This window comes from Nocardia rosealba (assembly GCF_020216065.1).
In the GTDB taxonomy this organism is placed as follows: domain Bacteria; phylum Actinomycetota; class Actinomycetes; order Mycobacteriales; family Mycobacteriaceae; genus Nocardia; species Nocardia rosealba.
Genome location: NZ_JAIWNA010000005.1, coordinates 1 through 114,162, shown reverse-complemented (window position 1 = coordinate 114,162; position 114,162 = coordinate 1). Strand labels below are relative to the sequence as shown.

The 114,162-nt window shown below is 67.8% G+C and carries 105 protein-coding genes, 5 tRNA genes and 1 other RNA gene (1 of these 111 only partly in view); 52 read left to right on the top strand and 59 right to left on the bottom strand.

Annotation, left to right across the window (positions count from 1 at the left end; translation table 11 throughout):
• The 4 genes from LDL21_RS19615 to dprE1 form a co-directional block, all read right to left on the bottom strand.
• On the bottom strand, window positions 1–180 hold the beginning of the coding sequence (locus LDL21_RS19615) for a hypothetical protein (protein ID WP_225281263.1). Its footprint begins 357 nt before the window's first position; the window shows 180 of its 537 coding nt (coding positions 1–180); the start codon lies at window positions 178–180; its stop codon lies beyond the left edge, outside the window.
• Between the two features lie 160 nt (window positions 181–340).
• Window positions 341–2,311: an arabinofuranosyltransferase gene (locus tag LDL21_RS19610; RefSeq protein ID WP_225281262.1), complete on the bottom strand. Its 1,971-nt coding sequence runs from the start codon at window positions 2,309–2,311 to the stop codon at window positions 341–343.
• A gap of 149 nt (window positions 2,312–2,460) precedes the next feature.
• Window positions 2,461–3,240, bottom strand: a complete 780-nt coding sequence (gene dprE2 / locus LDL21_RS19605; RefSeq protein WP_181700776.1) for a decaprenylphospho-beta-D-erythro-pentofuranosid-2-ulose 2-reductase — start codon at window positions 3,238–3,240, stop codon at window positions 2,461–2,463.
• Entirely contained in the window at window positions 3,237–4,664 is a 1,428-nt protein-coding gene (gene dprE1 / locus LDL21_RS19600) for a decaprenylphosphoryl-beta-D-ribose oxidase (protein ID WP_225281261.1), read from the bottom strand. Before dprE1 ends, dprE2 begins: the two co-directional genes overlap by 4 nt.
• A 57-nt stretch (window positions 4,665–4,721) precedes the next feature.
• On the opposite strand from dprE1, the gene LDL21_RS19595 reads away from it, so the two are divergent.
• On the top strand, window positions 4,722–5,177 hold the full coding sequence (locus tag LDL21_RS19595; protein WP_084457194.1) for a GtrA family protein: 456 nt from the start codon (window positions 4,722–4,724) through the stop codon (window positions 5,175–5,177).
• A 1-nt stretch (window position 5,178) separates the two neighbouring features.
• Here the strand turns inward: LDL21_RS19595 and LDL21_RS19590 are convergent, their stop codons facing one another.
• The 3 genes from LDL21_RS19590 to LDL21_RS19580 all read right to left on the bottom strand — a co-directional run bounded on the left by LDL21_RS19590 (window position 5,179) and on the right by LDL21_RS19580 (window position 8,701).
• The gene (locus LDL21_RS19590) at window positions 5,179–5,802 is read right to left on the bottom strand and encodes a pyridoxamine 5'-phosphate oxidase family protein (protein WP_225281260.1); all 624 of its coding nucleotides are present in this window, start codon (window positions 5,800–5,802) and stop codon (window positions 5,179–5,181) included.
• Window positions 5,803–5,940: 138 nt separating this feature from the next.
• Window positions 5,941–8,103, bottom strand: coding sequence for a molybdopterin-dependent oxidoreductase (locus tag LDL21_RS19585; RefSeq protein WP_225281259.1), 2,163 nt, complete (start codon window positions 8,101–8,103; stop codon window positions 5,941–5,943).
• Between the two features lie 106 nt (window positions 8,104–8,209).
• Window positions 8,210–8,701, bottom strand: a complete 492-nt coding sequence (locus LDL21_RS19580) for a hypothetical protein (protein WP_174552230.1) — start codon at window positions 8,699–8,701, stop codon at window positions 8,210–8,212.
• Window positions 8,702–8,881: 180 nt separating this feature from the next.
• Between LDL21_RS19580 and LDL21_RS19575 the strand changes: the two genes are divergently transcribed.
• Both LDL21_RS19575 and LDL21_RS19570 read left to right on the top strand, forming a co-directional pair.
• Complete coding sequence (locus LDL21_RS19575) at window positions 8,882–9,487, top strand: DUF4282 domain-containing protein (RefSeq protein WP_067494828.1); 606 nt, start codon at window positions 8,882–8,884, stop codon at window positions 9,485–9,487.
• A gap of 121 nt (window positions 9,488–9,608) precedes the next feature.
• The gene (locus LDL21_RS19570) at window positions 9,609–10,454 is read left to right on the top strand and encodes a helix-turn-helix domain-containing protein (protein WP_225281258.1); all 846 of its coding nucleotides are present in this window, start codon (window positions 9,609–9,611) and stop codon (window positions 10,452–10,454) included.
• Window positions 10,455–10,457: 3 nt separating this feature from the next.
• Here LDL21_RS19570 and LDL21_RS19565 read toward each other — a convergent pair whose 3' ends face one another.
• Window positions 10,458–10,856 (bottom strand): MarR family winged helix-turn-helix transcriptional regulator, encoded by a 399-nt coding sequence (locus LDL21_RS19565; RefSeq protein ID WP_181700763.1) that lies wholly within the window; start codon window positions 10,854–10,856, stop codon window positions 10,458–10,460.
• 85 nt (window positions 10,857–10,941) lie between these two features.
• Here LDL21_RS19565 and LDL21_RS19560 point away from each other — a divergent pair, with 85 nt between their 5' ends.
• The gene (locus LDL21_RS19560) at window positions 10,942–12,405 is read left to right on the top strand and encodes an MFS transporter (RefSeq protein ID WP_220139718.1); all 1,464 of its coding nucleotides are present in this window, start codon (window positions 10,942–10,944) and stop codon (window positions 12,403–12,405) included.
• Between the two features lie 105 nt (window positions 12,406–12,510).
• On the opposite strand, the gene LDL21_RS19555 is transcribed toward LDL21_RS19560, so the two are convergent.
• The gene (locus tag LDL21_RS19555; RefSeq protein ID WP_225281257.1) at window positions 12,511–13,059 is read right to left on the bottom strand and encodes a dTDP-4-dehydrorhamnose 3,5-epimerase family protein; all 549 of its coding nucleotides are present in this window, start codon (window positions 13,057–13,059) and stop codon (window positions 12,511–12,513) included.
• A 3-nt stretch (window positions 13,060–13,062) separates the two neighbouring features.
• Window positions 13,063–13,935: a glucose-1-phosphate thymidylyltransferase RfbA gene (gene rfbA / locus LDL21_RS19550; protein WP_225281256.1), complete on the bottom strand. Its 873-nt coding sequence runs from the start codon at window positions 13,933–13,935 to the stop codon at window positions 13,063–13,065.
• A 242-nt stretch (window positions 13,936–14,177) separates the two neighbouring features.
• On the opposite strand from rfbA, the gene LDL21_RS19545 reads away from it, so the two are divergent.
• Window positions 14,178–15,227, top strand: a complete 1,050-nt coding sequence (locus LDL21_RS19545) for an alpha/beta hydrolase (protein ID WP_225281255.1) — start codon at window positions 14,178–14,180, stop codon at window positions 15,225–15,227.
• Window positions 15,228–15,346: 119 nt separating this feature from the next.
• Here the strand turns inward: LDL21_RS19545 and LDL21_RS19540 are convergent, their stop codons facing one another.
• A complete protein-coding gene (locus tag LDL21_RS19540; RefSeq protein ID WP_181700760.1) occupies window positions 15,347–16,048 on the bottom strand; it encodes a DUF8020 domain-containing protein in 702 nt (233 codons plus the stop codon).
• Window positions 16,049–16,354: 306 nt separating this feature from the next.
• Here LDL21_RS19540 and rfbB point away from each other — a divergent pair, with 306 nt between their 5' ends.
• Complete coding sequence (gene rfbB, locus LDL21_RS19535; protein WP_225281254.1) at window positions 16,355–17,356, top strand: dTDP-glucose 4,6-dehydratase; 1,002 nt, start codon at window positions 16,355–16,357, stop codon at window positions 17,354–17,356.
• A 24-nt stretch (window positions 17,357–17,380) separates the two neighbouring features.
• On the opposite strand, the gene LDL21_RS19530 is transcribed toward rfbB, so the two are convergent.
• Both LDL21_RS19530 and LDL21_RS19525 read right to left on the bottom strand, forming a co-directional pair.
• Window positions 17,381–18,898 (bottom strand): DUF2142 domain-containing protein, encoded by a 1,518-nt coding sequence (locus LDL21_RS19530; RefSeq protein WP_225281253.1) that lies wholly within the window; start codon window positions 18,896–18,898, stop codon window positions 17,381–17,383.
• Window positions 18,895–19,860 carry a glycosyltransferase gene (locus tag LDL21_RS19525; RefSeq protein ID WP_181700753.1) on the bottom strand — a complete coding sequence of 322 codons (966 nt, stop codon included), beginning with the start codon at window positions 19,858–19,860 and terminating at the stop codon, window positions 18,895–18,897. The genes LDL21_RS19530 and LDL21_RS19525 overlap by 4 nt, the downstream gene beginning before the upstream one ends.
• A 128-nt stretch (window positions 19,861–19,988) precedes the next feature.
• On the opposite strand from LDL21_RS19525, the gene LDL21_RS19520 reads away from it, so the two are divergent.
• Entirely contained in the window at window positions 19,989–20,519 is a 531-nt protein-coding gene (locus LDL21_RS19520; protein WP_067640283.1) for a GtrA family protein, read from the top strand.
• A gap of 110 nt (window positions 20,520–20,629) precedes the next feature.
• Window positions 20,630–22,528, top strand: a complete 1,899-nt coding sequence (locus LDL21_RS19515) for a glycosyltransferase (protein ID WP_225281252.1) — start codon at window positions 20,630–20,632, stop codon at window positions 22,526–22,528.
• Between the two features lie 63 nt (window positions 22,529–22,591).
• On the opposite strand, the gene rsgA is transcribed toward LDL21_RS19515, so the two are convergent.
• The 5 genes from rsgA to LDL21_RS19490 all read right to left on the bottom strand — a co-directional run bounded on the left by rsgA (window position 22,592) and on the right by LDL21_RS19490 (window position 27,498).
• Window positions 22,592–23,623, bottom strand: a complete 1,032-nt coding sequence (rsgA, locus tag LDL21_RS19510) for a ribosome small subunit-dependent GTPase A (RefSeq protein WP_225281251.1) — start codon at window positions 23,621–23,623, stop codon at window positions 22,592–22,594.
• A 370-nt stretch (window positions 23,624–23,993) separates the two neighbouring features.
• Complete coding sequence (gene glfT1, locus LDL21_RS19505) at window positions 23,994–25,073, bottom strand: galactofuranosyltransferase GlfT1 (protein ID WP_225281250.1); 1,080 nt, start codon at window positions 25,071–25,073, stop codon at window positions 23,994–23,996.
• Entirely contained in the window at window positions 25,070–25,888 is an 819-nt protein-coding gene (gene wzt / locus LDL21_RS19500) for a galactan export ABC transporter ATP-binding subunit Wzt/RfbE (protein ID WP_225281465.1), read from the bottom strand. Before wzt ends, glfT1 begins: the two co-directional genes overlap by 4 nt.
• Before the next feature lie 18 nt (window positions 25,889–25,906).
• Window positions 25,907–26,794, bottom strand: a complete 888-nt coding sequence (gene wzm, locus LDL21_RS19495; protein WP_443678049.1) for a galactan export ABC transporter permease subunit Wzm/RfbD — start codon at window positions 26,792–26,794, stop codon at window positions 25,907–25,909.
• A 113-nt stretch (window positions 26,795–26,907) separates the two neighbouring features.
• Window positions 26,908–27,498: a bacterial proteasome activator family protein gene (locus LDL21_RS19490; protein WP_225281249.1), complete on the bottom strand. Its 591-nt coding sequence runs from the start codon at window positions 27,496–27,498 to the stop codon at window positions 26,908–26,910.
• A gap of 86 nt (window positions 27,499–27,584) precedes the next feature.
• Here LDL21_RS19490 and LDL21_RS19485 point away from each other — a divergent pair, with 86 nt between their 5' ends.
• On the top strand, window positions 27,585–28,787 hold the full coding sequence (locus LDL21_RS19485) for a cysteine desulfurase-like protein (RefSeq protein WP_067494785.1): 1,203 nt from the start codon (window positions 27,585–27,587) through the stop codon (window positions 28,785–28,787).
• 30 nt (window positions 28,788–28,817) lie between these two features.
• On the opposite strand, the gene LDL21_RS19480 is transcribed toward LDL21_RS19485, so the two are convergent.
• Window positions 28,818–29,801, bottom strand: coding sequence for an NAD(P)H-quinone oxidoreductase (locus LDL21_RS19480; RefSeq protein ID WP_225281248.1), 984 nt, complete (start codon window positions 29,799–29,801; stop codon window positions 28,818–28,820).
• Between the two features lie 160 nt (window positions 29,802–29,961).
• On the opposite strand from LDL21_RS19480, the gene LDL21_RS19475 reads away from it, so the two are divergent.
• A tRNA-Ser gene (locus LDL21_RS19475) sits at window positions 29,962–30,049 on the top strand.
• A 65-nt stretch (window positions 30,050–30,114) separates the two neighbouring features.
• Window positions 30,115–30,288, top strand: coding sequence for a hypothetical protein (locus LDL21_RS19470; RefSeq protein WP_225281247.1), 174 nt, complete (start codon window positions 30,115–30,117; stop codon window positions 30,286–30,288).
• 54 nt (window positions 30,289–30,342) lie between these two features.
• Here LDL21_RS19470 and LDL21_RS19465 read toward each other — a convergent pair whose 3' ends face one another.
• On the bottom strand, window positions 30,343–31,131 hold the full coding sequence (locus LDL21_RS19465) for a DUF2382 domain-containing protein (RefSeq protein WP_181700742.1): 789 nt from the start codon (window positions 31,129–31,131) through the stop codon (window positions 30,343–30,345).
• Between the two features lie 250 nt (window positions 31,132–31,381).
• Window positions 31,382–32,449: a histidinol-phosphate transaminase gene (hisC, locus tag LDL21_RS19460; protein WP_225281246.1), complete on the bottom strand. Its 1,068-nt coding sequence runs from the start codon at window positions 32,447–32,449 to the stop codon at window positions 31,382–31,384.
• Window positions 32,450–32,494: 45 nt separating this feature from the next.
• On the opposite strand from hisC, the gene LDL21_RS19455 reads away from it, so the two are divergent.
• The 3 genes from LDL21_RS19455 to LDL21_RS19445 all read left to right on the top strand — a co-directional run bounded on the left by LDL21_RS19455 (window position 32,495) and on the right by LDL21_RS19445 (window position 33,509).
• Entirely contained in the window at window positions 32,495–33,223 is a 729-nt protein-coding gene (locus LDL21_RS19455) for a dienelactone hydrolase family protein (RefSeq protein WP_181700738.1), read from the top strand.
• A 93-nt stretch (window positions 33,224–33,316) separates the two neighbouring features.
• Window positions 33,317–33,406 (top strand) — tRNA-Ser (locus LDL21_RS19450).
• 30 nt (window positions 33,407–33,436) lie between these two features.
• Window positions 33,437–33,509, top strand: a tRNA-Arg gene (locus LDL21_RS19445).
• Between the two features lie 55 nt (window positions 33,510–33,564).
• Here the strand turns inward: LDL21_RS19445 and LDL21_RS19440 are convergent.
• Both LDL21_RS19440 and LDL21_RS19435 read right to left on the bottom strand, forming a co-directional pair.
• A complete protein-coding gene (locus tag LDL21_RS19440) occupies window positions 33,565–34,290 on the bottom strand; it encodes a maleylpyruvate isomerase family mycothiol-dependent enzyme (protein WP_225281245.1) in 726 nt (241 codons plus the stop codon).
• 143 nt (window positions 34,291–34,433) lie between these two features.
• Window positions 34,434–34,829, bottom strand: coding sequence for a RidA family protein (locus LDL21_RS19435; RefSeq protein ID WP_225281244.1), 396 nt, complete (start codon window positions 34,827–34,829; stop codon window positions 34,434–34,436).
• 85 nt (window positions 34,830–34,914) lie between these two features.
• Here LDL21_RS19435 and LDL21_RS19430 point away from each other — a divergent pair, with 85 nt between their 5' ends.
• Together LDL21_RS19430 and LDL21_RS29845 are read left to right on the top strand one after the other, a co-directional pair.
• Complete coding sequence (locus LDL21_RS19430; RefSeq protein ID WP_225281243.1) at window positions 34,915–36,495, top strand: esterase-like activity of phytase family protein; 1,581 nt, start codon at window positions 34,915–34,917, stop codon at window positions 36,493–36,495.
• A 113-nt stretch (window positions 36,496–36,608) separates the two neighbouring features.
• Complete coding sequence (locus LDL21_RS29845; protein WP_255675217.1) at window positions 36,609–36,737, top strand: hypothetical protein; 129 nt, start codon at window positions 36,609–36,611, stop codon at window positions 36,735–36,737.
• 49 nt (window positions 36,738–36,786) lie between these two features.
• On the opposite strand, the gene LDL21_RS19425 is transcribed toward LDL21_RS29845, so the two are convergent.
• Together LDL21_RS19425 and LDL21_RS19420 are read right to left on the bottom strand one after the other, a co-directional pair.
• A complete protein-coding gene (locus LDL21_RS19425) occupies window positions 36,787–37,236 on the bottom strand; it encodes a very short patch repair endonuclease (protein WP_225281242.1) in 450 nt (149 codons plus the stop codon).
• The gene (locus LDL21_RS19420; protein ID WP_181700483.1) at window positions 37,233–38,366 is read right to left on the bottom strand and encodes a DNA cytosine methyltransferase; all 1,134 of its coding nucleotides are present in this window, start codon (window positions 38,364–38,366) and stop codon (window positions 37,233–37,235) included. The genes LDL21_RS19425 and LDL21_RS19420 overlap by 4 nt, the downstream gene beginning before the upstream one ends.
• Window positions 38,367–38,638: 272 nt before the next feature.
• Between LDL21_RS19420 and LDL21_RS19415 the strand changes: the two genes are divergently transcribed.
• From LDL21_RS19415 to LDL21_RS19405, 3 genes are read left to right on the top strand one after another with little or no spacing between them, the layout of a single operon-like run.
• The gene (locus LDL21_RS19415; protein WP_308017150.1) at window positions 38,639–40,468 is read left to right on the top strand and encodes an ABC transporter ATP-binding protein; all 1,830 of its coding nucleotides are present in this window, start codon (window positions 38,639–38,641) and stop codon (window positions 40,466–40,468) included.
• Window positions 40,468–42,309, top strand: coding sequence for an ABC transporter ATP-binding protein (locus LDL21_RS19410; protein WP_225281241.1), 1,842 nt, complete (start codon window positions 40,468–40,470; stop codon window positions 42,307–42,309). The genes LDL21_RS19415 and LDL21_RS19410 overlap by 1 nt, the downstream gene beginning before the upstream one ends.
• A gap of 49 nt (window positions 42,310–42,358) precedes the next feature.
• The gene (locus LDL21_RS19405) at window positions 42,359–42,976 is read left to right on the top strand and encodes a putative glycolipid-binding domain-containing protein (protein WP_181700468.1); all 618 of its coding nucleotides are present in this window, start codon (window positions 42,359–42,361) and stop codon (window positions 42,974–42,976) included.
• A gap of 101 nt (window positions 42,977–43,077) precedes the next feature.
• Here LDL21_RS19405 and LDL21_RS19400 read toward each other — a convergent pair whose 3' ends face one another.
• Window positions 43,078–44,043 carry a prephenate dehydrogenase gene (locus LDL21_RS19400; RefSeq protein WP_372462205.1) on the bottom strand — a complete coding sequence of 322 codons (966 nt, stop codon included), beginning with the start codon at window positions 44,041–44,043 and terminating at the stop codon, window positions 43,078–43,080.
• Window positions 44,044–44,083: 40 nt separating this feature from the next.
• Between LDL21_RS19400 and LDL21_RS19395 the strand changes: the two genes are divergently transcribed.
• From LDL21_RS19395 to LDL21_RS19385, 3 genes are all read left to right on the top strand, one after another.
• Window positions 44,084–44,623, top strand: a complete 540-nt coding sequence (locus LDL21_RS19395; protein ID WP_225281239.1) for a tRNA adenosine deaminase-associated protein — start codon at window positions 44,084–44,086, stop codon at window positions 44,621–44,623.
• Between the two features lie 11 nt (window positions 44,624–44,634).
• Window positions 44,635–45,069, top strand: a complete 435-nt coding sequence (locus LDL21_RS19390; protein WP_084457211.1) for a nucleoside deaminase — start codon at window positions 44,635–44,637, stop codon at window positions 45,067–45,069.
• A gap of 46 nt (window positions 45,070–45,115) precedes the next feature.
• A tRNA-Ser gene (locus LDL21_RS19385) sits at window positions 45,116–45,206 on the top strand.
• A 17-nt stretch (window positions 45,207–45,223) separates the two neighbouring features.
• Here the strand turns inward: LDL21_RS19385 and LDL21_RS19380 are convergent.
• A complete protein-coding gene (locus tag LDL21_RS19380; protein WP_225281238.1) occupies window positions 45,224–46,201 on the bottom strand; it encodes a GlxA family transcriptional regulator in 978 nt (325 codons plus the stop codon).
• A 285-nt stretch (window positions 46,202–46,486) separates the two neighbouring features.
• Between LDL21_RS19380 and LDL21_RS19375 the strand changes: the two genes are divergently transcribed.
• Window positions 46,487–46,735, top strand: a complete 249-nt coding sequence (locus tag LDL21_RS19375; RefSeq protein ID WP_067494949.1) for a hypothetical protein — start codon at window positions 46,487–46,489, stop codon at window positions 46,733–46,735.
• Window positions 46,736–46,768: 33 nt separating this feature from the next.
• Here the strand turns inward: LDL21_RS19375 and LDL21_RS19370 are convergent, their stop codons facing one another.
• Complete coding sequence (locus tag LDL21_RS19370) at window positions 46,769–49,057, bottom strand: MMPL family transporter (protein ID WP_225281237.1); 2,289 nt, start codon at window positions 49,055–49,057, stop codon at window positions 46,769–46,771.
• Between the two features lie 162 nt (window positions 49,058–49,219).
• Window positions 49,220–51,514 (bottom strand): MMPL family transporter, encoded by a 2,295-nt coding sequence (locus LDL21_RS19365; RefSeq protein WP_225281236.1) that lies wholly within the window; start codon window positions 51,512–51,514, stop codon window positions 49,220–49,222.
• Between the two features lie 133 nt (window positions 51,515–51,647).
• On the opposite strand from LDL21_RS19365, the gene LDL21_RS19360 reads away from it, so the two are divergent.
• From LDL21_RS19360 to tgt, 5 genes are all read left to right on the top strand, one after another.
• Window positions 51,648–52,241: a TetR/AcrR family transcriptional regulator gene (locus LDL21_RS19360; RefSeq protein WP_181700459.1), complete on the top strand. Its 594-nt coding sequence runs from the start codon at window positions 51,648–51,650 to the stop codon at window positions 52,239–52,241.
• A 10-nt stretch (window positions 52,242–52,251) separates the two neighbouring features.
• Window positions 52,252–52,728, top strand: coding sequence for an RrF2 family transcriptional regulator (locus LDL21_RS19355; protein WP_067494693.1), 477 nt, complete (start codon window positions 52,252–52,254; stop codon window positions 52,726–52,728).
• 94 nt (window positions 52,729–52,822) lie between these two features.
• The gene (locus LDL21_RS19350) at window positions 52,823–54,556 is read left to right on the top strand and encodes an ABC transporter ATP-binding protein (RefSeq protein WP_225281235.1); all 1,734 of its coding nucleotides are present in this window, start codon (window positions 52,823–52,825) and stop codon (window positions 54,554–54,556) included.
• On the top strand, window positions 54,553–56,457 hold the full coding sequence (locus tag LDL21_RS19345) for an ABC transporter ATP-binding protein (protein WP_225281234.1): 1,905 nt from the start codon (window positions 54,553–54,555) through the stop codon (window positions 56,455–56,457). The genes LDL21_RS19350 and LDL21_RS19345 overlap by 4 nt, the downstream gene beginning before the upstream one ends.
• Before the next feature lie 20 nt (window positions 56,458–56,477).
• Window positions 56,478–57,731: a tRNA guanosine(34) transglycosylase Tgt gene (gene tgt, locus LDL21_RS19340; protein ID WP_225281233.1), complete on the top strand. Its 1,254-nt coding sequence runs from the start codon at window positions 56,478–56,480 to the stop codon at window positions 57,729–57,731.
• Window positions 57,732–57,829: 98 nt separating this feature from the next.
• On the opposite strand, the gene LDL21_RS19335 is transcribed toward tgt, so the two are convergent.
• Window positions 57,830–58,603, bottom strand: coding sequence for a queuosine precursor transporter (locus LDL21_RS19335; RefSeq protein WP_225281232.1), 774 nt, complete (start codon window positions 58,601–58,603; stop codon window positions 57,830–57,832).
• 82 nt (window positions 58,604–58,685) lie between these two features.
• On the opposite strand from LDL21_RS19335, the gene LDL21_RS19330 reads away from it, so the two are divergent.
• Window positions 58,686–59,249, top strand: coding sequence for a DUF4190 domain-containing protein (locus tag LDL21_RS19330; protein ID WP_225281231.1), 564 nt, complete (start codon window positions 58,686–58,688; stop codon window positions 59,247–59,249).
• A gap of 74 nt (window positions 59,250–59,323) precedes the next feature.
• Here the strand turns inward: LDL21_RS19330 and LDL21_RS29965 are convergent, their stop codons facing one another.
• The 3 genes from LDL21_RS29965 to LDL21_RS19310 are packed head-to-tail and all read right to left on the bottom strand — an operon-like array spanning window position 59,324 to window position 61,491.
• The gene (locus tag LDL21_RS29965) at window positions 59,324–60,031 is read right to left on the bottom strand and encodes an RDD family protein (protein ID WP_181700448.1); all 708 of its coding nucleotides are present in this window, start codon (window positions 60,029–60,031) and stop codon (window positions 59,324–59,326) included.
• Window positions 60,032–60,074: 43 nt separating this feature from the next.
• Window positions 60,075–60,995, bottom strand: coding sequence for a tRNA glutamyl-Q(34) synthetase GluQRS (gene gluQRS, locus LDL21_RS19315; protein ID WP_225281230.1), 921 nt, complete (start codon window positions 60,993–60,995; stop codon window positions 60,075–60,077).
• 10 nt (window positions 60,996–61,005) lie between these two features.
• Window positions 61,006–61,491, bottom strand: a complete 486-nt coding sequence (locus LDL21_RS19310; protein ID WP_225281229.1) for a DUF309 domain-containing protein — start codon at window positions 61,489–61,491, stop codon at window positions 61,006–61,008.
• 420 nt (window positions 61,492–61,911) lie between these two features.
• Between LDL21_RS19310 and LDL21_RS19305 the strand changes: the two genes are divergently transcribed.
• On the top strand, window positions 61,912–62,121 hold the full coding sequence (locus LDL21_RS19305; RefSeq protein WP_067494664.1) for a DUF397 domain-containing protein: 210 nt from the start codon (window positions 61,912–61,914) through the stop codon (window positions 62,119–62,121).
• Window positions 62,122–62,206: 85 nt separating this feature from the next.
• Window positions 62,207–63,598, top strand: a complete 1,392-nt coding sequence (locus LDL21_RS19300) for a WS/DGAT/MGAT family O-acyltransferase (RefSeq protein ID WP_372462204.1) — start codon at window positions 62,207–62,209, stop codon at window positions 63,596–63,598.
• Here LDL21_RS19300 and LDL21_RS19295 read toward each other — a convergent pair.
• Both LDL21_RS19295 and LDL21_RS19290 read right to left on the bottom strand, forming a co-directional pair.
• A complete protein-coding gene (locus LDL21_RS19295) occupies window positions 63,595–64,041 on the bottom strand; it encodes a helix-turn-helix domain-containing protein (protein WP_181700442.1) in 447 nt (148 codons plus the stop codon). The two genes, LDL21_RS19300 and LDL21_RS19295, sit on opposite strands and share 4 nt — an antisense overlap.
• A 271-nt stretch (window positions 64,042–64,312) precedes the next feature.
• Entirely contained in the window at window positions 64,313–64,951 is a 639-nt protein-coding gene (locus tag LDL21_RS19290) for a helix-turn-helix domain-containing protein (RefSeq protein ID WP_166655806.1), read from the bottom strand.
• 126 nt (window positions 64,952–65,077) lie between these two features.
• Between LDL21_RS19290 and LDL21_RS29840 the strand changes: the two genes are divergently transcribed.
• Together LDL21_RS29840 and LDL21_RS19285 are read left to right on the top strand one after the other, a co-directional pair.
• Window positions 65,078–65,209, top strand: a complete 132-nt coding sequence (locus LDL21_RS29840; protein WP_255284036.1) for a hypothetical protein — start codon at window positions 65,078–65,080, stop codon at window positions 65,207–65,209.
• Window positions 65,210–65,294: 85 nt separating this feature from the next.
• Window positions 65,295–66,740: a threonine/serine exporter family protein gene (locus tag LDL21_RS19285; protein ID WP_225281228.1), complete on the top strand. Its 1,446-nt coding sequence runs from the start codon at window positions 65,295–65,297 to the stop codon at window positions 66,738–66,740.
• Window position 66,741: 1 nt separating this feature from the next.
• Here the strand turns inward: LDL21_RS19285 and LDL21_RS19280 are convergent, their stop codons facing one another.
• The 3 genes from LDL21_RS19280 to LDL21_RS19270 form a co-directional block, all read right to left on the bottom strand.
• The gene (locus LDL21_RS19280) at window positions 66,742–67,155 is read right to left on the bottom strand and encodes a DUF5994 family protein (RefSeq protein ID WP_181700438.1); all 414 of its coding nucleotides are present in this window, start codon (window positions 67,153–67,155) and stop codon (window positions 66,742–66,744) included.
• A gap of 254 nt (window positions 67,156–67,409) precedes the next feature.
• Window positions 67,410–67,497: transfer RNA gene (locus tag LDL21_RS19275), tRNA-Ser, on the bottom strand.
• Between the two features lie 67 nt (window positions 67,498–67,564).
• The gene (locus LDL21_RS19270; protein WP_181700436.1) at window positions 67,565–68,566 is read right to left on the bottom strand and encodes a hypothetical protein; all 1,002 of its coding nucleotides are present in this window, start codon (window positions 68,564–68,566) and stop codon (window positions 67,565–67,567) included.
• Between the two features lie 147 nt (window positions 68,567–68,713).
• Here LDL21_RS19270 and LDL21_RS19265 point away from each other — a divergent pair, with 147 nt between their 5' ends.
• The 3 genes from LDL21_RS19265 (at window position 68,714) to LDL21_RS19255 (ending at window position 70,814) form a co-directional block, all read left to right on the top strand.
• On the top strand, window positions 68,714–69,274 hold the full coding sequence (locus LDL21_RS19265; protein WP_225281227.1) for a TetR/AcrR family transcriptional regulator: 561 nt from the start codon (window positions 68,714–68,716) through the stop codon (window positions 69,272–69,274).
• Window positions 69,275–69,300: 26 nt separating this feature from the next.
• An RNA gene (ffs, locus tag LDL21_RS19260) (signal recognition particle sRNA small type) lies at window positions 69,301–69,395 on the top strand.
• 129 nt (window positions 69,396–69,524) lie between these two features.
• Window positions 69,525–70,814, top strand: coding sequence for an aspartate aminotransferase type Ic (locus tag LDL21_RS19255; RefSeq protein ID WP_225281226.1), 1,290 nt, complete (start codon window positions 69,525–69,527; stop codon window positions 70,812–70,814).
• A 51-nt stretch (window positions 70,815–70,865) separates the two neighbouring features.
• On the opposite strand, the gene LDL21_RS19250 is transcribed toward LDL21_RS19255, so the two are convergent.
• The gene (locus tag LDL21_RS19250) at window positions 70,866–71,669 is read right to left on the bottom strand and encodes a methyltransferase domain-containing protein (RefSeq protein ID WP_225281225.1); all 804 of its coding nucleotides are present in this window, start codon (window positions 71,667–71,669) and stop codon (window positions 70,866–70,868) included.
• A gap of 45 nt (window positions 71,670–71,714) precedes the next feature.
• Here LDL21_RS19250 and LDL21_RS19245 point away from each other — a divergent pair, with 45 nt between their 5' ends.
• The 3 genes from LDL21_RS19245 to LDL21_RS19235 all read left to right on the top strand — a co-directional run bounded on the left by LDL21_RS19245 (window position 71,715) and on the right by LDL21_RS19235 (window position 74,685).
• A complete protein-coding gene (locus tag LDL21_RS19245; protein ID WP_067640350.1) occupies window positions 71,715–72,293 on the top strand; it encodes an HhH-GPD-type base excision DNA repair protein in 579 nt (192 codons plus the stop codon).
• A 69-nt stretch (window positions 72,294–72,362) separates the two neighbouring features.
• Window positions 72,363–73,058, top strand: a complete 696-nt coding sequence (locus LDL21_RS19240; RefSeq protein ID WP_181700428.1) for a DUF8020 domain-containing protein — start codon at window positions 72,363–72,365, stop codon at window positions 73,056–73,058.
• Window positions 73,059–73,416: 358 nt separating this feature from the next.
• A complete protein-coding gene (locus tag LDL21_RS19235; protein ID WP_225281224.1) occupies window positions 73,417–74,685 on the top strand; it encodes an ROK family transcriptional regulator in 1,269 nt (422 codons plus the stop codon).
• On the opposite strand, the gene LDL21_RS19230 is transcribed toward LDL21_RS19235, so the two are convergent.
• Window positions 74,686–76,299: a DUF2207 family protein gene (locus LDL21_RS19230; protein ID WP_225281223.1), complete on the bottom strand. Its 1,614-nt coding sequence runs from the start codon at window positions 76,297–76,299 to the stop codon at window positions 74,686–74,688.
• 269 nt (window positions 76,300–76,568) lie between these two features.
• Here LDL21_RS19230 and LDL21_RS19225 point away from each other — a divergent pair, with 269 nt between their 5' ends.
• On the top strand, window positions 76,569–77,477 hold the full coding sequence (locus tag LDL21_RS19225) for a neutral zinc metallopeptidase (RefSeq protein WP_225281222.1): 909 nt from the start codon (window positions 76,569–76,571) through the stop codon (window positions 77,475–77,477).
• A 1-nt stretch (window position 77,478) separates the two neighbouring features.
• Here the strand turns inward: LDL21_RS19225 and LDL21_RS19220 are convergent, their stop codons facing one another.
• Complete coding sequence (locus LDL21_RS19220) at window positions 77,479–78,306, bottom strand: hypothetical protein (RefSeq protein WP_225281221.1); 828 nt, start codon at window positions 78,304–78,306, stop codon at window positions 77,479–77,481.
• 446 nt (window positions 78,307–78,752) lie between these two features.
• On the opposite strand from LDL21_RS19220, the gene LDL21_RS19215 reads away from it, so the two are divergent.
• The 3 genes from LDL21_RS19215 (at window position 78,753) to LDL21_RS19205 (ending at window position 85,167) form a co-directional block, all read left to right on the top strand.
• Window positions 78,753–81,572 (top strand): DNA polymerase III subunit gamma and tau, encoded by a 2,820-nt coding sequence (locus LDL21_RS19215; RefSeq protein WP_225281220.1) that lies wholly within the window; start codon window positions 78,753–78,755, stop codon window positions 81,570–81,572.
• Window positions 81,573–81,761: 189 nt separating this feature from the next.
• Window positions 81,762–82,976, top strand: a complete 1,215-nt coding sequence (locus LDL21_RS19210) for an acetyl-CoA C-acetyltransferase (protein ID WP_067494619.1) — start codon at window positions 81,762–81,764, stop codon at window positions 82,974–82,976.
• A gap of 40 nt (window positions 82,977–83,016) precedes the next feature.
• Window positions 83,017–85,167, top strand: coding sequence for a 3-hydroxyacyl-CoA dehydrogenase NAD-binding domain-containing protein (locus LDL21_RS19205; protein ID WP_067494616.1), 2,151 nt, complete (start codon window positions 83,017–83,019; stop codon window positions 85,165–85,167).
• A gap of 77 nt (window positions 85,168–85,244) precedes the next feature.
• On the opposite strand, the gene LDL21_RS19200 is transcribed toward LDL21_RS19205, so the two are convergent.
• Together LDL21_RS19200 and LDL21_RS19195 are read right to left on the bottom strand one after the other, a co-directional pair.
• On the bottom strand, window positions 85,245–85,610 hold the full coding sequence (locus LDL21_RS19200) for a cupin domain-containing protein (RefSeq protein WP_225281219.1): 366 nt from the start codon (window positions 85,608–85,610) through the stop codon (window positions 85,245–85,247).
• Between the two features lie 135 nt (window positions 85,611–85,745).
• Complete coding sequence (locus tag LDL21_RS19195; RefSeq protein ID WP_225281218.1) at window positions 85,746–86,492, bottom strand: hypothetical protein; 747 nt, start codon at window positions 86,490–86,492, stop codon at window positions 85,746–85,748.
• A 139-nt stretch (window positions 86,493–86,631) separates the two neighbouring features.
• Between LDL21_RS19195 and LDL21_RS19190 the strand changes: the two genes are divergently transcribed.
• Both LDL21_RS19190 and LDL21_RS19185 read left to right on the top strand, forming a co-directional pair.
• Entirely contained in the window at window positions 86,632–87,711 is a 1,080-nt protein-coding gene (locus LDL21_RS19190; RefSeq protein ID WP_225281217.1) for an esterase-like activity of phytase family protein, read from the top strand.
• Between the two features lie 114 nt (window positions 87,712–87,825).
• Entirely contained in the window at window positions 87,826–91,377 is a 3,552-nt protein-coding gene (locus tag LDL21_RS19185; RefSeq protein WP_225281216.1) for a serine/threonine-protein kinase, read from the top strand.
• Here LDL21_RS19185 and LDL21_RS19180 read toward each other — a convergent pair whose 3' ends face one another.
• From LDL21_RS19180 to LDL21_RS19150, 7 genes are all read right to left on the bottom strand, one after another.
• Complete coding sequence (locus tag LDL21_RS19180) at window positions 91,378–91,863, bottom strand: hypothetical protein (protein WP_225281215.1); 486 nt, start codon at window positions 91,861–91,863, stop codon at window positions 91,378–91,380. It abuts the gene before it with no gap.
• Window positions 91,864–91,886: 23 nt separating this feature from the next.
• Window positions 91,887–92,639 carry a hypothetical protein gene (locus tag LDL21_RS19175; protein ID WP_225281214.1) on the bottom strand — a complete coding sequence of 251 codons (753 nt, stop codon included), beginning with the start codon at window positions 92,637–92,639 and terminating at the stop codon, window positions 91,887–91,889.
• Between the two features lie 100 nt (window positions 92,640–92,739).
• A complete protein-coding gene (locus LDL21_RS19170; protein ID WP_225281488.1) occupies window positions 92,740–93,072 on the bottom strand; it encodes a hypothetical protein in 333 nt (110 codons plus the stop codon).
• Window positions 93,009–93,224, bottom strand: coding sequence for a WXG100 family type VII secretion target (locus LDL21_RS19165; protein ID WP_225281213.1), 216 nt, complete (start codon window positions 93,222–93,224; stop codon window positions 93,009–93,011). Before LDL21_RS19165 ends, LDL21_RS19170 begins: the two co-directional genes overlap by 64 nt.
• A gap of 25 nt (window positions 93,225–93,249) precedes the next feature.
• On the bottom strand, window positions 93,250–93,507 hold the full coding sequence (locus tag LDL21_RS19160; RefSeq protein ID WP_225281460.1) for a WXG100 family type VII secretion target: 258 nt from the start codon (window positions 93,505–93,507) through the stop codon (window positions 93,250–93,252).
• A gap of 60 nt (window positions 93,508–93,567) precedes the next feature.
• A complete protein-coding gene (locus LDL21_RS19155; protein WP_225281212.1) occupies window positions 93,568–94,884 on the bottom strand; it encodes a class I SAM-dependent methyltransferase in 1,317 nt (438 codons plus the stop codon).
• Window positions 94,881–96,314 carry an FAD-binding oxidoreductase gene (locus tag LDL21_RS19150; RefSeq protein ID WP_225281459.1) on the bottom strand — a complete coding sequence of 478 codons (1,434 nt, stop codon included), beginning with the start codon at window positions 96,312–96,314 and terminating at the stop codon, window positions 94,881–94,883. Before LDL21_RS19150 ends, LDL21_RS19155 begins: the two co-directional genes overlap by 4 nt.
• Window positions 96,315–96,529: 215 nt before the next feature.
• On the opposite strand from LDL21_RS19150, the gene LDL21_RS19145 reads away from it, so the two are divergent.
• Window positions 96,530–96,964 carry an SRPBCC family protein gene (locus tag LDL21_RS19145; RefSeq protein WP_225281211.1) on the top strand — a complete coding sequence of 145 codons (435 nt, stop codon included), beginning with the start codon at window positions 96,530–96,532 and terminating at the stop codon, window positions 96,962–96,964.
• A 1-nt stretch (window position 96,965) separates the two neighbouring features.
• Here LDL21_RS19145 and LDL21_RS19140 read toward each other — a convergent pair whose 3' ends face one another.
• The 3 genes from LDL21_RS19140 to LDL21_RS19130 are packed head-to-tail and all read right to left on the bottom strand — an operon-like array spanning window position 96,966 to window position 98,733.
• Window positions 96,966–97,316 (bottom strand): VOC family protein, encoded by a 351-nt coding sequence (locus LDL21_RS19140; RefSeq protein ID WP_225281210.1) that lies wholly within the window; start codon window positions 97,314–97,316, stop codon window positions 96,966–96,968.
• A complete protein-coding gene (locus tag LDL21_RS19135) occupies window positions 97,313–98,143 on the bottom strand; it encodes a MerR family transcriptional regulator (protein WP_225281209.1) in 831 nt (276 codons plus the stop codon). The genes LDL21_RS19140 and LDL21_RS19135 overlap by 4 nt, the downstream gene beginning before the upstream one ends.
• A gap of 41 nt (window positions 98,144–98,184) precedes the next feature.
• On the bottom strand, window positions 98,185–98,733 hold the full coding sequence (locus LDL21_RS19130) for a hypothetical protein (RefSeq protein ID WP_225281208.1): 549 nt from the start codon (window positions 98,731–98,733) through the stop codon (window positions 98,185–98,187).
• A gap of 239 nt (window positions 98,734–98,972) precedes the next feature.
• Here LDL21_RS19130 and LDL21_RS19125 point away from each other — a divergent pair, with 239 nt between their 5' ends.
• Together LDL21_RS19125 and recR are read left to right on the top strand one after the other, a co-directional pair.
• Window positions 98,973–99,287, top strand: a complete 315-nt coding sequence (locus LDL21_RS19125; protein ID WP_210740525.1) for a YbaB/EbfC family nucleoid-associated protein — start codon at window positions 98,973–98,975, stop codon at window positions 99,285–99,287.
• Window positions 99,287–99,895 (top strand): recombination mediator RecR, encoded by a 609-nt coding sequence (gene recR, locus LDL21_RS19120; RefSeq protein WP_067640390.1) that lies wholly within the window; start codon window positions 99,287–99,289, stop codon window positions 99,893–99,895. Before LDL21_RS19125 ends, recR begins: the two co-directional genes overlap by 1 nt.
• Here recR and LDL21_RS19115 read toward each other — a convergent pair.
• Window positions 99,892–100,527, bottom strand: a complete 636-nt coding sequence (locus tag LDL21_RS19115; protein WP_225281207.1) for a hypothetical protein — start codon at window positions 100,525–100,527, stop codon at window positions 99,892–99,894. The two genes, recR and LDL21_RS19115, sit on opposite strands and share 4 nt — an antisense overlap.
• 126 nt (window positions 100,528–100,653) lie before the next feature.
• Here LDL21_RS19115 and LDL21_RS19110 point away from each other — a divergent pair, with 126 nt between their 5' ends.
• Together LDL21_RS19110 and LDL21_RS19105 are read left to right on the top strand one after the other, a co-directional pair.
• Window positions 100,654–103,395: a circularly permuted type 2 ATP-grasp protein gene (locus LDL21_RS19110; RefSeq protein WP_225281206.1), complete on the top strand. Its 2,742-nt coding sequence runs from the start codon at window positions 100,654–100,656 to the stop codon at window positions 103,393–103,395.
• Window positions 103,392–104,255, top strand: a complete 864-nt coding sequence (locus LDL21_RS19105) for a transglutaminase family protein (protein WP_225281205.1) — start codon at window positions 103,392–103,394, stop codon at window positions 104,253–104,255. The genes LDL21_RS19110 and LDL21_RS19105 overlap by 4 nt, the downstream gene beginning before the upstream one ends.
• 39 nt (window positions 104,256–104,294) lie before the next feature.
• Here the strand turns inward: LDL21_RS19105 and LDL21_RS19100 are convergent, their stop codons facing one another.
• The 3 genes from LDL21_RS19100 to LDL21_RS19090 form a co-directional block, all read right to left on the bottom strand.
• Window positions 104,295–105,011, bottom strand: coding sequence for a type 1 glutamine amidotransferase (locus LDL21_RS19100; protein WP_225281204.1), 717 nt, complete (start codon window positions 105,009–105,011; stop codon window positions 104,295–104,297).
• Window positions 105,008–106,243, bottom strand: coding sequence for a Mur ligase family protein (locus tag LDL21_RS19095; protein WP_225281203.1), 1,236 nt, complete (start codon window positions 106,241–106,243; stop codon window positions 105,008–105,010). Before LDL21_RS19095 ends, LDL21_RS19100 begins: the two co-directional genes overlap by 4 nt.
• A 68-nt stretch (window positions 106,244–106,311) precedes the next feature.
• A complete protein-coding gene (locus LDL21_RS19090) occupies window positions 106,312–107,973 on the bottom strand; it encodes a hydroxysqualene dehydroxylase (RefSeq protein WP_225281202.1) in 1,662 nt (553 codons plus the stop codon).
• 383 nt (window positions 107,974–108,356) lie between these two features.
• Between LDL21_RS19090 and mycP the strand changes: the two genes are divergently transcribed.
• Window positions 108,357–109,691, top strand: a complete 1,335-nt coding sequence (mycP, locus tag LDL21_RS19085; RefSeq protein WP_225281201.1) for a type VII secretion-associated serine protease mycosin — start codon at window positions 108,357–108,359, stop codon at window positions 109,689–109,691.
• Here the strand turns inward: mycP and LDL21_RS19080 are convergent.
• The gene (locus LDL21_RS19080) at window positions 109,640–110,623 is read right to left on the bottom strand and encodes an EamA family transporter (protein ID WP_225281200.1); all 984 of its coding nucleotides are present in this window, start codon (window positions 110,621–110,623) and stop codon (window positions 109,640–109,642) included. The two genes, mycP and LDL21_RS19080, sit on opposite strands and share 52 nt — an antisense overlap.
• A gap of 72 nt (window positions 110,624–110,695) precedes the next feature.
• Between LDL21_RS19080 and LDL21_RS19075 the strand changes: the two genes are divergently transcribed.
• Entirely contained in the window at window positions 110,696–111,595 is a 900-nt protein-coding gene (locus LDL21_RS19075) for a LysR family transcriptional regulator (protein ID WP_225281199.1), read from the top strand.
• 83 nt (window positions 111,596–111,678) lie between these two features.
• Here the strand turns inward: LDL21_RS19075 and LDL21_RS19070 are convergent, their stop codons facing one another.
• Window positions 111,679–113,436 (bottom strand): MinD/ParA family ATP-binding protein, encoded by a 1,758-nt coding sequence (locus tag LDL21_RS19070; protein WP_225281458.1) that lies wholly within the window; start codon window positions 113,434–113,436, stop codon window positions 111,679–111,681.
• Between the last annotated feature and the right edge of the window lie 726 nt (window positions 113,437–114,162).

The following is a 114,162-nucleotide window of genomic DNA, read 5'->3' as shown; positions in this document are numbered from 1 at the left end:
GATGAGGTCGATCAGGTCGGGATCGGGTTCGGGCCCACGTTCGGCCACCGGCGCCTGTTCCAGCAGATGCAGCATCTGCCCACCCCTGACCAGCGGCTCGGGTACCACGAACACACTGATACTCGGACAGATGCAATTCACTCCGGTGAGGCACACCCTGGTGTGCAACGGATCGGACATGAAGTCCTCCTCCGGTAACGGGCCACCCGGACCCACAACGTGCAGGATCGATAACCTTCGCCATCCGCCGACCCCCACCGACGACGACCGTTCCGCACCGCCAAGTGTAGTGCGCCGCCCCACCCGGAAGACAGGGTTGCGCGAACTCGTTTTCGCCGGATCAGCGGTTGACGGTGATGAGGGTGAAGGGGCCGATGTCGGTGGTGGTGAAGGCTGGGGAGGTGAAGAGGGGGCGGGGGAAGGTGACGGTGTAGCGCTTGACGTTGGGGTCGTTGGGGTAGACGTCTTCGGCGAGGCGGAGGGTGTAGTTGTCGCCGTCGCGGCGGAAGAGGAAGGCGTCGGGGGCGCGCCAGGGGGCGGCCGACATGGCGTCGAGGAGGGCCTGGGGGGAGTCGAGTCTGCTCCAGGCGGCGATGGTGTCGGCGCGGGCCTTGAAGTCGGCGAGGGGGTTCGCGTAGTGCGAGGTGAGGGCCTGGAAACCGAAGTAGGGGTAGAAGGACAGGAAGCTGGTGTCGGCCGTGAGGACGACGGATTCGTCACGTGGACGGCCGGTTTGCGCCAGTAGCGCCTCGTCGACGGCGTGGTAGTAGGCCACCGCGGAGGGGCGGCGCTTGTCGCCGCGTTCACCGAAAGTGCCGTAGGCGTCGGGTGTTTCGGTGGGCACCGTGTCGGTGTAGGCGGTGTCGATCTCGTGGACGAGGACGGTGGGGATCGTCTGGGCGAAGGCCATCGCACCGAGCACCGCGAGCGCGGCAGCCGCGGTACGCACCGGCGCGGGTTCGTTCAGCGCCTGATATACCGCGCGACCACCCTCGACGAAGCCGAAAACGCCTGCGGCGGCGAGCAAAGCGAGCAGCACCGGTTCCAGCCGGAACGACAGCAGGGTGGTGCCCGCCGCCGTCGCGGCCATCGACAGCAATGTCCACAGGTAGATCGCCACCACGCCGATGCCGAGCGCCTGCGCCCGCCGCGACGATCCCGCCCGCACGACCAGCCACAGCAACCCGAGCAGACACAGCGCCCCACGCAGGGAGAACTCGAGCATCGGGAACGCCAGCTGCGCACCCGACTCGGGCAGATAGTGGAAAGCATTGCCGGAGGGCAACTTCGCACCCGACAGCATCTTCAGCAGATACGGCGTCCACACCACCAGCGATACCGCGATCGCGAGCACGCCGATCGCCGCCAGTCGCGTGAACGGCACGACAACCACCCGCCACGCGGGCTCGGTGGTGACCGCAGCGTCGCGCCTGCCGATCGCCCGCCCGCTCGCTCGCCGCGCATACAGCGCGCACGCGGCGGCGACCACCGCCATCAGCACAACGGTGAACGCCGCGATCGCCAGGTACAACGTGTAGAAACACGCCGCGACCCCGAGGAACAACCCGGTCCCGAGGACCGCGCCCCACCCGCCCGAGCGGCGGTGCAGCGCACCCCACGCCAGCACGAGCACCGGCGGAACGAACACGACCAACACAGCCCCGTACGCCTCGGGCGAGGCATAGGCCAAAGTCATCGCGGTCACCGCGGCCGCGGCACCCACGGCCATGTCGGCGCGTACCAGCTGCGCCCACAGCACGAGCGCCACCGTGGCGGCCACGGCGAGCATCCCGATCGAGTACGGCTTGAACGCCTCCCAGCCGTCCATGCCGAGCAGGTTCGCGACCCGCCCACCGATCCAGAACCACCCGGCCGGATAGAACGGCGGCAGATCCACGTAGGTCATGTCCCGCAGTGCCGCACTGTCGGTGAGCCGCGTCAGATACTCGGTGCGGAATTCCTGGTCGACCGAAACACCGAAAAGGTACAGCTTCGTCGCCGCCAACGGCATCCCGAGTGTCACCGTGACGAATCCCGAAACGCCCACCCAGGAGGCGAGTTTCGCGACCACAGGCCACTTCCGCAGCCGGATCAGCAACACCGAGACCACCAGCAGCCCCACCGAGACGACCTGCCCGACGGTGGTCAGCGCCCGAGTCACGTTGGAGGAGTTGAACGCAGGCCACTGCACCGCCGAGAACGCGAACAACCCGACCACCGCCACGACCAGCGCGACGAGCGCCGCCGCGGCACCTTCGGCGAGACCGGTCGCGCTCGCGCGCCCCGCCCGCACGTTGTCATCGGTAGTCATCGGCGCGCATTCCTCCGGGTCCACTCTGCTCGACGGTCCGGGTCAGCCTAGTGGAGGGCTCGGGCTCCGTCGGCTCGCGCCGATGCCCCCGGCACAAAGAAACTGCCGCACCGCCGGAGTGGCGGTGCGGCAGTCGCGGTGGCTCTCGATCAGATGGGGAGCTTGCGGAAGATCGGGCGCGGCACGTGGCGCAGGGCCGACATCACGAAGCGGGCCTCGTTGGGGGTCCACACGATTTCGGTGCCCTTCTCCGAGGCGGCGACGGCCTGGCGGGCGACGTCTTCCGGGTCGACCGTGAGCGGCGCTTCCTTGGAGCCGGTCGCTTCCCAGTGGGCCTTGGTCGCCGAGGTACGCACCTGCATCGGCCGGACGACGGTGACGCGCGGGCCGTAGGGACGAAGCGCCTCGCCCAGACCCAGGTAGAAGCCGTCGAGGCCGGCCTTGGTCGAGCCGTACACGAAGTTCGAGCGACGAACCCGCTCGCCGGCCACCGACGACATCACGATGAACCGGCCGTGACCCTGCGCCTTGAACTTGTCGCCGACCAGCACACCCACCGACACACCGGCGGTGTAGTTGATGCCGACGGTCATGACCGCCTTGCGCTGGTCCTGCCACAGCTGCTCGGCGTCGCCGAGCACACCGAATGCCACGATCGCGACATCCACGTCACCACCGGCGAACGCGGCGTCGACGACCTTCGGGTGCGAGTCGGTGTCGAGCGCATCGAAGTCGATGACCTCGACCGCCGTGGCACCGGCCCCCTTCAGCTTGGCGACGGCGTCGTCGAGCAGCGGGTCGCCGGGCAGGTTCGCCAGGATGATCCGCGCGGGGCTCTTGCGCAGGTACTCCGCGCAGATCGCGAGACCGATCTCGGAGGTGCCGCCGAACAGCAGGATGGTCTGCGGGTTGCCAACTGCGTTGATCACTGGAGCTCCAGCCTCCTGGCCATATCGGACATGAACACGCCGTTCGGGTCGACGCTGCGGCGGACCTTGATCCACTCGTCGATCCGGGGATACATCTTGTGGAAGGTCTCGGCGCTGGTGCGCGAGTCCTTCGCGGTGTAGAGACGGCCGCCGAATTCCATCACGCGGCGGTCCAGCTCGGTGACCAGCTCGTTGAGGCCCGGCTTGATCGGGAAGTCCACGCAGATGTTCCAGCCCGGCATCGGGAAGCTCAGCGGCGCGTCGTTGCCCGGGCCGAACAGCTTGAAGACGTTGAGTGCCGAGTAGTGGCCGGACGCCTGGATGTCGATGATGATCCGCTTGAACTCCTCGACCGCCTCGGTCGGCACCACGAACTGGTACTGCAGGAACCCGTTGGAACCGTAGCCACGGTTCCACTCCGAGATCATGTCGAGCGGGTGGTAGAACTGCGTCAGGTTCTGCACCTTGCCGGTGTAGTTCCCGCCCATCGCGTAGTACGCCTCACCGATCGCCGACAGCGTCAGCTTGTTCATGGTGAAGTTCGGGAAGATGTCCGGCACGGTCATCAGGTGCGGCGCGTCGAACTTCAGCGGCTTCTTCTGCAGCCGCTTGGGCAGCTCATCGAGCTTGGCCAAGCGACCACGAGTGATGGTGGCGCGGCCCAGCTTGGGCAGCGGGCTGATGACGTCGAACCAGGCGCTCGAGTAGGTGTAGTTGGCCTCGCTGCCGTCGCTGTGCGCGGCGACCGTCTCGTCGAGGGTCGCGGTCTTCACACCGTCGTTGAGGAAGTAGGCCGTCTCCGTCGGCGCCATCTCGATGGTCGCGCGCAGGATGATGCCGGTGAGGCCGTTGCCGCCGACCGTCGCCCAGAACAGCTCGGCGTCGTTGTCGGGTGACACCGTGCGCACCGAACCGTCCGCGACGAGCAGGTCGATCGAGCGGACGTGGTTGCCGAAGCTGCCCTCGCTGTGGTGGTTCTTGCCGTGGATATCGGAGGCGATGGCGCCGCCGATGGTCACCTGGCGGGTGCCGGGTAGCACGGGAACCCACAGCCCGAACGGGAGCGCGGCCTTCATCAGCTGGTCCAGGCTCACGCCGCCGTCCACGTCGACCAGGCGGGTGTCGCGGTCGATGCGGTGGATGCGGTTGAGCGCGGGCATGTCGATGACGAGGCCGCCCGCGTTCTGGGCGTGGTCGCCGTAGGAGCGGCCGAGGCCACGGGCGATCACGCCGCGTCGCAGATGCGCCGGCTTGCTGTCGTTGTCCTCGGCGACCATGCGCACGGCCTCGGCGATCAGCTCGGGATCGCCGGTCGAGAGCACTTCGGCGGAGGTGGGTGCGGTGCGACCCCAACCGGTGAGCCTGCGCGTGCGCGTAGGAAGCACGAACGGCCCGTCGTTGGTGGTCGAAATGTTCTCAGACATCGGCTTAGAGGCTACAGGCATGGCACAACCTGTGACCGGTCTCGTACCCTTCCTCACGTGCAAGCACAGCCGCATCTGCCCCTGCCCCCCGAAATTCCGCTGGTCGACGAGCCGGGGGGTACCGATGTCGATCTGAAGACGCAGATTGTCCGGTTCACCCTCACTGGCGGTTTCTCGGCGATCGTCGACTTCGGCTTGCTGCTGTTGCTGTCGAACGTGCTCGGGGTGCCTGAGGTGCTCGCCAAGGCGATCAGCTTCATCGCCGGTACGACGACGGCGTATCTGATCAATCGTCGCTGGACGTTCCAGGCCGAGCCGAGCCGCAAGCGGTTCGTGGCGGTCGTCGCGCTGTACGCGGTGACGTTCGCCGTGCAGCTCGGGATGTATGCCGCGTTCGCGTTCGCGCTGCCCGACCAGTGGTGGCGTCAGGCGGTGGCGTTCGTCGTGGCGCAGGGCACGGCGACGGTGATCAACTTCGTCGTGCAGCGTGTGGTGATCTTCAAGATCAAGTAGGTCAGCCTGCTTTGACTTCGGCGTGCTGACGGCCCGCCTTCACACCGAAGTAGTCGCCGCCCTTGGCGCGGACGTTGTCGGTACCCCATTCGCGGCGGTCGCGGGAGACGGGGATCATCTGCGGAATGTGCTTGCGGCAGTGGATGTATGCCTCTTCCACGTCGACGACCACCCACACCTGCGCCGCTTTGCCCCGTTCGGCGGGTGGCAGATCGGTGACGGTCTCGCGTAGTTCGCTGTCGGCGACCATGCGGGCCTTCCCGTTCACGTGCAGGCCGATGAGGTCGCGGACGAAGTCGATCATCAGGATGCCGACGTGCGGGTTCTCGAGGATATTGCCGAGGCTGGCCATCACCCCGTTACCTCGGTATTCGGGGTACGCAATCGTGCGATCGTCGATCACGTGCAGGAAACCAGGGGTTCCCGCACGGAAGCTGGCGTCGCATTCGCCGTGCGCGTCGGCGGTGGAGATGAACGCCATGTCCATCCGGGTGACGAATTCCATCATCATCGGGTTCAGATAGTCGATGACCTGGTCGTCGTAGAACCGTTCGGCGCGTTCGGTGGTGCCCAACGTTTCCTGAAGTTCGTGCTCTCCGTCGCTGCCGACCTGTGTTCCAGGCATCGGGGCCCCTCTGCTGCCGAAGTGCTGTGACCACAATCTCATTGGAGTCTAGGGGAGTTCGGCGTGCGGCGTGGCGAGTCCAGTATTGCGAAGGACCGTAACGGGCGGTTTGCTTCGGGTTTCCTGGACGACGACCGATCAGGCCGGACCGACCGTCACCGGCACTCCGTTGAAGACGGCGGTTCCGGTGATCGCGTCGACGATCGAATTGTCGGTCAGCGCATTGGCATTCACACCGGCATGCGCGCGGGCCACCGACTGGGTGATACTCGCGGCGTGACCCCACCCGTGCGGCAGGCTCACCACCCCGGGCATGATCGCCGCTGTCAGCTCCACTTGCACGGTCAGTGATCCGGCGGCCGAGGTGATCTCGGCCGCCTCGCCGATGCCGAGGCGGTCGGCGTCGTCGGGGTGGATGTGCAGGGTGCAGTGGTTGGATCCGCCGACGAGGGCCTCGATGTTGTGCATCCAGCTGTTGTTGGAACGCAGCTGTCTGCGCCCGATCAGCACCATGGGCGGCGCACTCGCCGCGAGGCCTTCCCGTAGTCGCGACACATCGGCGAGCAAGGGCTGCGGTGCCAGGTCGACGCGTCCCGATGCGGTCCGCAGCACCACCGGCAGACGTGGCTGCAGCGGGCCGAGGTCGATGCCGTGCGGGTTGTCGAGAAGGGTGCGCAGGCCGAGGTCGCCGCCGTTCCACGCGCCGTAGGGGCCGAGTTTGAGCATCAGGTCGACGCGCTGTTCGGTGGTGTCGGCGCCCTCGAGCTCGTCGCGCCGGTCACTCATGCCCGCCTTGTGCAGCATGCCGGCGATGACCAGCTCGTCGATCATCGCGACGGCTTCGTCGCTGTGATGCGGCTGCCCGCTCACGGCTGCGGCGAGCCGGGCGAGCACCGCCGATTCCGACGGCCTGCCGTCGAGCGGCACCAGCGGGCGCGAGTAGCGCGCGTAGTTGCGCACCGCGAAGTGCAGCAGCGCGAAGTCGTAGTGCGGCGACTGGATCGAACGAGGCGGCGGCAGAATCACATTCGCGTGCCGAGTCGTCTCGTTGACATACCGGTCGACGCTCACCATGAAGTCGAGCCCGGCCAGCCCCACGTCCAGCCGCGCACCGCTCGGCGCGGAGAGCACCGGGTTGCCCGCCACCGTCACCAGCGCGCGGATCTGCCCTTCACCAGGGGTTTCGAGTTCGTCGGCGAGGGTGGCGACGGGGAGTTCGCCCATGGTTTCGGGCAATTCGCGAACCCGGCTGGTCCAACGGCCCGGCCGGAACGGCTTTGTCCGGGTGATGCCGAGTGCCGCCGGGGTGGCGAACATGGCGCCGCCGGGGGAGTCGAGATTGCCGGTGAGGACGTTGACCGCGTCGACAAGCCACTGGGTGAGCGTGCCGAATTCGGTGGTGCACGTGCCGATCCGGGCGTAGACGGCGGCCGTCGGGGCGGCGGCCAGTTCGCGGGCGATGCGGCGGATGGTCTCGGCCGGAATTCCGGTGCGTTCCGTCGCGATCTCGGGCGTGAAATCCGCTGCGGCCGCGCGCAGTTCGTCCAGGCCGTCGACCTCCACGCGCACGTCGAGCAGGTTTTCGGCGAACAATGTGTGCACCACCGCGAACAGCAGATACGCATCGGTGCCGGGTCGGATGAAGAGGTGTTCATCGGCCAGTTCCGCCGTGCGCGTCGCACGGGGATCCACCACGACGAGCCTGCCGCCGCGCGCCCGCAACGCCTTCAACCGGCCGGGGAAGTTGGGCGCCGTGCACAGCGAACCGTTCGATTCCAGCGGGTTGGCACCGAGCATCAGCAGGTAGTCGGTGCGGTCGAGGTCGGGAACGGGGACGGTCATCGGGTCGCCGAACATCAGCCCGGCGGCCACCTGCTTGGGCATCTGATCGGCGGTGCTCGCCGAGTACACGTGCCGGGTGCTCAGCGCGCGGACCAGCGCGGGCGCGTAGAGGGCGCCCGCGATCGTGTGGGCATTGGGGTTGCCGAGATAGATGCCGGTGGCGCCGGTGCCGTGCGCCGCGCGGACGGCGGCGAAACGCTCGGCGATCAGGTCGAACGCCTCGTCCCAGCTCGCGGGGCGGAAGTCGGCGCCGTCGCGGATGAGCGGGGTGGTGACCAGGTCGGGGTCGTCGTCGAGCTTGCCGAAACCGGCGCCCTTCGGGCAGATGAAGCCCTTGCTGAACGGGTCGTCGCGGTCGCCACGCACCGAGAGCACCCGATCGTTGTCGTCGAGGGTGATGCTCAGGCCGCAGACGGCCTCACAGAGCGGACAGGTGCGAAGCAACGAACGCGGAGCCATGGTTCATGCCTACTCCACCTCGGCCGCTCGGCACCGGGAAACGCAGAAAACCCGCGAGGCGACGTGGGGATCCGTCGCGGTCGCGGGTCGGCTGTGAAAAGCTGCCTCAGCAGGCCACGGTCAGGGTGGCGCGCTTGCGGGTGGCGGCGGCGCGCACGGCGGCACCGAGGGCGACGACCGGCGGGATCCAGCGGGCCTCGGACGGGGCGACGCCCCACGACGCCGAACCGGCGGCCAGCTGGGTGGGCGGCAGCGGGATGCTTGCACCGTCGGTGTGCACCAGCACACCGGCCTCGCGCATCGCGGCGATGGCCATGGTGGCCTTGGCGACGCCGGTCACCAGGTGGATCTCGCGACGCTCGGCGCCGGGGATCTCGATCACGGGGCCGGACAGGTTGTTGGCGCGCAGGAAGCGGCGAACCTCGCCTGCCATCTCGCCGGTGATCTCGATGGCCGAAACGTTCTCGTCGGTCACCAGGCACAGGCCGTTGGTGGTTTCGGCGACGTTCCAACCCCGCGCGGCGTAGTCCAGCGCGGCGGCACCCTTGTCGGCGGCCATAGTGTTGGTCGGAAACGTCGTGCGCACTGTGTTCTCCATTCCCCGAAGAGCTCTGTTCCTGCGTTCATGGGCGTATCGGCGCAAGGTGGCCGAGTTGTTACGCGGATTCCGAAAAATAATCGAGAGTGTCTGCTTCGTCTCATTCGACGAACCTTCGCTATCGCAGGTTCGGTCCCCGTGGTGTTGGCGTGTCGTCGGAAAGCGGGCAGGATTCGGACCATGACCGACGTGCCGAACACCACCCCCGCCGGTGAGCCGGAGGCCGAGGAGTTCGAGGCCGAATCCCGCTGGCTCTCTTGGAAAGAGGCCGACGTGAAGCGTACGGCGTCGCGTTCGCGAGAGCAGGCCGAGGACTCCGAAGAGACCGAGGCGATGAGGCTCGCGCGCGACGCGGGCTTCGACGATCCGTTCCGCAGCACCCGCTCGGCCACCCAGTGGGGCGCCGAGGCGCTCCGCTCCCTGCTCGACGTGCAATTCCGCAGGCCCGCGACCCGCACGCTGCTGCCGCTGGCCTACATCCTGTGCGTGATCTCCTTCGCTATCGGCCTGCCGATCGCGCTGACGGTGCTGATGTGGAAGGCCTCGGCGGTGCTCGGCGTGCTCGCCGCTCTCGTGGCCGTTCCGCTCGGGCTCACCATCGCCGCGTCGGTGCGGTTGATGCTCGAATTCGCCGACAACGCAGCCCGGCTCGCGGGCCGGGTCGAGCACATCAGCGAACTCGCCGACGGACTGTTCCAAGCACTGTCCGATGTGGCCGAACCGGTGAATCAGCTGTCCGAAGATGTTCGCGCCGTTCAGTTCTGGCGGTTCCGGAAGAAGAAGTAGGTCTTGCGCGGTGTCCGATTCGTTGTGAAACAATCCGTCCGCAGATCTGATGATGCGTCAGCTGCGAACGGCGGCCTCCAGAGAACAAGGGGGAGGCCGGATTTGGATACAGGGGGGAAGTATGGCTTCACCGCAGGGCGTCACCGGTTCGACCATGCCGCGCAGGCAGCTGGGCAGGCACTTACGTGACCTGCGCAACCGCGCGCGGATGACCACCAGAACCGCGGCGGCGCAACTCGAGTGGTCGGAAGCGAAGATCTGGCGGATCGAAACGGGGCAGACATCGCTGCGCAGCCTCGATGTCGAGGCCATGTGCAAGGTGTACGGAGCGCCCGCCGATCAGGTGGAACCGCTGGCGGCACTTGCTCGCGAAACCAAGGCGCGGGGGTGGTGGACGAGTTACGGCGACGTCATTCCGGAGGGCTTCGAGGTCTACATCGGCCTCGAGGAGGCGGCGGCCGAGCTGTCGATCTACGAGGACGGCCTGGTCCCGGCGCTGTTGCAGACCGAGGACTACACCAGGGCGCTGCTCGAACGGACCATTCCCGAACTCACCGACGCCGACTTGGAACGGCGGCTGCGGGTGAGCGCGGCCAGGCAGGCGTTGCTCACCAGGACGGGCTCGCCGTTGCGGCTGCGGGTGGTGCTCGCCGCGGCGGTGCTGTCGCGCCGCATCGGTGACGATCGGGTGCTCGCCGGTCAGCGTGCGCGGCTGCGCGAGCTGGCCGAACGCGACACCGTCGACATCCGGGTGATCCCGGACGACTCCGGTTACCACGCCGGGCTCGAGTCGGGCCGGTTCACCGTGCTCGATTTCGACGGCGACAACGCGGTCGACAAGCAGGAACCGCCGGTGGTCTACGTGGAGACCTTCGCCGGTTCGGTCTATCTCGACAAGCCGGCCGAATTCGACCGCTACCGAAGCGCTTTCACCGACATCACCGCCGCGGCGAGCGCGACGGTGTAGCTCCTACCAGGAGTCGGTGAGTACCGAACGGTGCGTGGGCAGGGCCTGGTCGTAGACCGCCCTGCCCTTTTCCGTGAGCTTGACGAAACACGCCCGCCGGTCGCCGTCGCAGGTGCTGCGTTCGACCAGGTCGTCGCGTTCGAGCCGGGCCACGGCGCGCGAGAGCGCGCTCTGACTCAGGTAGATGTCGCCGGACAGGTCGGTCATGCGGTACTTCTCGCAGGCCGCGTCGACGAGACGGTCGAGGATCTCGAACTCGCTGAGTCCGATCCGGTGTTCGTTCTGAAGCGCCTTCTCCAGTGCGCAGCTCACGGCGGCGTGCCGGTCGAGCAATGCGCGCCACTGGCCGACCAGCTCGGTGGGCGCTTCGTTGCGCCGAGCTGTGTTGGCCGGGTTCGACATGCGGCCATCTTAGTGCGCCCGACGGATCTATGCAACTGCATTAAATGTGTTGGCATTAAATGCGCATGCATGTAATGTCCTCCGCATGACTTCGCCAGCAACGCTCTCGGCCGCCGAGGCGACCGACCCGACCCGGTGGTCCGCTCGCCTCTGGGGCCTGCTGATCACCCTGTGCATTGTTCTGTTCCTCGACGGTCTCGACGTTTCGATGATCGGTGTCGCCCTGCCGTCCATCGGCGCCGAACTCGATATGTCCACCTCCACCCTGCAGTGGCTCGTGGGCGGTTACGTCCTCGGCTACGGCGGTCTGCTGCTGCTCGGCGGTCGCACGGCCGACCTGCTCGGGCGCCGCAAGGTGTTCCTCATCGCCCTGGCCGTCTTCGCGGTCGCGTCCCTGATCGGCGGCCTGGTCAGCGACCCGACGCTGCTGATCGTCACCCGGTTCATCAAGGGTCTGGCCGCCGCGTTCACCGCGCCGACCGGCCTGTCGATCATCGCCACCACCTTCGCCGAAGGAAAAGCGCGCAACAAGGCGCTGTCCATCTACACCGTCTTCGGCGCGGGTGGTTACTCCATGGGCCTGCTCTTCGGCGGCCTGATGACCGGTGTCGGCTGGCGCTGGACGTTCCTGCTGCCCGTCCCGATCGCCGTCGCCGCCCTGATCTCGGCGTTCGTGCTGATCCCCAAGGACGGTAAGGCCGAGGAAGGCGGCCACGATCTGCTCGGCGCGCTGCTGTCCACCTCGGGCATGCTGCTGCTGGTCTACACCGTGGTCACCGCGCCCGAGGTCGGCTGGGCCTCGGCCCGGACCGTCATCTCGTTCATCGCCGTGGTCGCCCTGTTCGCCGCGTTCGTCGTCACCGAGCAGCGTGTCGCCCACCCGCTGGTCCGGCTCGGGATCCTGCGCAAGGTGTCGCTGGTGCGGGCCAGCCTGGCCATCATCGCGGTCGCCGGCTCGTACTTCAGCTGGCAGTTCATCGTCACGCTGTACCTGCAGGACACCCTCGGCTGGTCGCCGCTGAAGCTCGCCATGGCGCTGCTTCCGGTCGGCATCCTTGTCGTCGCCTCGGCGTTCTTCTCCGACAAGCTGATCGACCGCTTCGGCACCGGACCGGTGATCGCCGTGACCATGTCTGTGATGGCCGTCGGTTACCTGCTGTTCCTGCGGATCGACACCGCGCCCGACTACCTGACCGTGCTGCTGCCCGCGGTCCTGCTGATCGGCATCGGCTGGGTGGGCTTCCCTGCCATCAACGTGCAGGCCACCAGCGGTATCGACGACGAGGAGCAGGGTCTCGCGGCGGGCGTGCTGCAGACCTCGATGCAGGTCGGTGCGGCCGTGGTGCTCGCGGTGACCACCGCGATCGTCACCTCCGGTACCGCGCACGGCACCTCGCCGCAGCAGATGCTCGACACCTACCGCCCCGGCCTCGAGTTCGCCGCCGGTGTCACGGTGCTCGGCGCACTGGTCGCGCTCACCGTCTTCTGGCCGCGCAAGCGGGTCACCGACGCGCCGGTGGTCGAGGAGAAGGTGCTCCAGACGGTCTGATCCGAAGCGCTGAAGGCACCACCATGTCGCGGTGGTGCCTTTTCGGCGTGCCGGGCAACCGCGGGTTTTCGGCCTTCCGTGCCGAAAACCCCGCGGCGCCAGCCGCTAATGTAACCGCGGCGCTGCCTCGTCCTTGGCGGAGCGGATGAAGGTGAGCGGGCGGCCGTCGCGGCCCTCGGTCGGCCAGTCGATGGCCAGCCGGGGGTCGAAAGCGTCCAGGTCACGGTCGAATTCGGGGGTGTACTCGAGCGAGCACAGGTAGGTCACCGTCGAGTAGTTCTCCAGCGAGAGGATGGCGTGGCCGAGCCCCTCGGACAGGAACACCGAGCGGCGGTCCACGTCGTCGAGCAGCACGCTGTCCCAGCGGCCGTAGGTGGGCGAACCCGGTCGCAGGTCGACGACCACGTCGAGAAAGGCGCCGCGCACACACGTCACATACTTGGCCTGGCCCGGCGGGTCCTCGGTGTAGTGGATGCCGCGCAACACTCCCGCCGCCGACACCGAGGTGTTCACCTGGTGCAGGTCGAAGGGCCGGCCGGTGGCCTTCTCGAACTCCGAGGCCTTGAACGACTCGCAGAACATGCCACGGTCGTCGCCGAGCAGGCGGGGAGTGACCACCCACGCGCCGGGGATGGCCAGTTCACGGATCTCCATGTGCTACCAGTCTTTTCCGCGGTCGATCAGGTCGAGCAGGTAGCGCCCGTAGCCGGAGCGCACCATCGGTTCGGCCAGTTCGCACAGCTGGTCGTCGGAGATCAGGCCGCGGCGCCACGCCACCTCCTCGGGCACCCCGATCTTGAGGCCCTGGCGTTCCTCGATGGTCCGCACGTAGTTGGCGGCGTCGAGCAGCGAGTCGAAGGTGCCGGTATCGAGCCAGGCGGTGCCGCGCGCGAGCACGTCGACGCTGAGCCTGCCCTGCTCGAGATAGGCGCGGTTGATGTCGGTGATCTCGTACTCCCCGCGCGCCGAGGGACGCAGCTCGCGCGCGATCTCGACCACGTCGTTGTCGTAGAAGTACAGACCGGGGATGGCGTAGTTGGAGCGCGGCACCTTCGGCTTCTCCTCGATGGAGACCGCGCGACCGTCCACGAACTCCACCACGCCGTAGGCGGTGGGGTCGCTCACCCAGTAGGCGAACACCGCGCCGCCGTCGATGTCGTGGAAGCGGTGCAGGCTGGCGCCGAGGCCGGGGCCGTGGAAGATGTTGTCGCCGAGTACGAGCGCGGCGGGTTCGGTGCCGATGTGGTCGGCGCCGAGCACGAAAGCCCTGGCCAGGCCGTCGGGTTCGGGCTGGACCACATAGCTGAGCGACACCCCGAACTGGCTGCCGTCACCGAGCAGCCGGGTGAACGCCTCGGCATCCTCCGGCGTGGTGATGACGAGAATGTCGTCGATCCCTGCCAACATGAGGGTGGACAAGGGGTAGTAGACCATCGGTTTGTCGTAGACCGGGACGAGCTGCTTGCTCACCCCGCGCGTGATCGGGTGCAGCCGCGATCCGGTGCCGCCCGCCAAGATGATTCCGCGCATAGGTGGCAAGTCTGCCAGTTCCGGCGTCGCAGGAGTCGGGGAGGTTCCGACACGTGGACGAATTGATCACGAACGTTTCGCAACCGGGTGTGTCGGTCGATAACTGGGACACGACGGCGTTCATCTGATTATGTGAGCGTCGATGTGTGAAACATCACTGTGTTAGATGTCAGCGTCGACATCCGATCCGGGGCTCGCACCCGAGCCATCGAGTCGACGCGCCAGTGTGAGGTAGGTGCGCGATGGAAGCCTCGAAGATCGGCAGGCCCGGTGTGTTGGGCGGGATCGTCCCCGCCGCCCCCAGGGGCGCCACCAGTCCGAAAGCGGCGGGCATCGTCGTCAACTCCGGACGGGGCAGTACGTCCTCGCGCGTGTTGATGGGCGCCTGCGTCGGCGTCATCGGGCCGCTGCTGCGCACCGTCCCCATCAACCGACGGACCATCCCGATCGGCGGCATCGCCGTCGACCTGCTCGCGCGACTGCGCCCCGAACCGACGGGCATCGAACGCGAACAGATCCAGCTCGACGGATTCAAGATGGAGATGATCCGTCCTGCGGGCGCCTCGCGGGCGCTGCGCCACGGCGCGCTGCTGTATCTGCACGGTGGCGGCTTCGCGGTCTGCGGGTTGTCGACCCATCGGGCCGTCGCCGCCGGGCTGGCCAGGCGGACCGGGTTGCCGGTGCTCAATGTGGAATACCGTCAGCTGCCGGGTTCGATCGACGCCGCCATCGACGACTGCGTGCTGGCCTACCGCTGGTTGCTGCGCCACGGCGCCGACCCGGGCCGCATCGTCTTCGCCGGTGACTCGGCGGGCGGGTTCCTCACCTTCGCCACCGCGCTGCGCGCCCGCGACATCGGATTGCCGCTGCCCGCCGGTCTCGTCGGCTTGAGTCCGCTGCTCGATCTGGACTACCGGGCGAAGAAGGACTACGTGAATGTGCGCCGCGACGCCTACATTCCGCTGGCCGGACTGGAGGCCGTGGTCCGCCTCGGCGCCGAGCACGCCGGTCCGCTCGACGCGAAGCTCTCGCCGGTCAATGCCGACCTGGCCGGGTTGCCACCGGTACTGCTGATCGCGGCCGAAGACGAATTGCTGCGCTACGACTGCGAACTCATGGCCCACCGGCTCGGTGCGGCGGGTGTGCCGCACACACTCGAACTGTGGCGGGGGCAGGTGCACGCCTTCATGAGCATCCTGCCGGACATGCCGGAGAGCCGTTCGGCGCTCGGACGGGTCGCCAAGTTCGTGCGGGAAGTGGTGGCGCCCGCCGAACGCGCCCGCACCGCCTGACCCCAGCCGAAAACGACAGGTGCCCCGCCGCAACTCTTTCGAGCCGCAGCGGGGCACCTGGCGTACCTGCTCGCGAATGTGCTTACGCGAGTGCGGTTATCGCACGTTCCGAACCGGAATTACTTGGCCGGCGGGGTGAACGGCGAGGTGACGGTGGCGAAGTACTGGATCGCCGCACCGATGGCGACCGGCGCGGTGATGAACAGCTGACCGGCCAGCACGCCCAGGAAGCCGACAGCGGCGGCACCGGCGATGCAGCCGGCCAGCGGGCCCGCGCCGAACAGGGCGAGGAGGGCACCGGTCAGGACCAGGCCGGCACCGGCACCGGCGATGCAGCCGACAGCCGCGCCACCGAGGCCACCGACGAGGGCACCCATGGTGGCGCCGACGGAGATGGTGTCCTTCAGACGGTTGAACGCCGCGACCTCACGGTCGTACTCGCTCTTCCAGGGCGCCTGCGCCTCGTAAGGCAGGGCGACCGGCTTGTAGACGGCCTTGGCCGGGTCCATCACCGGGGTCAGGGTGGCGGTGTTGCCGGAGATCTCGGCCACGATCGGGAGCTCGTGCTCTTCGATGCGGAACGCCAGCGGGGTGCCCGCGACGACGGTGCCGTCGGCCGCCTTGATCTTCAGGACATTGTCCTCGACGACCATCGAGCCGGCGTCGGTGGTGACGACGGCCTTCGAGTCCTCGACGATTTCGGCGGTGTAGTTGATCGGGGCAGCGGCGGCCGGGGCCTCTTCGGCGTGCGCGGTGCCGGCGGCGACGCCCATGGCAGCGATCAGCAGCGCCGAAGTGGCGGCGAATTTCCTCATCAGCATTTTTGTTGAACCTCGATGTTGGAGCGTTCGGAGGGGACCCGATGATCAAAAGCCCCCGCAGCTAACGAGCGGTGAACCACCTGTGTACTTCTATTCAAATTCTGTTCACCGTTGATACCCCAGGGCCGGTGCGCAGCTAGAAACCTGAGTGCCGACTAGGGTTTTTCTCAGGAAAGCAGACCCCGGGCCGTAACCTGAACCCGCCCAGTGTGACGGACATCACGGTGTAAATACCGTGACTGTTTCTACCTGGGCGAGTGCCGGTTCGCTTTCTGTCCCCGATCGCGAGCACGTATCGTTGTCGACGTGCGAGTGCTCGTTACCGGCGGGGCCGGATTCATCGGTGCGAATTTCGTCCAGCAGACGGTGGCCACGCGCCCCGACGTAGCGGTGACCGTCCTCGACGCGCTCACCTACGCCGGAAACCGCTCGTCGCTCGATCCGGTGGCCGACCGCATCGAATTCGTCCACGGCGACATCGCCGATCTCGACCTCGTCGACAATCTCGTCAGCGGTGTCGACGCGGTTGTGCATTTCGCCGCCGAATCGCACAACGACAACTCGCTCGCCGAACCGTGGCCGTTCGTGCAGACCAATATCGTCGGCACCTACTCCCTGCTGCAGGCCGTGCGCCGCCACGACGTGCGCTACCACCACGTTTCCACCGACGAGGTGTACGGCGACCTCACCCCCGACGACCCTGCCTTCACCGAAACGACGGCCTACAACCCGTCTAGCCCGTATTCGGCGACGAAAGCCGGCAGCGATCTGCTCGTGCGCGCCTGGACCCGTTCCTTCGGAGTGCGCGCCACGCTGTCGAACTGTTCCAACAATTACGGCCCGTATCAGCACGTGGAGAAATTCATCCCACGCCAGATCACCAATTTGATCGACGGCGTGCGCCCGCGTTTGTACGGTGCCGGTCATCAGGTGCGCGACTGGATTCACGTCGACGATCACAATCGCGCGGTCTGGGACATTCTCGAGCGCGGCCGAATCGGGCAGACCTATCTCATCGGTGCCGATGGTGAACTCGACAATCTCACCGTCGTGCAGTTGATTCTGGAAGCTTTCGATCGCGATCCCACCGATTTCGACCACGTCACCGACCGGCCCGGCCACGACCAGCGCTACGCGATCGACGCGAGCCTGCTGCGCACGGAACTGGGCTGGTCACCGCGCTACAGCGACTTCCGGGCCGGGCTGGCCGACACCATCACCTGGTACCGCGAGAACGAGGACTGGTGGCGGCCGAAGAAGGCCGACACCGAACGCGCCTACGCGGCGGCGGGCGAGCAGAAACTCTGACGGACTACACCGTCGTCCGCGGGGTCAGCCCCAGACGACGGTGTAATACGTTGCGGCAGCGGCGATCAGCGCGATCAGCGACGCGCAGGCCACGGCGAGTCCCGGCCCGCGGGTCGGGACGACACCGTCGGCATCGCGCAGCCGCAGCGGAACCCAGCGGATCACCACCGCGATACCGAGGATGGCCAGCGGCACGAAGTACCTGCCCTGCACGCCGTCGATGATGTAGTAGTCCACCGGCGTGAACGACATGTACAGCGTCACGTAGACCATCGCCACGCTGGCGAGCACCGTCGCCGCGACGATCAGGGTGCGGCGCAGCGTGCTGGTCAGCAGATCGGCGATGCCGAAGCTCACCGCGAACGCGATCAGGCAGGCCAGCATCGTCAGCGCGGGCGCGTCGACGTAGGCGAAGCCGAGTTCACCGAAGAACTGGTTGAACCAGCGGTGATCGCGCAGGGCGATGCTCTCGCCGAAGGTGTGTACGAAGTGCAGCGGGTCGCCGAGGATCCCACGCAACTGGTCGCCGGGCCGTACCTGACCCCACTGGTGCGGCGGGCGCATCAGGCTCATGCCGTCGCCGGTCGGCGCGGCGATCTTGGTCCAGGCCAGGAACAGCGTGCCGCCGGTGATCGCGAACACCCACGGCAGCACTTTCAGCTTGCCGGTGAAACCGAGGCGTTCGGCGGGCACGACCACGATCAGCATGGCCAGCAGCACGTAGGCGGGTTTGCTCAGCGGCAGCGCGATCGTCGCGGCCAGCAGGGCGGCGGTCTCGGGTCTGCTCAGCCGGTCGCCGATGAACAGCGCCTTCACCAGCAGCGCCGACACCAGAATGGCCAGCGCGTTGGTGAGCGTGTCGGCGGTGACGGTGCCCGCCTGGAACAGCGCGATCGGCAGCACGGCGACGGTGAACACCAGCCACTGGGTGCGCCGCTGCCGCAGGGCGTAGAGCCCGAACCCGACCACCGCGAGGTAGGCCGCCAACCCGGCCAGCCGGGTGAGCAGGTACATCCCGCCGATGTTCAGGCCGAGCGCCTCGCCTGCCCGGATGCCGACGGCGGCAGGCACATACGGCACGGGGGAGTAGGCGGCGGTGTTGGTGAACCACATCGGCCGGGTCGCCGAGGAGATGTCGGCACCGGCGAGCCGGTCGTAGGCGCCGGGGTCGGCCACCATCGCGCCGGGTTCCTCGGGGTTGTCGTTGTAGTCGCGGAAGGCGTAGCCCATGAGCTCGTCGATGCTCACCGGGATCTGTCCGCCGTAGGCGACACCGCGATCGTCGTGGATGCGCTGCGGGAACACCCCGCCGTGTGCCACCTGGTATGCACGGCCGAACTGGGTGATCTCGTCGTGGCCCCAGAACGCGGGGGTGAGCACGGCGAACAGCGCGCCGAACACCGTCGCGAGCACGGCGAACGCCACCGTCGCGGCACCGAACCGGCCGGTCAGCGAGCGGACGGGGGCGGGCAGGCGATCTTTGCGTTCGGTCGCGGGTACCTGTTCGGCGGCGACGGTTTCCGGCTCGACGGTGCTGGTCACCGACGGTCTCCGGCCGCGATGTCCGCACGCTCGCCGACGGCCGAATACCGCAGGTACACCAGCCGCGCCGCTTCGTGACGCGACCGGCGGATGCCGTCCAGAATCAGCCCCGCGGTCCAGGCCAGGCAGCCGAGCAGCATCAGCGTGAACGCGAAGAACAGCGTCGGGAACCGCGCCACCTCGTGGGTGTTGTAGAACTCGATCACGATCGGCACGGTGAGGATCACCGAGAACAGCAGGGCCAGCGTGCCGAACAGGCCGTAGAAGGCGACCGGGCGTTCGTGCCTGGCCAGACCGAGGATCAGCGCGAGGATCTTGGTGCCGTCGCGGTAGGTGCGCAGCTTGGATTCGCTGCCCGCGGGGCGGTCACGGAAACCCACCTGCACCGCGGTCTGCGGAACCCGCAGGTGCAGCGAATGCACGGTCAGTTCCGTCTCGATCTCGAACTCACGGGAGACGGCGGGGAAGCTCTTGACGAAGCGGCGCGAGAACACCCGGAAGCCGCTCAGCATGTCTTCGACGTTGTCGCCGAACACCTTGCCGACCACGCCGTTGAGCACCTTGTTGCCGGTCTCGTGCCCGGACCGGTAGGCGTTGGTGTCCTCGTCCTGCTTGCGCACACCGAGCACGTGATCGTAGGGGCCCTCGAGCAGGGTCTTGATCATCAGCGGTGCGGCCGAAGCCTCGTAGGTGTCGTCGCCGTCGATCATCAGGTAGACGTCGGCCTCGATATCGGCGAAGGCGCGGCGAACCACATTGCCCTTGCCCTTGGTGTTCTCGTAGCGCACGATCGCCCCGGCCTCGCGGGCGCATTCGGCGGTGCGGTCGGTGCTCAGGTTGTCGTAGACGTAGACGACGATCCCCGGCACAGCGGCCTTGAGGTCGGCGACGACCTTGGCGACTGCGGCCTCTTCGTTGTGGCAGGGGACCACGGCGGCAATGCGAAGCTCGGTGGAGTCCACCCGGGTCAATCCTCAGATGTAGGCATTAAAAGGGTCACCGGGAGGGTACACAGCACAGGTCTTCGGCGCTCATCCGGTTCGCCGAGCGTAACTCGGGGACTCGCCGGTCTTCGGTGTACCGTCGGCCCGTGTCCCACCCTGATCTATCCGAGCCCGCCCCCGCTTCGCTGCTGACGAAGGTGACGACGGCGTTGCGGCAGGGGGCGGCGTTCCTCGTCGTCGGCGCGGTCGGTTTCCTCGTCGACGCCGGTACGTACAACCTGCTGGTGTTCTGGGGCGGCGGATTGTCGCTGTCCGAAGGTGTGCTCTATCACTCCCCGCTCACCGCGAAAGTCGTCGCGATCGTGGTGGCGACGGTGGTCACCTACTTCGGCAACAAGTGGTGGACCTTCGCGCACAAGAAGTCCGGCAGCGCGGGCCGCGAATACCTGTTGTACGCGCTGGTGAATGTCGTGGCGATCGGCCTGCAACTGGGCTGCCTCGGCTTTTCCCGCTATGTGCTCGATCTGTCGTCGCCGCTGTCGGACAACATTTCCGCCACCGTCATCGGCCAGACGCTTGCTGTCATATTCCGTTATTGGGCCTACGACAAATTCGTGTTCACCGGCGCCGAGGCAACCGGTGAGCAACACGCGCGGGGTGCTGTTACCCCTCACTGACGGCGCCCGGCCCGGCGGTGATTGATATCCTCACCCCGCCCGCCGCGCCGCCCTTTCCTTACGTGACTGCTTGCGTCGGCGCAGTCGATACCGAGAATTTCGAGGACTTCATGGAGCAGTCGGCTACTCGAGTCGTGACCGAATCGAACGAACGGCACGAGGCCGCACCCGCGTCACTGCGTGGTGAACACTCGGCACCCGAACGCTTGGTCCTGGCCAGGGGCATTTTCACCGGCCCGTCGGCCCGGGTGAGCGACGAGCTCTACGCCGTCGTCAAGGGCGGTGCCGCCATCCGCGAGCGTCTGTCGCTGCACCTGCCCAAGGGCGCGACCGCGCACACCAACACCTACTTCGGCCGGTTCGCCGCCAGCTACTGGCAGCGCTGGACCACCGTCACCGAGGTGACCGCCACCGCGAACCTGCGGGTGGGGCACAAGGCCAATGTGCGGCTGGTCGCCTCCGATATCGCCGGGCACCGCCGCATCGTCGCCTCGCTGGTGGCGACCAGCAGTGGGTTCGTGAGCCTGTCCGCGCCGCTCGACCAGTACGTCGACGGCGGCGCGCTGTGGCTCGAGTTCGACGCGATCGGCGGTGAACTCGACATCACCGAGCTCACCTGGACCGCCAAGGCGCCCGAGGCGGTTCGCCCGGTCGCCATCGCGATCTGCACCTTCAACCGGGCCGAGGACTGCGCCCACACCGTCGCCGCGCTGGCCTCGGACCCCACGGTGCTCGCCGCCATCGACGCTGTCTACGTCGTGGACCAGGGCACCGATCTGGTCGAGAACCGGCCGCTGTTCCAGCAGGTCCGCCCCGATTTCGGCGACAAGCTGCGCTACATCCGCCAGCCGAATCTCGGTGGCGCGGGCGGCTTCACCCGTGGCCTGTACGAGGTGTCGGCGGCCAACGAGCACGCCGACGTCATCCTGATGGACGACGACATCCTCTGCGAGCCCGAGACCGTCCTGCGCCTGCAGGCCTTCGCGAACCTGACGGTCGAGCCGACCCTGGTGGGCGCGCAGATGCTGTTCCTGCTCAACCCCGACTACCTCAATGTCGGTGCCGAGGACGTGCGCCTGGGCGAGCTCAAGCACGGGCAGAAGGTGCCCAAGGCGCTGCGCAACACCTCCATGCTCAAGAAGAACCAGGAGCGCCGCGTCGATGCCGGCTACAACGCCTGGTGGACCTGCCTGATCCCGGCCGAGGTCGTGAAGAAGATCGGCCTTCCGGTCCCGATCTTCTTCCAGTGGGACGATGTCGAATACGGCATCCGGGCCCGCGAGAACGGTTTCGTCACCGTCGCCCTGCCCAATGCCGCCGTCTGGCACGCCGACTTCTACTGGAAGGACTACGACGACTGGGCGCGCTACTTCTCCACGCGCAACTCGCTCATCGTCGGCGCCCTGCACACCGATCTCGACGGCAAGGCCATCACCAAGGACTTCTTCCGCTACATCGCCGAACATCTCGTCGGCATGCAGTACGGCCTGGTGCACACCACCCTGCAGGGCATCGAGGACTTCATGAAGGGTCCGAAGGTGTTGCGCGACGGCGGAATCGAGGCGCTGGCCGCGGCCCGCACCTCCCGCAACGACTACCCCGAGACCATCAAGCATCCCGCCGCGACCCCGCCGGTGAACTCCGCCGAGATTCAGGTGCGCCGGGCGAGCGGTGAGCCGAGCCGCATCACCCTCGTGCTCATCAAGCGCGCGATCATGCAGTGGACCGGGCGCACCCAGCACGGGCTGATCGGTGTCACCCGCGAGGACGCGCACTGGTGGCATGTGGGCCTGTTCGACCACGTGGTCGTCACCGACGCCTCCCAGTCCGGCGTCCGCGTGCGTCGCCGCGACAAGGCCCGCGCCCGCGCCCTGCTCATCCGCACCTACCGCACCCTGCGCAAACTCCGTCGCGAACTGCCCAGGCTCCAGGCCGAATACCGCGCGGCGGTCCCCGAACTCACCAGCCGCGAGAACTGGGCCCGCCTCTACGGCATCGACCCCAGCTGACCGAGATCACCACGCCTGGTGGCGGGATCGTCCGCCACCAGGCGTGGTGCTCGGCTCAGCAGGTCAGCGGTAGCCGCGTTCGCGGTACTGCTTGCGGTGTTGCTTGGCGATGGAGCGCCAGGCGCGTTCGCGTTCGGCGGCCAGGCGCTTGTCGGTGCGGGCGGCCATCCACTCGTTCTCCTTCGCCAGCTTGCGGTAGCTGGTGAGGCGGCGCTCGGTGATGGTGCCGTCGGCGATGCCCGCCTGGACCGCGCAGCCCGGCTCGGTCTCGTGCGCGCAGTCGGCGAAACGGCAATCAGCGGCGAGGGATTCGATGTCGCTGAAGGTCTTGCCGATACCGTCGGCGGCGTCGTAGAGGCCGATGCCGCGTAGACCCGGTGTGTCGATGAGGGTGCCGCCGCCGGGGAGCGGTCGCAGTTCCCGGTGGACGGTGGTGTGGCGGCCCTTGCCGTCGACCGCGCGAACGGCGTTGGTGGCGAACACTTCCGCGCCGAGCAGGGCGTTGGCCAGGGTCGACTTGCCCGCGCCGGACGGCCCGATCAAGGCGACGGTGCCGTGCAGCACGGCCGTGAGCACATCCAGCCCTGTCTCGGCGGCGGCGCTCACCGCGAGCACCGTCGCCCCCGGCGCGACCGCACGCACCTCGTCGAGCGGAAGATGTTCCGCCGCATCGGCTTTGGTGAGCACAACCACGGGTTGGGCATTGCTCTCCCAGGCGAGGGCGAGCATGCGCTCGATCCGTCCCAGATCGACGTCACCGTCGGCGGCGCTGCAGATCAGCACGGTGTCCACATTGGTGGCGAGCACCTGGGCGACCGAGCGCCCCGACACCGACGAGCGCATGATCGCCGAGCGGCGCGGAAGCAGCAGGCGCACAGTGCCTTCCGCGTCGAGACCGACCCAGTCGCCGGTACACAAGCCGGTGATGTCACGCGGACAGGCGGCACGAGACGGGCCGCTCGGGGCGACCACATCGCATTCGCTGCGATCCATCCGGACGATGCGTGCGGGCACGAGATCGCCGAGCAGCGGGAGATATTCGGAAGCTACGGCTTCGGTCCAGCCGTAAGGGACGAGCAGGTCGTAGTCGACCATCGGTAGAAGTCCTTCGTCGGGCGCCGAGCCCGACGTCGGGGCTCAGCGAGCAGAGGTGATGTCCGGAGCTGTCGGGGCGCCATCGCGCACCCGGGGCACGGCAATCCACACGTCTGTACTCACGGACATCCACCTCCTCTCCAACGTTGCTCCTACTGTGCCGCATACCCGCGACACCGCACAACCGATTTATGCCGACAAGCGCCCGATCAGCTCCGCGGCGGCATCGACGCAGGTCAGGGAACGACGACCCGGTCGAGGCGGGCAGGCTCGGCCGGTCGGTACGCACGGTGAGCTGGAACCGGCCGGGACCGGTGGGGGCGATCACCTGGAACGGGTAGGCGCCGTTGCCGAGCGTGGGCACCGGGGATTATTTCCGCGGGCCCTGATCCGGCTTGCCGAAGTGCTCGTTGCGGCCGAGCGAGCGCAACCGGAACCACTCCTTGAGCCCAGCCGGATCGCGACGGGTCACCAGGAAGAACCAGGAGAACCTGATCCACTCCTGCGGCAACAACTTCCGCATACCGGGCTGTGACATCAGGTACCCGCGATTGCGGTAGGTGAAGTAGCGCTTCACCGGATCGTCGGGGTACTGGGTGTGCATGCGCCCGCCGAGGATCGGCTTGAACTCCTCGGCACCGTTGGGGTGCAGGTAGGCGGTCTGCAGGCAGGTGCCGAACGGCAGGCCCGACCGGACCAGGCGCCGATGCACCTCCACCTCGTCGCCGCGCACGAACAGGCGCAGGTCGGGCACACCGATCAGGTCGACGGCCTTCGCCGAGATCAGCGCGCCGTTGAACAGCGACGCGATGCCGGGCAGGAAGTCGTCGTCGCCGAGCTCCGACCGCGTGCGCCGCCACACCACCCCGCGGCGCAGCGGGAAGGCGAGCCGGTCGGGTTCGTCGATATCGCACACCACCGGCGACACCTCGACCAGATTGTGCCTGCGCGCGCAATCGATCAGCGTGGCGAGGACTTCCGGGCCGTCGGGTCGGCCGTCGTCGTCGGCCAGCCACACCCAGTCCGCGCCCTGGGTGAGCGCGTGCAGCATGCCGAGCGCGAAACCGCCGGCGCCGCCGAGGTTGTGGCGTGAGCCGAGGTAGGTGGCCTCGATGGGCTGCTGGGCGACCAGCTCGGCCACCTCGTCCTCGTTGGCATTGTCGACGACGATCAAATGGTCGATCGGACGTGACTGCGAGGCAAGCACTTTCAGCGATTCGGCGAGCAGCTCGCGGCGCTTGTGGGTGACGACGACCGCGATGATCCGCGCGTTCGGTCCGGTCTCGGTGCTCAGGTCGGCCGGTTCGGCGCCTGCGGGCAGCTCGGGTTCCTCGGTCACGGGCAGCACGGCGGCGGGCTCCACGGGGGCAACCCCCGCCTCGAGCCGATCGGCCATGCTGAACCCACCGGGCACGGCGGCCGGGACAGCGTCCTCACTCTGACCGCTCATGCCTTGTTCTGCTCCAATTCTTTGTCGCCGGATTCGGCTTCCAGCTCGCGAAGCACCTGTGCCACGTGGTTACCCGCCTCGGGCCCTTCATACGCTCGCACAACGTCTTCGATGCCGCCCTGTTCGCGGATGCGACCGTGGTCGATCCACATCGCGGTATCGCACAGCTGGGCGAGGAATTCGTTGGAGTGGCTGGCGAAAACGAGAATGCCCGACCGCGCGACCAGCGACTGGAGCCGGGTGCGCGCCTTCTTCATGAACTCGGCGTCGACGGCGCCGATGCCCTCGTCGAGCAGCAGGATCTCGGGGTCGATGGAGGTGACCACACCCATCGCCAGGCGCACGCGCATACCCGTGGAGTAGGTGCGCAACGGCATCGACAGGTACTCGCCGAGCTCGGTGAAGTCGGCGATCTCGTCGATCTTGGCCAGCATCTGCTTGCGGGTCTGCCCGAGGAACAGGCCGCGGATGATGATGTTCTCGTAGCCGGAGATCTCCGGATCCATGCCGACACCCAGGTCGAACACGGGTGCCACCCGGCCGCGGATGCGGGCACTGCCGCGCGAGGGTTCGTAGATGCCCGAGAGCAAGCGCAGCAGCGTCGACTTGCCCGCGCCGTTGTGCCCGACGAGCCCGATCCGGTCGCCTTCCTTGAGCGAGAGGTTGATCTCGCGCAACGCCTCGACCACCACCACGTCGGAACTGTTGCGTCCGATCGCGCCGCCCGCCTTACCGAGAAAGGCTTTCTTCAGCGACCGCGACTTGGCGTCGAAGATCGGGAACTCGACCCAGGCGTCATGGGTTTCGATACTCACACGGCTCACGACAGTCTCCTAAACCCAGTACGGGACGCGGGCACGGTACTGCTTGAGCGCCAGGATCGCGACCACCCAGCCGACCACCGTGATCGCGCCGACGATGACCCAGGAATGCCAGTCGGTCGGCTCGCCGAGCAGCGGGCCGCGCACGATCTCGAGGTAGTGGAAGGTGGGGATGATCTCGATCAGCTTGGCCCGGTCGCTCATGCCGCCGACCGAGTTCTCCAGCGCCTTCGTCGACCACATCACCGGGGTCAGCACGAACAGCATCAGCGTCATCGAGCCGAGGATCGGGGCGATGTCGCGGTAGCGGGTGGAGAAGATGCCGAACACGATCGACACCCACATGGCATTGAGGAACAGCAGGAGGATCGCCGGAACAACCAGCAACAACGTCCAGTCCAGATCGCGCCAGATGGAGAACGCGAGCAGCAGCACCGCGTAGATCGCCGCGTTGTGGATGAAGAACAGGAACTGGCGCCACACCAGGCGATACACGTGCACGCTCAGCGCCGAGGGCAACTGTTTGATCAGTCCCTCATTGGCGATGAACACATCCGAACCCTCGAGGATCGACGCGCTGATCACGTTCCAGACGATCAAACCGACGGTCACATACGGCAGATACTCACTGATCGGCTGATTCAACAGCGTCGAATACAGCAGGCCCATCGCCAGCGCCTGCAGACCGGTCGCGATGGTGATCCAGAACGGACCGAGCACCGACCGGCGATAGCGCTGTTTGATGTCCTGCCAACCCAGCGACAACCACAGCTCACGCTGATGGAACCCGTCGCGCATGTCTTTGAACGCGCGCCGGAACGTCTGCGAATCCGACACCATCGGCGTCTTGACCAGCAGCGGGGCGTCGTCGGTCTGCTCGGCGGCGGCCGCAGCGGCCACCTCGGCTTCGGTCGGTGTCTCGTCGGTATGCACGGGGCTCTCTTCGGTACGCGCGTCACCCTGGTCGGAGACCGATTCGGAACGAGCGGCAGCAGCGGGCACGGTCCCCGACCTTACAGGTACTGCCCGCCGCCGACATGGCCATGGCCTGCCTTCCCATCGGCCGCGTGCATGCCGGGCGGGAGGGCGCCCTGGCGCATCTGTTCGAGCTGGGCGCGGGCGGCCATCTGCTGGGCGAACAGGGCGGTCTGGATGCCGTGGAACAGGCCTTCGAGCCAGCCGACGAGCTGGGCCTGGGCGATGCGCAGTTCGGCATCCGAGGGCACGGACTCGTCGGTGAAGGGGAGGGTGAGGCGTTCGAGTTCCTCGCGCAGTTCGGGGGCGAGGCCCTGCTCGAGTTCGCGGACCGAGGACTTGTGGATGTCCTTGAGGCGCGAGCGGCTCGCGTCGTCGAGCGGAGCGGCGCGCACCTCCTCGAGCAGCTGTTTGATCATGGTCCCGATCCGCATCACCTTGGCGGGCTGCTCGACCATGTCGGCCAGCGACTCGGCCGACTCGTCGCGGTCGTCATTGGCCTTCTTGTCCCCGTCGACCACCTGCGCGGTGTACTCGGCCGCGGCGTCGGAGTCGGCGGGCACGGTGACCGGCCGACCGTCGGGACCGATCACGACGATGGATTCGGGGGTGTCCTCCGAGTGCGTCATAGCCCCATCATTGCGCGTGTGTCGGCTTCGCGCTAAAACCCCCACGCGGTTACACCGTGACGCCCGCTGCCCTTAAAGTGGCCACCATGACTTATGACGTCGCGAGGGTTCGGGGCCTGATACCGTCCCTGGGCGACGGCTGGATCCATCTGGACCCGCAGGCGGGGATGCTGGTTCCCGATTCGGTATCGCGTGCCGTCTCAACGGGTTTCCGTACCTCCTCGTTTTCCCACATCGGCCGCCACGGTGCGGCGACCCGCAGCGGCGCGATCCTCGACGCCGCCCGGGAGGCGGTCGCCGACCTCGTCGGCGGAGATCCGGCCGGCGTCGTGCTCGGTCCCGATCGTGCGGTTCTGCTCGCCTGGCTTGCCGAGTCTTTGAGTTCGCGCCTGGGTCTGGGCACGGGCATCGTGCTCTCCCGTCTCGACGACGAGGCCAATGTCGCGCCGTGGCTGCGCATCGCCAACCGCTACGGCGCGCACGTGCGCTGGGCCGAGGTGGAGATCGAGACGTGTGAGATGCCGTCGTGGCAGTTCGAGGAGCTGATCGGGCCGACCGCGCGCCTGGTCGCGCTCACCGCCGCGTCGCCGATCGTCGGTTCCGCGCCCGCCGTTCGGGTGGCCGCCGACCGGGTCCACGATGTGGGCGGTCTGCTTGTCGCCGACGCGTTCGGCGCCGCACCGTACGCGCTGATCGACATCGACGAACTCAATGCCGACGTGGTCGCCCTGAGCGCGCCGTCGTGGGGCGGTCCGCAGGTCGGCGCCCTGGTGTTCCGCGACCCCGCCTTCCTCGACCGCATCCCGTCGATGTCGCTCAACCCCTACGCCAAGGGGGCTGAACGCCTCGAGGTGGGCGGGCACCAGTACGCGCTGCTCGCCGGGCTCACCCAGTCGATCGACTTCCTCGCCGGACTCGACGAGCGCGCCACCGGCACCCGCCGCGAACGCCTCGAAATCTCGATCACCTCGCTGCAGGACTACCACGACCAGCTCTTCGACCACCTCATGCAGGTGCTGGAGCAGGTCGAGGGCCTGACCGTGATCGGGCGCGCCTCCACTCGCATCCCCACCGTCAGCTTCACGATGGCGGGCATGCAGGCGGAGAAGGTGGCGGCCAAGCTGGCCGACGCCCGTATCGGCACGGTCAGCGGGGTACACGGCGGCAGCCGGTTACTCGACGCCCTCGGTGTCAACGACGAGGGCGGGGCCGTCACCATCGGCCTGGCCCCGTACACCACGCGCTACGAAATCGACCAGCTCGGCCGGGCCCTCAGCTCGCTCGAGTAGGCCGCGCCCGCAGCTGTTCCGCTCGAGTTCTCAGTCGCGTACTCGAAGCACGACCTTGCCGAAAGTTTCGGGTGCGTCGAGCAATTCGTGGGCACTGCCCGCTTCGGTGATGGGCAGTTCCGCCGAGATCACCGGAAAGATCTCGCCCGCCGCCACATCCGGCCACAACTGCGTGCGCACCGCGGCGATCACCTCGGCCTTGCTGCCCTCGCCCGCCCGTGGTCGGGCGCGCAGGTTCGTGGCGTGCACCGAACCCCATTTGCGCAGCAGCCCACCGATATTCAGCGACCCGGTATTGCCGCCTTGTAGCCCGATCACCACCAACCGGCCGTGCGGGGCGAGCGCCTCCACATTGCGTTCGAGGTAGGCGGCGCCCATGTTGTCGAGAATGATGTCGGCGCCACCGGCGTCGGCGAGTTCGGTCACGAAATCCTGGGTGCGGTAGTTGACGAGGATTTCGGCGCCGAGGCCCGCGCATTTGGCCAGCTTCTCGTCCGACCCGGCCGTCACCGCCACCCGCGCGCCCCGCCTGCGCGCCACCTGGATGGCGTGCGTACCGATCCCACCCCCACCCCCGTGGATCAGCACCAGCTGCCCCGAGCGCATCCCCGCGGTCATCACCAGGTTCGACCACACCGTCGCCGCCACCTCGGGCAAGCCCGCGGCGGCAGCCAGGTCCATCTCCTCGGGCACCGGCAACAGCTGGGTGGTCGGCACCGCCGCCAGCTCGGCGTACCCGCCGCCCGCGAGCAGCGCACACACCCGATCACCGACCTGCCAATCCGTGACCCCCGGGCCGAGCTCGACGATGGTTCCGGAGCACTCGAGACCGGGCACGGAACTGGCGTCCGGCGGCGGAGGATAGAAGCCGCGCCGCTGCATCACATCGGCCCGGTTCACCCCTGCGGCAACAACTTCGACCAACACCTCGCCCGGGCCGGGTTCTGGGTCGACCGTCACGGTCCACTCCATCACCTCGGGCCCGCCGAACCCGTCCAGCTCGATAGCACGCATGCTCGACCGCCTCTCCGCGTCTTTTGGCCAGACTAAGTGCGTGGTGCTGTGTGTTGGCGTCTTGCGGATGGTCTTGGGCGAGTCAGCCCGTGCCCGGGGAGTTACCCATGTTCGTGCGAGATCTGTTGTCGCGGTCGCGTCCGCTAGTATTTCTGCTCAGGGAGACGTGGCAGAGCGGCCGAATGCACTCGCCTTGAAAGCGAGCATGGGTAACACCATCGGGGGTTCAAATCCCTCCGTCTCCGCCACTGCTGGGCTTTTCGCCCGGTACCGGGTTGTTTCGAGGGGGCGTTCTCGCAGTAACCACGCCTCCGTGCAGGTCTTCCCCGGTCATACCACCGAGGTGCACTACTCCGCGCCCGCGCAGATCTATCTGAAGGGTGCGCTGGGCGCGGAACGTCAGGCCACGCCCGGAGTGGCACTCAGTTACGTGGCGTTGGCGTTCTGTGTGCTCCTGATCGTGGCCTGGATCGCCCTGGCGATCTGACGCCGGACGCGCCTGAGCCCCGGTGCGATACCGGGGCTCAGGCCAGCATTTACGTCACGGCTTGTTCCGACGGCGATCGTCGTCGAAGCCTTCGGTTTCCACACGCTCCTTGCGGACGGTGTCGGAGACGGTCTGTTCGTCGGCGACCTCGTCCACCTCGAGACGGACGCGTTCCACCGGGACCGCTTCCTTCTGGACGTGCACCTGGTCGGCGTGCAGCGTCACCTCGCGCTCGTCGTCACCGATATCGGTGCGACCGGTGCGCTCGCCGGTGATGGGCTCACGGACGATATGCGCCTCTTCGTGGGTGGTCGGGACCTTGATGGTCTGCTCCTCGGTCACCACGTACTTACGCAGCCGTGCGGTGCCGACCTCCTCGCTTTCGGTGTCGACGCGCAGCTGCTCCTCCGAACGGATCATCGAATCGTCGGTGGTGCCACGATTCATGGCCGCCGGATTGCCGTGGGTCATCGGCTCGTCGGTTCCGGGGCGAATCTGCTGACGCCCGTAGGTGTTCCAGCCGGCCGAGCGCGGGTCCACGTGGTAGTGACGGAACAGTTCCTGCTCGGACTGGGCGCTGATGCGGCCGCCGTCGTCGAGATGCGGGGCGGACTTCACCTGCTCCTTGTCGACGTGCAGACGCAACGTGTCCTCGTCGGCCTTGTGTTCGGCGCCCGCCAGCGGCACCAGCGAGTCGGCGCTGAACAGGCCGGTCGAGACCGCGGCCCAGGTCGGGGAGCCCGTGTTGTTGTCGATGTAGATCTGCTTGACCTTGCCGATCTTCTCGCCCCGCTCGTCATAGGCGGTGGCGCCGATCAGCGAATCCAATGTTGCCTTGCTCATTTTTCATCCCTCCTACCGGGAGCGGAGGCCGTCGATCCCGATCCGGGTGACGGTCCGCGTGGGTTGTGGGTGACCAGTCGGGACGCAGTGATCGGGTTGACCAGATCAGCTACGTGGCGGCAAATACCCGGGGCCCAGGGGGCCAAACAACCCGAGGTGAGGGCGGGGATATGGAATCGGGCCCGCGAAGGACGCGACGTAATCGGTCAGCCGTCCATCTTTGGGCCCGAAACAGCAAGTGGCGCAGGGTTCAGCTGAACCGCGCCGCATTCTCCGGTGCGGTGGCGAAGGCGAGGAAACGCTCGTTCTCGTGCGGGTCACCGATGGTCACACGCACGCCGTCACCGGCGAAGGGGCGAACCAGCACACCCGCAGCAGCGCTCGCCTCGGCGAATTCCAGGCTGCGCGCACCGAGCGGCAGCCAGACGAAATTCGCCTCGCTTGGCGGCACCTCGTACCCGGCGGCCAGCAGCGCCTCGCGCACCTGCGCCCGCTGGGTGATGAGCACGTCGGTGCGGTCGAGCAGCTCGCCGTGCGCCTCCAACGACGCGATCGCGGCCGCCTGCGCCACCCGGTTCACGCTGAACGGGATGTGCACCTTCAGCAGTGCGGCGATCACCTCCGGATCGCCCACGGCGTAACCCACGCGCAACCCGGCCAGGCCGTACGCCTTCGAGAACGTCCGGAGCACAACGACATTGGGTCGCGTGCGGCCGATCTCGATACCGTCGGTCTCCGGCAGCCGCAGATACTCGAAATACGCCTCGTCGAGCACCACCAGCACGTGTGGGGGCACCCGATCGAGGAAACGCTCCAGCTCGGCGCGTGGGTGCGCCGTGCCCGTCGGGTTGTTCGGGTTGCAGACGAAGATCAGCTTGGTTCGTTCCGTGATCGCGTCGGCCATCGCGTCCAGGTCGTGGCGATGATCGGCGGTCAGCGGCACCGGCACCGCGGTGGCATTGCCCACCTGGGTGACGATCGGATACGCCTCGAAAGAGCGCCACGCGAACACCACCTCGTCGGTGGTGGCATCGCAGGTGATCTGCACGAGTTCCTGACACAGCGCCACGCTGCCGCAGCCCACTGCCACGTCGGCAACGCTCACACCGAGGAATTCGGCCAGCGCCGTCCGCAACTCGGTGACCTGGTTGTCGGGGTAACGGTTGGCCTGCTCGGCCGCCGCCGCGATCGCCTTCGCCGCGCTCGGCAGCGGGCCGAACGTCGTCTCGTTCGAGGCCAGTTTCACCGCGTCCGGGTGGGTGCGGCCGGGAACGTAGGCGGGAATGGTGGCCAGGTCGGGCCGGATACGCGCTGTCACCGCTCCACCCTACCCAAGACCAGTTCTGCCGCCTACGCTGGGAATATGCCGGGCACTTACAACGATGTCGCCCCACTGCGGCCGGTCGAGTCCGCCGGTGAGCCGGGTGGCGCCGAAACCAGCGCGCGCACCTCGGTGCCGATCACGGTCGTCGAGCCGGAACGAACGGCGCGAGGCGGCATCGTCGTCCTGCACGAATCGCGGGAGTTCCCGCCCCAGCTCGTCGAGCTCATGCGCTCGCTGGCGCTGGAAGGCTGGTTCGTCGTCGCCCCGCACCTGTTCGACCGTCTCCCGGACGACAACATCCACGAGGTGTTCGGCGACGAGCTGTTCGTCGACTTCGACGCGGGCTTCGACTGGCTCACCCGCCGCGGGGTCTTCCCCGACACCATCGGCGTACTCGGTTTCGACTCCGCGGGCACGGCCGCCTTCCTCGTGGCCACCAACCGACCCATCGGCGCGGCCGTGAGCGTGGCCGCCGCCGGCATCGTCGACCCGCTCCCCGACCAGCGCACCTCGCTGGTGGAGGTTGCCCCCAGCCTGCAAGCCCCCTGGCTCGGCCTGTTCGGCGCCGACGATCCCGCCACCCCACCCGAGGCCGTCGACCAGCTCCGCGACGCCACCGCTCGCGCGAATGTGGCCAGTCTCACCATCACCTACCCCGGCCTGCGCCACCGCGCCGACCGCCCCGACCCCGACGACGACGCGGCCACCGCCATCCGCATCGATTCCCAGACCCGCATCTTCGACTGGTTCGACAGCAATTTACGCTAGTTGACCAGGCGTTTTGGACTCCTACGACTGCTCGTGTAATCTTCATTCCCGGCGGTTCGACAAGGACCGGTGCCCTCGAAAGAGAAGGCTCCAGGAGGCGTGCCAGAGCGGCCGAATGGGACTCACTGCTAATGAGTTGTCCCTTCACGGGGACCGGAGGTTCAAATCCTCTCGCCTCCGCCATACCGGTTCGCCGGTACAACTGAAGACCATGCGCCCGTAGCTCAACGGATAGAGCACTTGACTACGGATCAAGAGGTTAGGGGTTCGAATCCCTTCGGGCGCACAACAATCCGCCTCCTATCGGTACTCCCGATAGGAGGCGGATTTTTTTTGTGTGCTTACTTCCAGGCGGGGAGTGGGGGGAGGGGGCCGGTGAGGTCGGTGCCGGGGGTGCGGCCGAGGAGCCAGGCCAGGAGGGAGGTGGCGGGGCCCAGGACGGTGTGGTGGGGGCGGTCGGGGCCGATGGTGGCGATGAAGTCGGTGTCGGTGGCCTGGATGTCGAAGGTCGGAGTGGCTTCGGGGTGGACCTTGGCCGACAGGTCGGCGACGGTTTCGGGGAGCAGGCGGGCGACGAATTCCTTCGGCCAGTCGGCGGGGGAGTAGCCGACGCCGAGGTCGACGTGGTGGATCTCGGTTTCGCGCAGACGCATCCACGGAACGATGTCGGCGGTGAGGGTGCCGCCCTGGCGGTTGCGGACCTCGGCCGCCCAGTCGGCGGCGGACATGGTGGTGGCCAAGGCCTGCCAGCGATGGGCCGACGCGGCGAAGTCGGCCCGCTGCACGTTGGGTGCGCGGCCCGCACCGGTTTCGATGTCGGCGTCGCGCACCGCCACGCTCGGATACTGCGGGATCTCGATGCCGGTGTGCGCCCACAGCAGCAGGTTCAGCAAGCTGTCCGCATTGCGGGACAAGTGGGCGACGACATGGCCGCGGGTCCAGCCGGGCAGCTGGGACGGCTCGGCCAGAGCCGATTCGCCGAGCGCGCCGATCGAGGCTTCGAGACGCGCGGTGGAGGCGGAGACCTGAGCCAACAGGTCGGTGGGCGTTGCCATTTCGCTGGTCACGAGATCAAGGGTAGTAGTTCGGCGCGCGCGGCACCGGCGTTCACGACGCCCTCGACCCCGCCTGTGGATAGCTCGAAACCTGTGGATAACTGTGCACTTTTCGCCGTCGACGCCCAGGGTGCGAAGTGCCCGTGATGCGACGATCAGCCGGCGACGATCGCATCGGCTTCGATCTCCACCAGCAGCCCCGACGCGATCAACGCGGTGACCTCGTACATCGACGCCGCGGGCCGGATATCGCCGAATACCTCGGCGTGCGCGGCCGCGACCTCCGGCCAACGGGAGATATCAGTGACGAACATCCTGGTCCGCACCACATCGCGCACACTCGCGCCCGCCTGGTCGAGTGCGGTGGCGATCCGCGCGAGGATCTCGCGGGTCTGGGCGCCGATATCGTCGCCACCCACCGCGCCCCCACCGGGCAGCGCCGCCGTCGTGCCGCTGACCAGCACATGGTCGCCCACCCGCACGGCACGCGAATACCCGACGACATCCTCGAAGTCGGAGGCAGAGGAAATGTTGAGCCGTGTTGTTGTCATGGTGGCCAGAATGGGCCACCGGTTGCGGGAGGACAATTCATTTCCCGGTCGTCTGCTGGTCGGTTGCGCGCGGTACGCAAGGCGGATGAACGCACGACCAGCACTTCGTCTCTTCCCGCTCACGGCCGCGCTGTGTGCCGCGGCCGTCACGGCGGCATGCACAATGCCGGGCTCCGATCCCGACTTCACCACCGCGAAAGACCAGGCGCTGGTGATCTCGCTGGACGAACTCGTGGCGAGCGTGGGCGGGGACGCGGTGCTCGGCGTGAGCATGGAGCCCGAGCACGGCAACCTCACCCGCAAGACCGACGGGTCCTACGTGTACACACCGAGCGCCGGTTACACCGGGCTCGACCAGTTCACCGTGACCACCAGCGACGCGGTCCGGCTGTACACCACCGACATCCCGGTGCTCGGCGAATTCGGCGGCACCACGGTGCAGGGCAGCGGTTTCGGGTCGGCGTGGACACCGGTGCCGGGCACCACCGACGAGTTCTACGGCCTCACCGACCGTGGCCCCAATGTCGACGGTCCGGGAAAGAACGAGAAGCTCTCGCCCACACCGACGTTCGTTCCGAAGATCGGCAAGTTCAAGCTGGTCGGCAGCAAGGCCGTGCTGCAGTCGAGCATCGAGCTGCGCAACCGGGCGGGCGTCCCGTTCAACGGACAGGTCGACTCGGCGGCAAGTACCGGCGAGACGATCAAGGATCTGGCAGGCACCGTGCTGCCGGCCACCGACCACGGCCTCGACCCGGAAGGACTTGTCGCCCTTGCCGACGGCACGTTCTGGGTATCGGACGAGTACGGACCGTTCCTGGTGCACTTCGCCGCCGACGGCACCGAGATCGAACGGCTCGCACCCGGCAGCGGGCTGCCGAAGGAGATCGCGCTGCGCAGCCCCAACCAGGGCATGGAAGGGCTCACCGTCACCCCGGACGGCAGCACGCTGGTCGGCATGGTGCAGAGCGCGCTGAAGACGCCCGGCCTCGACGGCTCGGCCAAGGAAGTTCCGTTCGCGCGGATCGTCACCGTCGATCTGAAAACCAAGGCGCAGAAGGAATTCCTGTACCCGCTGGAGAACCCGAAGCAGAACAAGGTCGCCGTTTCCGAGATCACGGCGCTGAGCGCGACGACCTTCCTGGTCGCCGAACGTGACGGGAACCTGGCGCCCGAGGCGAACAAGAAGATCTGGACGATCGACATCGCCGGCGCCACCGACGTCGGTCCCCACTCCACCCTCGCGGGCGCTCGGTACGACGCCGAGCAGGGCGGCCTGCTGGTCGACGGCAAGCCGATCGAAACCCTGATCGGCACCGTCCCGACCACCGATGCGATTGCCGCACTGCAGAAATCGGGCATCACACCGGTGGAGAAGAAGAGCAACCTCGACCTGGCGGCCCTGGTCACCGCACTCGACGACAAGGGCAGGTTCTTCGGCCACGACAAGATCGAGGGCATCGCCTCGCTCGACGGCGGCAAGACCGTCTACATCGCCAATGACAGCGACTTCGGTCTCGCCGCGAGCACCGGCGAGCACCCGCCGTTCGGGTTGAAGCCCAAGACGCTGGCCAACGGATTACAGGACACCGGTGAGGTGCTGGTGGTCGACACGACGAAGCTGCCCGCGAAGGTGGGAGGTCATACGGTGAAGATCACCGTGAAGTAGGCGGGGCGAACGGGGTGTGTGACCGGGTCACATGCGGTTTCATCACAGGGCGCACAGGTTGTTGTCAGGTTGGGCGGGCAAGCTGGGCGATGTCACCAACCGGAAGGTCTCAGATGAGCTACGTGATCGCACTGGCCGGCTTCGCCACGATGCTGGCGATGGTGGTATCCGGCTACGCCGCCGCCAACGCACCCCGTTCCCTGGTCCGCGTCCGCGCCGACCGCTCGCCCCGCCGCCGCTGACCAAGCGCGCCCGGTCACCGGGCATTCTCGGACGAGGGCCGAACCCCGGTCAGCCAGTTCCGCGAACCAACGCGACGATCTGCTGGGCGACGACCCGCGGGTCCTCGTGTTCCCACACCCGAACCACCTGCCAGCCCGCCTCGGTCAACGCGGCATCGGTGGCGCGATCGCGTGCCACATTGCCCGCCAGTTTCTGCGCCCACCACTCGGCATTGTTCTTCGGATCGGTCGCGTGTTCGGGACACCGATGCCAGAAGCAGCCGTCGACATACACGGCGACGCGACGGCGTGGGAACACCACATCGGCGCGCCGGCGCTGGCCCTTGATCGGTGCCCGGTCGACGAAATAGCGCAGGCCCGCGCGGTGCAGCTCGCGTCGTAAGGCGAGTTCGGGAGCGGTGTCGGCACGGCGTTGGCGTGACATCCGCGCGCTGGTCGCCGCGTCGGTGACGGGTGCCGACCGCGGCGCATCGTCTCCGTGGTCCCGCCTCCCGGTCATGCCGCCCAGCCACCCATGCGATCGAGATGGTCGCGCACGTCGTCGAGGAATCCGGGTGGAAAACGCAAGTTGCCCATGGACGTTCGTCGCAGAAACCCGGCCGTGGCCCGCGGGGAGAGCAGTCGCGGTTCGGTGAGGAAGTTCTTCAGATCCTCGTAGGGCTCGTGGACCGGCCACGTCGACAGCGGCACCTGATGCACCACGCCCGCATGCCCCCACGCCGCACTCGGCCACGGTGCGCCCGGCCGCAGCGGCGCACCGACGGTGAGCGGCTCCAGCGGCGCGGCCAGCCGCTCACCCACCCAGTTCGCCATCCGCACACTCACCGCGTTGCCGACCAGCTTCCACCGATGCCCCTGCCGCACACCCGGTACGTCGAGCGCGGGCGCGGTCCACTCGGCATCGAAACCCTGTAATCGTTCCCCATCGATGATGCCGGGGGTGACGATCTCGCCCGCCGGAAGCCGCACCGCGGGCGGGCTGGCGATGCCGAGCCCGGAACCGCCCTTCAAGGTCGGCACCGCGTTCACCGCCCAGCCGAGGCCGCGCACGCCCTCGGTCCAGTAGAAGCCGCACGGGTCGCGGTCGGGGTCGCCGTAGTCGCGCGGGCCCGCGTCGTCACCGAACAGCACCTGGCGCGGGTCCTCGGTGCGGGAGGCGAGCATCAGCACGCGCTGGCGCCGTTGCGGCAACCCGAACGCGCGACCGTCGACCACCCGGTAGGCCCAGGTGTACCCGAGTTCCTCCAGGGCGGTGGTGATGTGCCGCATCGCCGCACCACGACCCAGCTGGAGCATGAACGGCACGTTCTCGATCAGCAGCCAGCGCGGCCCACGCTGCCGCCGGACCAGCCGGAACACCTCGTCGACCAGCCCGGAACGGCGACCGGTGATACCCGCGGTGCGCCCGGCCTGCGAGAGGTCCTGGCACGGGAACCCCGCCGCGACCAGTTCGGTGCGCGCGGGCAGCGAACGCAGCCGGGTGATGTCGGCGTGCAGTGGTGTTTCGGGAAAACGCGCGGCGAGCACGCCCTGCGCACCCGGATCGATCTCACACAGCAACTCGGTGGACCATCCGTGTCTGCCGAGGCCGAGTTCGAGCCCGCCGATCCCGGCGAACAACCCGACCATCCGCGTCAACAGTCCTCCTGTGCTTGTCGGAACGCGCAAACACCCACTTCTCGCGCCTGCGGCATTGTATCGGGCCGCTGAACAGCGGCAGAGGGCGTAGCAGCCGGGGCTGCGCACACCTGTGGATGCTTTCGTCCGGCAGAAAATTCGGTGGCCGGGAACGGGGGTCCGGTGCGACTCTGGAAGGGCCTACTTGTCGGACCCCGATGCGAACATCGTCTGGGAGTCCGTTCCGGTAACCAACCCATCCAACCGGACCCGAGGGGGAGTCTTTGTCTGTCACATCAGAACTGGCGGTCACCGAATCGGAGGCCGACAGTTCGGGGCAGCCCACACAGCGAGCACGCGGGGGTATGCGCTCGCTGCGCCGGTTCCTGCCCTACCTGAAGCCGTACCGGGTTCCGCTGATCCTGGCGAACCTGCTGGCCATCATGATGGCCGCGACCGCCGTGGTGACACCGCTGGTCATCGCCCGCATCATCGACGGACCGATCGCGCGCCGCGATTTCGCGGGTCTGCTCGTGCCCGTCGCGTTCGTGTTCCTGCTCGGCGCACTCGAATCGTTCGGCATGTGGGGCAGGCGCTGGTTGGTGTCCAAACCGGCGACGACATTCGAAATCACCATGCGGGCAAAGCTGTTCGCGAAGCTGCAGGCGTTGTCGATCGGCCGTCACGACGGGTGGCAGTCCGGTCAGCTGCTCTCGCGTGCGGTCGACGACATGTCGGCGCTGCGCCGGTTCGTCGCGTTCGCCGGGCCGTTCCTCATCGTCAACTCGGTGATCGCGCCCGTCGGGCTCGTCGCCTTGTTCGTGCTGAATTGGCAAGTGGGGCTGATCTTCACGGTGACCTGCCTGCCGCTCACCGTGTACTGCGCACGTTTCGTCCGCCGGTTCGAAGTGGCCTCGCGCCGCTCCCAAGACCAGGCGGGGGACCTGGCGACCATCGCCCAGGAATCCGCGCAGGGCGTGCGTGTGCTCAAGGCGCTCGGCCGTGGCCAGTTCTTCGGTGCCCGCTTCACCGCGCTGTCGCGTGAACTGCAACGCACCGAGCTGACGAAGGTGCATCTGGACGCCACGCTGTGGTCGGCGCTGGTCGCCCTGCCGACCATCGCGATCGCGCTGTCGCTCGGTGTCGGCGGATACGCGGTGGCGCAGGGCTCCATGACCATCGGCACCCTGGTCGCCGCCGTCACGCTGGAAACGTTCCTGCAGTGGCCGGTGATCTGGCTCGGCTTCCTGCTGTCGGAGCTGTTCGAGGCGCGTACCGCCGCCGACCGGTACTGGGAGATCATCGACACCCCGCTCGACATCGCCGACCCGCCGGACCCGGTCGCCCTACCCGTGCCGGTGCGCGGCGAACTGGTGATCGAGGGCGTCCGGTTCGGTTACCCGCGTGCCGACGGTGGTCCGGAAAACGCTGTGCTGGAAGATGTCTCGCTGCGGATCAGGCCGGGCGAGACGGTCGCGCTCGTCGGCGCGACCGGTAGCGGCAAAACCGCACTGCTGGAGCTGATCCCACGCCTCTACGACGTGAACGCCGGCCGCATCACCATCGACGGCGTCGATATCGCCACGCTGCGACTGGCCGACCTGCGCCGGGTGGTGACGGTGGCCTTCGAGGAGCCGGTGCTGTTCTCGGCGAGCGTGCGCGAGAACGTGGCACTCGGCGACCCGAGCGCCACCGACGACGACGTGCGCCGCGCGCTCGACATCGCCCAGGCCACCGACTTCGTCGACGCGCTGCCCTGGGGTCTCGACACCAGGATCGGCGAGCAAGGCATGAGCCTGTCCGGCGGGCAGCGGCAACGGCTCGCGCTGGCCAGGGCGGTGCTCACCGGTGCGGCGGATGCCGCCGAGGGCCGGATCATGGTGCTCGACGACCCGCTCTCCGCGCTGGACGTGGAAACCGAGGAGCGCGTGCAGGATCGGCTGCGCGCGGTGCTCTCCGGTGCGACGACCCTGCTGGTGGCGCACCGCCCGTCCACCGCCGCACTGGCCGACCGGGTGGCGCTGCTCGCCGACGGACACATCGTCGCCGAGGGCACCCACGACAAGCTGCTTCGCACCAGCCGCCACTACCGCGAACTGATGGGCGGTGCCTGATGACCACCGAAACAGTTGAACCACAACAGGATCAGGCGGCCGACTGGCGCGGTATCGCCAAGGAGGACGATGCCGTCACCGGCACCGGAAACGTGGTGCTCGCCGGCCGTTCCCGCAGGCTGCTGCTCGATCTGGTCCGGCCCTACCGCAAGCTGGCCGTCCTCACCTTCGTCCTGATCGTGCTGGACAACGCGGCGAAGGTGTCGGTGCCGTTGTTCATCGCCTACGGGCTCGACCACGGGATCGCGCAAGGGCGCCAAGGGAACTGGACGCCGTTGATCGCGACCGTCGCCGGGTTCGTCGCGGTGACGGTGCTGTCGGGTCTCACCACCTTCGCCTTCCTGCGTGCGGCCGGAACGCTGAGCCAGCGGGTGCTGTTCGACCTGCGGGTGCGCACCTTCGCGCACACCCAGCGGTTGAGTGTGTCGTTTCACGAGAAGTACACCTCGGGCAAGGTCGTCACCAGGCTCACCAGTGATATCGAGGCGCTGCAGGACCTCCTCGAGGGCGCGCTGAACCAGGCGGCGAGCGCGCTGCTCTCGGTGGTGACCATCGCCGTCCTGCTCGTCTGGCTCGACCCGATGCTCGCGGCCATCGTGCTGCTCGGGTTCGTGCCGCTGGTGTTCGTCACCCGGTGGGCGCAGCGGCGTCAGCGGGCTGGTTACCGGCGGACCCGTGGCGCCATCGCCAGGGTGATCGTGCAGTTCGTCGAATCGATGAGCGGCATGCGGGCGGTGCAGGCGTTCCGGCGCGAACACCGCAACCAGGAAGTACTCGGCGTCGAGGACGCGGCGTACCAGAAGGCGACGACCACCGCGATGCGCGGCGTCGGCGACTACGTCGGCCTGTCGAACTTCATCGGCAAGGTGACAACCGTTGTCGTGCTGCTCGTCGGGTCCTGGCAGGTGATGGAGGGCAACCTGGCCATCGGTGTGCTCGCGGCCTACCTGCTCTACCTCGACCAGTTCTTCGGCCCGCTGGACGAGCTGGCCCAGGTGTTCAACTCCTACCAGTCGGCCGCGGCGGCACTGGAGAAGATCTCCGGTGTGCTCGAGGAGGAACCGGCGGTCGCGGAACCGGTCGAAGCAGTGACGGTCGATCACCCCACCGGTGCGGTGCGGATGGACAAGGTGTGGTTCGGCTACGACGCAGCCTCGCCGGTGCTGCCCGAATTCGACCTCGACATCCCGGCCGGGCAGATCGTCGCACTGGTCGGTGCCACCGGGGCAGGCAAGTCGACGCTGGCCAAGCTGCTCACCCGGTTCTACGACCCGTCCGGCGGCACCATCACTCTCGACGGTGTCGACCTGCGCGAACTGGCCGACACCGAGCTGCGCAGGCACGTCGTGATGATCACGCAGGAGGCGTACCTGTTCTCCGGCACGATCGCCGACAACATCCGGCTCGGCAGGCCGTCGGCCACCGATGCCGAGGTGCGGGCGGCGGCCCGCGCCGTCGGGCTCGACCAGTTCGTCGGGTCGCTGCCGGACGGATACGACACCGACGTGCGAACCAGGGGTGGGCGATTATCGGCCGGTCAGCGTCAGCTCGTCGCCTTCGCCAGGGTGTTCCTCGCCGATCCGGTGGTGATCGTGCTCGACGAGGCCACGTCGAGTCTCGACATCCCCGGTGAGCGCCTGGTGCAGCGCGCGCTGGAGACGCTGCTGCGGGACCGGACGGCCGTCATCATCGCGCATCGGCTGTCCACGGTCGCCATTGCCGACCGGGTGCTGGTGCTCGACGGCGGCCGTGTGGTGGAGGACGGCGCACCGGCCGAGCTGATCGCAGGCCAGGGCCGCTTCGCCGGACTGCACGCCGCCTGGCGGGATTCGCTGGTGTGATGCGCTCGTGTTGTACAGCGCCGGGGCCGGTGTCGCTTACCGTAGAGAGGTGACGACCCCAGCCCCGGGCCCGGCCGCAGGCCCCACCGAGAACAGACCGGCCTCTCGGTGGCCGGCGGTGCTCACCTGGCGAGCCCACGACAACTCCCGGATGGAATCGGTCCGGGTGACGGTGAACGGCAACCGGATCAGGGCCGCGGGCCGGATGATCGGCAGCGCAGGCAACGAGCACCCGGCGTTCAGCGCCTCCTACGATCTGGTCACCGACGAAGCGGGTGCGACCAGGCGTTTGTCGCTGCGCACAACGACCGCCGCCGGTGAACGCCACGCCTCGGTGTCGCGGGACGAGGAGAACTACTGGCTCGTCGACGCGGGCGGCACCCACGTGCGCTCGACCTTCGCCGGCGCCCTCGATGTGGACGTGGTGCTCAGCCCGTTCTTCAACACCCTGCCGATCCGCCGGTTCTGCCTGCAGAACGCCGTCGGCGACGTGCAGGTGCCGGTCGTCTACGTGCGTCTGCCCGACCTGCTGGTGCAGGAGGCCGAACTCACCTATTCGAGTGCCGCCGACGGCATCAACGTGCTCTCCCCGGTTTCGAGCGCCACATTGAAGGTGGATCCGGAAGGGTTCGTCCTCGACTATCCGGGACTGGCCGAGCGGGTCTGAACCGCGGCACCGGCCGCCCATCGCCGACGGCCACCTGTCGGCGCCGACCGCCCAATGCCCTGATCGACCGGGCACGGCGGCCGGGGAACGGTCGCGACCGACTACAGCGCCCGCAGCACCCCACCGCGCTGACCAGCACGCCGCAGCTCGTCGAGCCAGCCGTCGGCGCCGGGCGTCACCCCCGTGATCTCCCATTGCGCCCGGCTGTCGTACGCCGACCGCCCCCGGTAACCCGCCTCGACAACCTCGCCGAGCGTGCCGTCGGCGCGAAGAGCGTCACGCGCGGCGATCAGCGCCTCGATGGTTTCGTCGAGCACCAGTTCCAATGCCCCGGCATTCGGTTCACAGATCGCGCGAACCAGGTCGGGCGCGGTACCGGCTACCCGGGTCCCGTCGCGGAACGAACCGGCCGCCAACCCGAGCGCCAGCTCACCCCCGCCCGCTCCGGCCGCGGCCAACGCCTCGGCCAGCACATGCGGCAGATGCGAGATCCGCGCGACGGCCTGGTCGTGTTCCTCGGCGACGACCGGAACCACGACGGAACCGCAGTCCAAAGCCAGCCGAACCACCCGCGACCACGGCTCCACCCGGGTGCCCTCATCCACGCCCACAGCCCACACCGCGCCGCGGAACAGCTCGGGATCGGTTGCCGCCCAGCCGGATTCAGACGTACCGGCCATCGGGTGACCGCCCACATACCGAGCCTCGAGCCCCTGCTTGCGCACCGCGTCGGCCACCGGCCCCTTCACGCTGACCACATCGGTCAGCGCACATCCCGGCGCATAGGCGGCGACCTCCGCGAGCACCGGCGCGACGGCGGGCATCGGCACCGCGAGCACCACGAGCGCGTCGACGGCAGCAGCCCGGCCCAGCGCCTCGGGCAGGTCACTCGACACGTCGAAACCGTCGAGGCGGGCGGCCTGCGCGCCGTCGGCCGACCGGTTGTACCCGAACGCCTCGTACCCGGCGTCCACGGCCGCGCGCAGCACGGAGCCGCCGATCAGACCCGTTCCGAGGACACATACGGCGCCACGCTCGTCGATACTCACGGGAACAGATTGGCACACGAGTTCATCATTACGGGCGGGACAGACTACCGTTTGGTCCATGGCAGCACAGCGCTCGGGCACGAACAGGGCGACGTCGGATGACGACTTCGACGTCGAAGGGTTCGCCGTGGCGGTGGTCCGCGAAGAAGGTACGTGGCGGTGCAGTCCTCTCAGCCACGACGCCCTCGTCGATCTCTCCGCCGCCGAGACCGAATTGAAGGCATTGCGCAGCTCCGGTGCGGTGTTCGGGCTGCTCGACGTCGACGACGAGTTCTTCATCGTGCTGCGGCCCGCGCCGAGCGGCACCCGGCTGCTCGTCTCCGACGCGACCGCCGCGATCGACTACGACATCGCCGCCGACGTCCTCGACGCACTCAATGTCGAGATCCCCGACATCGACCCCGACGAGCTCGACGACATCGAACCATGGGAAGAGGGCGACCTCGGCGTACTCGCCGACCTCGGCCTGCCCGAACCGGTACTCAGCGTGATCCTCGCCGACACCGACCTCTACCCGGACGAACAGCTGAAACTGATCGCCGAACGCCTCGGTTTCGCCGACGAATACGCCGCGGTGCTGGACAAACTGCACAAGTGACCGAAGAGGACATGCTGCGCGCCGCGCTCGCGGCCGCCGCTGACGCCGACCCGCGCGATGTGCCGGTCGGCGCCGTCGTCTTCGATGCGCAGGGCCGTGAGCTGGCCCGCGCGGCCAACGCCCGCGAAGCCCTCGGCGACCCGACCGCCCACGCGGAAGTCCTCGCCCTGCGGAAAGCCGCGGCCGTCCACGGCGACGGTTGGCGGCTCGAAGGCGCGACCCTCGCTGTCACCTTGGAACCGTGCACGATGTGCGCGGGCGCGCTGGTACTTGCCCGCGTGGAGAAGGTGATCTTCGGCGCCTGGGAACCCAAGACCGGGGCGGTCGGTTCCCTGTGGGACGTAGTCCGCGACCGTCGCCTCAACCACCGCCCTCAGGTACGGGCCGGAATCCTCGAATCCGAGTGCGTCGCCCTCCTCGACACCTTCTTCCGTAACCAGCGCTGACCAGCCGATTTAGTGATCGAGCCCCCTATCCGGTACCGTAGTCGGCGGTGGCGTGTCCGAGCGGCCTAAGGAGCACGCCTCGAAAGCGTGTGACGGGTAACCCCCGTCCGAGGGTTCAAATCCCTCCGCCACCGCCAGCAAGCCCCTTACCTGTTCAGGCAGGTGAGGGGCTTTTGCTTTGCGCGGTTCGGAAGGTGTTGCGGTACGCCGAGGGGGAGGTGTGCAGGGCCTTCGCGAAGTGGTGGCGGAAGGTGACCGCGGTGGCGAAGCCGACGGCTGTGGCGATCTCCTCCACCGGGGCATCGCTGGTTTCGAGCATCGCCAGGGCGGCCTGGATGCGTTGAGTGGTGAGCCATTTGCTCGGGGTGGTGCCGGTGGATCGAACGAAATGACGCAGGTAGGTGCGCTGGGACAGGCCCGCGACCCGGGCGAGGTCGGCGACGCCGATCGGCTCGTGGATGTGTTCGGCGGCCCAGGCCAGGCTGCGGCCGACCGGGTCGTCGAGGGGTTCGGGCGGCATCGGGGACTCGATGTACTGTGCCTGGCCGCCGGTGCGGTGCGGCTGGATCACCAGCCTGCGGGCGACCGCGTTCGCGACGGACGCGCCCATGTCGGTGCGCACCAGGTGCAGCGCCAGGTCGAGGCCCGCCGCGCAGCCCGCGCTGGTGAGGATGTCGCCGTCGTCGGTGTAGAGCGGTTCGGCGTCGACGACCACGGCGGGATACCGCTCGCGCAGCAGGTCGGCGTATCGCCAGTGCGTGGTGGCCCGGCGACCGTCTAACAGTCCGGCCGCCGCGAGCGCGAAAGCACCCGAGCAGATCGACACGATGCGTGCCCCGTTGCGATGTGCCTGCCGCAGTGCCTCGATCAGCTCCGGTGAGGTGGCGGCGCGCGGGTCGGCGACGCTCGGCACCACCACGGTGTCGGCAGCGGCGAAGTCGGCGAGACCGTAGGGGCTGCTCATGGTCGCGCCGCCGATCACCCGGATGGGGTCGGGGGTCTCGGTGCAGATCTTCAGCTCGTACCACGGCTGATCGATATCAGGCCACACGAGGCCGAACACCTCGATGACGATGCCGGCCTCGAACGCCGTCATCCCGTCGTAGGCCAGAACCGACACGCTCGAACCCATGTCTGAATATTAGCGGTAGTCGTCATCTACGCCACTTCTCGTAGCCTTCGCGGCTCGCGACCATGGATTCATGTGGAAGAAGTTGAAGGAATTCGCCCTTGGCATTCACGCCGCGAACGCCATCAGGCACGGTGTGTGCCCACCCGCCGCCGCCCGTCGTGAACCCGCGAAACCCACAACGCGCTGATCGAGAGCTGTCGACGGCTATTCACCTGCGTCCGACCTGCGGTGTAGTACTCGCGTAATAGACTGAGTTACACCGAAATCCGGGAAGGAACGATGATTATGCGCGGGCGTGTGCCGCCACCCGCGAAGTCCGGGATCGGGCTCGGGGGGAAGCTCTTGGTTCTGATCGTGCTCGGGTGGGTGGCCGTAGGGCTGCTCGCCGCAGGTCAGCGGCACTATTTCTCGAAACTCCCGAGGGAGTGCTCGGATTGGGCGACGATCGCCGTCACGGCGGCGGCGGGACCGGGGAACTACATCGGGCTGAACCCGCGGGTCACCGAATGCGAGGTTCCGCAGCCGAGCAAGTAGGCCGGGCACCCGAACGAGTGCCCGGCCCGGATCTCACAGTTCCGCAGCCGCCATCTCGCGGTCGTTGCGGTGGATCTCGCGCAGCTTGGAACCCTCCACGTCGATATCCGGAACGATCTTGTCCAGCCAGGCGGGCATCCACCACGCCCATTTGCCCAGCAGCACAAGCAGAGCGGGGATGAGCACCATGCGCACGACGAACGCGTCGAGCGCGACGCCCGCCGCCAACGCGAAGCCCATCGACTTCGCGGTGACATCGGATTCGAGCAGGAACGAACCGAACACCGAGATCATGATGATCGCCGCCGAGGTGACCACGCGCGCGCCGTGGTGATAACCCTTCACCACCGCCTCGGTCGGCTCGGCGCCGTGCACGTACTCCTCGCGCATGCGGGTCACCAGGAACACCTGGTAGTCCATCGCGAGCCCGAATACCAAGCCGATCAACATGATCGGCAGGAAGCTCACCAGCGGATGCGGGTCCGAGATCAGCCCGAGCTTGCCCTCCTGGAAGACCAGCACCGTCGCACCGAACGTCGCCGCCATCGACAACAGGAATCCGAGCGCGGCCGTGAGCGGGACCAGGATCGAGCGGAACACCAGGATCAGCAGGATGAACGCGGCGCCCGCGACGATCGCCATGTACGGCACGATCTTGCTCAACAACACGTGGTCGATATCGGCGTAGATCGCGGTGGTTCCCGTGATGCCGTAAGACATCTGGTACTGCTCGTGCAACGCGGCCTCGGCATCGCGGGCCGACTGCACCAGATCCTTGGTCGACTGATCGTTGGGACCGGCCTTGGGAATACCGTTGATGAGGGCGCCCGCACCGTCGGAGCTCATCTGCGGTTCGGTGACCAGATCCATGTCGGGATAGGACATGAGCTTGTCGCGCAACGCGTTCAGCGCGGCGGGCCGCTGGTCGGCGGGGGTGTCGGCCAGGTCGACGGCCACCTGCAACACGCCGTTGCTGCCCTCACCGAAGCCCTCGGTGCGCAGGTCGTAGGCCTTACGCACGGTGGTCGACTTGGGCAGGCTGTCCTCGCCGGGCAGACCGAGGTTCAGGTTCAGCGCGGGCGCGGCGAGCAGACCGAGCACCACGATGGCCAGGATCATCGTCACCGCGGGGAACTTGGCGATCACCCGGGCGACACGGGTGCCGTTGGTGACGACACTGTCGTCCTCGGGATCGTGCTGGGCGATGAGCGGCAGCTTCGGCTTGAACAGGGCCTTGCCGAACGCACCGAGCAGCGCGGGCATGAGGGTGATCGCGGTGAGCACGGCGAACGCGGCCGCCACCGCACCACCGAGACCCATGAACGTCAGGAACCGGACACCGACGATGGCCAGCCCGGCCAGCGCGATGATCACGGTGAGACCGGCGAACACCACCGCCGAGCCCGCCGTGCCGAGCGCGGTACCGGCGGCTTCCTCGGCCGAATCCTGCACGGTCAGTTCGTGTTTGTAGCGGGAGACGATGAACAGCGCGTAGTCGATCGACAGCGCGATACCGATCATCGAGGCCAGGAACGTCGTGAAGCTCGGGATCTCGAGCACCGTGGTGGACAGGAAGATCAGCGAGGTCGCGGCACCGAGGCCGACGACGGCGGTGATGATCGGCACGAAGGCCGCGACGATCGCGCCGAACGCCACGATCATCACCACCAGCGCGACGGCCATACCGATCATCTCGGACTTGCCGCTCGGCATCTCCTGCTCCATGGGCAGGCTGCCGCTCATCTCCACCGTGAGCCCGGCGGCGCGGGCGTCGTCGCCGACGGCGTAGGCGGCCTCGCGGTCCTCGGGTTTCACATCGGCGAACTCTTTGATGGTGAACGGCACGCTGAAGTAGGCGACCGTGTCGGGCGACGATTCGTTCAGCACATTGAGCGGTGCGCCACTGCAGGTCGACGGATCAGGTTGCGCGGTAAGGCAACCCATCTCCTCGGTGGCCGCGATCGGGTCGACGATCGGTTCGGTGTGATCGACGATCGGCAACTGCTCGAGCCGTTCGATCATCGCCGCCACGGCCTGGCGATTGCCCGGGTCGGTGAGCTTCTGGCCGGCGGGCGCGCCGACGACGTAGGTGCCGGTGACCGCGTCGAACGCGAACGCCTCCGACATACCGGGGAAGTGCTTGTCGAGGATTTCGGTCGCCCGCTCCGACGGCAGGTTCGGCATGCTGAAGTCGTCGGTCATCGGTTTCTGCAGCTGGGCACCGAGTCCGCCGAGCACCATGAAGCAGAGTAACCAGACGGGGAGCACGATCCATTTGCGGCGAAAGGCCAGCTTTCCCCACCGGTACAGATAGACGGACACGGGTTTCTCCTCGGTGATTCGATGCAGAGCGTGGAGTAGAGCCGGGTCGAACTAGTCCTGAGTCTGGTGCCGCGATACCGCGATATCAAGCAACCGGGCCCGCACATGCGACGACCCCGCGATCCAAGGGGCGGATCGCGGGGTCGTGTGGGGAACCTGTGGTCAGCCGACGGCGACCGGGTGCTTCACCGTCTCGGTACCCGAGTTGCGCAGCTGCTCGAGCTTGGCGCCCTCGACGTCGATATCGGGAACGATGCGGTCGAGCCACTTCGGCATCCACCAGGCCCACTTGCCCATGATCACCAGCAGCGCGGGCACGATCACCATGCGGACCACGAAGGCGTCGATGGCGACACCGGCGGCCAGCGCGAAACCGAACGACTTCGCCGTGACGTCGGTTTCCATGATGAAGGAGCCGAACACCGAGATCATGATGATCGCGGCCGAGGTGACCACGCGGGCGCCGTGGTGGTAACCGGCGACCATGGCGTCCTTCGGCGAACGGCCGTGCACGAATTCCTCACGCATGCGGGTCACCAGGAACACCTGGTAGTCCATCGCGAGACCGAACACCAAGCCGATCAACATGATCGGCAGGAAGCTGACCAGCGGCTGTGGGTCCTCGATCAGCCCGAAGGTGCCCTCCTGGAAGATCAGCACGGTGGCACCGAAGGTGGCCGCCATCGACAGCAGGAACCCGAGGGCCGCGGTGAGCGGAACCAGGATCGAGCGGAACACCAGGATCAGCAGGATGAACGCGGCACCGGCGACGATCGCCAGGTACGGCACGATCTTGCTGAGCAGCGCGTGGTCGACATCGGCGTAGATCGCGGTGGTACCGGTGATGCCGTACTGCATGCCGTACTGCGCCTGCAGCTCCGCCTCGGCGCCGCGCGCGGACTGGACGAGATCCTTGGTTTCCTGGTTGTTCGGACCGGAGACCGGGACGCCGTTGAGCATGGCGCCCTGCTTGTCCTCGCTCCACTGCGGCTCGGTGACGTAGTCCATGCCCTCGTAGGAGGCGAGCTTGTCGCGCAGCGCGCCGAGCGCCGCCTCACGCTGACCCTCGGGCGTGGCACTCAGGTCGGCGACGACCATGAGCACACCGTTGCTGCCCTCACCGAAGCCCTCGGTGCGCAGGTCGTAGGCCTTACGCACGGTCGAGGTCTTGGGCAGGCTGTCCTCGCCGGGCAGGCCGAGGTTCAGGCCCGCGGCGGGTGCGGCGAGCGCACCGAGCACGACCACCGACAGGATCAGGGCGACCCACGGTGCCTTGCCGATCAGGCGGGCGAAACGCTGGCCGTTGGTGACCGAGTTTTCGTCCTCGGGATCGTGCTGGGCCACCAGCGGCAGCTTCGGCTTGAACAGCGACTTGCCGAAGGCGCCCATCAGCGCGGGCATCAGGGTGACGGCGGTGAGCACCGCGAACGCGGCGGCGATGGCGCCACCGAGACCCATGAAGGTCAGGAACTCCACGCCGACGATGCTCAGCGCGCCGAGCGCGATGATGACGGTGAGACCGGCGAACACCACGGCCGAACCGGCGGTGCCGAGCGCCGTACCGGCGGCTTCCTCGGCCGAATCACGCACGGACAGTTCGTGTTTGTAGCGCGAGACGATGAACAGCGCGTAGTCGATCGACAGCGCGATACCGATCATCGAGGCGAGGAAGGTGGTGAAGCCGGGCACTTCCATGAAGGAGGTGCCGAGCATGATCGTCGAGGTCGCGGCACCGAGGCCGACGATGGCGGTGACGATCGGGACGACCGCGGCGACGATGGCGCCGAAGGCGATCACCATGACGATCAGGGCGACGGCCATACCGATCAGCTCGGACTTGCCGCTCGGCTGTTCCTGCTTCATCGCGATGGAACCGCTGAGCTCGACGGTCAGGCCGGCGTTGCGGGCGTCGGCGCCGACCTCGAAGGCGGCGTCGCGCTCGGCGTCGGTCACGTCGGTGACGTTCTTGATGGTGAACGGCACGGTGAGCGTGGCGACGGTCTTGGGTGCGGACTCGTTGAGCACGTTGAGCGGGGCACCCGAGCAGGTCGACGGGTCAGGGTTGCTCAGGCAGCCCATCTTGTCGGTCATCTCGATCGGGTTGGTCAGCGGCTTGGTCTTGTCGACGATCGGCAGTTCACCGAGCTTGCCGATGAACGCGTCGATCGCGGCACGGTTGGCCGGGTCGGTGAGCTGCTGGCCTGTCGGCGCGGCGATCACGTAGGTGCCTGCCACGGCGTCGAACTTGAACTGTTCGGACATGCCGGGGAAGTGCTTGTCGAGGATTTCGTTGGCGCGAGCCGAGGGCAGCTCGGGCATGCTGAAGTCGTTGCTCATCGGCTTGCTGAGGGTGGCGCCGAGCCCGCCGAGCAGCACGAACAGCAGTAGCCAGACCGGCAACACTATCCATTTACGGCGGAAAGCGAACTTTCCCCATCGGTACAGGTATACGGACACGTGTCCCCGCCTCCACATCGCGAATGATTTGTCTACCGTGCGGTAGGTAGACTACCGACGGCGTAAGCGGAGGGGCAACCTCAATTTTATGGGCGCCGGATAGATCACAACCGATTCATGGGAGGATTGCCACATGGCTGCCCGGGACACCGCCGACACCGTTACCGCAGGTGGAGGCACTAAACAGGCGATTCGTGATGCCGCGCTCCGGCTGTTCGCCGCGAAAGGCTTCGAACAGACGAGCCTGCGCGAAGTCGCCGATATGGTGGGAATCACAAAGGCGTCGCTGTACTACCACTACGCGTCGAAGCTCGATCTGCTGCTGGCGATCATCGACCCGATCATCGATCACATGCGCGACATCGTCACCGATATCGACGCCGTCCCCTACGACAGCGAGGGCATTCGCGCCGTCCTGCGCACCTATCTGCGCGGCATGATCCGCCACCGCGACGCGGGCGCGCTGTGCGTGCGCGACACCGCCGCCATCGTCAACGCCATCGCCGACCGCTACCCGGATCTCATGGAACCCACTCGCGAGCTGCGGACCTGGTTGTCCGGACCGAACCCGACGCCGGAGACGATGCTGCGCGCGGCCGGTGCCATCGAGGTGCTCGGGGTGGCGCTGCTGTCGACCGAACTGGCGCCGGGAGCCACCGACGCGCTCGTCGAGCAGACGCTGCTCGACGCGGCGACCGCCGTGCTGGCCGGCGGCGCGACCGCGTAGGTTCGAGACCGTGCATATCACCGCAAGGGTCGATTACGCGGTGCGAACGTTGCTCGAGCTCGCCGCGGCCGACGGGGTCGTGAAGGCCGAGGCCATCGCCGCCGCGGCGCAGATCCCGCCCAAGGTCCTCGAGACCGTGCTCGCCGAGCTGCGTCGCGCCGAACTGGTGCGCAGCAGGCGCGGACCGGACGGCGGGTACCGCCTCGGCAGGCCCGCCGAGGAGATCTCGGTGGCCGACGTGATCCGTGGCGTGGAGTCGCCGCTGGCCTCGGTGCGCGGGCAGCGTCCCGAGGACGTGCGCTACCCCGGTGCGGCCGAGCCGTTGCAGCGGGTGTGGATCGCGCTGCGGGTGAATATCCGGGCCGTGCTCGAGAACGTGTCGATCGCCGATATCGCCGCCGACCGACTGCCCGGTTTCATCGATGAGTTGATCGCGGATCCTGGCGCCTGGGCCCGGCGCGAGCCACGTACTCCCGCCGACGCGTGATCTGTCCACAGGTTCGGGTTTATCCACAGGCCTGGTGAAACGCCTGGATAACCGGGGGACGCGGCCTCGCCGCACGCGGTAGCCTGCGTCCATCATGTTGATCACCCTGCTGCGGACCTACACGGCCCCGTACCGCGCCCAGCTGGCCGGGGTCCTCGTGCTCCAGCTGGTCTCGGTCATCGCGATGCTCTACCTGCCGAGCCTCAATGCCGACCTCATCGACAACGGCATCACCAGGGGCGATATCGGCTACATCTGGACCACCGGACTGTGGATGCTCGCGGTGAGCTGCGTGCAGATCATCGCCTCGTCGGCGTCGGTGTACTTCGGTGCGCAGGCGGCGATGGGCGCGGGCCGGGACATGCGCGGCGCGGTGCTGCACCGGGTCGAGACGTTCTCCGCGCGCGAGGTCGGCCTGTTCGGCGCGCCCTCGCTCATCACCCGCTCCACCAACGACATCCAGCAGGTGCAGCTGCTCATCGTGATGTCGGTGACGATTCTGGTGATGGCACCGATCATGTGCGTCGGCGGCATCATCATGGCGGTGCGCGAGGACGTCGGGCTCTCGTGGTTGCTGCTCATCGCGGTGCCCGCGCTGGCGCTGAGCATGGGCCTGGTCGTGGCGAAGATGGTGCCCGGCTTCCGGCAGATGCAGGAACGCATCGACGGGGTGAACCGGGTGCTGCGCGAGCAGATCACCGGCATCCGGGTGATCCGCGCGTTCGTGCGGGAACGTCAGGAGATCTGGCGCTTCGGGATGGCCAACACCTCGCTCACCGATGCCTCGCTGCGCGTGGGCAAGCTGATGGCGCTGATGTTCCCGATCGTCATGCTCATCTCCAATGTCACCGCCGTCGGGGTGATCTGGTTCGGCGGGCATCACGTCGACGACGGCACCATGCAGATCGGCTCGCTCACCGCGATGCTGTCCTACATCATGCAGATCCTGATGGCCGTGATGATGGCCTCGTTCCTGGCGATGATGGCCCCGCGCGCGGCGGTCTCGGCCGACCGGATCGGCGCGGTGCTCGAGACCGAGTCCTCGGTGCGCCCGCCGCGCCTGCCGCAGCCCTTCGCAGGCGATCCGGCGACCGTCGACCTGCAGTTCGCCGAATTCGCCTTCCCCGGTGCGGAGAAGCCGGTGCTGCGCGCCATCCGCTTCCAGGTGGCGCCCGGAACGACAACGGCCGTGGTCGGTTCCACCGGTGCGGGCAAGACCACGCTCGTCAATCTGATCCCGCGCCTGATCGATGTCACCGACGGCGCGGTGTACGTGGGCGGCACCGACGTACGGCACCTCGACCTCGAAACACTGCGCGGCGGAATCGGATTGGTGCCGCAGAAGGCGTACCTGTTCTCCGGAACCGTCGCGAGCAACCTGCGCTACGGCAAACCCGACGCCACCGATGACGAGCTCTGGCACGCGCTCGAGGTCGCCCAGGCGGCCGACTTCGTGCGCGAGATGCCGCAGGGCCTCGACACCCCGGTCGCCCAGGGCGGCACGACGGTGTCGGGTGGTCAGCGTCAGCGCCTGTGCATCGCCCGCGCGCTGGTGCGTAAGCCGCGCATCTACCTGTTCGACGATTCGTTCTCCGCGCTCGACGTGGCGACCGACGCCCGGTTGCGCGCGGCGCTGAAACCCGAGACCGCCGACGCGTCGGTGCTCATCGTGGCCCAGCGGATACAGACCATTCGCGACGCCGACCAGATCGTCGTCCTCGAGGACGGTGCGATGGCAGGCCTCGGCACCCATGACGAGCTGATGCAGCGGTGCCCGGAGTACCGCGGGATCGTCGAGTCCCAGCTCAGTGTGGAGGAGGCTCGATGAGGCCGGGTGGACCCGTCCCCGGCGCCCCGGGTACGAAACCGAAATCGTTCGTTCCGTCGCTGAAGCGGCTGCTGCGCAGACTCGCGCCGGAAAAGTTCTCCGTCGCGGTCATCATCGCGCTCGTCGTCACCTCGGTGGTGCTCAACACACTCGGCCCGTGGTTGCTCGGCAAGGCGACCAACCTGGTGTTCGACGGGTTCGTCGGCAAGCAACTACCGGCGGGGCTGAGCAAGGACGAAACTGTCGAGATGCTGCGTCAGCGCGGGGAGAACACCCGCGCCGACATGCTCTCGGCCATGAACGTGATCCCCGGCACCGGTATCGATTTCGGTGCTGTCGGCCGGGTGCTCACGCTGGTCCTCGTGCTGTACGTGGTCGCGGCGGTGTTCGGCTGGCTGCAGGGCTATCTTCTCAACGTCGTCATCAACCGCACGGTCAAACGCCTGCGCGACGACGTGGAGAACAAGCTGCACCGCCTACCGCTGCGCTACTTCGACACCGCACCGCGCGGCGACGTGCTCAGCCGCGTCACCAACGATGTCGACAATGTCTCCCAGAGCCTGCAGCAGACCATGAGCCAGCTGCTCGTCTCGCTGTTCACCGTGGTCGGCATCCTGATCATGATGTTCTGGATCTCGCCGCTGCTGGCGCTGATCGCCCTGCTCACGGTGCCCGCGGCCATCGTCGTCACCGCGCAGATCGCCAAACGGTCCAAGCCGCACTTCGTGAACCAGTGGAAATACACCGGTGAGGTGAACTCCTCGGTGGAAGAGGCCTACACCGGCCACGAGATCATCACCGCGTTCGGCCGCAGCCGCGAGGTGGGCCGGGAGTTCGACGAGCGTAACGACAAGCTCTACAACGCCAGCTTCAAGGCGCAGTTCATCTCCGGCCTGATCATGCCCGCGATCATGTTCCTCGGAAACGTGAACTTCGTGTTCATCGCGCTGGTCGGCGGCCTGCGGGTGGCCACCGGCAACCTCTCACTCGGTGAGGTGCAGGCCTTCATCCAGTACTCGCGCCAGTTCAGCCAGCCGCTCACCCAGATCGGCGCCATGGCCAACCTGCTGCAGTCCGGGGTGGCCTCGGCCGAGCGGATCTTCGAGATCCTCGACGCCGAGGAACAGAGCCCCGACCCGCTGGTGGAGAACTCGCGCCCGGTCGACCGCGGCCGGGTGGAGTTCGACGCGGTGTCCTTCGGCTACGACCCGGAAACCCCGGTGATCGAACGGCTTTCACTGGTGGCCGACCCGGGCCATGTGATCGCCATCGTCGGCCCGACCGGTGCGGGCAAGACCACGCTGGTGAACCTGCTGATGCGTTTCTACGAGATCGACGCGGGCACCATCTCCATCGACGACGTCGACATCACCACCATCACCCGCGACCACCTGCGTTCGCGCATCGGCATGGTGTTGCAGGACACCTGGCTGTTCCAGGGCACCATCCGCGAGAACATCGCCTACGGCAATCCCAACGCCTCGGAGCACGACATCATCGCCGCCGCCCGCGCCGCCTATGTCGACCGGTTCGTGCACTCGCTGCCCGACGGCTACGACACGGTGATCGACGAGGAAGGCGGCGGGGTGAGCGCCGGTGAGAAGCAGCTCATCACCATCGCCCGCGCGTTCCTGGCCAAGCCGTCGATCCTGATCCTCGACGAGGCGACCAGCTCGGTCGACACCCGCACCGAACTGCTCGTGCAGCACGCCACCGCCGCGCTGCGCCGCGACCGCACGAGTTTCGTCATCGCCCACCGGCTTTCGACGATTCGCGACGCCGACCTGATCGTGGTGATGGAGAAGGGCCGCATCGTCGAACACGGCAACCACGAACGCCTGCTAGAGGAACGCGGCGCCTACTACCGCCTGTACAACGCCCAGTTCGCGGCCGCCCAGTAGGGCCCTGGCACCATGGGCGGGTGGCCGACAGCAGCGAATTCTCCTTCACGGTAGGTACCCGTCTCGACGGGGGCCGGCATGGGCGTACCGGTGTCATCGGCACGCCGCACGGGGAGATCGCGACGCCCGCCTTCATTCCGGTGGGGACGAAGGCGTCGGTGAAGGCTGTGCTGCCGGAGACGATGAAGGAGCTGGGGGCGCAGGCGTTGCTCGCCAACGCCTACCACCTCTATCTGCAGCCGGGGTCCGACATCGTCGACGAGGCGGGTGGGCTCGGGAAGTTCATGAACTGGGACGGGCCGACCTTCACCGACAGCGGTGGCTTCCAGGTGATGTCGCTGGGTGTCGGCTTCAAGAAGGTGCTCGCGATGGAGGCGGTCGGGGTGCGCTCCGATCAGGTGATCGCGCCAGGCAAGGAGCGCCTCGCCACCGTCGACGACGACGGCGTCACCTTCCGGTCCCACCTCGACGGCTCGAAGCACCGGTTCACCCCCGAGGTGTCGATGGGCATCCAGCACCAGCTCGGCGCCGACATCATGTTCGCCTTCGACGAACTCACCACCCTGATGAATACCCGTGGCTACCAGGAGAAGTCGCTGCAGCGCACGCACGAGTGGGCGCAACGCTGCATCGATGAGCACGAACGGCTCACCGCCGCCCGCACGCACCGGCCGTACCAGGCGCTGTTCGCGGTGATCCAGGGCGCGCAGTACGAAGACCTGCGCCGCAAGGCCTGCCGTGAACTCGAATCGATCCGGGGCAGTGGCGGAACAGAATTCGACGGCTACGGCATCGGCGGTGCGCTGGAGAAACACAACCTCGGCACCATCGTCGGCTGGTGCTGCGACGAGCTGCCCGAGGCCAAGCCGAGGCACATGCTCGGCATCAGCGAGCCCGAGGACATGTTCGTCGCCATCGAGAACGGCGCCGACACCTTCGACTGCGTGAACCCCTCACGAGTGGCGCGCAATGCGGCGATCTACGTCGACGAAGGCCGGTTCAACATCAACACCAGCCGCTTCCGCCGCGATTTCACCCCCATCGACGAGAACTGCGACTGCTACACCTGCGCGCACTACACCCGCGCCTACCTGCATCACCTGTTCAAGGCCAAGGAGATGCTCTCGGCGACGCTGTGCACCATCCACAACGAGCGGTTCACCGTCCGCCTGGTCGACCGGATCCGCGCGAGCATCGAAGGCGGCTACTTCGACGAGTTCAAAAAGGAATTCCTCGGCCAGTGGCAAGGCCGCATCAAAGCCCCGGGGGAGTAGACCTGGTCGTTCGATTACCACGCTCTGGTGGCGGCATCGGCCGAGAGGCGAACGCCACCAGAGCGTGGTGATCAAGTGCCCAGCTGTCAGCGTGCGGCCTAGTCGTGGAGGGCGTCGACCTGCGCCGGGGCGTAGGTCGGCTCCTTCTTCTTGAGGATCGCGATGACGCGGTACGTGATGGGGAGGACGAGCACCTCGCACACCGTCTTCCAGATGAAGCCGACGATCACGAAGTTGACGAACGACTGCCAGGTGTCGATGCCGATCGCCGGGGCGGCGATCGAGCAGAAGATCAGGGTGTCGGCGAACTCGCCGACCACGGTCGACCCGATCAGCCGGGCCCACAGGTGCTTCTCCTTGGTGCGTTCCTTGATGAACACCAGCGTCGCCGAGTTCAGCAACTGGCCCACGAAGTACCCGGCGAGCCCGGCGAGCACCAGCTGCGGGGTGGTGCCGAGGACGGTGCGGAACGCTTCCTGGTTCTCGTAGAAGCCGGCGGCAGGCAGCCGGACGGCGACGAAGAAGCAGCCGACGGTGAGCAGCAGCGCCGCGAAACCGGTGTAGATGGCGTGGCGAGTGGCGCGGAAGCCGTAGACCTCGCTGAGCACGTCACCCAGGATGTAGGCCAGCGGGAACAGGAAGAAGGCGCCGTCGGTGGCGATCGGCAGGATCTGCAGCGGGCCGAGCACGACCGAACTGCCGGAGAAGAACTCCACGCCCTTGGTGGCGCAGATGTTGGAAATGATCAGCGTCGCGGTGAACACGGCGACGATTACCGGATAGAACCCCCGCGCTACCTGGGCGAATGCCGCATGCTTCGGCGCGGGGTGCCCAGATTCGGCGGGTTTGTCGAGCGAGTTTGCATCAGTCACGGGTTACATCCTCCCTCAGGCGCCCGAAGGGCCCCGCTCGAGCGCACCAGCGCTCCAACCATGCATGCCATAGTCTGTAGCAATGACGAATCCCGGCGATTCCGACGAGTGGTGGAAGCAGTACGGCGGTTCCGGCGTGTCACCGGAGTCCGGCGCGCCGGGTTCGGTGCCGCAGTACCCGACCGCCCCGCCGTCGCAGCCTTCGAGCTACCCGTCCAATCCGCAGCAGTCCGCGCCGCAATACCCGCAGCAGCAGCCGCCGCCGTCGCAGCCGCAGTACCCGAACTATCAGCAGCCTGCCGCGCCGCAGTATCCGCAGCAGCCGCAGTACGGCGGGTATCCGGCGGCCGGGGCCTACAACCCGTACGGTGCGTACCCGCAGCCGCAGGGCACGAACGGTCTCGCCATCGGTGCCCTGGTGTCGTCGCTGATCGGCCTGTGCAGCTGCGGTGTCGGTTCGGTGGTCGGCATCATTCTCGGTGTGATGGCGATCAACCAGATCAAGGAACGCGGGGGTGAAGGCAAGGGGATGGCGCAGGCCGGCATCTGGATCGGTGCCATCTCCCTGGTGCTCTGGCTGCTCTACATCGTTTTCGTGGTGGTCCTCGGTGTGGTCGGCGGGATGGATTCTTCGTCCACCTACTGACTTACGCGGACAACACAAGGGGCGCTTCCGGAATCCGGAAGCGCCCCTTGGCGTTTTCGCAGGTCGGAGCTGAATCAGCCCTTGACGACCTGGGTTCCGCCTGCGAGCTTGTCGTGCCAGCCCTGCTTGTTCGGGTCGTTGTTGATGGTGACCGCGATGTAGATGGAAAGGCCGGTGGTGACCAGGCCACCGAGGCAGTAGATGGCCAGGGGCGCAAGGAAGATATTGCGCTTGAGCGAGGCCTCAGGGGTGAGCTTCGGCGCGCCACCGGGGGCGACGACCCGCAGGCCGAGCAGCTTCTTGCCGAGGGTGGTGCCCTGCGTCACTTCGAAGCCCACGTTGTAGCCCACGTAAGCGATGCCCATGATCACCCACAGGATGATGCCTGCGAGGAACGGGCTGTCCATCAGTGCCATACCGAGGACGAAGTTCAGGATTCCCAGCGGAATACCGATGATGAAACCGTCGATGACCCTCGCGCCGAGGCGGGTACCGAGGTCACCTGCCTGTGCGCCACCGAAACCCTGCTGGTTGTACGGATCGGCACCGTAACCGGGCTGCGGCTGCCCGTACGGCTGCTGGCCGTAGGCGGGCTGCTGCTGACCGTAGGGGTCGGCCTGCCCGTAACCGGGCACCGGCTGGCCGTATCCGGGAGTCGGCTGACCGTAAGGCTGCTGCTGCTGTCCGTATCCCGGCTGCTGCTGGCCGTAGGGGTCCTGGCCGTAGCCGCCGGGCTGACCGCCCTGCGGGTACTGATTGGGGTCGTAACCACCGCTGGTCATAAATTCGTCCTCGTCGTGATCAGTAGATCGGTCGTTGCGTACGTTACGGACATCGGTCTGGTTGGAACAACCCGATAGGCTCGAGTATCCATGGTTTCTCCGGGATGCGCGCCGGGTCGAAAACCGCGCGGAGCTCTGCCGTTGTGCGAGCGGCATATCCGAGTGAATCGGCGATCGCCGCCACCACGTCGCCGGGCGTGTTGCCGAGCGCGATCTGGTCGGAAAGGCTCACCGCCCCATCGCGTTTGGCGAGTCTTCTGCCTTCGGTATTGAGTACCAACGGAACATGGGCGTAGGTGGGCCGCGGCAGGCCGAGCAGGTCGGCGAGATAGGCCTGGCGGGGGGTGGACGGCAGCAGGTCGTCGCCGCGCACCACTTGATCCACGCCCTGGGCGGCGTCGTCGACCACGACGGTGAGGTTGTAGGCGGGGATGCCGTCACCCCGGCGCAGCACCAGATCGTCGACGGCGCCTCGGTAGCGGCCGTGGCGCAGGTCGGTGATCTCGTAGTCGGTCACGTCGGCGCGCAATCGCACTGCGGGCGAACGGCCTTCGGCCCGGCGAGCGGCACGCTGTGCGTCGGTGAGGGTGCGGCAGGTGCCGGGGTAGGCCCCCATCGGCCCGTGCGGTGCGGCGGCGGCCTGCTGGATTTCACGTCTGGTGCAGAAACATTCGTAAGTGCGCCCGGCCGCGGTGAGTTCCTCGATCGTCGACTCGTAGACCGCGAGCCGGTCGGATTGCCGCAGGACAGGGCCGTCCCAGTCGAGTCCGATGGCGGCGAGGTCGTCGAGCTGGCGTTGTGCCGCGCCCGGGCGGACGCGGTCGAGGTCGTCGATGCGCATCCGGAACGCGCGCCCGGTGGTGCGGGCGTAGAGCCAGGCCAGGATGGCGGTGCGCAGATTGCCCAGGTGGAGCTCGCCCGAGGGGCTCGGGGCATAGCGGCCTGCACCTGGTGAACTGGACACCTGTCCGATCCTAGTCGGTCGTGCGGCGCAGCCTCGGCCGCAGCTGTTCGTCGGTGAGCTGGGCGCCGCCTTCGACGGCGTCGAGCAGCTGTTCGGCGTAGGAGATCAGGCCCGCACGGTCGACATCGTGCTGCTGGGCATTCGCCGGGTAGGCGCCGAGCCGCTCGCAGGCGCGCCGCAGCAGCGTGGTCGCACCCTTGGCGTTGCCACGCTGGATGTGGGTCAGGCCGACGGCATATTGGGCAAGACCCTGCCAGAGCATCCGCTCGGCAACCGGCCCGTTCTTCCAGGCCGCCTCCAAAACCTCGTGTGCGTTGAATGCCAATCCGTCGTCCAGCAGTTGCTGGGCGAAGGTCAGAGTTTGCTGGGGGGTCAACTCGAGATCATCGGGAATTCGGGCTACTCCGGCACTGCCGGGCGGCAGTGGTCGGCCCAGTCGGTCGCGTGGGCGGTCGTTACGGGCACGACCTGCGGCGTCGCGGTCACGGGAGATCATCCCCCCATGATCCACGTCCACTTCGGATGGTGCTGATGTGGCCTGTGAGGCGAGCAGGAATGTGACGTATCACGAACCAATCACATGGAAGTAAATCCGCATGTGTCAAGCCCGTGGGGAATGGGTAGGAGGGCCTGGCAATGCTGCCGCAAACGCAAACCTTCGCAAGCTTGGCAAACGGATATGAGAAAGCAAATTCTCATCCGCAAACTTGCGGAAGACCTGCTAGTGTTTCTTCCGCGGGGGCAGCCCCCGGAGGCGGAAACGCCTCATGCGCTGGTTCGTGCCGATCGGTTGCGCGTTCCGGGTGGCAGTGCTGTGGGTGCCACGAAGTAACTCGTCGGTCGCGCCGGAAATCGGAAATGCTGAACCGATTCGGCGGTGTTATCCCGTTCTCACTGATGCAAAGGAGCAAGTGCTGTGGAGGTTGATGTGACGGGCGCTGTGTGGCGCAAGAGCACCTACAGCGGTCCCGATGGAAACTGCGTGGAAGTCGCCTTTCTCACCGGCGGCGAGATCGCGGTCCGCGACACCAAGGATCACGGGCGTGGCCCCGTGCTGGCCTTCGGACCAGGAGCGTGGCGAGCGTTTCTCGCCGACGTCACCGCAGGACAGTTCGCGCGCGGCTGAACCGCCGATGCGCCTGAACCGGGCAGTTCGGGCCCCGGGTCGATAGGACTCGGGGCCTTCTCTCGGCGTGGCCTATCGTGGCCGGGTGACCAGAATGGCCCCGCGCGACGCGACGATGTTCTGGCTGTCGCGCCGCACCGCCAATGATGTGTTCCTGCTCTACTGTTTCGCCGAAACCCCTACTCCTACTGAGGAACTGCGCGCCGCCGTTGCCGAACGCGTAGCGCACATTCCCGACTTGTGCTGCCGGTTGCGCGAGACCGCGCGCGACCTCGACTATCCGCACTGGATTCCGGCCGAATTCATTCCCCAGCAATTCATTGCCCACCGGCCCGACGGCCTGCCGTGGCCCACTCTGCTCGACCGGCTCGGCGAACTTCTGGGTACCGGTGTCGATGCCACCGAACGGCCCTGGCGGCTGCATGTTTTCCGTGGTGTCCGTGATGCGCCGATGTCGATCGGGCCGTCGATGGTGGCGGTGGTTCAGATCTCCCATGCTCTCGCCGACGGCACCCGTGCGGCCGCACTCACCAGATCCCTGTTTGTCCACAGGCATCCCGATGTGTCTGTGGATAACTCGGTGAAACACCGAGTAGATCCTGTGAAAACGCCGGTGAGGCCTGTGGATTACTGGGGACAACTCTGTGGATGGATGGATCCGAGTGTGCCTGGGGTACTACGTTTTCCCCAGCAGCTGATCGCGACGTTCCGCCGTGGTCTGGCGGCGGGCCGTGCCCAACGGGAACTCGCCGAGCGCACCGCCGTCGGCGAAGTGCCCGCGCCCACAACCGGCTTCACGCCCGGTGCGCTCAACACGATGCGGCCCGTCGCGGCGCTCGATCATCAGGTCCGCATGCTCGTCGTCCCCGCGGACACGCTGCGCCGCGCGCACGTCACAGTGACAGTGCTTGCGCTGACCGCGATTTCGCGCGCACTCACCACCTACCTCACCGAGCACGGTCGAGCACCGGAACGCCTCGGTGCCGCGCTGCCGATGGCCGTGCCCGCATCGAGCAACGCGCACAACAACTACCAAGGTCTTTCCATCGACCTGCACATCGAGGAACCAGACCTGCGCGTCCGTGCCGAACTGATCGCCGACGAACTGCGAACCCGTCGTGAACGCGCGCTGAATCCGCTTCTCGCCGTGCAGGATCAAGTCGGTGAAACCGTTCCCGCGCTGTTCGCGGTGCGTGACGTCGCCCGCGCCGACCTCGACACGCCCCCGCAGACGATCGACGGCAACACCGTCGTCTCCAGCGTGAACCGTGGCGCCGCCGACCTCACCTTCGCGGGCGCACCGGTCCTGTTCACCGGCGGATTTCCGGCGCTCGGCACCGTCATGCACCTGACCCACGGCATCCACGGACTCGGCGAAACCATCACGCTCTCCGTGCATTCCGACAAAGCGGCCGTGCCGGATCCCGATCGGTACCTGGCCCTGCTCGCGGAAGCGGTGGACGCCGTGCGTGGCTAACGCTTGCCGGCCCGCCCCAGTTCGTCGCCGATCGCCCGCAGCGCCGAACGCAGCGCGGTGGTCGCATCGGTGCCCGCAGCCTCACCCTCGATCAACCCGTCGATCCGGAACGGGCAGAAGTACCCCGAATCACCCTGGTGCGGGCGGCCGATCTCGATGAGCGGGCGGCCGGTCCGCTGCGCGATGGCGGTGGCGAGTGCCGCGTCGGCCGCACGCGGATCGCGCCGCACGCGGGGGAGGGCGGGCACCGCCTGGGCGTGCACCCGCTCGTACCAGTCGATCACCTCGGAAGGCGCGGCGCGCGTGCCGGTTTCGTAGTGGCCGAGCGCGGCCCGGCTGTACGGAACGCGGGTGGCCAACCCCGCCAAGGACAATCCGGCTTCTTCCCGCAGCCGCCGCAACCGCGCGCCTACGAGTCTCCCCTGCTCGCCCCGACTGGACATGCAGCCATCGTAGAGAACTGTAGACGTTTGTAGACGATTTTTGCTGTCCAAAAGGTCTTGACAGTGACCATACTTTTCCTGGCGGCTTCACCAGAACCTTACCGCGCCACCCGTGCAGCACTGACACGTTCGGAGGGGAAAGCATGGACGTCTACCTGTGGATTGCCGTCGGCCTCTTGGGATTCGGGGCACTCACCCGGTACCTGCTGTTACTACCGCCCGCCGAGACCGTCACCGGCCGTCCGACCGTCGCCGACATCCGCCGCAGGATTCAGTCCGAGCGGGCACCCGGCCACGATTCGACGACACCGTCGCCGCGCAACATCTCCAACAGGAGCTTCTCGGCGTCGGACTTCTCCCTGGCCAGCGCGCTCCAGCCGCGCACCACACCGTCGGGGCCGGACTTCGTCGTCCACGAACCCACCGCATGAGCGCCCTGGGGGTGCAGCGAGTAGTAGATGGTGCCGACCGGGAAGGCGACATCCATGCCACGCACCCAGCCGGTGATCGCGTCGCCGTCCCATACCCGCATCTCACCACGCACACCCGGGCCCGGATCGTCCTCGGCCGCAGCGGTTTCGGCGGTGTCGAGCAGCAGGTGGTCGCCCTCGTGCCGGATCGTCACCTCCGCTACCTCGACCTCGTCGCCGTGTTTCGCCGCCTTCTGCCAGGCTGCCCACCAGCGGCCCGCCAGGTCGACCCGGTTGTCGACGATCCCGGCCAGTTCCGCCAGCGAGATGCGCAACGCGTCGGCCAACCGGATCGCGACCGGAAGGGTCGGCGACTGCTCCTCGGATTCGTACCGGGTGATCTGCCGCGAACTCACCCCGATGGCGGTGGCGAGCGCGGGCTGCGACAGCCCGAGCAACCGCCGCCGCTCCTGAATCACCTTCCCCGTCCCGGTGTTCATACAGTCATCGCCTCCATTGCCGGCCCCTACCGTCACACCCTGCCCGACACATCCGCGCCGGACCCGCCGCCACGGGTCGTCACCGGCGATATCGAACATCACTGGCGCACCGCACATGCCGACTGCGTGGCCGATTCTCCCATCTCTTCGCTCCAGCAGGCCCGTTTCGTGCTGACCGAGCACGACGGGTGCGGACCACGCTGCCTGCAGCACCTCGCGGCCACCGCGTACAGCACGGGTCTGATCGACGACATCTGAGCAGGTCGCGGGGAGTTACGAACGACACGTTGACGAACTCGTGACGAGGCGGCGAACCGGCACGAAACGCCGTTACGGTCGAAGTATGACAGCGGAGCACACGGCGGACGGCGACGATTCGTCCCTCGGACGCCTCGGTTCGCGCCCGCGTCTGCGCCTGCGCCGCCCGTTCTGGCGTCCACTCGAACGCGCGACCGCCGACAACATCGTCGCCGCGCCCACCCCGCTGCGGCCGATCGACCTCACCGACGACGCCGAGGTGTCGCAGGTACTCGATCTGGCGGTACGGGTGGGTGAGGTGGTGCTCGCCGCCGGTACCGGTGTCGGCGACACCTCCGCGCAGGTGCGCTTCATCGCCTCCACCTACGGTCTGGACAAATGCGATATCGACGTCACCTTCGACGCGATCCGCATCTGGGCCGACCGCGGCCCGTACCTGCCGCCGGCCAGCGATATGCGGGTGGTGAAGTACCGCTCGCTCGACTTCACCCGCCTCGCCGCCGTCGACCGGTTGACCCGGCGCATCCGCACCCAGGTGGTTCCGGTGGAGAACGCGCACGCCGCGCTCGACGAGATCGTCTCCGCTCGGCACCCGTATCCGCGCTGGGTGTCGACGGCGGGCTGGTCGCTGCTCGCCGCGGCCATCGCGGTGCTGCTCGGCGGTGGCGTGATACTCGCGGTGATCAGTTTCGCGACGACCGCCGTCATCGACCTGGTGAACCGGGCGCTGCATCAGCTCGGTCTGCCGTTGTTCTTCCAGAACATGATCGGTGGCGTCATCGCCTCGACCCCGGCGATAGCGCTTGCCGCGTTCAGTGACCAATGGCGAGCCGATGCGGCGCTCATCGTCGCGGCGGGTATCACCGTGCTGCTGTCCGGATTGCAACTGGTCGGTTCGGTGCAGGACGCCATCACCGGTGCGCCGGTCACCGCCGCGGCCCGCATGCTCGAAGTGGTGATGATGACCGGCGGTATCGTCGCGGGCATCGGTCTCGCACTGCGGATTTCGACGATCCTCGGGATCGAGGTGCCTGAGATCGCGGCGAACGCCGGTCGCGATACCGAGTTCCTCGCGCTCAAACTCAGCGCCGGTGCGGTGGCGGCTGTCGCGTTCGCGATGGCCTGTTATGCCGAGCGCCGGGCCTTGTTCGCGGCAGCTCTCAGCGGCGCGGGCGGCACCGTGGCCTTCCTCGTGGTCCAGGACATCGGGTTCGGGCCGGTCGTCGCCTCGGGTGCCGCGGCCACGCTGATCGGCATGGCCGGTGGTCTGATGGCGCGGCGCGCGCTCACTCCGCCGCTGGTCGTCGCGGCCGCGGGCATCACGCCGCTGCTGCCGGGTCTGAAGGTGTACCGAGGGCTGTACGCCCTGCTCGAGGACGAAACGCTGCTCGGATTCGGGCAGATCCTCGGTGCCTTCGGTGTCGGTTGCGCGCTCGCGGCGGGCGTCATTCTCGGTGAATGGTTCGACCGGTTGCTCAGCCGCCGCGGCACACCGCGCGACTTCGACCCGACCTACACCAGCGACCGCTGACTCAGATCGCGCCCATCAGCGTGCGCGGTCCGTCGGCGGCGGTGTCGGCCGGGGCCGGGTCCTGGATCCGTGGCTTGCCCGCGGCCCAGCGCATCTGGCTGCGCGCGGCGGCCGCCTCGGTGGAGGCGGGGATGACGAGCAGCGCGAGGCTCGCGCCGTTGCTGCCGACCAGGTGCATGATGCGCGCGGCCTCATCGGCGCCGGGTTCGTCGGCGGTCCAGTCGAATCCGAGCTGGGCCAGCTTGCCGATCTGCGGTCCGACCGCGGTGACCAGCTGGTGCATCTCGGTCATCGGCGTGTCGGTACGCGGCCACCAGGCGCCGTCGATCGGGCCGGGTGCCGTCTTGCGGTCGCGCAGCATCAGCCGGATCGGGCCCGCCGTGTCGCGACCGATAGTCGTGTCAGGTGTACTCACGAAAGTTTCCTCTTGGTGTGTTCGGTCGGCGCTCTCGGCGCCGGCCGGTGTGCGCCGTCGGTTTCGACGGGCACGAAGCCTTTAATACCCAGTTCCGCTGTGTCTGCACGCGCGATTTATCGCGGCGACGACGGCGGTCGGGTGCGGTGGGGGTCTCCCGCACCATCGGGGGTCACTCTACGGATACCCACCGACAGATCCACCGGATTAAAAAGAACAGGGCCCTGACCGGCGAACCGATCAGGGCCCTGCTGTGGCGGAGGATAGGGGATTTGAACCCCTGAGGGCGTTAACCCAACCCGCGTTCCAGGCGAGCGCCATAGGCCACTAGGCGAATCCTCCGTGGAGCAGCATAGCGGGTCGACGGGGGCCGATGCCAAACCGGCCCCCATCTCACCCCGTTGACCTGCTATTTCTTCAATGCGGTCAGGACCTTGCGGACCTGGGTTTCGGCGGCCGAGCGCAGGGTCGACTTGTCGACACTGCCCATCTTGTCCACCTCGATCTCCACCTTCACCGAGATATTGCTGTCGTGCGCGGCGACCACGTAGATGTAGTCGTTCGGGATGGAACCGTAGATGCGCTGCTCGTAGGCGTAGTACGCCTCCGTGCCCAGGCCGCTGAGCGGGCCGTGGTCGTAGTCCTTGCCGGTGGTCTTGGTGTCGTAGCCCTTCCAGCGCGAGTAGTCCGATTCGGTCTCGTAGCTGGACTTGAACGCCACTTCGAGCGAGATCTTCGCGCCGGTACCGCTGCGGCCGGAGTCCTGGTTCTTGGCATCGCAGTTGTAGGAGCCACCACCGCCGTACTCCGAGGGCTCACGCTCGGTGTGCGTGGTCGTCTCCCTGGTCGAGGACCACTGGTTGAGCACCGTGAGGTCGATCAGGTCGCAGGCGTTCTTGCCCTTCTGGAAGGCGTAGTCGCCTTCCCATTCGGACGGGTTGGGACCGAACGGGTTGGTCTCGTCGGCCTTGTTCGCGGCGAAGGCGATGAGGCCGATCACGAGCACGCCGACCAGCAGCACCGCGCCGCCGACGATCCACCACACGGCCTTGTTGCCCGACGACGGCGGGCGCGGCGGCGTCCCCCACTGCTGGGCCGGGTACTGCGGCGGCGCCGCGAACGGCTGTGCGGTGGCGCCTGCCTGGTACGGCATGCCGGTGTAGGGCTGCGGGTTGGCACCGCTCTGATACGGCGTCGCCGCCGGGGGAGCGGTGTAGGGGTTGGCGCCGCTGTGCTGCGGTGCGGGCGGCGCGGTGTAGGGGCCGGGCGTGCCGATGTCGCCGCGCAGGATGGTCGGATCGGCCTGCTGTGGTGGCTGACCCGACTCGGGGCCTGGGCGTTCCCACCACTGCACAGTCGGGTCGGACGGCGGTACGTCGCCGCCGGGCGGTTGCTGGTTCGGGCCGGTCACGCGCGGAACCCCCTCGTAGTCATGGGGAACCGGGACCCCCCTTGCCGATGTCGCACTGATCGTAGCCAGCTTCGGCAGGGGATGACGTATCTATACGCCTACGTACACTGGTTGTTCCGTCGTCGGGCGAGCAGAAACGGAGCACACGTGGGCGTCGCGCGAACACCACGCGAACGGTGGATCGAAGAGGGGCTGCACGTGCTCGCCGGCTCGGGTGTCGACGCGGTGCGGGTGGAAGCGCTCGCCAAACGCATCGGCGTCACCAAGGGCGGTTTCTACGGTTACTTCGCCGACCGCGAGGCCCTGCTGACCGCGATGCTGGAAGCGTGGGAGCGCGAGGCGGTCGACGAGGTGCTCGCCAAGGTCGACCACGCGGGCCTCGACCCCAAGAACCGGGCGCGCATGGCCGGTGTCCTCACCCTCTCCGATCACCGGCTGCTGCCGATCGATCTTGCCGTCCGCGACTGGGCCCGCCGCGACGACGACGTCGCCGCTCGCCTGCGTCGCGTCGACAACGCGCGAATGGCGTTGCTGCGCGAGACGATCGGCGAATTCTGCGATGATCCCGACGAAGTGGAAGCCCGCGCCCTGCTCGCCTTCTGCGCCGTGATCGGCGGGCACTTCCTCGCCGCCGATCACGAGGGCCGCACCCGCGTCGAGGTGCTCATCCGGGCCGCCGACCTGCTGTTCGAACCCCGAAATCGCTAGTACGCGCGATTGCGGCTACACTGGCCGACGGATCCCGCGCGGCGCGCATCCTGTGAACTCCCCCAGGGCCGGAAGGCAGCAAGGGTCAACGGGCTCTGCCGGGTGCGCGGGGTCCCCTTAAATTTCCGGACTCCGCTGCACACCTTCGCAGCGTGCGAGCCCATCCTCCCTGGATACCCTGCCGATTCCCGGCAACCGCCGGGTAACGTTGCGGGTACACCCACCTTGCTGCTTCGAAAGGCTGCCCAGGATGCCCCGGCAAACGCAGATCGGTTTGATGAGCCACGCGGAACTCGTGTCCGAGCACGAGTCCCAGACCGCGAACTACGCGACGCTCAAGACCGAGAAGCTCACGCTGGATCTCACCCGAGGTAAGCCGTCACCGGAACAACTAGACCTCTCCTCGCCCCTGCTGGCCCTACCCGGCGACGGCGACTTCCGCGACGGCACCGGCACCGACTGCCGCAACTACGGTGGCCTCACCGGCCTGCCCGAACTGCGCGCCGTCTTCGGCGAACTGCTCGGCATCCCCGTCGACCAATTGGTGGCGGGCAACAACGCCAGCCTCGAGATGATGCACGACATCATCGTCTTCTCGATGCTCTACGGCACCCCCGACTCCCCGCGCCGCTGGGCCTCCGACGAGCCGATCAAGTGGCTGTGTCCCGCCCCCGGCTACGACCGGCACTTCGCCATCACCGAGGCGCTCGGCATCGAGATGATCACCATCCCGATGCGTCACGACGGCCCCGACACCCATGCCATCGCACGGTTGCTGGCAAACGACCCGCAGATCAAGGGTCTGTGGGCGGTGCCGAACTACTCCAACCCCACCGGTGTGGTCTTCTCCGAAGAGGTTGTGCGCGAGCTGGTTTCGATGCCGGCCGCCGCACCGGACTTCCGCCTTTTCTGGGACAACGCCTACGCCGTACACCCCCTCACCGACACCGCCGCACCGGTGCTCGATGTGCTCGGCATGGCGGCGGCCGCCGGTCACCCGAACCGGCCGCTGGTCTTCGCCTCGACCTCCAAGATCACCTTCGCCGGTGCTGGCGTGAGCTTCTTCGGTGCGTCCAAGGCCAATATCGACTGGTACCTCGACCACGCGGGCAAGAAGAGCATCGGCCCCGACAAGCTCAACCAGCTGCGCCACCTGCGGTTCTTCACCGACGCCGAAGGCGTGCGTGAGCACATGCAGAAGCATCGGCGGTTGCTCGAGCCGAAGTTCGCGCTGGTGCGCCGGATCCTCGAGGATCGGCTCGGGGCGTCGAAGGTCGCTTCGTGGACCGAGCCCAAGGGTGGGTATTTCATCAGTCTCGATGTGCTCGAGGGGACTGCGGCACGGGTGATCGCGTTGGCCAAGGACGCGGGGATCGCGCTGACGGCCGCCGGGTCGGCGTTCCCGTACCGCAACGATCCCGAGGACAAGAACATCCGGATCGCGCCGAGTTTCCCGCAGCTGCCGGAGCTGGAGAAGGCGATGGACGGGCTGGCGACGTGTGTGTTGCTCGCCGCGACGGAGAAGCTGCTCGAAGCCTGATCACGAACGAGGCCCCGCGTACCCCGCCTGCCGGGATACGCGGGGTTTCGCTTATTTCTTGTGGGCCAGGGTGGCGAAGACGGTCACCGAGATGTGGGTGTGGCCCTTGGGTGCGGCCTCTTTGAGGTCGGTGAGGAGTTGGTCCCGGGCCTCGGGGGTGACGGTTCCCCGCAGCACCGCGAGGTCGGCTATGCGGTTGACCAGGGCGCCCGCGCCGATGGTTCGGTCCTGGACCAGCGCGTGGGAGCCGATCTCGTCGACGGTCAGGCCTGCGTCGGTGAGGAGGCCGGCCAGTCTGCGGCCGGAGAGGGGGTTGGTGGTGGAGGAGATCAGGGTGTCGATCACCGCGCGTGCCACCTCGGGGACGCCGGGATGGATGATGGCGGTCGCCCAGTCGGCGTCGACGACTACCGCGCGGCCGCCGGGGCGAAGGACGCGCGCGATTTCGGTCGCGGCGCGGGCGGGGGCGGTCAGGTGCTGGAAAACGCGTTCGCACAGAACGGCGTCGAAAGTGTTGTCGCCGAAAGGCAATCCGTAGGCGTCGCCGGAGACGAAGGTGGCGGTGGAGCCGCGTTCGGTCGCGCGCCGGGTGGCGGCGGCGAGTAGATCCGGGTCGGGTTCCACGCCGACGGCGGTGCCACGGGGACCGACCGCGTCGGCGAAGGTGAACACTTCCGAGCCGGTGCCCGAACCGATGTCGAGCGCGCTGTCGCCGGGCTGCAAAGAGAGTCGTTCATGGGTCCAGGCGCCGAGGGCGCGCACGCCGGGCTGAGTCACCTCCAGGTCATGGGCATCGATCAGCTGGGGTTGTCCCGCCTGATCGAAACGGTCCGGGCGTGGGGTGTAATCCGTCATTCGTACCGCCGATGTGGGTGCAGTGAAATGTGTCACGATGAATATATGACCCGAACGCTGTGCCTTGCCCAGGACGCCGAGGCCGATCAACTACTCAGCACCGACGATTTCGCCTTGCTGCTCGGCATGCTCCTGGATCAGCAGTACCCGATGGAACACGCCTTTCGGGGGCCGCAGAAACTGGCCGGGCGAATGGGCGGATTCGATCTGCGCCGTATCGCCGAGGCCGACCCGGCCGAATTCGAGGAACTCGCCGCCACCCCACCCGCCATCCACCGGTACGGCCGCTCGATGGCCCGGCGCGCGCAGGCGCTCGCCAACTACATCATCGAGCACTACGACGGCGTACCAGCGAAGATCTGGACCGAGGGCGACCCCGACGGCAAGGAAGTGCTGCGCCGGTTGCAGGACCTGCCGGGTTTCGGCGCGCAGAAGGCGAAGATCTTCCTCGCCCTGCTCGGCAAACAACGCGGTGTGCAACCGGCGGGCTGGCGAAAAGCGGCGGGTGCCTACGGCGACGAGGGTTCGCGCCGTTCGGTCGCCGACGTCGTGGATGCCGAAACCCTCGCCGAAGTAAGGGAATTCAAGAAACAAGCGAAAGCCGCGGCCAAAGCGGCCGAGTGAATTCGGCGATTGCGATCTTGGTGCGTTTATTCCTCGTCAGGCAAACGCGTTTACCGGAAGCTTTCCGGCATGAAGATGAGGAAGTTCGCCGTGGTTGCGGCACTGTTGACCGTGGCGACCGGGGTCACCGCGGGCACCGTCAACGCGGCGCCCGAGCAAGCAGCACCGATCAACTACACCGCCGAGGTCGTCGACGAGTCGAGGGCCGTCGTCACCACCGATGCCGGATCGCTGGTCACCGAGGACGGCGCGTTCAAGATCAAAGCGGCCGATGGAACCACCGTCGCGGCCACCCCGTTGACGTTCCGGCTCGACGAGTTCGAGTTGCCGATCGCCGCCGAGATCTCGGGTAACACCGCCACCCTCACCCCGCAGCTCGACCCGGCCAAGGCCGTGTACAAGCCGGTCGCCCTGCCGTACGAGGACAAGGCGCCCTGGAAGACGGAGTACGAGCGTGAGCAGGCCGCCTGGCAGCGCCTGACCTCGACGATCTCGATGGGTGCGACCATCGGCACCCTGGTCGGCGGGCTCGGCGGGGCCGCCGCCGGTTGCATCGCGGGCGCGGCACTCGGCCTCGTCGCCACCGGTGCGCTGCTCACCCTGTTCGGCCTCGGTCCGCTGGGCGGGTGCGTCGCGGGTGCGGCCGCCGTCGGCTTCCTCGGCGTGGTCGCCGGGCAGCTGTTCGTCACCGGACCGGTAGCCGTCGCCGCCGCGATCCAGTACTTCACCACCATCAACCAGCCCTTCACGCCACCGGCCAAGTAGGCCGTCCGCGCGCGAACCCCTCCCGGCGTCCTCGGGAGGGGTTCGTGCTGTGTCACAGCATCATTACGCCTTGCACTGCACCGCGCTGACCTGGTGATTTGCTGTGTGTCACCACACAATTCGCCGGTCGGTCTTGGATGGGCGCCGATTCGGTGTTAATTTGATTGTTATGTCCGGCAACCATCACTCCGCCCCGCGGGTCACCTACGTGACCGCCGCGCTGGGTCTGCGGTTGCCGTTGACGCGCGAACTGTGTCGTTCCTGCCGCTGCAGCTGAGCCCCTCGGGTTCGCGAGCTGCCACACCCCTCGTGTAGGCAAACCCGTTGTTGAAACGGGATTTTCGGCAAGGAACTGCATATGTCTGCCCCCATTCTCGACCGCCCCATTTCGCGGGTGGTCACCGGTCGTCCCCGAGTTTCGCGTCCCGTCGTCGCCCCCGAGCTGCGGCGCAGCGACAACCCCGCCGCCGCCGTGCTGCGTACCGCAGTCGGCGGCCCCATCTCCCGCGACAATGCCGCCCGCGCAACGGGTTTGAGCATCGCGACGGTGAACCGCCAAGTGGCCGCGCTGCTTTCGGCCGGTCTGCTGCGTGAGCGCGCAGATCTCACCGCCGCCGGTGCGGTCGGACGGCCACGGGTGCCCTTCGAGATCGACCACGACGCCTACCTCACCATCGGCATCCACATCGGCGCCGCGGCGACGAAGATCGTGGCCGCCGACCTGCGCGGCCGCATCCTCGGTGGGTTGGCCATCGCGACACCGCAGACCGGGCAGGACTTCGCCGTCACCACGGTCGCCCGCAGCGCCAAGGCGTTCCTGCAGCGCTGGCACCGGCGCACCCCGCTGTGGGCAGGCGTCGCCATCGGCGGACGGGTCGACACGCACACCGGTGTGGTCGACCATCCGAAACTGGCGTGGCAGGGCGCACCGCTCGGCCAGGTCCTCGGCGATGTGCTCGAGCTCCCGGTTTCCGTCGCACCCCACGTGGAAGCGATGGCCGCCTCGGAACTGCTGCTGCCGACCTTCGACGCGCGCGGCCCGGAACAGCCCGCCGACCAGCCCGGCAGCAGCCTGTACTTCTACGTCCGCGAGACGGCGGGCATCGCCGTCACCCTCGACGGGCGGGTGCACACCCCGAGCAACGGCCCGGGTTCCATCGCGCACCTGCCCACCGGTTCGGACGTGCAGTGCACCTGCGGCAGGCGTGGCTGCTTGGAAGTGACCGTCGGCGATCGGGCGCTGCAAGCGCGTGCGGTCGGGCGCGGAATCATCCCGGCGCACAACGGAACCGCGGGCACCACCATCGCCGACCTGTACCGGGCCGCCGAGTCCGGTTCCGAGGGTGCCCGCGAGCTGCTCGCCGAACGCGCGACCATGCTCGGCCAGACCGTCGCCCTGGTCCGCGACATGCTCAACCCGGACCGGGTGGTCCTCGGCGGGCAGGCCTTCACCGGCTACCGCCCGGCCCTCGGACACGTGGCCCGCGCGTTCACCCAGAGCACCCAGCTGCCCCCGACCGACATCCGGGTCAGCGGATTCGGCGGCAAGGTCCAGGAATTCGCCGCCGTCGTCACCTCGCTCAGTGCGTTGTACGCCGACCCGCTGGCCGCCCTGCGCCGGGTGTAGCTACTTGCACGCGCCTTCCAAAGCGGTGATGAAGAACGGGAACTGGGAGGCGAAGCGGTGCAGGTTGCGGTCGCGGTCGTAGCCGGCGAACCAGTACAGGCCGGGCTGGGAATCGGCGGACGGATCCATATCGCGGAAGGTGCGGATCCAGTTGTCGGCGCGACCGCTGATCACCGTGTAGGGCAGGGCGCGGGAGAAGATCGTCTCCTGATCGATCGGTGGGATGCGGTCGCGTGACACCGAGTCGAGTCCGCGACCCATCGCCTTGATCCGGCCGACCACGGTGTCACCCAGCGTGGTTCGGGTCGGCAGGTAGTTCGGCAGCACGACCGCGGCCACCCCGGCCAGCAGGATCGCCACGCCGACCAAGGCGTGCCCGGCGGTCAACGCCAGGGCGACGGTGGTCGCGGCGCCGACGGCGATCAGCGCGGCGCCGATCCAGCGGGGCAGCATCCGCTGCTTCGGATCGGCCAGCGCGCCGGTCGACACCGCGTCGCGGCGCATGGCCTCGCGGATCGGGTCCAGTTGCAGGCGCCCGGGTGCGCGCAGCTCGCGCACGGCGACGGTGTCGGTGCCCTCGGGCAGCAACATGTCGTAGACGACTCTCTCGTACTCGCGCAGCTGGTCGTCGGGCGCGTTCACGCGGCTGATCCGCCAGTCGTCCTCGCCGCGCGCGTTCACCGGGGCGATCCACAGGTAACGGCGCACCGCCAGGTCGACGACGGTGGCGGCGATGTCGACCGGGTCGACGTGCTCGTCGAGCAGCAGACCGGCCTCGCCGGGCAGGACACCGTCGGGGGAGGTGAATTCCATCCGGTCACCGGTGGTGACGAGCGGGTCGAACGTGTCGCTGGTGGCGCGGGCCGTCGCACCGCGCTTGCGGGCGGTGAGCACGTAGGCGATCATCCCGGCCAGGGCCAGCAGCAGGGCGCCGAAGGCGGCGAGGACCGGGGTGGTGAAGGCGAAAAAGTTGTTCGAATCGCCGTCGCGCACATCGGCATTGGCGGGCACCGTGCCGGGCGGCATCTGCAGGGTGAGGTCGATCGCGTCGCCCTTGCGCAGGTCGGTCTGGCTCAGATACAGCACACCGTCGGGTTCGACGTGCACCTCGGCGCATGGGCGCGCACTGCCCGCGGGGCCCAATTTGCAGTCGACGATGCCCATTTGGAAGCTCGGGCTGATCACCGACACATCGAGGGAGGCGATGTCGGCGTTGAGCACGCCGAGCCAGTGGAACATCTGCGTGCCCGGCGCGTCGGCGACGGTGTTGTGCACCGTATACGTGAACTTGGATTCACCGGGCTTGGCCTCGACGACGAACTGGTCGTCGACGGTGGTCGCGGTGCCCGCCCCGGTCGCGGACACATCGGTGACCTTGAACACCCGCTCCACACCGTCGCCCAGGCCCAGGCGCAACGGCAGCGACATCGTGAAGTTCCCGTCGGCGGGCACCGCGACGGTTTCGACGACCCGCAGCACGCCTGTCTCGGTCAAGGTGAGATCGGCGGTGATCGACACCCCCGCGGGCTGCGTGTGGGCTACCGGAGCGGCCGCGAGCAGGCCCGCCGAAGCGAGCAGCAGCGCGCCCGCGGCGCCCCCCCGAAAAGTCAGCATGGCTGCCTACTCTAGACAGCTTGCTATCCTGCGTCAGCGGCTGTCGGCGACGAACTAGACGAGGGGGTACGGGGGACGTGAACCAACCACCGTACGGCTACGGCCCATACGGGCCTGGTGGACGACCGGTTCCGCCACCCCCCGGCTATGGTCGTGCCCCGGGTTATCGCCCGCAGCAGGGCTACGGTCCGCCCGGATACCCACCGCCGCAAGGATATCCACAGCAGCGTCCGGCCTACGGACCGCCGCCGGGCTACCGTCCGCCGCCGATGCCCTACGGTCCGCCGGGCAGGCCGACTCCGCCGCCCCGCAAGCGACGCGGCGGTTTCACCTCGCTGATGTTGGTGGTGATTTTCCTCGTCGTCGGTGGTCTGGTGAAGTTCGCCGTGAACAAAGGCGTCGATCTCGGCATCGACGCGTTCGGCCCGAGGCCGACCACCACCTACACGCCGCAACCCGGGAGCGCGCCCGCCAAGACCGGTGACAACCCGCTGGTCACCGATGCGGACGGCTCGCTGGTGCCCGCCTCCTGCGACTACGCGCCGTGGGGCACCCAGGTGGACAAGGCGCGCAAGTTCTTCGAGTCCGCCGCGGGCTGCCTGGAAGCGGCGTGGAAGCCGCTGATGGCCGCCAACGGGCTGCCCTTCGAGTCGCCGACGCTGAGCATCAGCGCGACCACCGACGGCATCACCACCCCGTGCACCGGCTCCACCAGCAACTTCGCCGCCTTCTACTGCGCGGCGAACAAGACCATCTACATGCCGATCAGCCAGTTGCAGACCGATCAGTTCCGCGACAACTGGGTGGTGTACCTGTCGGTGTTCGCGCACGAATACGGGCACCACATCCAGGCGCAGTCCGGAATTCTGCGCAAGGCCAACAGCGAACGGGTCGACGCGGGAGCGCGCTCGACCAAGGGACTCGAGCTGTCACGCCGAGTCGAGTTGCAGGCCAACTGTTTCGACGCCATGTTCATCGCCGCGTCCAAGGGCGGCGGTTCGCTGTCGTCGGACCAGGTCACCCTCGCCACCCGCGATTCCTACGGGCGCGGCGACCAGCCGGGCGACATGCGCGACCACGGCACCGCCGACAACGGCGGCAAGTGGTTCGAAGCCGGTCTGGAAAACCTGACGCCCCAATGCAATACCTTCATCGCGGCGGCCGGCGACGTGAGCTGAGTCAGCCGCGAGCGTCCTTGGCCAGCGCGCGCAGGCCGCGTTTGCCCGGGGCTGGCAGGTCGTCGCCGGTGTCGGCGAGCCATTCGGCGGTGACCAGCCAGCGGCGCTGGGCGTGCGCGTCGGCCACATCGAAGAACACGCGGCGGCCGCGGTCGTCACGCAGATCGCGCGACAGTGCCGCCCAGCTCGGGGCCCGGCCCTTGTCCACGGTGTGCTCGGCGACGAAACCCGCGACCATCTTCCCGATCATGTTCACCGGTTTCTGCGACACCCGGTTGCCGTATTTCGTTGTGTGCCAACGGCGGGCGGGGCACAGCGAACCCGGGTTCGCGTTGGAGGCGATCCAGCCGGCGCGCTGAGCGCGTTCGATGAGCCACAGGTGTTTCACTGCGGTCGGCGCGATCTCACCGACCCGATCGGCGATGAGTTCGGTGATCTGGGGGTCGGCGAGGATGTCGCGGCGGGTGGGGCCGATGCCGTGCTCGGTCCAGTGCGCGGCCGCGAGCTTGGCCAGAATCCGGCCGAACTCGTCGATGCTGCGTTGTGCCCGCCTGCCGAGCCGTTCGATCCGTTCGGCCTCGCGGCGCATCTCGTTCTGCGCGGTGAGGGTGCGGATCGCGGCCATCGTCGGCACCTGCCCGCGCTCGAGCAGCTGCAGGATGGCGGCGGCGGTGGCCGGGTCGGCGGCCGCCGCGACGGGTAAGGAGTCGCGCTTGATGTCGAAGTCCTGCGGGCTGATCGCCCGGCTCAGCAGTCCGACCGCGGCGTGGTCGCCCGCGAACTCGGTGTGGGCCAGCCAGGCGGCTGCGATGTCATCACACGACAGCACGATGAAACGTTCCTCCGGTCGATGCGGTGGGGGAGCGATCGGTGCGCGAAGGTTGTGCCCCGGTCGGGATGAGGGACCGGCCGGGGTCACCAACCTGATGAAGGTTTGGCCACCGAAGTTGCCGATAACCACGGTAGCCAGCCGCTTGCGCCGCTGTCACGACGGTTCACGGTTTCGTTACATCTGGAAACGGGTCGATATTCGGGGACCTGGTACGGAATTACGCGACAACCAGGATCGACGAACTCGTCCTGTCTCGATTCGCCGAATCGATAACCCTCGATAACCGGTCAGTTGCACCCACCGTGCCCGCTATGCGGCCATGAGTTGAACCTTTAACCACCATGTGATCTACAACACATGTAACCCGCTGTACCGCTATGCCTTTCGGCTCCACCTCTGCGGCGCCAGTCGGGATGTCACACCACACCGGTAGCCTTTGGGCCGTGGCTCTGTACCGGAAATATCGACCGGCGACATTCGCTGAGGTAGTGGGTCAGGAGCACGTCACCGACCCGCTGAGTACAGCGCTGGACACCGGCCGCATCAGCCATGCGTACCTGTTCTCCGGGCCGCGTGGCTGCGGCAAGACGTCCTCGGCGCGCATCCTCGCCCGCTCGCTCAACTGCGTGGAAGGACCGACCTCGCGGCCGTGTGGCACCTGTGGGTCGTGTGTGGCGCTCGGGCCGGGTGGATCGGGGAACCTCGACGTCATCGAGCTCGACGCGGCAAGTCACGGTGGTGTCGACGACACCCGTGAGCTGCGCGATCGTGCCTTCTACGCGCCCGCCGAGTCGCGCTATCGCGTGTTCATCGTCGACGAGGCGCACATGGTCACCACGGCCGGTTTCAACGCGCTGCTCAAGATCGTCGAGGAACCGCCCGCCCATCTGATCTTCATCTTCGCCACCACCGAACCCGACAAGGTGCTGCCGACCATCCGGTCGCGCACCCACCACTACCCGTTCCGGTTGCTGCCGCCCGCGACCATGCGCGGACTGCTCGGCAAGATCTGCGAGCAGGAGCACGTGCCGGTGGAGGAGGCGGTGTATCCGCTGGTCATCCGGGCCGGCGGGGGTTCCCCGCGCGACAGCCTGAGCGTGCTCGACCAGCTGCTCGCCGGTGCCGGGCCGGAGGGTGTCACCTACCCGCGGGCGGTTTCGCTGCTCGGCGTCACCGATGTGGCGTTGATCGACCACGCTGTCGACGCGCTCGCCACCGACGACGGCGCCGCCCTGTTCGGCACGATCGACCAGGTGATGGAGGCCGGGCACGACCCGCGCCGCTTCGCCGTCGACCTGCTCGAGCGTCTGCGCGACCTGATCCTGCTGCGCGCGGTCCCCGATGCCGCCGAGCGAGGCCTCGTCGCGGGCCCCGGCGACGTGCTCGAGCGCATGCGCGACCAGGCCACCCGCATCGGCCCCGCCACCCTCACCCGCTACGCCGAACTCCTCCACGAGGGCCTCGGCGAGATGCGCGGCGCCACCGCCCCTCGCCTCCTGCTCGAGGTCATCTGCGCCCGCATGCTCCTCCCGTCGGTCTCCGACACCGAATCCGCCACCCTCCAACGCCTCGAACGCCTGGAACGCGGATTCGCCGGTGGGGCAATCCCTTCCGCTCGCCCGACCGGCGAAACTCCCGCCCGCCCCGCCGCCGAAGCACCCGCCTCGTCGAGTGCGCAAGGTTCGAGCGCCGAGGGCCGCCGCCGAGGCGCGGAAATCCTCGCCGCCGCCCTGGCGGAAAAGGAAGCCGCCGCGCGCAAGTCGGGAGCTTCCGGCGCTGAGGAAGCCGGTGCGCGCCAGTCCGATGCTTCCGCCGCCGATGATCGCGCACCACAGCCGCACGTCCCCGCCGCTCACGAGGCCACGACCGACAACTCGGCCACCACGCAATCGCCGGTCGACCGTTCGGCTGCATCGGCACCGGCTGCGGGCTCGGCTGCATCGGCACCGGCTGCGGGGTCGGCCGCATTGCCACCGGCCGCCGACTCGGCTGCATCGGCATCGGCTGCACCGGCCGCCGACTCGGCTGCATCGCCACCGGCCGCCGCGACGGCGCCGAACGCGCTCGCGGGACAGGATCCGACTTCGCAAGGTCCGCAGCGAGCGAGTGCGAGCGCCACCGGTATGCGAGGTACCGAGCGCGATGCGGTTTCACGACCGCAGGCGTCGGCGGCGCAAGAGCCTGCCGGCGCTGATCGGGGTGCTGAGCAGGCCTCGCCTGCGCCGCAGCGTCCGTCCGTCGCGCACCAGACGCCCGCCGTGCCGCCGCCGAGTGCCACCGAAACGGCCGCATCGTCGGCGCACGACGAACAAGATCGTGCTGCTCGGTCGTCCGGTGCCTCCCAACCGGTCGTCGACACGCAGGGCGTCGATCCGGCTCCGCCGTCCTCGGTCGACTCGGCTTCCGCCGCCTCCGTATCGGCACCGGCCGTGTCGGACGCCCGCAGTGAGGGTCCGGAAGTTTCCTCGCCGCAGCGTGATTCGCGCGCTGGTACGGCAGAGGAGCCTGTGGCGGGGTCTCGGCGAGACGACGCGACCTCGACGCCCGCGCAGGCCGGCGCGTCCTCGGCTGCGACCGGTAACCCCGAGGTGCCGCAGGGGCAGGCACCCGCGGAGGATCTGCTCGCCCTCGTCGATGCGGCGTGGGCCGACATCAAGACGAAGGTGCGCGAGTTCGGGCTCACGTTGCATGCGTTGATGTCGGGGGCCGCGGTGTCGCGGGTGGAGGGGCAGACGATCGTTTTCGCGCATCAGAGTGCTCCGTTGGCACAGCGGTTGTCCGATCCGCGCAATATCGAGTCGGTGCGGGCGGCCGTGCGGGCGGTACTCGGGCGGGAACTGGATGTGCGCTGGGAGACCGGTGCGCCCGCGGCACGCCCGGCGCCGCAGGCCAAGAACACGGCGGGTCCGGCGGAGAGCAAGCCCGCCGCGCGGCCGCAGTTCTCGCGGCCGAGCCAGGCCAAGGGTGGGCGGGCGCGCACCAGCAAGCCCGACGACGACATTCCGCCGCCCGACTTCCCCGACTTACCCGACGACCCGGGTCCGCAGGACAGTTATGCCGCCGATCCGGCGCGTTCCGGCGGCGAGTCGGCAGGCGCCCCGCGTCCCGCGCCCGGCATTCCCGCGCCGCCGACCCCGGAGGAGGAGCAGGAGATGCTGGCCGCCGCCGCGGTTCCGGTGGCTCCGGGCGACCGGCAGGACCCGGACGAGGTCGCCCTGGCGTTGCTGCGCAGCGAGCTCGGCGCAAAGTCTCTGGACGGTTGACAGCCACCGTCCATACCGCGTTAAGTTAACCGGAGTTCGCACACCACGGTAGTATGAACGGGTGGCCGGGAACTCCGGATGGGCATGGTCCTATGCTCCGCTGGTGCTTGCCGGATTTGTACGGCGTCGAAGACGATTGGTCGTGGCGTTCGTGCGGCCACCGCACCCCAAGGAAGGAAACACTCCGATATGACCACAGAGGCCTACATCTACGAGGCCATCCGCACTCCGCGCGGCCGCGGCAAGAAGAACGGCTCGCTGCACTCGGTCAAGCCGATCGATCTGACTGTTGGTCTGATCCAGGAGCTGCGTGGCCGCTTCCCGAACCTCGACGAGGATCGGATCTCCGACATCATCCTCGGCGTGGTCACCCCCGTCGGTGACCAGGGCATGGACATCGCCCGCACCGCGGTCACCATCGCCGGCCTGCCCGACACCGTCGGTGGCTTCCAGCTGAACCGTTTCTGTGCCTCCGGCCTCGAGGCCGTGAACCTGGCCGCGCAGAAGGTGCGCTCGGGCTTCGACGAGCTCGTGATCGCCGGTGGCGTCGAGTCGATGTCGCGCGTGCCGATGGGCTCCGACGGCGGCGCCTGGGCCCTGGACCCGGCCACCAACTACGACGGCTACTTCGTGCCCCAGGGCATCTCGGCCGACCTGATCGCCACCATCGAGGGCTTCACCCGCGATGACGTCGACGCCTACGCCGTGCGCTCGCAGGACCTGGCGGCCAAGGCCACCACCGGCGGCTACTTCGCCAAGTCGATCGTCCCGGTCAAGGACATCAACGGCCTGGTCGTGCTCGACAACGACGAGCACATGCGCCCCGGCACCACCGCCGAGGACCTGGCCAAGCTGAACCCGGCCTTCGCCGGCATCGGCGAGATGGGTGGCTTCGACGCGGTCGCGCTGCAGAAGTTCACCTACGTGGAGAAGATCAACCACGTCCACCACGGCGGCAACAGCTCGGGCATCGTCGACGGCGCCGCCCTGCTGCTGATCGGTTCCGAGGATGCGGGCAAGAACTCGGGTATGACCCCGCGCGCCCGCGTCGTGGCCACCGCCACCTCCGGTGCCGACTCCACCATCATGCTCACCGGCCCCACCCCGGCCGCCAAGAAGGCGCTGGCCCTGGCCGGTCTGACGATCGAGGACATGGACCTCGTCGAGATCAACGAGGCCTTCGCCTCCGTGGTGCTGAAGTTCCAGAAGGACCTGAACGTCCCGGACGAGAAGCTGAACGTCAACGGTGGCGCGATCGCGATGGGTCACCCGCTGGGTGCCACCGGCGCGATGATCACCGGCACCGTGCTCGACGAGCTGGAGCGCCGCAACGCTCGCTACGGCCTGATCACGCTGTGCATCGGTGGCGGCATGGGCGTTGCCACCATCATCGAGCGGGTCTGACCTTCCAACCGGAACTTCTCATAGGAGAGAACGAAAAACTATGACTGACAACATCATCGGTTGGGAGAAGGACGCCGACGGCGTGGTCGTCCTGACCATCGACGACCCGAGCCAGGGCGCCAACACCATGAACGACGCGTACATCACCTCGATGGCCGCGACCGTTGACCGCCTCGAGGCCGAGAAGGACGACATCACCGGTGTCGTCATCACCTCCGGCAAGAAGACCTTCTTCGCCGGTGGCGACCTGAAGAACATGATGCAGGTCGGCCCGGACAACGCCGCCGACGTCGCGAAGATGCTCGACGGTGTCAAGGCCCCGCTGCGTCGCCTCGAGCAGCTCGGCAAGCCGGTCGTCGCCGCCATCAACGGTGCCGCCCTCGGTGGTGGCCTCGAGATCGCGCTGGCCACCCACCACCGCATCGCGGCCGACGTCAAGGGTTCGGCCATCGGCCTGCCCGAGGTCTCCCTCGGCCTGCTGCCCGGCGGCGGCGGTGTGACTCGCACCGTGCGCATGCTCGGTCTGCAGAACGCGCTGATGCAGGTGCTGCTGCAGGGTCAGCGTCACCGCGTCACCAAGGCCAAGGAAATCGGCCTGATCGACGAGGTCGTCTCCTCCGTCGAGGAGCTGCTGCCCGCCGCCAAGGCGTGGATCGCGGCCAACCCCGAGGCTGCCCAGCCGTGGGACAAGAAGGGCTACAAGATCCCCGGCGGCACCCCGTCGACCCCGGCGCTCGCGGCGAACCTGCCCGCGTTCCCGGCCAACCTGCGCAAGCAGATCAAGGGCACCAACATGCCCGCCCCGCGCGCCATCATGGCCGCGGCGGTCGAGGGTGCGCAGGTCGACATCGACAACGCGCTCGCCATCGAGGGCCGTTACTTCATCAGCCTGCTGACCGGCCCGGTCGCGAAGAACATGATCCAGGCGTTCTTCTTCGACCTGAACCACATCAACGGTGGCGGTTCGCGTCCCAAGGATGTGCCCAAGCGCGAGATCAAGAAGATCGGCGTCATCGGCGCGGGCATGATGGGCGCGGGCATCGCCTACGTCTCGGCCAAGGCCGGCTACGAGGTCGTCCTCAAGGACGTCGAGCTCGCCAACGCCGAGAAGGGCAAGGCGTACTCGGAGGCCATCGAGAAGAAGGCCCTCTCCCGTGGCAAGACCACCCAGGAGAAGTCCGACGCGCTGCTGGCCCGCATCACCCCGACCGCGGACGCCGCCGACTTCAAGGGCGTCGACTTCGTGATCGAGGCCGTGTTCGAGAACCCCGATCTCAAGAACAAGGTGTTCCAGGAGATCGAGGACATCGTCGATCCCGACGCGCTGCTCGGCTCCAACACCTCCACCCTGCCGATCACCCTGCTCTCGGAGGGCGTGAAGCGGTCCGAGGACTTCATCGGTATCCACTTCTTCTCCCCCGTGGACAAGATGCCGCTGGTGGAGATCATCAAGGGTGAGAACACCTCCGACGAGGCGCTGGCCCGGGTGTACGACTACACCCTCGCCATCAAGAAGACCCCGATCGTCGTCAACGACAGCCGTGGCTTCTTCACTTCGCGCGTGATCGGCACCTTCATCAACGAGGCCATCTCCATGGTCGCCGAGGGCGTCGACCCCTCGACGGTCGAGCAGGCCGGTCTGCAGGCGGGCTACCCGGCCGCGCCGCTGAAGCTCAGCGACGAGCTGAACTTCACCACCATGCAGAAGATCTACAAGGAGACCGCCGACGCCATCAAGGCCGCCGGTGGCGAGCTGAACGCTGCCGCGGAGACCACCGCCGCGGTGCTCGACAAGCTGGTCGGCGAGTTCGACCGCAAGGGCAAGGCGGGCGGCGCCGGCTTCTACGACTACGTCGACGGCAAGGCTGTCGGCCTGTGGAGCGAGCTGCGTTCGCTGTACAACTCCCAGCGTGAGCTCCCGGAGGGTGTCACCTTCCAGGACCTCAAGGACCGGATGATGTTCGCCGAGGCCATCGAGACCCAGAAGTGCTTCGACGAAGGCGTGCTCACCAGCACCGCCGACGCGAACATCGGCTCGATCTTCGGCATCGGCTTCCCGGCCTGGTCGGGTGGCTCGCACCAGTTCATCGTCGGCTACCCCGGTGGCCAGGAGGCCTTCGTGGCCCGCGCCGACGAACTGGCCAAGAAGTTCGGCCCCCGCTTCGAGGTCCCGGCCTCCCTGCGCAAGTAGTACCCACCAGCGCCCCACCCCGGCGCTGCTGACCCGACAGCCCCGCCTCGCCACCGCGAGCCGGGGCTGTCGGCGTATCAGTGGGGCTTGGCGTAGTCGGCGTAGCCCTGCCAGTCGAGCATGACGCAGGGTTCGTCGCCGACGACCCAGGCGTCGTGGCCCGGGGGGATGACCATGACGTCGCCGGGGCCGAATTCCTGCTGTTCGCCGTCGTCCATGGCGACGACGATGCGGCCCGAGAGGCAGTAGCCGATGTGGGGTGCTTGGCAGCTGTCGGTGCCCGCGATCGGCTTCACGTGGTCGCTCCAGCGCCAGCCGGGTTCGAAGACGGCCCGCCCGACCGGGCCTGCTTCGGTGTTGACCAGGTCGAGTCGACCCTTGTTCTGTTCGAACGGCCGGGTTTCCTCGGGCGCGTCGAAGTTCATGCGGATGAGCGTGGACATGACATCTCACTTCTGCTCGGGTGATGAGCGGTCATGTCGTGGTCCACCGTGTGGGAGCCTGGCACGGCCCACGGCCGAGCCCACCGAGAAATCTCATCCTTCGCCTCTGCGCCGAGGTGCGCAAGGGTAGGGCCGCTATCGGAACAGGATCGCGGTGATGATGTCGGTGTGGCGGTAGCGGAGGTATTTCTCGACGGTGGCCGCGTCGACGGCGGAGGTGGCGGTTGCCAGCGTGATCACCACGAACTCGGCTTGTGACCCCGCGCGCCATTTGCCGGTCGCGAAATCCTTGATGTAGCTGCCGGGGCGGAGTTCGAAGTCTTTGTCCTCGATCTTGTCGGCGGCCGCCTCGGCGGTGGCTTTGTCCGGCATCGCCAGGATGAACTGGGTGAACTTCAAGCCGCCACCCTCGGCCGACAACACCAGCTCGGCGGCGTACTGACAACCGAGTTCGGTGAGTTTCCCGGCGTGCTCGATGGGGGCGCAACTGTTGTGATCGCGGCCGTCCACCCAATCCGCGTGCAATTCGACATTGTCGAACTTGAAATCCCACGGCCCTTCGTAATCGGTATAACTCAGGCGCTCACCGGATTTCGACGGTGGTTTACCCGTTGTACTCGTCGTGGTCGGCTTGCGGGTCGACGGTACATCCGTCGCCGACGCCGCGACCGCGGAACCGTCTACCCCGTTATTACCCGCCCACACCAGCAAACCCGTGCCGCCGACAAGCCCCGCGACCACCACCAGCGCGATGACGATCCATGCCCCGCCGGAGTTGCGCGGCGGCGGTGCGAGCGGCGGAACTTCCTGCGCGAACTGTGGATACGCCGTCTCCTTCGACGGCTGCCCCCACGGGGCGGGATCCTGTGGTGGATAAGTCATCTCAGCTCCCCCTTCCACGGACGACAATCGCGCCCGAGCCTGCCCCCGAGCTTACCGATCGGCGCTGTCCGGCCGGGTTGGCGGAAGTATTCGAACGGCGTTCACCCGACGGCACTCCGGGGTGGCTAGCGTGCCGGTCATGGGACGTCGACTGAGTGCGGTGGTGTTCGGTGCGGTACTGGCCGGGGTGTGGGCCCCGGTCAGTGACGCCGAGCCGATGGTGCGGGTGCTCGGAGAGCAGGTCATCGAGCACGACCTCGACTTTCAGGGCACGGTGGTCGGTGGGTTGTCTGGCATCGACTACCGGCCCGGCAGCGGCGATTTCGTGCTGATCAGCGACGATCGCTCCGAGAAGAGCCCGGCCCGGGTATACACGGCGCGGGTCCCGCTCGGAGACACCGGTGTCGGGGCGGTGGAATTCACCGGAACCGTGCCGTTGCGTCGCGGCGATGGTTCGATGTATCCGCCGAAGTCGGTCGACCCGGAGGACATTCGGGTCGACCCGCTGACCGGTGACTATTTCTGGACGCAGGAGGGCGAGCGGGCCGGAGTGCTTGCCGATCCCTCGGTGCGCGTCGCCCGATCCGACGGAAGTTTCATCTCCGAATTGCCGATCCCGGAAAACGAACGGATGCTGCCGGATTCGGGCCCTCGCCAGAACCAGGCACTCGAAGCGGCGACCTTCGCGGCGGGCGGCGCGTTGTTCGTCACCGCGCTGGAAGGACCGCTGCTCGGCGACGGTCCCGAGGCGACGCCGACGAGCGGCGCGATCACCCGGATCACCGTGCAGGCCAGGTTCGGTCCGCTCCTCGCCCAGTACCCGTATCCACTCGAACCGGTCTTCACCGATTCGCGTCCGGAGCCCGGCCGGGCCAGCAACGGCGTCACCGCGATCCTGGCCGTCGATCCCGTCGACCCGACCCGATTCCTGGTGCTCGAGCGCGCGTTCGCCGAGGGTGCGGGCAACCGGGTCCGCGTTTTCGAGATCGGCACGGCAGACGCGACGAATATCCTCGACGCACCCGTCGCGGGTGCGCGTCCGGTGACCAAACGTCTCGTCGCCGACCTCACCGACCTCGGCGTGGCGGCCGTCGACAACATCGAGGCGATGACGTGGGGACCTCGGCTGTCATCAGGCGAGCGGACCTTGGTGCTGGTCGCGGACAACAACTTCAGCGCGCGCCAGCGCAGCCAGGTGATCGTTCTGGCCGTTCGCTGACAGTCGGGCCATCCGTTGCCGCCACAGCATCGAATCTCCACCCGTTGGATGCCGGATCGCGCTAGCTTGGATATGTAAGACCGGTGACGCCATTTCGAATCGAGAGGTGGTCACATGGAACCGGAGCCGACGCGCATCCAGGATGGGCGACCCGGATCGTCGCCGGTCGGGACCGATACGCAACGGACCGCCGCGCCGGGCGAGACCGACGAGGCCGTGGTCGCCGAACTCGACGCGATGGGATTGACCGACGCCACCGAGATCGGGCGCGGCGGGTTCGGCGTGGTGTACCGGGCGGTGCAGCCCGCGCTGGATCGCGTCGTCGCGGTGAAGGTGCTGTCCTCGGAGATCGATCAGGAGAGCCGCGAGCGGTTCCTGCGCGAGGAACAGGCCATGGGCAGGCTGTCGGGGCACCCGAATATCGTCGATATCCTGCAGGTCGACGTCACGGGCACCGGTCTGCCGCTGATCGTGATGCCGTACTGCCCGCGCGGCTCGCTGGAGCGTCTTATCCACGACCGCGGCCCGCTCACCTGGGAAGACACCCTGCGTGCCGGCGTGAAGCTGGCGGCGGCGATCGAGTCGGCGCACCGGGCGGGCATCCTGCATCGCGACGTGAAGCCGGCCAACGTCCTCATCAGTGGCTACGGCGAACCGCAGCTCACCGACTTCGGTATCGCCCGCATTCCCGGCGGGTTCCAGACCTCGAGCAGCCTCATCACGGGTTCGCCCGCGTTCACCGCCCCCGAGGTACTCAGAGGCCATGAACCGACCGTGCAGTCCGATATCTATGGGCTCGGTGCCACTTTGTTCGCGCTGCTCACCGGCCATGCCGCATTCGAGCGGCAGGCGGGAGAGAAGGTCGTCGCCCAGTTCCTGCGCATCACCACGCAGGCCGTCCCGGACCTGCGCGCCAAGGACTTCCCCGCCGACGTGGCCGCCGCCATCGAAAAGGCCATGTCCCAGGATCCGGCCGATCGCCCGGCCTCGGCCTACGAATTCGGCGAACTCCTGCGCGACGTGCAGCGCGCCCACGGTCAGATGCCCGACGAGATGGCGCTGCTGGTCACCGGCGACGAGCTCGCCGAGCCGCCTCCGGAAGCCCTCAAAGTGGTCACCGCGCGCCGCAGCTGGCCGCTCACCCTGCAACCGGCGGGAGCGTCGGTGCCGGTACACAAGCCGACCAGCGGCACCCTGCCGCCCACCGCCGCGACCAAGTTCCGTCCGCCCACCCCGGCGCGCGATCCGTTCCCCCGCCCACGACTGCTCGACACCTTGCGTTCGGGTGGTCTGCGCAGGCTCGCGCTGATCCACGCGCCCGCCGGATTCGGCAAGAGCACCGTCGCCACCCAGTGGCGCGCCGACCTCGCCGCCCGCGATATTCCGGTGGCCTGGCTCGGTATCGACTCCGACGACGACAGCGAGATCTGGTTCCTCGCGCACCTGATCCAGGCGATCCGGCGAGTGCGTCCCGATGTCGGCGCCGGCCTCGAGCAGGTGCTGGAGGAACGCCCGTCCGATGCGGTGGCGTTCGTGATCGCCACGCTGATCGACGAGATCCATGCCAGTGACCGGCCGGTGGTCGTCATCGTCGACGACTGGCACCGCGTGCACGACCCCGGTGTGCACCGGGCGATGGCGACGCTGCTCGACAATGGTTGCCACCATGTGCGTTTCGTCGTGACCAGCCGAGACCAGGCCGGATTGCCGATCAGCAGGCTGCGGGTGCGCGACGAGCTGGTCGAGCTCGACGCGGCGGCGTTGCGGCTCACCGAGTCGGAAACCCGCCAGATCCTGGTGGAGCGCAACGGTTTCGCGCTCACCGACGAACAGGTCGAGCAGATCCACGCCGCGACCGACGGTTGGCCCGCCGCCATCCAGCTGGTGAGCCTGACGCTGCGCGGCACCGCCGATCCCGGTCAGCTGCTGGTGCAGCTCGCCGAAGGCGGGCACGGGATGCGGGAGTACCTGGCCGAGAACGTGCTCGGCACGCTGGAACCGGACCTGCTGGAATTCCTGATGGCGATCTCGGTGGTGGAGCGGGTGAACGGCTCGCTGGCCACCCTGCTCGCCGACGTGCCCGACGGTGCCGCCCTGCTGGAGCAGGCCGAGCAGCGCGAGCTGTTCCTGCATCGGCTCCAGCACGATCCGGAGTGGTATCGCATGCAGCCGCTGTTCGCCGAGCATCTGCGCGCGCGTCTCGAACGCGCTCATCCCGGGCGCTCGAAAGTGCTGCACCGCAAGGCCGCTCGCTGGTACGCGGAGCATCAGCTGCTGCGCAAGTCGGTGGATCACGCACTGGCCGCGACCGATCTCAAACTGGCCGCCGACCTGCTGGAAAGCGGCGGAATGGACCTCATCGACGGTTCACGGCTCGCGACGTTGCTCGGCAGTGTGTCGAAACTGCCGATGCAGCAGGTGAGTTCGCGGTCGAAGCTGTTGATGGCGGTGGCGCGGGCCAATATGAACCTGCAACAGTCGGGCACTGCTCGCACCGCCCTCGGCAGGTTGTCGAATCTGCTGGCCCGAGGCGCCACCGGCGGTCCCGAGCTGGCGGAACAGCGGTGCGCGGCAACGGTTCTCGAAGCAGCGGATCGGGTGGCGCACGACGACACCGACGGCGTGGCCGATCAGCTCGCCACCTGCCTGGGAGCGCCGGACGGGCTGCCGGACTGGATCGTCTCGACGGCGGCCAACCTGATGTCGTTCGTGCGCCTGTGTGAGTTCGATTTCGCCGAGGCCACCGCCACCCAGGACTGGGCCGCCGAGTACCACGCTCGTTCCAAGGACCCGCTCGGCCCGGTCTTCGGCCTCTGCGCCCGCGCCGCCGCGGCCTACGAACAACTCGATATCGCCACGGCAACCGCCTGTCTCGAGCAGGCCTACGAGACCGCGCGTACCAAGGCGGGTCCGCGTTCGGATGCCGCGCGCGTCGCGGCGACCATGCTGGGTGAGGTGGCCTACCGGCGCGGTGACCTGGCCACGGCCGACCGGCTGCTCGACGAGAGCCACCAATTGCTCACCCGCGTGGGTCCCGTCGACTTCCTCGTCGCGACCTTCGTCATCGGAGCACGCGTGAAAGCCGCCCTCGGCGACCAGTACACCGCCGCGGCCCGGCTCGAGGAGGGCGCGCGCGTGGCCGCGGCCAACAGCCTGGCCAGGCTCGACGCCAACGTGCGGGCGGAACGTTCCCGCCTCGGCCTGCCGCCGGGCAACGGCGCCAACGGGATCGTCATCGACCCGTCGGGCAATGGCGGACGGCGCAAGACGGGCGCCGCCGCCCTCATCGCCGAGGCGAGGCAGGTGGCCGAAATCCGCACCCTGCTCACCGAACAGCGCCTGCGCGCCGACGACCGCGCCGCCCGCCACGCCCGTGTCCTCTATTCCCGCGTCCTCGAACAATCCCGCCCCCGTGCGGAACTGGACGCCACCCTGCTACTCGCCGAATGCCTCGCGGCGGCAGGCTGGATCGGCGAGGCGACCAACCTGGTCCTGCCGGTCCTGCGCACCTGCGCCGACCTCGGCTGGACCCGCCCCCTCCTCGACGCGGGCCCCGGCATAGTCGGCCTCCTACACGTCCTGCGCACCCAGTCCCACGAAACCGCCCAACACCCCATCCTCGACGGAATGCCCGGCCACTTCCTCGACGAACTCCTGTCGGACTGATCAATCGTCGGTGAGCACGATCAACGCTACCCGCGCTCGTTCCCTCGAAATCACGACCAGTTCGTGAAATTCGATGTGCAGATCGCCATAGTCATTCTTAGTAACGGGGCCCAGGTCGCGTAATTCGAAAACCGCCTCGCCTGCTCGAATCGGCTCGATAACCTCGGTTGCGACGGTGGCGTGCAGCTCTTCGGGTATGCCCCGGCAATTTGCCAGCCAGGCGTTGACAACGGCGATGGCATCGTCAGCGTTGATCGGGTCGAAGGATTGCGGCCCGATGGCTGAGAGCCAGTAAGGACCATGGCGGGTCCCAGCGGGATCCACCCCGCCGCCGACGTAGTCGTCCTTGTACTCGACCGATTCGACCAGTGCACGAAGAATCAGCCTGTCAGTCGGCAGATGATCTGTGATCGCAAAATTCTTGATATCGATCCATTGAAATTTGTGGCCGGTGTCGCTGTCGAACTTGTAGTCGCGAAAATTCACAAACCGACTGTCTAGATATTTCATCAGATATGCCACCTCTTTACCGACACGCCGGGAACATTATTGAAGTCGATCGTGGGGCCGCCTGATCGACTGAATGGGCGATAGGTCACTGTCGACGGCGGATCGCCAGGGATCTTCCAGACCTCGATATCGCCCTTTGGTGTCGACTTCACTTCGGGGGGTCCGAGTTTATCAGTGAGGTCGCGTCGCGCAGCATCGAGTTCTGTGGGACTGACGATTTGGACGTTGTCGGCGTCCTCATTCCCGATCAAGTTGCCGCTGTCGTTCGTTACAACGTCCCTGACGGCCTCGGCCTCCTCGGAGGCGGCGTAGACGGTCATCCCAGCGATGGCCGTTATTGCTGCTGAGACCCCTGCGCTCGCGAGGTCGGGTATAGCGGTGAATCCGCCGCTAGCGGCGCCGATGGTGACCACCGCTCCTACCGCCGTGACCAGCCGGCTCACAGTGACAGTGTTCTTGATGATCACCGCCGTCGATTGGACGATTTCTACGGTGATCGCGGTTCCACCAGCACCGGCTGCAGCAGCACCGACTCCGGCGGTGAGAAAGGCGGCGACACCGACGACCACGGCGGTCAAGGCGATGGCGGCGCCGAGCTCTACCGCGGCGGCCGCGACTTGTTTGCCGATATCCTCGCGCATGGTGCTCAGCGCGTCGTTGTGTTCGGTCAGCGGCGTGGTGATGCCTTTGGCTGCTTCGGCGAGGAGCTTCGCTGCTTGTTCGAGGGTGGCGAGCTTTTCATCGATAGCCATGATGTTCGGATCGCTGTTGCCTTCGAATTTCGCGCTGACCCCGTTGATCCGGGTCGCTGCGCCGGTGACCGTGGCGTGTTCGGCGAAGGTCTTCCACGCGTCACGTGCCGGAGTCGTACAGCGGCTCCGATTCGGTCCGGCGAACGGGTGCCTCGCCGGTAGCGGTTGTCCGGTTGTAATACCACCAGTTGTAGCCATTGGCTTTGAGGACGTCGCCGTAGCGTTGCAGCGCGTTGGCCAATGTTGCAGCGAGAGTGACGATATCGGCGGCGTGGGTATCGTAGGTGGTGATCCAGCTATTGCACGAGTCGTGGTTGCCCGCCATGCCGCCGCATTCGTTTTGCAGGGCGGCAAGTAGCGGGCCGATGGCTAGGCGGCTGCGGTGCTCATGTCGCGTAACCCGTCCACGAATTCTCTTGCCCCGGTTACCCATTGGGTATGAGCTACCTGGTAGGCGTCAGCGGCTATGCCTTCCCAGGTACTACCTCTGAGGGTGGCCACCTTGTCATCGATGTCATCGAGATGGTCGGAAACATAGCCTGCGAGTCCGGCTATTCGTGCGACGATTTGATCGAGTTGGTCCATGTTTACCGAAAACTCCGACCCCATGTCACACCGCCGGCAGGTCGAGGCTGGACATGTTCAACGTATAGGCGTGGTCGGTGTCTTGCTGTTGGTAGTTCTCGGCGGTGATGCCGAGCTTCTCGGCCATCGTTGTGAGTGCGGCGATGATCGTGGCGCCGCCGTCATGAGTTTCGGTCCAGCCGGTACCGAACTGGGTGGCGAGATCGCCCTTCCACCCGCTGGACAGGAGGGAGTCGACTTCGGTGTTGGCAGATGTGAGGGCAGTGCGTAGTGCTTCGGCGATGCCGTACCCCGATCCTGACCGGTACCGACTCGGACTGGTCCGAGTCGGTACCGGTGCGCACTAGGGCTGCCACCAGGGACGAAGGGGGACGTCCCACTTTCCGTTCTTGTCCAGTTTCACGCCGAGGACGTGGTGGAGTTGGACGACGTTGCGCTGGAAGCCGAGGCGGCAGCCTGCCATGTAGAGGCCCCAGACCTTTGCGGTGCCCTCGCCTACCTCGTCGACGCAGGCGTCCCAGTTGTCGACCAGGTTCCTGCACCATTCGTGCAGGGTGAGGGCGTAGTGCTCGCGCAGGTTCTCCTCGTGCAGGACCTCGAGGCCGAGGTTCTGGATTTCGGAGATGATGCGGCCCGAGCCGATGAGTTCGCCGTCGGGGAAGACGTAGCGGTCGATGAAATCGCCCGCCTTGGTGGTTCGGGTGTTGTCGGGACGGGTGATGCAGTGGTTGAGGAACAGGCCGCCGTCGCGGAGCTTGTCCTTGATGAAACCGAAGTAGAAGGGGTAGTTGTGCACCCCGATGTGTTCGGTGAGACCGATCGAGGAGACGGCGTCGAACTCGCCCTCGACGATGTCGCGGTAGTCGCTGTGGCGGACTTCGGCCAGGTCGGCGAGCCCTTCCTCGACGATCTTCTGCTGCGCCCACGCCGCCTGTTCGGCCGAGAGCGTGGCACCGATGACGCGCACGCCACGCTTGGCGGCGTAGCGGACCATGCCGCCCCAGCCGCACCCGATGTCGAGCAGCCGGTCGCCTTCCTTCAGGCGCAGCTTGTCGAAGATCAGCCGGTACTTGTTCTCCTGTGCCTGCTCGAGCGTCCAGTCGCGGTCGCCGTACACCGCGCAGGTGTAGGTCATCGAGGGGCCGAGCACGTATTCGTAGAACTTGTTGGAGACGTCGTAGTGGTGGTGGATCGCCTCGGCGTCACGGGTCTTGGAGTGGCGTAAGCCCTCCAGGGCGATGCGGCGCCAGCGCGGCAGGGTCTCCTGCGGCGGCGGGGCGATCGGCTTGAGCCGCTCCCAGCCCAGCGAGCGGGCGATGGTCACCAGCGACAGGGCCGACGGACGATGGAACTTCATGTCCTGCATGGCCTTCAAGATGTCGTACGGGTCACCGGGGTGCACCCCCTCGGCCACCATGTCACCTGCGATGTAGGCGCGGGCCATGCCGAGGTCACCGGGGGCGGTGGCCAGGTAGTTGATGCCGCGCGGGTTCTTGATGTCGAGGGTGTAGGGCGAATCGGCGGGCCCGGTCGCGCTGCCGTCGTAGGCCGTCAGCCGGACAGGGATGTCACCGTCGATGAGGCTCTCGAACACCTCCGCGATGCTGAGCCGGGTCCCCAGCTCGGCGAGGATCTCGGATCTGTCCTTGAATGTCGTCACTTGCGTTGCACCGCCTTCGAATACAGATTCAGCAGTCGTTGGTCCGGGTCGTAACGGTTCTTCAGTGCGGTATAGGTCTCGCCGCCGTAGAGCTGCGCGAATTCTGCCTCGTCGTAGTAGGAGTCCGAGTACAGGGACTTGTGTCCGTCGAATTCGGAGACGATCTTCTCGATGGCGCGGTTGGCCGCCCCCTCCGGCTGACCGGGTACGGTGGGCACCGCCGACCAGAAACCGAAGTTGACGTAGGTGTGGCGCGGTTCGAGGGGGTACAGCGGCCACGGACGCGCACCGTCGGCGGCGCCGGTTTCGCGCAAACGCAAGGGGCACAGCCAGATCGGTTCGATCGGGATCTCGCGCAGGAACCACTCGGCGAAGTCGGCGGTGCGGTGGACCGGCACCTCGATGTCCTGCACCACCCGCTCCTGCGGCGCGAGTCCCTTGCGGGCCCGGCGCCGGTCGTCGAAGTGGTACTTGCGGTCGAGTGCGACGAGTTTCCAGTAGAAGCTGCTGCGGCGCAACGACTTCGGCCAGAACCGGCGGATCTTCGGGTTCTGGGTGCCGAAGGCGCGCGAGCACCAGAACCAGTCGGTGTCCCAGCGCCACAGGTAGTCGGCGATGGTGAGCCGGTCGGTCTTCACGCCGTCGTCGTGCTGCAGGGAGCGGTAGTAGATGTCCATGCCGGTGTAGTCGCTGACCGGGCCGGGTTCGTCGGTCTGCCTGCCCAGAGTCAGGTAGCTCTCGGTGGCACTGAACACGACGCCGTCCAGGTAGTCGACCTGTTCGCCCTGGTAGGAGCGCTCGGTGACGATGCGTTCCAGCTCGGTTTCCAGCGTGCGCAGGTCGTGGAACCGCACGTGCCGCAGCGCGACATAGGGCTTGACAGCTTCGAGCTCGATTTTCAGGCGAACGGAGTAGCCGAGGGTGCCGTAGGAGTTGGGGAAACCGTGGAAGAGGTCGGCGTGCTCGCCGGTCGGCGTCGCGGTGAGGATCTCGCCCGACCCGGTCAGGATGTCCATTTCCAGCACGGATTCGTGCGGAAGACCGTTGCGGAACGAGGTCGACTCGATGCCGAGCCCGGTGACGGCGCCACCGAGGGTGATGGTCTTGAGCTGCGGAACCACCAGCGGGGCGAGCCCGTAGGGGAGGGTGGCCGCCACCAGGTCCTCGTAGGTGGTCATGCCTGCCACGTCGGCGGTTCGGGCCTGCGGGTCGACGGCGATCACCTGCCCCAGCCCCGACACGTCGAGCCCGGGCGCGGTCGTCGCCGCCCTCGCACGGAAAAGGTTCGATGTCTTCTTCGCCAACCGGACGACGGCACCCGGTGGGATGGCGCGATAGCTTGCCAGCAGTCGCTCCACACCCGCGCGGTGCGCGGCGTATCCAGACTCGCGTGCGGCCGGTTCGTGGCCGGCCCTACCCAAAAGACTCACTGCCACTGTGTCGACGCTAGTACGCGCCCGCCCGCGCGGCTACCAGATAGATGCACGCCACGGTGAAATGTCACTCAGCTGTTTCTTCCCGGCCCACCTGACCGGGCAACGCAGTGGGGCGCAAGGCAAGATGTAACCCAGCCCCGCCCATCGTCGGGACCGGTGGGGCCGCGAACTCGAGCGCGCCAGCGCTCCAAAAAACACAGGAGTCAACGGTGGGTCAGGTCAGTGCCAGCAGTTCGATCGTCGTAGCGGCGGATCCGCAGCGCACCCTCGAGGCGATCGGCGACTACGAGACGGTTCGTCCGCGCATCCTCTCCTCGCACTACCGCGACTACAAGGTGATCGAGGGCGGTAAGGGCGCGGGCACCGTGGTGGAGTGGACCCTGCAGGCCACCGAGAAGCGGGTGCGCAATGTGCGCGCGAGCGTGACGGTCGCCGATTCGATCCTCACCGAGCGCGACGCCAACTCCACCATGGTCAACACCTGGACCGTCACGCCCGAGGGCACCGGTTCGCGCGTCACCGTGCGCACCACCTGGAAGGGTGCGGGCGGCATCGCGGGCATCTTCGAGGGCATCTTCGCCCCGCTCGGCCTGAAGAAGATCCAGGCCGAGCTGCTGGAGAACCTGAAGCGCGAACTGGCCTGAGTCAGTATTTGCCGATGTCGAAGAGGTTGCCCTCGGGATCGGCAACGGTCACCCACTGCACGCCGTACTGGTCGAAGTCGCCGATGTGCTTGCCGCCCAGGCTGATCGCGCGCTCGAGGGCATCGGCCCACTGCGTCGAGTGGAAGTCCAGGTGCACGGCGTTCTTGCCCGGAGTCCGGTCGGGCACCTGGATGAACATCAGCACCGGCGACATGCCTGTCGACCGGCCGACCTCGGCGAAGAACGGCGAGGCCGCCGGTTCGACGGGCATGTCGAGCAGCTGGGCGTAGAACTCGGCGAGGGCTGCCGCGTTGTGGCAGTCGACGACGACATTGGCGATGGCGAGGGTCATCGGGTTTCTCCTTCGGTGATGGGCCAGCACACTTCGGTGCGGTATTCGGCCGGGTTGTCGGTGTGCTGCGGTCCCACGAGGTAACGCTCGCGGATCGGTTCGTCGGGCAGGGCTTCGTCGTGTTCGGCGACATAGCTGCCGAGGGCGCCGTAGGTGCGGTCGAAGTCGTCGAACGCGCCGGTGTGCACGGCCACGGCGTAGCGGCGGGCGAGCATGTCGGTGAGTTCGAGGCCGGGTGGCGGGATGAGTTTCGTGCCCGTGGGAAGTGGCAGGTAGGCGCTCACCTCGCCCGACTCGTCGGTGAAGAATTCGGTCGAGTAGGTGGCGCCCGCGATTCCGCCCGGTGTCACGCCCGCGGTGAGGACCGTCTGGAACAGCTGCTCGAAGGCGAGCCCGCACCATTGGCCGATGGCGTCGCGGGCGACTCGATCGGTGCGGGTGAGCGCGGTGCACGCCGGCTCGATCCGGTATTCCACCCGCAGCATCGGCGCGGGCACGGTGAGCAGCGCGCGCAACGAGGTGACCACGTCCCTGGTGCGCTGCAGTTCGGCTTCCATCGCACTCAGGTGTGCGCGCAGAGTCTCGTCACGCGTGGTCGGGTCGGGGGCGGCGAGCACCTCACGGATCCGTGGCAACGGCATGGCCAGATCGCGCAGCCTGCGGATGAGGTGCGCCTGCTCGACCTGGTCGACGGAGTAGCGGCGATACCCGGAACCGGGCGCCACCGCGACCGGCTCGAGCAACTCGATCTCGTGGTAGTAGCGCAGCGTCTTGACGCTCAGAAGCGTGAGGCGGGCGAACTCGCCGATCGTCACGGTGGCTGTCATGGAGACAAGCCAACACCCTCCAGTAGCGGGAAGGTCAACGATCAGGCCGGGGCCAGCACGAATGCCGCGATCAGGCCGCCGCCGCGCCACCAGGAATAGCCGAGCCAGACGCCGGGCGTCACCTCTCTGATCTCGTCGTAGACCGGCGAGGGGTAGTTCAGGGCCCAGGCCGGGGCGGCGTCGAGGATCGAGGGTGCCTGGTAGACGTCGGCCGGGAAGGCCTCGAGCCCGGCACCGGTGACCCGGTTCGTCAGCGTGCCGCCGTCGGGTCCGGTGCGGAACACCTTGCCGATCCACACCGACTGCGCGATGCCGTCCAGCCGTTCCGGCCGAACCACCCAGCCGTTCGTGACGCCCATCGGCACCGCGCCCGCGCTCGCGTCGCGGTAGATCTGATCCTGTTGGCCGACGCTGCAGCGGAACCGCAGCGCGTCGATGGTCGCGGCACGATCGCCGGGGTCGAGCACGCAGCCGGCGCCGTAATCGGCGACGGGTGTCGGTGGATCGGCGGCGGCGCCGACCGGGGTGAGAACGAGCAGACTCGCACATAGAGCCGATGTGGTCACCAGACGAGCACGCATGGCATTCATCCGATCTCCTAGGGTTGCTGACCCGTAGCCCGACCTGTATCGATCCTAGGCCGCGCGCAACGCCGAAGGCCAGGCACCACCCTCCGAGCACCCCGACTAGGCTGGGACGTGGACAAGGCCCGAGCCCCCACCCGATGCACCATCCGGTCGTCGGCCGCGGCTCACGGGGCCGAAAACCCGCGGCGCCAGCCGCCAACAACACAGGAGCCTTCGTGCAACCCGGTGATGGTCAGTTCGACATGCAAGCGCTGCTTGCCCAGGCCCAGCAGATGCAGCAGGCCGTAATGCAGGCCCAGGCCGAGCTCGCCGAATCGGAGGTGCAGGGTCAGGCCGGTGGCGGTCTCGTGCAGGCGACTATCAAAGTGAGCGGCGAGATCACCGCGCTCACCATCGATCCCAAGGTCGTGGACCCGTCCGATGTCGACGGTCTGCAGGATCTGGTGATCGGCGCGATCAACGACGCGATGGCCAACGCGCAGCAGCTGGCCGCCGAACGGCTCGGCCCGCTGTCGCAGGGCCTCGGCGGTTCGATGCCCGGACTGCCTGATTTCTGATGTATGAGGGGCCGGTACAGGATCTGATCGACGAGCTGGGCAAGCTGCCCGGCGTCGGTCCGAAAAGCGCGCAGCGCATCGCTTTTCATCTGCTGCAGGTGGAGCCGCCGGAGATCGACCGGTTGCAGGCCGTGCTGCAGAAGGTGCGCGACGGCGTGCAGTTCTGCGTGTCGTGCGGCACCGTCGCCGATGGTGAGCTGTGCCGGATCTGCGCCGACCCCCGCCGCGACCGCACCATGATCTGTGTGGTCGAGGAACCCAAGGATGTGCAGGCGATCGAGCGCACCCGCGAGTTCCGTGGTCGCTACCACGTGCTCGGTGGTGCGCTCGATCCGCTCAGCGGCGTCGGGCCCGACCAGTTGCGGATCCGGGAGCTGTTGACCCGCATCGGCAATCAGGACGACGGTGTCGACGTGAGCGAGGTCATCATCGCGACCGACCCGAACACCGAGGGCGAGGCGACCGCCACCTACCTGGTGCGCATGCTGCGCGATTTCCCCGGGCTCACCGTGACCCGGCTGGCGTCGGGTCTGCCGATGGGTGGCGACCTGGAGTTCGCCGACGAGCTGACGCTCGGTCGCGCGCTGTCGGGTCGACGGGCGCTCTAGAGCTCGACCCGGGTCCAGTCCGCTTCGTCGGCAACGGGTTTGCCGTTGGTCCAGTCCCAGATGATGCGGGCGACCTCGGCATCGTCGCCGAGTTTCGTCCCGAAGTGCCGGTCGGCCGAGCCGTCACGGTATTCGAGGGTGTAGGTGCCGTCGGGGTCGCGGTAGGTCTGGATGTAGCTCTGTTCGCCGCGTTCGACGATCAGGTACGGGTTCGGCGCGGCCAGGCCCGCTACCCAGCGGTGGGCCAATTCCTCGGTGAGGTAAGGGAATTCGCCCGCGCCGCCGTGGGTGACCGCGATCGGGATGTGCCCGTCGGGGTCGATCAGCCACGACAGCTGCGGGTCGTAGACGGCGTAGCCGCGCGGGGTGGCCAGCTCGAACAGCAGATTGCGGACGAAGCCGATCGCGTCGTACGGCGACGGGACGAACAGGGTGTCGCCGGTCGGACCGCTGACGGGACTGCTGAGGAAGCCGTCCTCCTCGGGCAGCGCGCTGTCGCGGGCGTTGAGTTCGGCCGCGATCTCGGCGATGGCGTCGGTCTCGGGCAGACCTTCCTGCGCGGTCAGGTAGGCGTCGACCTCGTCGATGGAGGAGGCCGCGCCCGACGGCAGAAGGATGTGGTCGTAGCTCACCTGGTCAACCCTACGTAGGTGCTCGGACAGAACTCACCGAGGGCGGGAACACTCCGCTCGGGGCGGCGGCGGGGGAGAATCGGGGCCGATGTGCGTGGTGTCGACCGGCGACGATACGGAGGGCCCGTGACCGAGCTCGATGAGGCGCGACTCGCGCCGGGCGTGCGGGCGCAGGTGGCCGAGCAGTTCGCCCGGTACCGGTCCGCGAGCCGGGCCGACGCGCCGTTCGACGAATGCGGCGGGCCGACCCACGGCTACTACGACGAACTGGTCGACGGCCAGGACCGGGTTCGCCCGATGTGGGCCGAACTGTCGGCGGCCTTCGCCGAGCACGGTGTGGCCGGATTGGCCGATATCGATCACCGGGTGCGCAGGCGGATCGAGGACGACGGCGTCACCTACACCGGCCCCGACGGTAGTGCTCGACCGTGGCGGCTCGATCCCATCCCGCTGCTGGTCTCCGCCGACGACTGGACCCGTCTGGAAGCGGGTCTCGTGCAGCGTTCCCGCGTGCTCGACGAGGTGCTCACCGATGTGTACGGCCCGCGCAGGCTGCTCACCTCCGGTGTACTGCCGCCGCAGGTGGTTTTCGGCAGCGCCGGGTATGTGCGCGCCGCGCACGGCATCACCGTGCCCGGCACGCATCAGCTGTTCCTGCACGGCTGCGACATCAGCCGGTTCGGTGACGGTGACTTCCGGGTGCTCGCCGACTGGGCGCAGGCGCCGTCGGGGGCGGGGTACGCGCTGGCCGACCGCCGCGTTGTCGCCTCGGCGATTCCGGAGTCGTTCGAACACGCCGGGCCGCGTCCGCTGAGCCCGTTCGCACGGGCGATGCGGTTGATGCTCGCCGAGGCGGCCCCCGAATCGGCCGACGGCGCGGAACCCGTTGTGGTGGTGCTGAGCCCGGGTGCGCAGTCCGAAACCGCCTTCGATCAGGCCTATCTGGCGCAGACCCTCGGTTTCCCGCTGGTTGAGAGCGCGGATCTGGTCGTGCGCGACGGTGCCCTGTGGATGCGGTCGCTCGGCAGTCTCGAACGGGTCGATGTGGTGTTGCGGCGCGTCGACGCGGAGTTCGCCGATCCGCTCGACCTGCGTCCCGATTCGCGGCTCGGGGTGGTGGGGTTGGTCGAGGTGTTGCGGCGCGGAGCGGTGACGGTGGTCAACACCCTCGGTAGCGGGTTGCTCGAATCACCCGCGTTGAGCGTCTGCCTGCCACGGATCGCGCGCACGGTACTCGGTGAGGAGCTGCTGCTCGACGGGGTGCAGTCGTACTGGGGCGAGGTGGAAACTGAACGCGCCCATCTGGTTTCACATGTCGGTGAACTGGTGATTCGTTCGGCCGTCGATGGGACGACCATCTTCGGGCCGAATCTCGCCGCCGCCGAACGCACGGAACTCGCGGCACGGATCGAGGCCGAGACGTGGCGGTGGGTCGGTCAGGAACCCGCCGAATTCTCCGTCGCGCCGTCGGTGCAGGAGCGGTCGGGGCTGGCGCCCGCGCCGGTGGGGATGCGGTTGTTCTCGCTGGCTCGGCGCGGTGGGTACACGGCGATGGCCGGTGGTCTCGGTCAGCAGTGGTTGCGGCGCGAACCGGGGCACGTCGCGATCAAGGTGGCGGCCAAGGATGTCTGGGTGCGGGCGGCTCCGGCTGCCGCACCCGCCGCAGCCGATCTCCCGCACGAGGACCGCACGCGCCGCTCCGCGCCGGTGGTGGAGGCGGTGAGTTCCCCGCGCGTCCTCAACGACCTGTTCTGGATGGGTCGCTACGGCGAACGAGCCGAATCGGTGGTCCGGCTGCTCGCCGCGACCCACGATGTCTACCAGGACTATCGCTACCGCCCGTGGATGGAAGGCGGTGCGGCCCTGCCGGTTCTGCTCCGGGCATTGGCAACGACAACGAGCACCGACCACCCCGTGCTCGCGGAGGTAGACGGGTCCGCCGAGCCATCGGCTGAGGCGTCCGCCGATGGTGCGGACTCGCGGGAGGCGGCGGCCGGTGAGAACTCGGAGGCCGGGGCAGCTGCCGATGGAGTCGGCGTGCGCTTGCCGGATGCGGGTGAGCGCGTGGTCGGTGCGTCGGCGGAGGGGTTCAGGTATCTGGCGGCATTGACCGGGGACCGGCAGTCGGCGGGATCGTTGGCGTATGCGATCGAGCACTACGGGGCGGCGGCCAGGGCTGTGCGCGACCAGGTTTCGGGGGATACCTGGATGATTCTCGGTGCCGTGGATCGGGCGCTGGCCGAGTTCCGCGGCGCGGAGGGCGAGACGGCGATGTCGGCGGTGCATTCGTCGACGCTCGCGGGTCTGCTCGCGTTGTCGGGTATCGGGGCGGAATCCCTTGTGCGCGACACGGGTTGGCAGGTGATGGAGATCGGCAAGCGGATCGAGCGTGGTCTCGGGCTGGTGTCGCTGCTCGAATCGACTCTCGCGCGGGAACATTCATCGGAGGCGGAGCAGGTGTTGTTCGACGCGGTGCTCGCCGCCACGGAGTCGGCGGTGATGTACCGGCGCAGGCATCGCGGGGCACCGCAGATCGCCGCGCTGGCGGGACTGCTGCTGTTCGACGCGGCCAACCCCCGCTCGCTGGTGTACCAACTCGACCGGCTCGAAGCCGGGTTCCAGGCGCTGCCGGGCAGTTCCGGGACGTCTCGTTCACAACGACTGCTCGCCGACGCGCAACGCATGGTGCGGCGGGTGGATCCGGCCGATCTCGAGCAGGCCGACGACGGTGTGCGCACCGAGCTGGTGGAACTTCTGGAAGGGGTGCACCTGCGGTTGCGCAAGCTGTCCGAATCCTTCGAGACAACCAAACTCACTGTCCCGCAGGGTTTCCAACCGTTGTGGGGCACCACGAGGACTGTCGGATGAGCACCTACCGCGTGCTGCACCGCACCACCTACGCCTACTCCGGTGAGGTGAGCAGCTCCTACGGACGCGCCTACCTCACGCCGCGCGAGTTCCCCGGCCAGCGGTTGCTCGCCCACGACATCCACATCGATCCCGGCCCATCGGACCGATCCGCAGGCCCTGACGTCTACGGCAACCCGACCACGTATTTCCATGTGACACAGGAACATCGCCAGCTCGTGGTGACCGCCGAATCGCTCGTCGAAGTCGATCAACCCCCGCCGCCGGACGCCGATCTCCCCTGGGAACAGGCCCGTCCGACCGCGAACACCGGCCCCCTCGCCGTCGAATTCACCCTCGACCTGACCCCACCCGAAATCACACCCGACGTCAAAGCCTATGCCGCACAGAGCTTCACCCCGGGCCGTCCACTCCTGGACGCGATCACCGAACTCAACTCCCGCATCCACCACGACTTCCACTACCGCACCGGCTCGACAACGGTGAGCACCAGCGTCGCCGACGTCTTCACCGCCCGCGAAGGCGTCTGCCAGGACTTCGCCCGCCTCGCCGCCGCCTGCCTACGCTCCCACGGCCTGGCCGCCCGCTACGTCTCCGGCTACCTGGCCACCGAGCCACCCCCCGGCCGCGAACGCATGATCGGCGCCGACGCCACCCACGCCTGGACCGCCGTCTGGCTCCCCACCCCCACCACCTGGCTCCCCTTCGACCCCACCAACAACCAACTCCCCGACGACCGCTACACCACCCTCGCCTGGGGCCGCGACTACCAAGACGTGGCCCCCCTCCGCGGAATCATCTACACCGAAGCCGCCACCTCGACCATCGACGTCTCCGTAGACGTCGCCCCGGTCGGCTGACGGTAGTGCAGTACGAGGTGTCCGCGCTGCGGTGTTGATTCAGGCGCGGAGGCGTTCGCGGCGGAGGCGGTCGACTACCGGGAGGTCGAGGGGGGTGAGGGCGGTTGGGGAGATGCCGAGGGCTCGGGCGATGAGGTAGTCGGCGAGTTCGGGGTTGCGGGCCAGGGCGGGGCCGTGCAGGTAGGTGCCGAGGACCGAGCCCTGGACGACGCCTTCGGTGCCGTCGCCGACGCCGTTGCCGACACCGCGGGTGACGCGGGCGAGGGGTTTCGCATCGGGGCCGAGAGTTGTTCCGCCACGATGGTTTTCGAATCCGGTGAGCGGAGCGGAGAGTCCTTCGAGCAAGGGGGTGGTGGTCACCTCACCGATGGCGCGGGTGTCCTGGGGCGAGGTGGTGACATCGAAAAGGCTCACACCGTCGACCTTTTCGCCCGCCGAGGTCTCGTACCAGTTGCCGAGCACCTGGATGGCGGCGCAGATGGCAAGCACGGGAGCACCTTTGGCCGCCGCCTGCTGCAGGCCGGGGTAGCGCTGGAGGTGACGGGTCGCCAGGCGCTGGGCGGAATCCTCCGCACCGCCGAGGGTGTAGATGTCGAACGAATCGGGGACCGGGTCGGCGAGGGTGATCTCCACGATCTCGGCGTCGTACCCGCGCATCCGCAACCGCTGACGCAGCACGAGCGCGTTGCCGCCGTCGCCGTAGGTACCCATCACATCGGGCAGCACCAGCCCGATACGCACAGTGGACTCGCTCATTTGCGGGCCTCCAGATCACGATTCAGATCGCGGAACGCGGTGTAGTTGGCCAGCACCTCGACATGCCCGGCGGGGCACGACGCGATGGCGCGCACCGGATCGGGCACCAGCGTGTGCTCCACACCGGCATAGGTCAGGCGGACGGCCAGGTCGGTGGCCCGCTCACCGGCGGCGACCACCTGCACCCCTTCGAAGTGCTCGAACCGCACATCCCACAGCCACGACAGATCCTCACCGTCGGGCACCTGCCCGTTCACGGCGATCACCAGCCCGGCCGAGGACGGCTCGATCATCGACAGCGCCTCCTGCCAGCCCGCCGGGTTCTTGGCGAGCAGCAGCCGCGCGTCGTGTTCGCCGACGGTGACGGTGCGGTAGCGGCCGGCGATCTCACGCACGGTGCCGGTGGCATCGGTGGCCTTGGTCGCGTCGGCGCCGAGCGCGACGGCAGCGGCAACGGCCTGGGCCGCGTTGCCGCGGTTGGCCCGGCCGGGCAGGGCAAGGTGCAGAGGCGCACGGAAACCGTCGGGACCGCACAGCTGTTCGCCGTCGAGCCACCAATCCGGTTGCGGGCGATGGAAATCGGTGCCGGTGGAACGCCAGTTCTCACCCTCCCAGACGATGGGTTCACCGCTGCGCGGGCAACTGGTCGCGTCGACGGCCCAGCCGCTGCCCGCGGCGACCCACACCACATTGGGATGGTCGTAGGCGATCGACGCGACGAGCACGTCGTCGCAGTTGGCGATCACCACGGCATCGGGATGACGTTGCAGCCCGGCGCGCAGTTTGCGTTCGATCATGTTGATCTCGCCGACCCGGTCCAGCTGGTCGCGGCTGAGGTTCAGCAGCACGACGGCGGCGGGGTCGAGCGCGTCGCACACGTGCGGCAGATGCAGCTCGTCGACCTCGATCGCGGCCAGCGCCACCCCGGGGTGCTGGCTGAGCGCCGCGACGATGCCGGCGTCCATATTGGCGCCGTCGGCCTGGGTGGCGACCTGACCGAGGCTGCCCAGCGCGGCGGTCGTCATCCTGGTTGTCGTCGATTTGCCGTTGGTGCCGGTGATGAGCACCGTCCGGCGGTCGCGACCCAGCTGAGTCATGATCGTCGGATCGATTTTCAGCGCAATCAGGCCGCCGATCATCGAACCCTTGCCGCGGCCCGCCTTCTGCGAAGCCCACGACGCTGCCGCCGCCGCTCGCAAGGCCAGGCGCCCACGCACCGAGATGTCTGCCACGACGCGAGTCTATGTGCGCGGTGTTACGGCTGACTTTCGGGAGCGGTGTGAGCTGCGTCCAGTCGCGTTCACAGGGGCACGTCGAACAGGTTGGGCAGGCCCTTGGCGTAGCGGTCAATGTCGATCACGCGCAGCGGTTCGAGGCCGGGGGTGCGGCGCAGGTGGAACACCTCGCAGCGCGGCGCCGCCGAACCGGCCACCTCGAGCAGGGCGTTCACCGCTGCGCGGGCGGACTCGTTGGCACCCTCCATCGTCGCCAGGTCCACATCGGTGCGGACGTAATCGCCTGCGAGGAACAGATTTTCGATGGGACCGTGCGGTTCGGGGCGGTGGTCCCAGGAGCCGGCGGTGTTGATGAGCAGCGGGTCGGCATTGGCATTGCGACCGCCCTGCCAGGAGATTCCCGGGTCGAGGAACCACGAATGCACCTCGGCGGGACGCAAAAGCTGCTCGCGATCGTTGAGGTGTTCGCTCAGCTGCGCCCACACCTCGCGGAAGATCTCCTCGTGCGTGCACTCGGTGGCCGGTTTGCCGTAGAGGACGCCGGGGGTGTGCCAATCGGAGATGTCGACCGACAGGCAGTCGGCCACCGAACCGTCGCCGAAGGTGGGCAGCTTGCGTGTCCACAACTGGTTCTGGCTGATCGAGGTGAGCGACCACGGCGAATCCACGTACGCCGCGTGACCACGCGAAATGCGCAGCGGCGCGCGGAAATAGATCTGTATGCCGTTCATCCAGTCGACGTGCAGCCGGTCCATCGCCGCGTACTGCGGCGCCAGCTCCAGCACCTCGGCCGACCACAGGGTCCGTGCGTGTTCGACGGGCAGCGCGACAACGAAGTAGTCGGCATCGACCTCGCCGACCCCCGCCACCCGCGCCGCGGCGATGCGCCGATCGCGCACGACGAGCTCTTCCACTCGCGCGTCCAGCTCGAAGCGCACACCCAGCCCGCGCAGATGCGCCACCCACGGGTCGATCCAGGCGGTATTGGTCGCATTGTTGAGCACCCGGTCGAGCCCACCGTCGTTGCCGATGCCCAACGGGTTGCCGAGGAACTGCTCACCCATGCTGCCGATGGTTCTCGTGCTGGCCAGGTCTTCCTTGGCGGCCACCATGATGCTGGTGAGCGTGCGGGCCACGATGGCGCGGAACTCGCGCGAGCGCGTGTGCCCCTGCACGAAATCACGCCACGAGGTGTGCTCCCACTGCCCGAATCGGCGGGCCTGGCAGCTGCTGTTGAACACCAGCAGCCGGTTGGCGAAATAGGCGGCCTCGTCGGCTGGCATTTTCGAGGTGGTGGTGATCGTCGCGGTGAGCGTTTCGCGGACCGCGTCGGCGGTGGTCACGGGCAGGCCCGTGCCGGGCAGGGCGAGCGAGATGTCGTCGCCGCCGCGCCGGGAGAACCGCGCCTCGGGCACGGCGATCAGGTTGTTCCACACCCCATCGGCATTGCCGCGCACCGGGATTCGGCGCATCGTGTCGGGCAGGTTCCGGTAGAAACCGGGGAAGAAACGGAAGCCGTGCTCACCGGGCAGGTCGGGGCGGCCGTCGCGCCCGGTGCCGGGAACGGCGATGCTGCGCGCCTTGCCGCCGAGTGCCCGCGCCTCGTAGACCGTCACCTCGAAACCGCGCTCGGCGAGTTCGTGGGCCGCCGTCAACCCGGCTACACCGCCGCCGAGCACCGCGACCCGGCGTCCGGGTGGAGCGGCCTTCGCGGGCACTCCTGTCACGGCCCCCGCCGCTACCACCCCCGCTGCGACCGTGCCGTGCAGAAAATTCCTGCGCGATACGGGCCACCGCTGTTCCGCCATACGCTGTTCAGCTGCCTTGCTCGAGTATTGCCTGCTATTTGCCACCACTCTAGAGCGCGGCGAAGACCTGGCTATATCGACCTGTGCGCAGTTCGCCGAGCTCGAAACCGACCGGTCACATGCTAGCGACCACCGGCCGGTCGCGGCGGCGATTCGGCAATCGGGTCCGGCCGTTCACCGGCGAACCGGGTGGGTGGCGGATGTGCGACAATGCCGCAGTGCGTGGGAATTGGTGGGGGCGCCGGCGGGCGCACAACGTAGTCACACGGGTTGTTCTCGTCGCGGGGATCGTCGGCTGTTCGGTGAGTATCGGTACGCCGACCGCCGCCGCGGCCCGGCCGCCCGCCATCGACGCCTCGGCCCTGCCGGGCGACGGGGCGCCCAAGCCGTACACCGAGGTCGAAGCGGCGAACCCGTGCACGAGCACGCGGACCAGCCCGTCGACCTCCACCCCACCGGCCCAGAAATTCCTCGGTCTCGAACCGGCCTGGCAGTTCAGCCGTGGCGCGGGACAGACCGTCGCGGTGATCGATACCGGCGTCGCGCGCCATCCGCGGTTGCCGAACATCATCGGCGGCGGTGACTATGTCGCCGACAGCGACGGCACCGTCGACTGCGATGCTCACGGCACCTTCGTGGCGGGCATCATCGCCGGTCAACCGTCCTCGACGGACGGCTTCTCCGGTGTCGCACCGGAGGCGCAGATCATCGGGATCAGGCAGTCGTCGAGCGCGTACCGGCCCAAGGGCCGCGAGGTCGACCCGAACGACCCCAAGAACGGCGGCGGCGTCGGCAATGTGTCGAGCCTGTCGGAGGCCGTGGTGCACGCGGCCAACATGGGCGCCACCGTCATCAACATCTCCGAAGTCGCGTGCGGCTCACCGACGATGAACGACCGCAAGCTCGGTGCGGCCGTCGCGTACGCGGCGACGGTGAAGGACGCGGTCATCATCGCCTCGGCCGGCAACAGCGACAACAAGGCCTGCACCGGCAATCCGGGGATCAACCCGCTGAAACCCGGTGCGGACCCGTGGGATTCGCTGGCTACCGCTGTGACTCCCGCCTGGTACGACGAGTACGTGCTGTCGGTCGGCTCGGTCGACCTCAACGGGCAGCCCTCGTCGTTCACCGTGCCCGGCCCGTGGGTCGGGGTGTCGGCGCCCGGTGAGCAGATCGTGTCGCTGGATCCCAACAGCGGTGGGCTCGCCTACGCGACCGTCACCAACCAGGGCGACAGCAATATCGCGGGTACCTCGTTCGCCGCACCGTATGTCGCCGGGGTGGCCGCGCTGGTGCGTGCCCGGTTCCCGCACCTGACCGCCGCCCAGGTGATTCATCGCATCCAAGCGACCACCCACTCCACCCCGGAGGGCTGGAACCCCTACGGCGGGTTCGGCACCATCGACCCCGTCGCCGCGCTCACCCACGACGTCGACACCACGACCCCGCTGGTGAAGAAGCCGTCGAGCGCGGAGGGACGCCAGGTGCAGCTGGCCGTGCCACCGACCCCGGCCGCCCCCGACAACACCGCGCGGAATGTGGCGTTGATCGGGCTGGGCGTCGTGGTGGTGCTGTGTGTGCTCGGCTATCTCGCCTCGTTCCCGATCGTGCGTGCGCTCGGCGGGCGCAGGGACTGACCGACCGCGGCATCGACCGGGAGCGGTTGCGGACTGCTGGTCGGCGCCGGAAGGGCCTTGGCGGTGGTCGCCGCGAAGGCTCCCGCGATGACGATCACGCCACCGAAAAGTGCTGCGGCCGTAGGTTGTTCGTCCAGCACGAGCCACGCCGCGGCGATGCCGACGACCGGGACGAGCAGCGACAGCGGGGCCACGGTACCGGCCGGATAGCGGCTCATCAGGTACGTCCACAGTCCGGAACCGCAGACGGTGGCCAGGATCGCGATGTAGGCCACCGCGACCAGCGCGGGCGGGCCGGTTTCAGTGGCGAAGGCCGAGCCGAGCGCCGCGAAACCGGTCGTCGGGCCCTCGACGGCCATCGACAGGGCGAGCAGCGGCAGCACCGGCACCACCGACATCCACAGGGTCAGATGCAGTGGGTCGAAGCCGGGGGAGTCGGCACCTGCCTTACGGGCGCCGATATTGCCGAACGCCCAGCCGAGACCGCCCGCGAGGGTGAGCAGGACCGGGAGCAGGGTGGCATGAGCCATGCGGTCCGCACCGATGACCGTCATCCCGAGCACGGCCACCACCAGGCCCGCGATCTGCACCGGCCGCAACCGTTCGCGCAGCAGCACCGCGCCGAGCACGACGGTGAACGGCGCCGAGGACTGCAGGACCAGTGAGGCCAGGCCGGTCGGCATGCCGAGGTGCATGGCGGTGAACAGGAACGCGAACTGCGCGATGCCGAAACCGGCGCCGTAGAGCAGCAGCCAGCGTGTCGGCACGGCCGGGCGCGGAATGAACACGAGCACCGGCAGCGCGATGACGGCGAAGCGCAGGGCGGCGAAGAAGAACGGCGGGAAGTGGTCGAGGCCGATGCGGATGGCCAGGAAGTTCAGGCCCCACAGGACGACGACGGTCAGGCCGAGCAGGCGGTCACGGGTGGTCACGTGATCTATCGTGCGGTCGGCTAATCATCAGGACAATCGAATTAAACTGGACGAATGAAGTAGGTTTACTTCATGTTTTCGGTCGACCGGTTGCGGATTCTGCGAGAACTCGCCGAGCGCGGCACCGTCGCCGCGGTGGCCGAGGCGCTGTCGATGACACCCTCGGCGGTGTCGCAGCAATTGAAGGTGCTCGCCCGGGAAGCGGGCGTCGCCCTGCTCGAGCCGGACGGCAGGCGGGTGCGGCTCACCGACGCCGGGCAGGCTCTCGTGCTCCGCGCGGACGACGTGCTCGCCGCCATGGACCGGGCCGTGGCCGAGATGGCCCACTATCGCGGGTCGCCGCGTGGTCAGGTGCGGGTGGCGTCGTTCCCGTCCGGTGCCGCCCTGCTGCTGCCGCCGGTGCTCACCGCACTCGCCGACAGCGGTGTGGAACTCGTCGCGGGCGACGAGGATCTGCCGCCGAGCGAAGCGTGGAAGCTGCTCGCCGACTACGACATCGTGCTCACCCACCGCGACGAACGCGCACCCTCGCTGGCCGGACCACGACTCGCCGCGCGGGTACTCATGCGCGAACCGATCGATGTGGTCGTCGCGGCGGATCACCCTCTGGCGAACCGTGATTCGGTGCGGCCCGAGGAACTGGCCGACGAGACCTGGGTGAGTGTGCGCGGCGGTTTCCCGGTCGACGACGTGCTCAACTCCATTGCCACCGTCACCGGGGTGCGACCACGGATCGCGCAGCGGCTCAACGAGTTCCGGGTGATCGAGACCGTGGTCGCCTCGGGCTACGGCGTCGCGCTGATGCCACGATTCGCCGTCGCCCACCCGGACCTGACGGTGCTGCGGCTCGACGGGGTGCGGGCGGCGCGGGTGTACGAGATCGTCACCCGGCCGCAGGCACATCGCCGTCCGGCGATCGCCACGGTGCTCGCGGCTTTCGAGGCAGCCGCAGCGGACGTGCTGACTCGCTGAGGCCGGCCGACTCGACAGTCGCGCACCGAACTGGCCTGCGCGGTGCGACGGCCGACGTGGCGAGGCCACGCCGGCCGACTACGTCAGAACTGACCGTGCTGGTACTGGCCCGGCTGGAACTGCCCGGTCTGGAACTGGGCCTGCATACCCGGCTGGAACTGCTGCTGACCGTGGTAGCCGAAATCGTCGGCGACCATCGCGGCCAGCTCCAGCAGGGCGCGCCGGGTCGGCTTGCTCACCAGCTCGAGGTCGATCTCGGCGCCCTCGGCCAGGTGGTCGTCGAACGGGACGACCTGCACCGCGCGGGTGCGGTCGAGGAACAGCTTGCGCAGCTGGTCCAGGTCGACCGTCGAGGCGCCGCGCCGCGACGCGTTCACCACCACGACGGTGCGCTCGACCAGCTTGGAGTAACCGTGGTGGTCGAGCCAGTCCAGCGTCGCCGACGCACTGCGCGCACCGTCGATCGCGGGCGAGGTGACCAGCACCAGCGAGCTCGCCATATCCAGCACACCGGCCATCGCCGAGTGCATCAGACCCGTGCCGCAGTCGGTGAGGATGATGTTGTAGAACGACTGCAGGATGCCGATCGCCTTGCGGTAATCGGCCTCGCTGAACGCCTCCGACACGGCCGGGTCCTGCTCGGAGGCAAGCACTTCCAGCCGGCTCGGCGCCTGCGAGGTGTGCGCACGCACATCCGAGTAGCGGGTGATGCTCTGGTCCTCGAGCAGGTTGCGCACCGTCGAACGGGTCTGGCGCGGAACCCGGTGGGCAAGGGTGCCGAGGTCGGGGTTGGCGTCGATGGCGATCACGCGGTCACCACGCTGGGACGCGAAGGTGGAACCGAGGCCGACGGTGGTCGTCGTCTTACCGACACCACCCTTGAGCGAGAGGATCGCGATCCGGTAATCGCCGCGCACCGGCTGATTCACGCGCTCGACGAGATCGCGATGCACCACATCGGCCGCCGACTCACCCGGATTGATGACACCACCGGACACCTTGTGCACGGCCTTGCGCCACCCGCTGCGCGGCGACTTACGCGCCCGCTTAAGCAGATTCAGATCGTTGACCGAATGCCCCGGCTGCCCGGGCTGCGTCATGTGCTGCGGCTGGAACGGCTGCTGCTGCGGTGCACCCCACTGCTGCCCCGGCGCTCCCATCGGCGCGCCACCGGGGAACTGCCCCTGCGGCTGCATCGGCTGCCCACCGAATTCACCCGGCTGCGGTTGTCCCGGTTGCCCGAACTCGCCAGGTTGCGGTTGACCCGGCATCTGGCCCGGCTGCCCGAATTCACCGGACGGCATCTGGCCCGGCTGGCCGAACTCACCAGGCGGCGGACCCGGCGGCATCCCACCCTGCATGGGCGGCTGGTACATCAGCGGGGGCGGCGGCGCCCAGCTGTAGATCGGCTCCGACTGCGGGCCCTGCGGCGCGACCGGTTCCTGTCCCGGGAACTGCGGCTGCTCCTGGCCCGGGAACTGCTGCCCCGGGAACTGCGGCTGCTCGAACCCGGCCTGCGGTTCCTGGCCCGGATGCTGCGGCGGCGCACCGGGATACGGCTGCTCACCCGTCGGGTACTGGCCCGGCTGACCGGGCCACGGCTGCTGCTCCGGCCCGTTCGCCACCGGGTGCGCGCCACCGCTCTGATACGGGTCGGGCACCGAAAACGTGTTCTGCGCAAAAGGTCCGGGCACGAACCCGCCCGGCTGGAAAACAGTCTGCTCGGAGATCCCGACCTCCGCCTCGGCAGGCGGCTGCTCATCGGGCTTGTCGGTGCTCTCGGCCGCCGGTTCGGCAGCGGCCTCGACGGCTTCGTTCTCGTCGTCGCGCACCGTCTGCACCCCGGAGGGACCGGACGCAGCGTCGGCCGTATCAGCCGACGGACTCTGCAGCCAGGGCGGAGAAGTCGGATTATGGTCGTTGTCGGTCACAGTTCCCCCACTTGCTCGATCTGTTCGAGCAGGAAGCTCGGTGCTGAATGTGCACCAAAACGCTAGCACGCGGCTAATCTTCGCGCGCTAGTGGCAGCAGGCCGACGGACAGTAGTGACGGTGCATGAGCCCAGCTCAGCGAAGGTCTCGAACGGGATCTGCCGGAAGTTGTACACAGGGCCCCAGTTATCCACAGTTCGGTGAGCCACGACCCCGACCGCCCCGCCCGAACGAGACCCCCACCCATCCCGCCACCCGCCGCATTGCCAACCGCACAGCACTACTCGAATCCGTCACTTACCGCACTCCAGCCCGCACGGCACTACTCGAGCCTGTCCCTTACCGCACTCCAGCCCACACCGCAGCACTCGAGCCCATCACTTACCGCACTGCCAGCCGCACGGCACTACTTAAGTCCGCCACCTACCGCACTGCCAGCCGCACGGCACCACTTAAGCCCGCCACCTTCCGCACTCCCAGCCACACGGCGCCACTCCAGTCCGCCATGACCGCATTCCCAGCCCCGCACGACCCGACCTCGAGGAGGGTCCGCCGCGAAGCGGCGCAGCGGCCCGGCCGCGCGAACAGCGCTCGAAGCGCATGCGCCGCAGGCGCGAGTCTCGAGCGCGGTTCGCG

Excerpts from the sequence above, each read along its gene's own strand:
- LDL21_RS19610 (WP_225281262.1), bottom strand. The coding sequence starts at position 2,311 with ATGACTACCGATGACAACGTGCGGGCGGGGCGCGCGAGCGCGACCGGT.
- dprE1 (WP_225281261.1), bottom strand. The coding sequence starts at position 4,664 with ATGTCTGAGAACATTTCGACCACCAACGACGGGCCGTTCGTGCTTCCT.
- LDL21_RS19590 (WP_225281260.1), bottom strand. The coding sequence starts at position 5,802 with ATGCCTGGAACACAGGTCGGCAGCGACGGAGAGCACGAACTTCAGGAA.
- LDL21_RS19585 (WP_225281259.1), bottom strand. The coding sequence starts at position 8,103 with ATGGCTCCGCGTTCGTTGCTTCGCACCTGTCCGCTCTGTGAGGCCGTC.
- LDL21_RS19580 (WP_174552230.1), bottom strand. The coding sequence starts at position 8,701 with ATGGAGAACACAGTGCGCACGACGTTTCCGACCAACACTATGGCCGCC.
- LDL21_RS19575 (WP_067494828.1), top strand. The coding sequence starts at position 8,882 with ATGACCGACGTGCCGAACACCACCCCCGCCGGTGAGCCGGAGGCCGAG.
- LDL21_RS19570 (WP_225281258.1), top strand. The coding sequence starts at position 9,609 with ATGGCTTCACCGCAGGGCGTCACCGGTTCGACCATGCCGCGCAGGCAG.
- LDL21_RS19565 (WP_181700763.1), bottom strand. The coding sequence starts at position 10,856 with ATGTCGAACCCGGCCAACACAGCTCGGCGCAACGAAGCGCCCACCGAG.
- LDL21_RS19560 (WP_220139718.1), top strand. The coding sequence starts at position 10,942 with ATGACTTCGCCAGCAACGCTCTCGGCCGCCGAGGCGACCGACCCGACC.
- LDL21_RS19555 (WP_225281257.1), bottom strand. The coding sequence starts at position 13,059 with ATGGAGATCCGTGAACTGGCCATCCCCGGCGCGTGGGTGGTCACTCCC.
- rfbA (WP_225281256.1), bottom strand. The coding sequence starts at position 13,935 with ATGCGCGGAATCATCTTGGCGGGCGGCACCGGATCGCGGCTGCACCCG.
- LDL21_RS19545 (WP_225281255.1), top strand. The coding sequence starts at position 14,178 with ATGGAAGCCTCGAAGATCGGCAGGCCCGGTGTGTTGGGCGGGATCGTC.
- LDL21_RS19540 (WP_181700760.1), bottom strand. The coding sequence starts at position 16,048 with ATGCTGATGAGGAAATTCGCCGCCACTTCGGCGCTGCTGATCGCTGCC.
- LDL21_RS19515 (WP_225281252.1), top strand. The coding sequence starts at position 20,630 with ATGGAGCAGTCGGCTACTCGAGTCGTGACCGAATCGAACGAACGGCAC.
- rsgA (WP_225281251.1), bottom strand. The coding sequence starts at position 23,623 with ATGGTCGACTACGACCTGCTCGTCCCTTACGGCTGGACCGAAGCCGTA.
- glfT1 (WP_225281250.1), bottom strand. The coding sequence starts at position 25,073 with ATGAGCGGTCAGAGTGAGGACGCTGTCCCGGCCGCCGTGCCCGGTGGG.
- LDL21_RS19490 (WP_225281249.1), bottom strand. The coding sequence starts at position 27,498 with ATGACGCACTCGGAGGACACCCCCGAATCCATCGTCGTGATCGGTCCC.
- LDL21_RS19485 (WP_067494785.1), top strand. The coding sequence starts at position 27,585 with ATGACTTATGACGTCGCGAGGGTTCGGGGCCTGATACCGTCCCTGGGC.
- LDL21_RS19480 (WP_225281248.1), bottom strand. The coding sequence starts at position 29,801 with ATGCGTGCTATCGAGCTGGACGGGTTCGGCGGGCCCGAGGTGATGGAG.
- LDL21_RS19465 (WP_181700742.1), bottom strand. The coding sequence starts at position 31,131 with ATGAGCAAGGCAACATTGGATTCGCTGATCGGCGCCACCGCCTATGAC.
- LDL21_RS19455 (WP_181700738.1), top strand. The coding sequence starts at position 32,495 with ATGCCGGGCACTTACAACGATGTCGCCCCACTGCGGCCGGTCGAGTCC.
- LDL21_RS19435 (WP_225281244.1), bottom strand. The coding sequence starts at position 34,829 with ATGACAACAACACGGCTCAACATTTCCTCTGCCTCCGACTTCGAGGAT.
- LDL21_RS19430 (WP_225281243.1), top strand. The coding sequence starts at position 34,915 with ATGAACGCACGACCAGCACTTCGTCTCTTCCCGCTCACGGCCGCGCTG.
- LDL21_RS29845 (WP_255675217.1), top strand. The coding sequence starts at position 36,609 with ATGAGCTACGTGATCGCACTGGCCGGCTTCGCCACGATGCTGGCGATG.
- LDL21_RS19425 (WP_225281242.1), bottom strand. The coding sequence starts at position 37,236 with ATGACCGGGAGGCGGGACCACGGAGACGATGCGCCGCGGTCGGCACCC.
- LDL21_RS19420 (WP_181700483.1), bottom strand. The coding sequence starts at position 38,366 with ATGGTCGGGTTGTTCGCCGGGATCGGCGGGCTCGAACTCGGCCTCGGC.
- LDL21_RS19410 (WP_225281241.1), top strand. The coding sequence starts at position 40,468 with ATGACCACCGAAACAGTTGAACCACAACAGGATCAGGCGGCCGACTGG.
- LDL21_RS19395 (WP_225281239.1), top strand. The coding sequence starts at position 44,084 with ATGGCAGCACAGCGCTCGGGCACGAACAGGGCGACGTCGGATGACGAC.
- LDL21_RS19390 (WP_084457211.1), top strand. The coding sequence starts at position 44,635 with ATGCTGCGCGCCGCGCTCGCGGCCGCCGCTGACGCCGACCCGCGCGAT.
- LDL21_RS19380 (WP_225281238.1), bottom strand. The coding sequence starts at position 46,201 with ATGGGTTCGAGCGTGTCGGTTCTGGCCTACGACGGGATGACGGCGTTC.
- LDL21_RS19375 (WP_067494949.1), top strand. The coding sequence starts at position 46,487 with ATGCGCGGGCGTGTGCCGCCACCCGCGAAGTCCGGGATCGGGCTCGGG.
- LDL21_RS19360 (WP_181700459.1), top strand. The coding sequence starts at position 51,648 with ATGGCTGCCCGGGACACCGCCGACACCGTTACCGCAGGTGGAGGCACT.
- LDL21_RS19350 (WP_225281235.1), top strand. The coding sequence starts at position 52,823 with ATGTTGATCACCCTGCTGCGGACCTACACGGCCCCGTACCGCGCCCAG.
- LDL21_RS19345 (WP_225281234.1), top strand. The coding sequence starts at position 54,553 with ATGAGGCCGGGTGGACCCGTCCCCGGCGCCCCGGGTACGAAACCGAAA.
- LDL21_RS19330 (WP_225281231.1), top strand. The coding sequence starts at position 58,686 with ATGACGAATCCCGGCGATTCCGACGAGTGGTGGAAGCAGTACGGCGGT.
- LDL21_RS29965 (WP_181700448.1), bottom strand. The coding sequence starts at position 60,031 with ATGACCAGCGGTGGTTACGACCCCAATCAGTACCCGCAGGGCGGTCAG.
- LDL21_RS19310 (WP_225281229.1), bottom strand. The coding sequence starts at position 61,491 with ATGATCTCCCGTGACCGCGACGCCGCAGGTCGTGCCCGTAACGACCGC.
- LDL21_RS19295 (WP_181700442.1), bottom strand. The coding sequence starts at position 64,041 with ATGTCCAGTCGGGGCGAGCAGGGGAGACTCGTAGGCGCGCGGTTGCGG.
- LDL21_RS19290 (WP_166655806.1), bottom strand. The coding sequence starts at position 64,951 with ATGAACACCGGGACGGGGAAGGTGATTCAGGAGCGGCGGCGGTTGCTC.
- LDL21_RS19285 (WP_225281228.1), top strand. The coding sequence starts at position 65,295 with ATGACAGCGGAGCACACGGCGGACGGCGACGATTCGTCCCTCGGACGC.
- LDL21_RS19255 (WP_225281226.1), top strand. The coding sequence starts at position 69,525 with ATGCCCCGGCAAACGCAGATCGGTTTGATGAGCCACGCGGAACTCGTG.
- LDL21_RS19250 (WP_225281225.1), bottom strand. The coding sequence starts at position 71,669 with ATGACGGATTACACCCCACGCCCGGACCGTTTCGATCAGGCGGGACAA.
- LDL21_RS19245 (WP_067640350.1), top strand. The coding sequence starts at position 71,715 with ATGACCCGAACGCTGTGCCTTGCCCAGGACGCCGAGGCCGATCAACTA.
- LDL21_RS19240 (WP_181700428.1), top strand. The coding sequence starts at position 72,363 with ATGAAGATGAGGAAGTTCGCCGTGGTTGCGGCACTGTTGACCGTGGCG.
- LDL21_RS19235 (WP_225281224.1), top strand. The coding sequence starts at position 73,417 with ATGTCTGCCCCCATTCTCGACCGCCCCATTTCGCGGGTGGTCACCGGT.
- LDL21_RS19230 (WP_225281223.1), bottom strand. The coding sequence starts at position 76,299 with ATGCTGACTTTTCGGGGGGGCGCCGCGGGCGCGCTGCTGCTCGCTTCG.
- LDL21_RS19225 (WP_225281222.1), top strand. The coding sequence starts at position 76,569 with ATGCCCTACGGTCCGCCGGGCAGGCCGACTCCGCCGCCCCGCAAGCGA.
- LDL21_RS19210 (WP_067494619.1), top strand. The coding sequence starts at position 81,762 with ATGACCACAGAGGCCTACATCTACGAGGCCATCCGCACTCCGCGCGGC.
- LDL21_RS19205 (WP_067494616.1), top strand. The coding sequence starts at position 83,017 with ATGACTGACAACATCATCGGTTGGGAGAAGGACGCCGACGGCGTGGTC.
- LDL21_RS19200 (WP_225281219.1), bottom strand. The coding sequence starts at position 85,610 with ATGTCCACGCTCATCCGCATGAACTTCGACGCGCCCGAGGAAACCCGG.
- LDL21_RS19195 (WP_225281218.1), bottom strand. The coding sequence starts at position 86,492 with ATGACTTATCCACCACAGGATCCCGCCCCGTGGGGGCAGCCGTCGAAG.
- LDL21_RS19190 (WP_225281217.1), top strand. The coding sequence starts at position 86,632 with ATGGGACGTCGACTGAGTGCGGTGGTGTTCGGTGCGGTACTGGCCGGG.
- LDL21_RS19185 (WP_225281216.1), top strand. The coding sequence starts at position 87,826 with ATGGAACCGGAGCCGACGCGCATCCAGGATGGGCGACCCGGATCGTCG.
- LDL21_RS19175 (WP_225281214.1), bottom strand. The coding sequence starts at position 92,639 with ATGGCTATCGATGAAAAGCTCGCCACCCTCGAACAAGCAGCGAAGCTC.
- LDL21_RS19170 (WP_225281488.1), bottom strand. The coding sequence starts at position 93,072 with ATGGGTAACCGGGGCAAGAGAATTCGTGGACGGGTTACGCGACATGAG.
- LDL21_RS19165 (WP_225281213.1), bottom strand. The coding sequence starts at position 93,224 with ATGGACCAACTCGATCAAATCGTCGCACGAATAGCCGGACTCGCAGGC.
- LDL21_RS19140 (WP_225281210.1), bottom strand. The coding sequence starts at position 97,316 with ATGACCCTCGCCATCGCCAATGTCGTCGTCGACTGCCACAACGCGGCA.
- LDL21_RS19135 (WP_225281209.1), bottom strand. The coding sequence starts at position 98,143 with ATGACAGCCACCGTGACGATCGGCGAGTTCGCCCGCCTCACGCTTCTG.
- LDL21_RS19130 (WP_225281208.1), bottom strand. The coding sequence starts at position 98,733 with ATGAATGCCATGCGTGCTCGTCTGGTGACCACATCGGCTCTATGTGCG.
- LDL21_RS19125 (WP_210740525.1), top strand. The coding sequence starts at position 98,973 with ATGCAAGCGCTGCTTGCCCAGGCCCAGCAGATGCAGCAGGCCGTAATG.
- recR (WP_067640390.1), top strand. The coding sequence starts at position 99,287 with ATGTATGAGGGGCCGGTACAGGATCTGATCGACGAGCTGGGCAAGCTG.
- LDL21_RS19105 (WP_225281205.1), top strand. The coding sequence starts at position 103,392 with ATGAGCACCTACCGCGTGCTGCACCGCACCACCTACGCCTACTCCGGT.
- LDL21_RS19100 (WP_225281204.1), bottom strand. The coding sequence starts at position 105,011 with ATGAGCGAGTCCACTGTGCGTATCGGGCTGGTGCTGCCCGATGTGATG.
- LDL21_RS19075 (WP_225281199.1), top strand. The coding sequence starts at position 110,696 with ATGTTTTCGGTCGACCGGTTGCGGATTCTGCGAGAACTCGCCGAGCGC.